Origin of the sequence: Parabacteroides bouchesdurhonensis (genome assembly GCF_900186615.1) — a bacterium.
GTDB classification, from domain to species: Bacteria; Bacteroidota; Bacteroidia; order Bacteroidales; family Tannerellaceae; genus Parabacteroides; species Parabacteroides bouchesdurhonensis.
Window position 1 is genome coordinate 2,881,243 of record NZ_LT896588.1, and the last position, 115,343, is coordinate 2,996,585.

Annotated in this window: 89 protein-coding genes and 1 riboswitch (2 of these 90 only partly in view); of the genes, 49 read left to right on the forward strand and 40 right to left on the reverse strand. The window is 39.2% G+C overall.

What is annotated here, in order from left to right:
• The 9 genes from C1721_RS12470 to C1721_RS12510 all read left to right on the forward strand — a co-directional run.
• Positions 1–282, forward strand: partial view of a hypothetical protein gene (locus C1721_RS12470; protein ID WP_159063582.1) — the 3' end only. It extends 399 nt beyond the left edge of the window; 282 of the gene's 681 nt are visible here — the last part of the coding sequence; the start codon falls outside the window, past its left edge; the stop codon is at positions 280–282.
• Positions 283–300: 18 nt separating this feature from the next.
• Positions 301–1,080 carry a glycosyltransferase family 25 protein gene (locus C1721_RS12475; RefSeq protein WP_102408579.1) on the forward strand — a complete coding sequence of 260 codons (780 nt, stop codon included), beginning with the start codon at positions 301–303 and terminating at the stop codon, positions 1,078–1,080.
• Entirely contained in the window at positions 1,077–1,799 is a 723-nt protein-coding gene (locus tag C1721_RS12480; RefSeq protein ID WP_102408580.1) for a YjbH domain-containing protein, read from the forward strand. Before C1721_RS12475 ends, C1721_RS12480 begins: the two co-directional genes overlap by 4 nt.
• Positions 1,800–1,802: 3 nt before the next feature.
• Complete coding sequence (locus C1721_RS12485) at positions 1,803–2,555, forward strand: glycosyltransferase family 2 protein (protein ID WP_102408581.1); 753 nt, start codon at positions 1,803–1,805, stop codon at positions 2,553–2,555.
• Between the two features lie 10 nt (positions 2,556–2,565).
• Positions 2,566–3,792, forward strand: coding sequence for a YjbH domain-containing protein (locus tag C1721_RS12490; RefSeq protein WP_159063583.1), 1,227 nt, complete (start codon positions 2,566–2,568; stop codon positions 3,790–3,792).
• Positions 3,789–4,718, forward strand: a complete 930-nt coding sequence (locus tag C1721_RS12495; protein WP_102408583.1) for a hypothetical protein — start codon at positions 3,789–3,791, stop codon at positions 4,716–4,718. Before C1721_RS12490 ends, C1721_RS12495 begins: the two co-directional genes overlap by 4 nt.
• Positions 4,719–4,729: 11 nt before the next feature.
• On the forward strand, positions 4,730–5,986 hold the full coding sequence (locus C1721_RS12500; protein ID WP_102408584.1) for a peptidase associated/transthyretin-like domain-containing protein: 1,257 nt from the start codon (positions 4,730–4,732) through the stop codon (positions 5,984–5,986).
• Between the two features lie 102 nt (positions 5,987–6,088).
• Entirely contained in the window at positions 6,089–6,748 is a 660-nt protein-coding gene (locus C1721_RS12505; RefSeq protein ID WP_234347449.1) for a sulfotransferase family 2 domain-containing protein, read from the forward strand.
• 15 nt (positions 6,749–6,763) lie between these two features.
• Complete coding sequence (locus tag C1721_RS12510) at positions 6,764–7,513, forward strand: tyrosine-protein phosphatase (protein ID WP_199830408.1); 750 nt, start codon at positions 6,764–6,766, stop codon at positions 7,511–7,513.
• Positions 7,514–7,517: 4 nt separating this feature from the next.
• On the opposite strand, the gene C1721_RS12515 is transcribed toward C1721_RS12510, so the two are convergent.
• Positions 7,518–8,792 carry a DEAD/DEAH box helicase gene (locus C1721_RS12515; RefSeq protein WP_102408586.1) on the reverse strand — a complete coding sequence of 425 codons (1,275 nt, stop codon included), beginning with the start codon at positions 8,790–8,792 and terminating at the stop codon, positions 7,518–7,520.
• A 180-nt stretch (positions 8,793–8,972) separates the two neighbouring features.
• Here C1721_RS12515 and C1721_RS12520 point away from each other — a divergent pair, with 180 nt between their 5' ends.
• A complete protein-coding gene (locus tag C1721_RS12520; protein ID WP_102408587.1) occupies positions 8,973–10,541 on the forward strand; it encodes a PAS domain-containing sensor histidine kinase in 1,569 nt (522 codons plus the stop codon).
• Positions 10,542–10,559: 18 nt separating this feature from the next.
• On the opposite strand, the gene C1721_RS12525 is transcribed toward C1721_RS12520, so the two are convergent.
• The 7 genes from C1721_RS12525 to C1721_RS12550 form a co-directional block, all read right to left on the reverse strand.
• Positions 10,560–11,387, reverse strand: coding sequence for a transporter substrate-binding domain-containing protein (locus C1721_RS12525; protein ID WP_102408588.1), 828 nt, complete (start codon positions 11,385–11,387; stop codon positions 10,560–10,562).
• Between the two features lie 26 nt (positions 11,388–11,413).
• Positions 11,414–13,483, reverse strand: coding sequence for a putative porin (locus tag C1721_RS12530; RefSeq protein WP_102408589.1), 2,070 nt, complete (start codon positions 13,481–13,483; stop codon positions 11,414–11,416).
• Between the two features lie 158 nt (positions 13,484–13,641).
• Positions 13,642–14,184 (reverse strand): 2-oxoacid:acceptor oxidoreductase family protein, encoded by a 543-nt coding sequence (locus C1721_RS12535; RefSeq protein ID WP_102408590.1) that lies wholly within the window; start codon positions 14,182–14,184, stop codon positions 13,642–13,644.
• A gap of 183 nt (positions 14,185–14,367) precedes the next feature.
• Complete coding sequence (locus C1721_RS12540; protein WP_102408591.1) at positions 14,368–15,132, reverse strand: thiamine pyrophosphate-dependent enzyme; 765 nt, start codon at positions 15,130–15,132, stop codon at positions 14,368–14,370.
• Between the two features lie 88 nt (positions 15,133–15,220).
• A complete protein-coding gene (locus C1721_RS16205) occupies positions 15,221–15,391 on the reverse strand; it encodes a hypothetical protein (protein WP_187117232.1) in 171 nt (56 codons plus the stop codon).
• Between the two features lie 73 nt (positions 15,392–15,464).
• Positions 15,465–16,547 (reverse strand): 3-methyl-2-oxobutanoate dehydrogenase subunit VorB, encoded by a 1,083-nt coding sequence (locus C1721_RS12545; protein WP_102408592.1) that lies wholly within the window; start codon positions 16,545–16,547, stop codon positions 15,465–15,467.
• 6 nt (positions 16,548–16,553) lie between these two features.
• Positions 16,554–16,781, reverse strand: a complete 228-nt coding sequence (locus C1721_RS12550) for a 4Fe-4S dicluster domain-containing protein (RefSeq protein ID WP_102409449.1) — start codon at positions 16,779–16,781, stop codon at positions 16,554–16,556.
• 157 nt (positions 16,782–16,938) lie between these two features.
• Here C1721_RS12550 and C1721_RS12555 point away from each other — a divergent pair, with 157 nt between their 5' ends.
• The 16 genes from C1721_RS12555 (at position 16,939) to C1721_RS12630 (ending at position 37,197) form a co-directional block, all read left to right on the forward strand.
• A complete protein-coding gene (locus C1721_RS12555) occupies positions 16,939–17,244 on the forward strand; it encodes a hypothetical protein (protein ID WP_102408593.1) in 306 nt (101 codons plus the stop codon).
• Between the two features lie 13 nt (positions 17,245–17,257).
• Positions 17,258–18,985, forward strand: coding sequence for a trypsin-like serine peptidase (locus tag C1721_RS12560; protein ID WP_102408594.1), 1,728 nt, complete (start codon positions 17,258–17,260; stop codon positions 18,983–18,985).
• The gene (locus C1721_RS12565; protein ID WP_159063584.1) at positions 18,921–19,427 is read left to right on the forward strand and encodes a T9SS type A sorting domain-containing protein; all 507 of its coding nucleotides are present in this window, start codon (positions 18,921–18,923) and stop codon (positions 19,425–19,427) included. The genes C1721_RS12560 and C1721_RS12565 overlap by 65 nt, the downstream gene beginning before the upstream one ends.
• A 222-nt stretch (positions 19,428–19,649) precedes the next feature.
• Positions 19,650–21,236 (forward strand): tetratricopeptide repeat protein, encoded by a 1,587-nt coding sequence (locus C1721_RS12570; protein ID WP_102408596.1) that lies wholly within the window; start codon positions 19,650–19,652, stop codon positions 21,234–21,236.
• Positions 21,237–21,397: 161 nt separating this feature from the next.
• Complete coding sequence (locus tag C1721_RS12575; protein WP_234347451.1) at positions 21,398–22,624, forward strand: 6-bladed beta-propeller; 1,227 nt, start codon at positions 21,398–21,400, stop codon at positions 22,622–22,624.
• Between the two features lie 7 nt (positions 22,625–22,631).
• Complete coding sequence (locus C1721_RS12580) at positions 22,632–23,972, forward strand: DUF4933 domain-containing protein (protein WP_102408597.1); 1,341 nt, start codon at positions 22,632–22,634, stop codon at positions 23,970–23,972.
• A gap of 66 nt (positions 23,973–24,038) precedes the next feature.
• A riboswitch (TPP riboswitch) is annotated at positions 24,039–24,134 on the forward strand.
• Positions 24,135–24,194: 60 nt separating this feature from the next.
• Entirely contained in the window at positions 24,195–24,965 is a 771-nt protein-coding gene (locus C1721_RS12585) for a sulfide-dependent adenosine diphosphate thiazole synthase (RefSeq protein WP_102408598.1), read from the forward strand.
• A gap of 141 nt (positions 24,966–25,106) precedes the next feature.
• Positions 25,107–27,341 (forward strand): alpha-amylase family protein, encoded by a 2,235-nt coding sequence (locus C1721_RS12590; protein WP_234347454.1) that lies wholly within the window; start codon positions 25,107–25,109, stop codon positions 27,339–27,341.
• A 240-nt stretch (positions 27,342–27,581) separates the two neighbouring features.
• Positions 27,582–28,226: an HAD family hydrolase gene (locus C1721_RS12595; protein ID WP_102409453.1), complete on the forward strand. Its 645-nt coding sequence runs from the start codon at positions 27,582–27,584 to the stop codon at positions 28,224–28,226.
• A gap of 102 nt (positions 28,227–28,328) precedes the next feature.
• Positions 28,329–28,706, forward strand: coding sequence for a DUF6769 family protein (locus C1721_RS12600; RefSeq protein WP_234347457.1), 378 nt, complete (start codon positions 28,329–28,331; stop codon positions 28,704–28,706).
• A gap of 116 nt (positions 28,707–28,822) precedes the next feature.
• Positions 28,823–30,028, forward strand: coding sequence for an efflux RND transporter periplasmic adaptor subunit (locus C1721_RS12605; protein ID WP_102408599.1), 1,206 nt, complete (start codon positions 28,823–28,825; stop codon positions 30,026–30,028).
• A gap of 35 nt (positions 30,029–30,063) precedes the next feature.
• On the forward strand, positions 30,064–33,171 hold the full coding sequence (locus C1721_RS12610; protein WP_102408600.1) for an efflux RND transporter permease subunit: 3,108 nt from the start codon (positions 30,064–30,066) through the stop codon (positions 33,169–33,171).
• Between the two features lie 2 nt (positions 33,172–33,173).
• Entirely contained in the window at positions 33,174–34,355 is a 1,182-nt protein-coding gene (locus C1721_RS12615) for a TolC family protein (RefSeq protein WP_102408601.1), read from the forward strand.
• Between the two features lie 80 nt (positions 34,356–34,435).
• Positions 34,436–34,981 carry an RNA polymerase sigma factor gene (locus C1721_RS12620; RefSeq protein WP_102408602.1) on the forward strand — a complete coding sequence of 182 codons (546 nt, stop codon included), beginning with the start codon at positions 34,436–34,438 and terminating at the stop codon, positions 34,979–34,981.
• A 5-nt stretch (positions 34,982–34,986) separates the two neighbouring features.
• Positions 34,987–36,258 (forward strand): porin family protein, encoded by a 1,272-nt coding sequence (locus C1721_RS12625; protein WP_102408603.1) that lies wholly within the window; start codon positions 34,987–34,989, stop codon positions 36,256–36,258.
• A gap of 27 nt (positions 36,259–36,285) precedes the next feature.
• Positions 36,286–37,197, forward strand: coding sequence for a hypothetical protein (locus C1721_RS12630; RefSeq protein ID WP_102408604.1), 912 nt, complete (start codon positions 36,286–36,288; stop codon positions 37,195–37,197).
• A gap of 149 nt (positions 37,198–37,346) precedes the next feature.
• On the opposite strand, the gene C1721_RS12635 is transcribed toward C1721_RS12630, so the two are convergent.
• From C1721_RS12635 to C1721_RS12675, 9 genes are all read right to left on the reverse strand, one after another.
• Positions 37,347–38,258, reverse strand: coding sequence for a DUF368 domain-containing protein (locus tag C1721_RS12635; RefSeq protein ID WP_102408605.1), 912 nt, complete (start codon positions 38,256–38,258; stop codon positions 37,347–37,349).
• Positions 38,259–38,273: 15 nt separating this feature from the next.
• On the reverse strand, positions 38,274–39,719 hold the full coding sequence (locus tag C1721_RS12640; RefSeq protein WP_102408606.1) for a tetratricopeptide repeat protein: 1,446 nt from the start codon (positions 39,717–39,719) through the stop codon (positions 38,274–38,276).
• Between the two features lie 91 nt (positions 39,720–39,810).
• Positions 39,811–41,550, reverse strand: coding sequence for a glutamine--tRNA ligase/YqeY domain fusion protein (locus tag C1721_RS12645; RefSeq protein WP_102408607.1), 1,740 nt, complete (start codon positions 41,548–41,550; stop codon positions 39,811–39,813).
• Positions 41,551–41,671: 121 nt separating this feature from the next.
• A complete protein-coding gene (locus C1721_RS12650) occupies positions 41,672–42,925 on the reverse strand; it encodes an Nramp family divalent metal transporter (RefSeq protein ID WP_102408608.1) in 1,254 nt (417 codons plus the stop codon).
• Between the two features lie 180 nt (positions 42,926–43,105).
• Positions 43,106–43,882: a class I SAM-dependent methyltransferase gene (locus C1721_RS12655; RefSeq protein ID WP_102408609.1), complete on the reverse strand. Its 777-nt coding sequence runs from the start codon at positions 43,880–43,882 to the stop codon at positions 43,106–43,108.
• 284 nt (positions 43,883–44,166) lie between these two features.
• Complete coding sequence (locus C1721_RS12660; protein ID WP_102408610.1) at positions 44,167–45,483, reverse strand: sensor histidine kinase; 1,317 nt, start codon at positions 45,481–45,483, stop codon at positions 44,167–44,169.
• 73 nt (positions 45,484–45,556) lie between these two features.
• Positions 45,557–46,909: a sigma-54-dependent transcriptional regulator gene (locus C1721_RS12665; RefSeq protein ID WP_102408611.1), complete on the reverse strand. Its 1,353-nt coding sequence runs from the start codon at positions 46,907–46,909 to the stop codon at positions 45,557–45,559.
• Between the two features lie 66 nt (positions 46,910–46,975).
• A complete protein-coding gene (locus C1721_RS12670) occupies positions 46,976–47,698 on the reverse strand; it encodes a DUF3307 domain-containing protein (protein WP_102408612.1) in 723 nt (240 codons plus the stop codon).
• A gap of 5 nt (positions 47,699–47,703) precedes the next feature.
• The gene (locus C1721_RS12675) at positions 47,704–48,345 is read right to left on the reverse strand and encodes a hypothetical protein (RefSeq protein ID WP_102408613.1); all 642 of its coding nucleotides are present in this window, start codon (positions 48,343–48,345) and stop codon (positions 47,704–47,706) included.
• 368 nt (positions 48,346–48,713) lie between these two features.
• Between C1721_RS12675 and C1721_RS12680 the strand changes: the two genes are divergently transcribed.
• From C1721_RS12680 to C1721_RS12710, 7 genes are all read left to right on the forward strand, one after another.
• Complete coding sequence (locus C1721_RS12680) at positions 48,714–50,060, forward strand: TolC family protein (RefSeq protein WP_102408614.1); 1,347 nt, start codon at positions 48,714–48,716, stop codon at positions 50,058–50,060.
• A 41-nt stretch (positions 50,061–50,101) separates the two neighbouring features.
• The gene (locus C1721_RS12685; RefSeq protein WP_102408615.1) at positions 50,102–51,352 is read left to right on the forward strand and encodes an efflux RND transporter periplasmic adaptor subunit; all 1,251 of its coding nucleotides are present in this window, start codon (positions 50,102–50,104) and stop codon (positions 51,350–51,352) included.
• Positions 51,353–51,363: 11 nt separating this feature from the next.
• On the forward strand, positions 51,364–53,736 hold the full coding sequence (locus tag C1721_RS12690) for an ABC transporter permease (RefSeq protein WP_102408616.1): 2,373 nt from the start codon (positions 51,364–51,366) through the stop codon (positions 53,734–53,736).
• 62 nt (positions 53,737–53,798) lie between these two features.
• Positions 53,799–56,126 carry an ABC transporter permease gene (locus C1721_RS12695; protein ID WP_102408617.1) on the forward strand — a complete coding sequence of 776 codons (2,328 nt, stop codon included), beginning with the start codon at positions 53,799–53,801 and terminating at the stop codon, positions 56,124–56,126.
• 34 nt (positions 56,127–56,160) lie between these two features.
• Entirely contained in the window at positions 56,161–58,554 is a 2,394-nt protein-coding gene (locus tag C1721_RS12700; RefSeq protein WP_102408618.1) for an ABC transporter permease, read from the forward strand.
• Positions 58,555–58,581: 27 nt separating this feature from the next.
• On the forward strand, positions 58,582–59,262 hold the full coding sequence (locus tag C1721_RS12705; protein WP_102408619.1) for an ABC transporter ATP-binding protein: 681 nt from the start codon (positions 58,582–58,584) through the stop codon (positions 59,260–59,262).
• Positions 59,263–59,360: 98 nt separating this feature from the next.
• A complete protein-coding gene (locus C1721_RS12710; RefSeq protein WP_102408620.1) occupies positions 59,361–61,724 on the forward strand; it encodes an ABC transporter permease in 2,364 nt (787 codons plus the stop codon).
• 108 nt (positions 61,725–61,832) lie between these two features.
• Here the strand turns inward: C1721_RS12710 and C1721_RS12715 are convergent, their stop codons facing one another.
• Positions 61,833–62,786 (reverse strand): NAD(P)H-dependent flavin oxidoreductase, encoded by a 954-nt coding sequence (locus C1721_RS12715; RefSeq protein WP_102408621.1) that lies wholly within the window; start codon positions 62,784–62,786, stop codon positions 61,833–61,835.
• Between the two features lie 108 nt (positions 62,787–62,894).
• Between C1721_RS12715 and C1721_RS12720 the strand changes: the two genes are divergently transcribed.
• Both C1721_RS12720 and C1721_RS12725 read left to right on the forward strand, forming a co-directional pair.
• Positions 62,895–63,074, forward strand: coding sequence for a hypothetical protein (locus C1721_RS12720; RefSeq protein ID WP_102408622.1), 180 nt, complete (start codon positions 62,895–62,897; stop codon positions 63,072–63,074).
• A gap of 168 nt (positions 63,075–63,242) precedes the next feature.
• Positions 63,243–65,360, forward strand: a complete 2,118-nt coding sequence (locus tag C1721_RS12725; protein ID WP_102408623.1) for a M3 family metallopeptidase — start codon at positions 63,243–63,245, stop codon at positions 65,358–65,360.
• A 49-nt stretch (positions 65,361–65,409) separates the two neighbouring features.
• Here the strand turns inward: C1721_RS12725 and C1721_RS12730 are convergent, their stop codons facing one another.
• From C1721_RS12730 to mfd, 5 genes are all read right to left on the reverse strand, one after another.
• Positions 65,410–66,729, reverse strand: a complete 1,320-nt coding sequence (locus C1721_RS12730; RefSeq protein WP_102408624.1) for a Na+/H+ antiporter NhaC family protein — start codon at positions 66,727–66,729, stop codon at positions 65,410–65,412.
• A 22-nt stretch (positions 66,730–66,751) separates the two neighbouring features.
• Positions 66,752–69,337: a DUF5686 and carboxypeptidase-like regulatory domain-containing protein gene (locus C1721_RS12735; RefSeq protein ID WP_102408625.1), complete on the reverse strand. Its 2,586-nt coding sequence runs from the start codon at positions 69,335–69,337 to the stop codon at positions 66,752–66,754.
• Positions 69,338–69,581: 244 nt separating this feature from the next.
• Complete coding sequence (locus C1721_RS12740) at positions 69,582–72,182, reverse strand: beta-mannosidase (protein ID WP_102408626.1); 2,601 nt, start codon at positions 72,180–72,182, stop codon at positions 69,582–69,584.
• Between the two features lie 22 nt (positions 72,183–72,204).
• The gene (locus C1721_RS12745) at positions 72,205–74,106 is read right to left on the reverse strand and encodes an AMP-dependent synthetase/ligase (protein WP_102408627.1); all 1,902 of its coding nucleotides are present in this window, start codon (positions 74,104–74,106) and stop codon (positions 72,205–72,207) included.
• A 24-nt stretch (positions 74,107–74,130) separates the two neighbouring features.
• Positions 74,131–77,472, reverse strand: coding sequence for a transcription-repair coupling factor (gene mfd, locus C1721_RS12750; protein ID WP_102408628.1), 3,342 nt, complete (start codon positions 77,470–77,472; stop codon positions 74,131–74,133).
• A gap of 285 nt (positions 77,473–77,757) precedes the next feature.
• On the opposite strand from mfd, the gene C1721_RS12755 reads away from it, so the two are divergent.
• From C1721_RS12755 to C1721_RS12765, 3 genes are all read left to right on the forward strand, one after another.
• Positions 77,758–78,075, forward strand: coding sequence for a hypothetical protein (locus C1721_RS12755; protein ID WP_102408629.1), 318 nt, complete (start codon positions 77,758–77,760; stop codon positions 78,073–78,075).
• 261 nt (positions 78,076–78,336) lie between these two features.
• Positions 78,337–79,074: a polyprenol monophosphomannose synthase gene (locus C1721_RS12760; protein WP_102408630.1), complete on the forward strand. Its 738-nt coding sequence runs from the start codon at positions 78,337–78,339 to the stop codon at positions 79,072–79,074.
• A 79-nt stretch (positions 79,075–79,153) separates the two neighbouring features.
• The gene (locus C1721_RS12765; RefSeq protein ID WP_102409456.1) at positions 79,154–80,500 is read left to right on the forward strand and encodes a dihydroorotase; all 1,347 of its coding nucleotides are present in this window, start codon (positions 79,154–79,156) and stop codon (positions 80,498–80,500) included.
• Positions 80,501–80,550: 50 nt separating this feature from the next.
• Here the strand turns inward: C1721_RS12765 and C1721_RS12770 are convergent, their stop codons facing one another.
• The 4 genes from C1721_RS12770 to C1721_RS12785 all read right to left on the reverse strand — a co-directional run bounded on the left by C1721_RS12770 (position 80,551) and on the right by C1721_RS12785 (position 83,900).
• On the reverse strand, positions 80,551–81,096 hold the full coding sequence (locus C1721_RS12770) for a 7-carboxy-7-deazaguanine synthase QueE (protein ID WP_102408631.1): 546 nt from the start codon (positions 81,094–81,096) through the stop codon (positions 80,551–80,553).
• The gene (gene queD, locus C1721_RS12775) at positions 81,083–81,415 is read right to left on the reverse strand and encodes a 6-carboxytetrahydropterin synthase QueD (RefSeq protein WP_102408632.1); all 333 of its coding nucleotides are present in this window, start codon (positions 81,413–81,415) and stop codon (positions 81,083–81,085) included. The genes C1721_RS12770 and queD overlap by 14 nt, the downstream gene beginning before the upstream one ends.
• A 76-nt stretch (positions 81,416–81,491) precedes the next feature.
• Positions 81,492–82,613 carry a hybrid sensor histidine kinase/response regulator gene (locus C1721_RS12780; protein WP_102408633.1) on the reverse strand — a complete coding sequence of 374 codons (1,122 nt, stop codon included), beginning with the start codon at positions 82,611–82,613 and terminating at the stop codon, positions 81,492–81,494.
• Positions 82,614–82,697: 84 nt separating this feature from the next.
• Positions 82,698–83,900, reverse strand: a complete 1,203-nt coding sequence (locus tag C1721_RS12785) for a glycosyltransferase family 2 protein (RefSeq protein ID WP_102408634.1) — start codon at positions 83,898–83,900, stop codon at positions 82,698–82,700.
• A gap of 140 nt (positions 83,901–84,040) precedes the next feature.
• Here C1721_RS12785 and C1721_RS12790 point away from each other — a divergent pair, with 140 nt between their 5' ends.
• The 3 genes from C1721_RS12790 to C1721_RS12800 are packed head-to-tail and all read left to right on the forward strand — an operon-like array spanning position 84,041 to position 88,443.
• Positions 84,041–85,210 carry a glycosyltransferase family 2 protein gene (locus tag C1721_RS12790; protein WP_234347462.1) on the forward strand — a complete coding sequence of 390 codons (1,170 nt, stop codon included), beginning with the start codon at positions 84,041–84,043 and terminating at the stop codon, positions 85,208–85,210.
• Between the two features lie 17 nt (positions 85,211–85,227).
• A complete protein-coding gene (locus tag C1721_RS12795) occupies positions 85,228–86,994 on the forward strand; it encodes an asparagine synthase-related protein (protein ID WP_102408635.1) in 1,767 nt (588 codons plus the stop codon).
• Positions 86,995–87,000: 6 nt separating this feature from the next.
• Positions 87,001–88,443 carry a lipopolysaccharide biosynthesis protein gene (locus C1721_RS12800; protein WP_102408636.1) on the forward strand — a complete coding sequence of 481 codons (1,443 nt, stop codon included), beginning with the start codon at positions 87,001–87,003 and terminating at the stop codon, positions 88,441–88,443.
• Positions 88,444–88,446: 3 nt separating this feature from the next.
• Here the strand turns inward: C1721_RS12800 and C1721_RS12805 are convergent, their stop codons facing one another.
• From C1721_RS12805 to C1721_RS12860, 11 genes are all read right to left on the reverse strand, one after another.
• Positions 88,447–89,226: a class I SAM-dependent methyltransferase gene (locus C1721_RS12805; RefSeq protein WP_102408637.1), complete on the reverse strand. Its 780-nt coding sequence runs from the start codon at positions 89,224–89,226 to the stop codon at positions 88,447–88,449.
• Positions 89,227–89,379: 153 nt separating this feature from the next.
• Entirely contained in the window at positions 89,380–91,293 is a 1,914-nt protein-coding gene (locus C1721_RS16330; RefSeq protein ID WP_234347465.1) for an acyltransferase family protein, read from the reverse strand.
• Positions 91,294–91,298: 5 nt separating this feature from the next.
• A complete protein-coding gene (locus C1721_RS12820; protein ID WP_102408638.1) occupies positions 91,299–91,907 on the reverse strand; it encodes an acyltransferase in 609 nt (202 codons plus the stop codon).
• A gap of 12 nt (positions 91,908–91,919) precedes the next feature.
• The gene (locus tag C1721_RS12825; RefSeq protein WP_102408639.1) at positions 91,920–93,101 is read right to left on the reverse strand and encodes a glycosyltransferase; all 1,182 of its coding nucleotides are present in this window, start codon (positions 93,099–93,101) and stop codon (positions 91,920–91,922) included.
• Positions 93,098–94,225, reverse strand: coding sequence for a glycosyltransferase family 4 protein (locus C1721_RS12830; protein ID WP_102408640.1), 1,128 nt, complete (start codon positions 94,223–94,225; stop codon positions 93,098–93,100). The genes C1721_RS12825 and C1721_RS12830 overlap by 4 nt, the downstream gene beginning before the upstream one ends.
• Before the next feature lie 3 nt (positions 94,226–94,228).
• Complete coding sequence (locus C1721_RS12835; protein WP_102408641.1) at positions 94,229–95,449, reverse strand: glycosyltransferase family 2 protein; 1,221 nt, start codon at positions 95,447–95,449, stop codon at positions 94,229–94,231.
• A gap of 5 nt (positions 95,450–95,454) precedes the next feature.
• The gene (locus tag C1721_RS12840) at positions 95,455–96,909 is read right to left on the reverse strand and encodes an O-antigen ligase family protein (RefSeq protein ID WP_102408642.1); all 1,455 of its coding nucleotides are present in this window, start codon (positions 96,907–96,909) and stop codon (positions 95,455–95,457) included.
• Between the two features lie 5 nt (positions 96,910–96,914).
• Entirely contained in the window at positions 96,915–99,074 is a 2,160-nt protein-coding gene (locus C1721_RS12845) for a GumC family protein (protein ID WP_102408643.1), read from the reverse strand.
• On the reverse strand, positions 99,075–99,866 hold the full coding sequence (locus tag C1721_RS12850; RefSeq protein WP_416277240.1) for a TolC family protein: 792 nt from the start codon (positions 99,864–99,866) through the stop codon (positions 99,075–99,077).
• Positions 99,859–101,034, reverse strand: a complete 1,176-nt coding sequence (locus tag C1721_RS12855; protein WP_420872736.1) for a sugar transferase — start codon at positions 101,032–101,034, stop codon at positions 99,859–99,861. The genes C1721_RS12850 and C1721_RS12855 overlap by 8 nt, the downstream gene beginning before the upstream one ends.
• A complete protein-coding gene (locus C1721_RS12860; protein WP_102408645.1) occupies positions 101,031–101,393 on the reverse strand; it encodes a response regulator in 363 nt (120 codons plus the stop codon). Before C1721_RS12860 ends, C1721_RS12855 begins: the two co-directional genes overlap by 4 nt.
• Positions 101,394–101,575: 182 nt before the next feature.
• On the opposite strand from C1721_RS12860, the gene C1721_RS12865 reads away from it, so the two are divergent.
• On the forward strand, positions 101,576–104,062 hold the full coding sequence (locus C1721_RS12865; RefSeq protein ID WP_102408646.1) for an alpha-L-arabinofuranosidase C-terminal domain-containing protein: 2,487 nt from the start codon (positions 101,576–101,578) through the stop codon (positions 104,060–104,062).
• 125 nt (positions 104,063–104,187) lie between these two features.
• On the opposite strand, the gene C1721_RS12870 is transcribed toward C1721_RS12865, so the two are convergent.
• On the reverse strand, positions 104,188–106,536 hold the full coding sequence (locus C1721_RS12870) for a family 20 glycosylhydrolase (RefSeq protein WP_102408647.1): 2,349 nt from the start codon (positions 106,534–106,536) through the stop codon (positions 104,188–104,190).
• 114 nt (positions 106,537–106,650) lie between these two features.
• Entirely contained in the window at positions 106,651–107,931 is a 1,281-nt protein-coding gene (glyA, locus tag C1721_RS12875; protein ID WP_102408648.1) for a serine hydroxymethyltransferase, read from the reverse strand.
• A gap of 492 nt (positions 107,932–108,423) precedes the next feature.
• Here glyA and cysQ point away from each other — a divergent pair, with 492 nt between their 5' ends.
• The 7 genes from cysQ to C1721_RS12910 form a co-directional block, all read left to right on the forward strand.
• Positions 108,424–109,230, forward strand: a complete 807-nt coding sequence (cysQ, locus tag C1721_RS12880) for a 3'(2'),5'-bisphosphate nucleotidase CysQ (protein ID WP_102408649.1) — start codon at positions 108,424–108,426, stop codon at positions 109,228–109,230.
• A gap of 131 nt (positions 109,231–109,361) precedes the next feature.
• Positions 109,362–110,915, forward strand: a complete 1,554-nt coding sequence (locus C1721_RS12885) for an SLC13 family permease (protein WP_102408650.1) — start codon at positions 109,362–109,364, stop codon at positions 110,913–110,915.
• 15 nt (positions 110,916–110,930) lie between these two features.
• Positions 110,931–111,545, forward strand: a complete 615-nt coding sequence (cysC, locus tag C1721_RS12890) for an adenylyl-sulfate kinase (RefSeq protein WP_102409464.1) — start codon at positions 110,931–110,933, stop codon at positions 111,543–111,545.
• Between the two features lie 43 nt (positions 111,546–111,588).
• Positions 111,589–112,497 (forward strand): sulfate adenylyltransferase subunit CysD, encoded by a 909-nt coding sequence (gene cysD / locus C1721_RS12895; protein WP_102408651.1) that lies wholly within the window; start codon positions 111,589–111,591, stop codon positions 112,495–112,497.
• A gap of 13 nt (positions 112,498–112,510) precedes the next feature.
• Positions 112,511–113,944, forward strand: coding sequence for a sulfate adenylyltransferase subunit CysN (gene cysN, locus C1721_RS12900; protein WP_102408652.1), 1,434 nt, complete (start codon positions 112,511–112,513; stop codon positions 113,942–113,944).
• A gap of 16 nt (positions 113,945–113,960) precedes the next feature.
• A complete protein-coding gene (locus C1721_RS12905; RefSeq protein ID WP_102408653.1) occupies positions 113,961–115,064 on the forward strand; it encodes a sulfotransferase family protein in 1,104 nt (367 codons plus the stop codon).
• Between the two features lie 24 nt (positions 115,065–115,088).
• Positions 115,089–115,343 carry the beginning of a PCMD domain-containing protein gene (locus C1721_RS12910; protein WP_102408654.1) on the forward strand. It continues 699 nt past the right edge of the window, so only the first 255 of its 954 coding nucleotides appear in the window; the start codon lies at positions 115,089–115,091; its stop codon lies off the right edge, out of view.

Genomic DNA, 115,343 nt, shown 5'->3' on the forward strand with positions numbered 1-115,343 from the left:
AATTGGGGAACTTATAAACGGACCAATCGCCCTGTATCCGTCTATATTTATGCGGGAGGCGGTATGATTTGGACTCCCGACCGGAAACATGCTCCGGCCCAATATTCACCGGCTGCTGTGCTGGGGGGACAATTGAATGTAAGGATAAATGACTATTGGAGCATTTATCTGGAATGCGACGGTTCTATTATAAAGGATAATTTTAATAATCATACAGGAGAGCGTACGTATGAAGGTGCTGCCGGTTTAGCGTTGGGACTGACATATCGTTTTCCGTATTAACACAATTCAAAGCAGGTGATGAAAACGTATATTGTGAATTTGAAGGAATGCGTAGAACGCAGGAAACATGTATTGCATGAGATTGAAAAATATCCGTTTATGGATGCAGAGATTATAGATGCGGTAAACGGTAAGCTGATGAGTGATGAGGAAATTAGCAGGGTATTTGATATTAAGAAATTCAAACGGAGATATGGACGTTTTCCGGTTAAAGGTGAAATAGGGTGTACATTAAGCCATCGGAAATGTTACCGGTCATTATTATCAACGGATGAGCCTTATGCTCTGATCCTGGAAGATGATGTTTCTTTTATCAGTCCGGAAGATACGGAATTTATAATTAAGCAAGGTGCGAAATTGCTGGAAGAAGGAAAAACGGATATCGTATTGTTTGTGCCGATGCTTGTGTTATATAACCGTCCCCGTAAAATAAACGAAAAATATGTGGTTTATCCTGTTTATGCAGCTTATGAAACTTGTGCTTATTTAATCAGCCGTAAAGGAGCAAAACGTTTATTGAAAGATAAACGGAGCAGTTTGCTGGCCGATGATTTTATATATATGAACCGGCATGGCATTCGGATAAAAGCTTTTTATCCGAATATCGCGGTGGGACTTTCTACTATAGATAAAATGGAAGGGATTATTGGAAAAGAAGAAAGGAAAAAGGTCAGACTGCATGTGGAATTTCCTTTTTGGGAAAAAGTAAAAAGGTGTGTTCTATTTATCTATAGCATTATTGCAATAAAGAAGGGATGGCTTATAGATAAAGATTATTATAAATGGAGTAATAAATGAAAAAAGTAATACTGTTTTTTAGTTTACTTTGTTTTCCTTTTTTCTCTTATCCACAGTATTCGTTGGGAGGAAGCGGATTGATGAATGTCCCTTCGGCTGATATGCATGAAGACGGTACGTTTACAGTAGGAGGAAATTATTTGCCGAAAGCTATGTTGCCCGATCATTTTAGGAATCATACGGGAAATTACTTTGTAAACCTGACATTTTTGCCGTTTGTGGAAATGAGTTACCGGTGCACTTTGCAACGGATAGAAGATGAGGTTAACAGGAAGTCATGGCAACAGGACCGCTCTGTTTCATTGAAACTACGTGTATTGAAGGAAAAAAAGTATGTTCCGGCTATTGCATTCGGTTCTAATGACGCGTTTACTACCTATCAGTTAAACCCGTTTTCCGATAAAGGGGACAACCGTTTCTTTGCTTCCGTTTATGGTGCGGTAACGAAAAATATACCTATGGGAAGCCATAGTTTGGGTTTTACGGCCGGTTACTATATTCCGGTTCGTAAGCAAAAGATAAACGAAGGGGTATTCGGAGGGATTCGGTATGTGCCGGGCTTTTTTCCACAGATGGAACTGATTGCGGAATATGGCGGTGAGAAGGTTAATGCCGGCGTTGCCTGCTTCTTGTTTAATCATGTTCGATTGCACCTGTTTACGTATGGCTTAGAGGCTGTTTCGGGAGGTATCAGATATGAGTTTAAATTGTTTCATTAGGAGATGAAAATATCGGTTATTACTACCACCTATAATAGCGGCCGGACCGTACGGGATACGATAGAAAGTGTTTTATCCCAGGATTATCCGGACATTGAATATATTATTATAGATGGAGCCAGTACGGATGATACTTTACGGATCGTAAATGAATATGCGGATCGTATTTCATGGATCGTATCAGAACCGGACAAGGGAATTTACGATGCTATGAACAAAGGTATACGGATGGCAACAGGAGATGTTGTAGGCATACTTAATTCGGATGATTTTTTTGCTTCCCAGGATGTTGTAAGCCGTATTGCCTCCGAATTTGCCGAACCCTCATTGGATGCTGTGTATGGCGATGTGCGTTTTGTTTCTCCGGAAGATTTGTCACGTTGCGTCCGGCACTATTCATCCCGTATATTCCGGCGTCCGTTGATGCATTTGGGATTTATCCCGGCTCATCCGTCTTTTTATGTAAGGAGAGTTTGGTATGAACGTTTAGGACTTTATAATATGAGTTATCGCATTTGCGCCGATTTTGAATTATTACTACGTTTTATTTATATACAACGCATTAATGTCCGCTATTTGCCGTTTGACTTTGTTACAATGCGTACGGGAGGAGTTAGCACAAACGGTTTTCAGTGTTATAAATGTATCATGGAGGAGCATCGGCGTGCCTGTAGGGAGAATAAGGTGTATACCAATCCTTTTTTACTGTCTTTGCGCTATTTGTATAAACTAACGGAATTTATTTGTGCTTATTGAAGAATGCTTTATGGGTAAATTCAGAATTATTGTTGTTTGTTGTTTTTTATTTGTTGCATACGTAAGGTCTCAACCTTCTTCTTTATTAAAAGAGCTACGTTCTCTGGGGTTTGAAAATTTGTCTTCGGGTAATGCAAAGATATATGATTGGTTTGCTTTCGAGGATCGTGTCCACCGGAATACTTATCAAGGATTAGGGGATGCGGTCCAACTGTTGTTGGACGACCGTTCCATAGAACGGGATGTTGCTTTTATTTTACTAGAGAATAATATTCCTCAGATAAAAGCAGTAGTTCCTTATAAATTGGTATCAGCTTGCCGAAACGGTCTGATTTCTATCCAGGATGTTTTTAAGGGGATGACTATTGCGTACGATACGGATAATTACAGGCAAGGCGGGAAAAAAGGCAAAACTTATAACCATTCGGCCGGAAAGATCGATTTGGTTTTTTATCCTCAGTTGCTTTTGGCTAATTATCGTTTGGATGTGCTGTATGTTGTAGCTTTGGACTTGGCTCCGGCAGTGGAAATGCAGTTATGGCCGGGCGCTAAATTCACAGGTCAGGTTATTTTTCCTTTGTATAATAATCTAAAAGGTCAGGTTGATTATATCCGTCCGGGCATATTGGCTTTGTCGCAGTCGTTTCGTTTACATGATAATGTTTTCGGATCGCTTAGTGCAGGAAACTTTAATGCAAACAGGATGGGGGTGGATGCGTCATTGCGCTATCGTACGAATAACGGACGTTTCAGTATTGGGGTGAACGCCGGTGTTACCGGTTCATCTACTTTTTACGATCATCGCTGGCAGGTCTCTAATTGGGATCGCATGAATTATTCCGGTATGGTTTCTTATTACGAGCCTTCTTATAATATGGAGTTTGATTTGCAAGCCGGTCAATACATATATGGCGATAAGGGCGTCCGTTTGGATTGTACACGTCATTTCGGAGAAGTCTCGGTAGGCGTTTTTGCCATGTATGTGGGCGATCTGGCAAATGGCGGTTTCCATTTTGCTATTCCGCTTCCCGGTCGGAAACGGAAACGTCCCAAGCATTTTCCGGTGCGGTTTATGTTGCCTGAGCATTTCGATTGGGAATATCAGGCTCAGGCATCGCCGGAGTATCAGGAGCGTCGTTTAGGGCAGGTTTATGAAGTAAGACCGGATGAAAACCATAGCAGCCGTTTTTATAATCCGGATTATATAAAGTATAATTTAATACATTTTCAAAGATGAAGAGAAATAAAATATGGTTTAGCCTTGTTGCCGTATTTGTTGTATTGTTCTTAGGTATGGAATTATGCCTTCGATCTATTTGGGGCTTTTGCGATGCCGTCTTGATGCAACCGGATGCGGACTTTGAGTATATTGCCCAGCCTTGCCAGAACCGTTGTCGTTTTGGACGGCATATCGTGTATAATTCATATTCCCAGAGAAACGGAGAGGTCGATTCGACGGCTATTATAATATTGGGGTTGGGTGATTCTGTTATCAATGGTGGAACGTTGACCGATCAGGATAGTTTGGCAACAACTCTCCTCGGGGAAGAGCTATCTTACCCAAGTCGTAGGGTACAGGTTTTGAATATTTCTGCGGGTAGCTGGGGACCGGATAATTGTATGGCTTACCTTAAACGGTATGGGACATTTAATGCTCAGGCGGCTTTTCTTGTTTGCAGTTCGCATGATGTGCATGATACAATGGATTTTACTCCGGTTATAGATAAAGATGTCAGCTATCCTTCCCATCAATATACGTTTGCCGTATGGGAGTTGCTGGACCGTTATCTGTATCCTCGTTTGTGCAACTTACTTCATATATCAGGTTCGTCACCGGCTGTTGATTCTGTTCAAATCATCCGGAAACCCGGAAAATCCTTTAACCCGGGATTCCCGGCATTGGCCAGTTATTTTCGTGATAATCATATCCCATTCTTTGTGTTGCTTCATGCTGAGACCGGTGAACAGCAACAAGGTCATTATGGTGAGGAAGGAATGGCAATATTAGATTTCTATACGGAAAATCAAGTGCCGGTGTTGACCGATTTAGGTAAATTGTCTTTATCGGATTACCGGGATAATATTCATATAAATGAACGAGGACAACAAAAACTAATGTTGTTGTTGGGGTCTTCGTTGTTTGAAATACTGAATAATCATTAATAATTACAGTTATGAAAAAAACTTTGTTCTTTCTGATAGTAATACTGTTAGTCGGCGTTACTTCTTCAGGATTCATTTCCTGCACGTCCAACGAGCCGTCTCCCGAACAAGTAGACGACTCTTTTAATGATGAGATCTATTTTGTTTCAGGTCGTGTAACTTCCGGACAATCTTCATTATCCGGGGTAAGTGTCAAAATTGATAATGACTCACCGGAAACAATGACCTCGGCAGACGGAACGTATCAATTGTTTTTATCTAAAAAAGGCAATTATGTTCTGCGTTTTCATAAAGACGGTTATGTAGATATTGTTACTACCGTTTTATTTAATGATAATACGCCTAACAGGAGCAGTATTGTTGTTTCGCCGGACATGACACTTTCCAGCGCTGCTATAACTGTTACTCCGGATAGCGAAATAGAAATAGCGGATCCTACAGGGCGTGCGGTTTTAAGTGTGATGCGTTCTTTTGCGGAAAAGACGGATGTGGCTTTAACGGTTTATAAAGAGCTTCCTGCTAATTATTCTCCGGGCAATTCTTTGAAATCCGAACTTTACGGAGTAGGATATACTACTGTAGAAATCTCTCCGACAGGAACGGAATTGACAAAGGAAAGTACCCTGCGAGTGAATAAACAGACATCGGATGCCATATCGTTTGCTTCGGTTGATTTATATCAGCGTAATGCCGATAACGAATGGGAGAAGACAAATGATGTAATATTGGATAAGTCCCGTAATGCTTATACTGCTAGTATTACTGCGCTTTCTTCTTATTCGATGCGCATTCCTTATACGGTTTCGGGTGGACAAGAAACGGTTTCGGACCATTTAAACGGTAGTCTGGACGTGGATAATTGCGGAAATATGGCGGCTCGTGAGAATATTGAAATTAAAGTTAACCAGCTTTGCGGTTGGGATTTTGTTACAGATCTTCACAAGGAAGTCCGCTCTACTTTTTCGGGGATTTCCCAATCGGATGAAGACGCCTTATGTGCCCAGATAACGGAACAGATCATTTCGCTGGAGGGTAGCACTGACGGTTATTATGAATTGCCGGTAACATTGTCTGCTGCTGCGGTTAGTGGTAATTCGGTTATGCACTATGAGAATTATGCGAAGGAATGTATATTGACTTATTCGTTTGATATTGCCTATCTGGATACTTCGTATACAATTGCTGTTATGATTAAAAAATACACAGGAATGGATGAAAGGTATACGAATAAGAGCTGCTATCAGCATTCGGGAGGACAGGGACAGTAAGTTTTAATTATAAACGGAATGAATTATAAAAATTGGCTTTTATATCGGTTGTTACGGACTATATATCATTGGATACTGCGAACATGGAAGTCTTTTATTTCCATGTTTACAGATAAATTTTCTCGAGAATTTATCTGTAAACAAGACGTACGTCTTGTTTATTTGAATAATCCTAAAGTTGCTTGTTCTTCCATAAAGGTTTCTATGTTCGGGGATTTTGAATATATTCATAGGTATGTTCAAAATAATAATTATGAAACTAAGAGTTTATCTCCGGAAATGCGGTCTTACTATAAATTTACTTTTGTGAGAAACCCCTATGTACGTTTGGTCTCTTGCTATGAGGATAAGATTGTGAAAAATAAAGACCACTTCCCACAGTACTATCATATAGATATGCAGGGAATAACAAATTTTGATGATTTTATAAAGCGAATTATAAAAATATCATATTATGAAGCTGATCCTCATTTTGCAAGTCAATATCGCTTGACTCATAATAAATGGGGGAAATGCTTGGTTGATTATGTGGGAAAGTTTGAAAATCTAAAAAATGATTATGAACCGATACGAATCCGATTCGGGTTAAATCCTTTACCACATAGAAACAAGGTGGCTTCGCTTTTAGGTAAAAACTGGATGGATTATTACACTTTAGAGACGGCGGAACTGGTGTATAAGAAATATAAGAAGGACTTTACTGCATTCGGATATAAGGATGAATGTCGTAAGTTAAAAGAATACCTGAAACAAAAAGTATAAAAACAGAATACGCGTATGCTGAATTTTTTCACAAAGAATAAAATTGCCTTACCTTTTTCTTTTGCGGATGTTCATACCCATATTCTTCCTTGTGTGGATGATGGGGTGTCATCTGTGAAGGAAGCATTGGAATTGCTCTCTTTCCTGAAAGAGAGGGGAGTGGAGCGGTTGTTTTTTACTCCGCATGTGATGGCGGATTATCCCCGTAATAATGCTTCTTATCTGAACGAACGTCTCCGCTCGTTTATGGAGCTATACATGGAGCATACTCCGGATAAATATCCGGAAATCCGTTTAGCTGCCGAATATATGCTGGATGAGGAATTTTATTTTCATCTGGATAAAGGGCTTCTTACTTATGACGGGATACATGCTTTGGTGGAGATGTCGTGCCTGCAACGTCCTATGGGGTTGGAGGAGATGCTTTATAAAATTCAGTTGTATAATTATGTACCTGTCCTGGCACACCCGGAACGTTATTTGTTCTTGTCACAATCCGATTTTATTTATTTAAAGGAATTAGGTTGTCGTTTTCAATTGAATCTGTTTTCGTTGCAGGGCTTGTATGGCGCATCTGTAAAAGAGAATGCCGAACGGTTGTTGGGCAACGGTTTGTATGATTTTGTAGGGAGTGATATACATTCGGCGAATAGTACATCACTCTATGAAAATTTTTTCTTGAAACGAAAGTCCGGTTTGTTGGTAAAAGACTTGATGGAAAAGAATGAAGTGCTTTTCCGGGAGAAACAATCCTCTATAGAGTAACTGTTTATCCGTTTTTACGTGGACGTCCTTTGTGGTGAGCATTGCTTTGCCTGGGGCGTCCATTGTTGTTATTGCCCTCTTTACGTGGACGTCCGCGTCCGCGTCGGGGGGTATTATACTTTTCAGGTTCGTATAAAGGAGCTTCTCCGAATTTCGGATCAACAGGTATTTTATATACCGGTTTTTCCAGAAAATCTTCAATACGTTTGAATTGGGCTTGTTCGTCGGTTGAAATGAATGTAATGGCCAGACCTTCTCCATTCGTTCCACGGGCCGTACGTCCGATACGGTGTACATAATCTTCCGGATCGTGAGGTATGTCATAGTTAATGACAAGGCGGATATCATTGATGTCGATGCCGCGTGATACCACATCGGTTGCAACCAGAATATCAATGTGCCCGTTCTTGAATTCTTTCATAACCTCTTCCCGTTGCGACTGTTCCAAATCGGAATGCATGGGCGCAACGTTAAATTTCATCCTCTTTAAGGTAGCTGCCAATTCTTTGACTTTTATCTTTGACGAAGAGAAAATGATAACCCGTTGCGGACGGCTTTGTAAAAATAAATCTTCGAGGATACGTATTTTCTGCGGTTCATAGCAAACGTAAGCTGTTTGCAAGATGGTTTCGGGAGGGCGGGAGATAGCTATTTTTATTTCTTCCGGATTCTTTAGTATCGTTTTAGCCAATGTCCGGATTTTAGGGGGCATGGTAGCCGAGAACATGATGACCTGGCAGGTAGGAGGCAACAGTTTATGTACCTGCATGATGTCGTCATAAAATCCCATATCCAGCATACGGTCTGCTTCGTCGAGAATAAAGAAAGAGGTTTGCGACAAATCTACTGAACCTAGCTTGATATGCGCCAGCAAACGTCCGGGAGTTGCTATAACAATATCGGCTCCCATTTCCATCCCTCGCTTTTGTTGTTCCCAAGCTATGCCATCAGTTCCTCCATACACAGCCACAGCCGAAACCGGGATAAAATAGGTAAATCCTTCGATCTGCTGGTCTATTTGCTGGGCAAGCTCGCGGGTGGGAGCCATAATTATTGCGTTGATAGCGTTAGCCGGATGTGTTCCTTTGCTAAGCTCGTTAATTACCGGCAACACATAAGCAGCCGTTTTACCTGTTCCTGTTTGGGCACAGGCAATAATATCCTTCCCTTCTAAAATAACCGGAATAGTAAGCTCTTGTACCGGGGTTGTTTCTGCGAAATTCATGGCATCCAGCCCATCTAGTACGGCTTCTTCCAAGTTCAATTCATCAAATCTCATCTTGCATCATTAAATTCTCCGTAAAGATATATAATATTTGGCAATATTTTAAAGCCAGGTGTATATAGTTCTTTCAAATAGTTTATTTTATAGGAATATTTGTTGATTTTCTTGTGGTTTTGGTTGTTTTTTTAAACAAATGACATATCTTTATGCCCAACAATCATGTCTTTATAAAAAATGGATAATATAAATAAAGATGAAGATATTAAAGATCTTCTAACGAGATTAGAAGAAAAAGCAAAGGTTAGTCTGGAACTTCATGAACTTATAAATACAATTTTAGATAAGCTCCCGTTAGGTGTTTTTGTAAAGGATGCAGAAGACCAATTCAATTATTTGTATTGGAATCATTTTATGGAAGAAATTACCGGAATTGATGCGTCTGACATTAAAGGAGACAACGGTTCTAAAATGGATTTTGGTGGCATATTATCTATAGAAGAACGTTTTGAAATAGATCGTATGACTATGAAGACCGGTAAGGTTAAAGAGTTTCAAGGCAGAGTGAAAACACCTTCGGGTGAATTTAAAGTTATTGAAGTTACTAAAATACCTATCTCATTAAAAGACGGAAAACCTCTGTTACTCACTTTATGGAGGGATATAACAGCCAAACAGGAAATAGAAAAGACTTTAAAAAGGACGCGCATTTTGACAAAAATGGCTTTGCGTACCGGAGATATACGTACCAGTTCCATTTTTGTTAATCCGGATAGCACATCGAATTATGAAGATTCTATTGTTACTATAAATGATTGGAGTACAAAGGATGAAAGTACTATAGATGTGCCGTGGAAAGCTTTTGCGGGAAGAGTACATCCGGATGATTATGAGGCTTATGTTAAAGCCTTTTATGATCTCTGTGCCGGTAAATGCCAAGACATGAAAATAGAGTCTCGCATCAAGTTATCGAATAATAGTGATTATACCTGGCGCGATACTACGGCGTATGTTTACGAACGTGATGAAAGGGGACGTCCTACTATCATTATCGGTTGTTCTACGGATATTCAAAGCCAGAAAGATCAGGAATTGGACATGGAAGTAGCCCGTAAAAGAGCGGAAGATGCCGATAAAATGAAGTCGAAATATCTTGCCGATATGAGTCATGAAATACGTACTCCGTTGAATGCGATTACCGGGTTTGCAGAGCTGATGGCTTTTGCCGATACGGATGAGGAACGTATGTCGTACTATGAAATTATTAAAACCAACAACCAGTTGCTGATGCAGCTTATCAACGATATCCTTGACCTCTCTAAGATAGAGGCGGGTGCTATCAAGATAAGTTATGCTCCCATTCATATTAATGACTTTATGGATATGGTTTATGCTTCTGCAAAGCTGCGTGTTCAGGAGGGTGTTGAAATGATTCTGGAGAAAGAGGCTGCGGATTGTGAATTTGTGACAGACCAGATTCGCTTATTACAAGTAGTTAATAATTTGGTGAATAACGCAATTAAGAACACAAAACAAGGCAGCATTACTCTTGGATACCACCGGTTGCCGGAAGATATGTATGAATTTTATGTAACGGATACCGGTATCGGTATAGCTAAAGACGAGATAGATACTCTGTTTGAACGTTTTGTCAAACTGAATGATTACGTAGAAGGTATCGGTTTAGGGCTGGCTATCAGTAAAGGTTTGGTTACCCGAATGGGTGGTTCTATCCGGGTCGAGTCCGAACTGGGTAAAGGCTCTCGTTTCTCATTTGTACTTCCTTGCCATAGAAGGAGCATCTAACGGAAGCCAAGCGATACATCACTTCCGTTTGCCGTAATAGCGTTCGTATATTTTGTTATATAAACCGCTTTCCCTAATCCGGTTAAGCCAACTGTTCAAACTGTCCAATAAGACGGGTGATTCTTTTCGCACAGCCCACGATTGCAATTGGGTAAAGCTGATATCCGTGTCGATATCCAATTCAGGCAATTGCTTTTGAGAAAGGCGGGCTATCTGCTGGTCGCATACGGCATAGTCTATATCGCCTTTGGCAACCATGATGGCTAATTGTTCGGACGAGTATAATTCATCTTCTATTACATAAATAGAGTCCCCAATCTCAATCTCCAGATTATGCAGACGCAAAAGTGCCGGAGAATCTTTAGGTATATAAAGCGTCTTTTTAGCCAAGTCCAATTGATTCCGTATAGGTTGTTTCCCGTCATTTGCTTCGGCAGTACGCTGTACCAGAACCTGCTTGTTTAATACGATAGGGTCTGTAAACAGATATTCTTCCTTTATTTCACTTGTTGCCGGAATATTGCGGGCAATGACATCGTATTTATTTCCGGATAAGTCTTCAAAGCTTTTAGCCAGGCTCATTTCCAGATGCGTTTGCACTTCCAGGCCCGACAGCTTGGCTATGGCCTGGCTCAGTTCATACTGAAATCCTTCAATGGTATCTCCGGCAACGTAGTAACCGGATTGGTTGTATTCGGTTACCATTCGCAGAACGCCTTCTTCCTTTATCTGTTCATAATCGCGTGGAGGTATTTCATGCAACGGATGCTTCCATAACATAATCATTGTAGAAACGGCTATAGCCAGCAGGGCTATATAGAGAATGAGCAGTTTTTTAGTTCTCATACCACCTGTTATTAAGGATGCGGATACTAATTATTGAATACAACGGCAACACCCATCTTGAGTACCATCGGATCAAGCGGATAGTGCGACAATGAGAAGTAGTTCGGTGTAACGAACTTGGAGCCCAGATTGTATGCCATCACGAAGAAACGGGCCTGTTTCAAGTGGAAATTGGCATAGGCGTTGATCAGCGGATAATTGCCCACTTTGGCTTCCTTGCCTTCCCTTTGCAACTGGAATTGTTGCGTGGCCGGTTCGTAATAAGGAGCGTAGTAAGCAGTATTATAATACATATTGGCTCCAACCTGTATGGTCAATACTTTGGCCAGCTTGAATGCCACATACATGTTGGTATATAAGCTCATTTCCGGAAGGGGCAATACCTCTTTGTCGCTGCTCAACTGATAGGCAATTTCATTGTCCCACCCGAAAGCACGGTATCTGAGGTCTTGTTTCAGACGTGCGGAAACAACCTGTATGTTTCCGTTATTTTGTTCCGGTACGCCTGCACGGTTGAAGAATATGTAATTCTGTATGCTTTCTACGCCGGCAGACAACTTTGTGCGTGTTGATTCCAGATTGATTTCCCCGCCTACATAGATTTGCTGTATTTTCTTAAAGTCGTTATCCCATACGAAAAAGCGGGAGTGGTTATGACGTATGTAGAAAGCCGGATTGACATTCTTGATGTATCCGTCGGCTTTGATAATGGCATCCTTTTTGAAGAGGGGGAAACGGGTTTGTATGTCTCCTGTTACGCGCAGCTCCCCGATGTCGTCGCCTAGCAGTCCCAGTTCTCCACGGGCATTGAAGGTAAGGAGGCTTCCCCGTCGTTTCGATATTTCAGCTCCCAGAAAGGTAGAAAACTCGTCATATATCTGGTTGGCATCGGGGGATATAACCGGATAAGAACCAATACCTTCATTTGCCATATTTACCCGGGGCAGTTTAAACCGGCGTTTTTCAAAGTTTACGTAGGCTGTTAATCCGAACTTCACCCAATCCTGGAATCCTTCGCGCATGGAGAGGGCAAAGGTGTTGCTTAAACTCCAATAGGAGGTACGGTCTTCCACCTTATTTCCTGTTCCTGTTTCATAAATATTGGCGTAGCAAGTATCTATACCGGCATCAGTAGAACCGAAATGGCGGCGGTTGTCTTTATACTCAAATGTATGGATGATGCTGGAAACGGGTACGAATACTTTCTTGGTTTCACCTTCTTCATCCGTCTCATCCAGTTCACGTTCAAATCCCAGATTATAACGCTGGGTGAAAAAGTATTGTTTTCCGCGAACACGGTTCCAGGTGTCTGTAAAACGTACGGGAAATGCTTTTGTGTCGGTGGTACGCTTGCTGTCGTAACCTTCTACGGGGTTGTCCGGATTCGTTATATACCGGTCGTTTGTCAGTCCGCCGTTCTCTTTATTGATAAAGTTGAAGTTGCTCAGGTAAGCGTATAATTCGTATTTCTCGGAAAGGTAATTCCCAAACACGCGGTAACTTAGCAGCTTGTTCCCGTTAGAATCATAATGTCCCCTGCTGTAGATGTAATCCAGGTCGCCGCCAATGTTTATCTTTTTCCCGAAGTTCAGGGTAAGCGTACCTTTCAACCGTTCGTCTTTGTTTTGGCTCGAACCGGCTGTCGTGTACATAATATTGGTGTACGGGATTTTTGTATCGTAGAAATAAGCATTTTCCGGCGTAGTGATATAATAGTCGTAGGGATCGGCAAAGATAAAATCACGTGCTTCTTTCCGGTCGAAGAACATGCGTGTTTGTGCTGCCGAACCGACGTTTCCTTCGTAGCCTACAGCCAGCGACTGGCTTTCTACTAAAGTGGAGTTGGCTATGTTAAGCCTGTCGGTATCCATTGGCGCTATATAGGGATCTCCCAGTAACGGGGTGAGATGATAACCGATGATGCGTCTTGACTTTAACGATGTGCTGTCTGCAACCAGCAAGCTGTCCGGTATATCTTTTTTAGCCGATGAAAGATTGGATAGCGAGAAACTGCCTCGTCCACCACCCCGGCGATCTTGTGCAGGCACGGTTAAAGTTCCACACAGGAAGAGTAATATGAATAAATAATACTTCATGGGCTGCAAAGATAATAATATACCTCTTTTGAATGCAAAAGACGGGACTTTTACTTGCAAAAGAGCAGACTTTTTAACTGTTAAGACGGGACTTTTACATTTAAAAGACAGGACTTTTGATGTCAAAAGAGGTATCCTTTTTTTGCAGAATCTACAAATTATACTTTCTTAATAATTTCCATTCCTTTTTTTATGGCAGCTTCATTCATAGGGATAAGCTTGTGGTGACGTTCGGGCAATGATTTCTTCAAGCCCAGCAATACGTTTTCAAGTTTTACCATCGGAACGATTTTCAACAGTCCGCCAAGAATAAGCATGTTGAATGCTTTTTCATTTTTCATTTCCGTAGCAGCATCCATGGCATCTACGCGATATACGTCGATGTCGGTACGTTTTACGGGAGTGTGGATACCATATCCGTCATAAATAAGGATACCGCCCGGTTTTACTTTGCTTTCAAACTTCTCCATCGATGGCTGGTTCAATATGATAGCAATGTCGTATTCGTTCAATACGGGAGAGCTGATACGGTCGTCGCTCAATATTACGGTAACATTGGCTGTACCGCCACGTTGTTCGGGGCCGTATGAGGGCATCCAGCTTACTTCTTTTCCTTCCATCAATCCGGAATAAGCCAGAATCTTTCCCATAGACAAAACGCCTTGACCTCCGAAGCCTGCTATAATTATTTCTTGTTTCATTTTATTTAATTTAATTGTAGTTGGTAGTTAGTAGATAGTAGTTGGTAGACGACAAGCAGTATTTTTATTGCTCGCTGTGCTCGCAGTAGTTAGTAGTTGGTAGTTAGTAGACGACAAGCGGTATTTTTTACTAACAATCAACTACTCATTACAAACTACTAACTACTCACTACCAACTACTTTTTATTCTTCGTTTTTTAAATCTCCCAACGGGTAGAAGGGGAACATGTTTTCTTCCATCCACTTGTTTGCTTTTTCAGGAGTCATCTTCCATCCGGATGAGCAGGTGGAAACAAATTCTACAACAGATGTGCCTTTACCGGACATTGAATTTTCAAATGCTTTGCGTAGCATCTTCTTTGCCTTCTTAACGGCTGCCGCTGTTTGTACACTCTGGCGGGTTACCAGGCAAGTGCCTTCCAGTTCAGCCAGCAGGTTGCCTATCTTTAGCGGATAACCGTTCAGCGCGATGTTACGTCCATAAGGGCAAGTGGATGTAGGCATGCCTTCCAATGTGGTAGGCGCCATCTGTCCGCCTGTCATACCGTAGATGGCATTGTTAACGAATACGATAACGATGTTCTCGCCACGGTTGGCGGCATGGATTGTTTCTGCCGTACCTATGGCTGCCAAGTCTCCGTCTCCCTGATAAGTAAATACCATTTTACCCGGATTCAGTCTTTTTACGGCGGTAGCAATGGCCGGCGCACGTCCGTGTGCGGCTTCAATCCAGTCTATATCAAGGTAATTATAAGCGAATACGGCACAACCTACGGGGGAGATACCAACGGTTTTATCTTCCATGCCCATTTCGGCGATCACTTCGGCAATCAGCTTATGTATTACACCGTGGCTGCAACCGGGACAGTAGTGCATGGGATTTTCATTCATCAACCCGGGCTTTGCATAGACCAGATTTTCCGGTTTAATTATTTCGTTGAGTTCCATAATGATAATTTTAATAATGTGCCAATTTGATAATGTGCCAATGAAGTTTTTCTAACCGGCATAGGATCGGATTAACACATTTGCTTATTTAATTAATATATCTTGCTACGTATTGTACCAGTCTCAACACAATGGCAGAACCGCCACAATACAAGAATACAGTACGGTCGCTTACGGCAAAGTAACAGATTACAGCTGCAATGGCCAGTAGCATAAAGAGCAATGTCAATATTTCGTCTATTTTACTTCCGCGCTTCATAATGAATAATTATTCAATGTGCTAATTTGCTAATGTGCCAATTAATAATTTTTGAAATTGGCATATTGGCTCATTATCTTATTATCAGTTCTTTCAGCGCATTCAATACTTCATCCGGAGTAAATACGATACCTCCCAGGCGACCGAAATGTTCAACCTTTATTTTACCGTTTACAGCCAGACGAACGTCTTCTACCATCTGTCCGGCATTCAACTCAACAGAAAGCATCCCTTTTACCTTGTCTGCATACCGGGCAATTACTTTAGTAGGGAACGGCCATAGGGTGATAGGACGCAGCAGGCCGAGTTTGATACCTTCCGCACGCGCGTTTTCCACTACCTTCTGGCAGATGCGGGCAGAAGAACCGAATGCGATTAACAGGTATTCGGCATCTTCGCATTGGAATTCTTCGTAGCGAACTTCGTTTTCCTCAATCTTACGGTATTTGGCCTGAAAACGTAAGTTGTTTTCTTCCATCGTAGCCGGGTCTAATTCCAATGACGTAATAACATTGGGCTTGCGGCCGGCTGTTTTACCTTGTGCTGCCCATGGACATTGAGCCATGATTTCTTCTTCGGTACGGCGTTGGTGGAATGGGGGTAATACTACCTTTTCCATCATTTGGCCTATAATACCATCGGCCAGAATAATTGCCGGATTAGAATACTTGAATGCCAGATCGAATCCCAGACCTACAAAGTCAGCCATTTCCTGAACGGAAGAAGGAGCAAGGGTAATCAAACGGTAGTCGCCATGTCCTCCGCCTTTAACCGTTTGGAAGTAGTCAGCCTGACTGGGCTGGATAGTTCCTAAGCCCGGACCTCCGCGCATAACGTTTACAATTAAACAGGGAAGTTCAGCTCCCGCTATATAAGATATACCTTCTTGCTTCAAGCTGATACCCGGACTGGATGAAGAGGTCATTACCTTCTTTCCTGTTCCTGCACCACCATATACCATGTTGATGGCGGCCACTTCGCTTTCGGCCTGCAGAACCACCATGCCGGTAGTATCCCAAGGCATTTCCGCCATTAAAGTTTCCAGAATCTCCGATTGGGGAGTGATAGGGTAACCGAAGTATCCATCTACACCATAGCGAATTGCCGCATGTGCGATGGCTTCATTTCCCTTCATTAATTTTATATCTTCTGCCATATCAATTTATATTTTCACTTTGTAGATGGTTAAACAACCGTCCGGACAAACCCAGCCGCAACTTGCACAGCCTATGCAGTCATCCGGATTTTTCATGTACACGTAGTGGTACCCCTTGTTGTTCACTTCACGGGGATGTAGTTCCAGAACGTCCGAAGGACAAGATACTACGCAAAGGTTACATCCTTTGCACCGCTCTGTGTTTACAACAACAGCTCCTTTTATCTTCGCCATAATTTCTATATTTAAAATCTGATGTAACACTTATAAGGCGTCAAAGTTAGCAAAAACTTTGTAACTCGGTTACTTTTTACTTTAATTAGCAGGAATAAGCTGACACTATAGATGGAAAAAAGCGTATGTTCTCGATCAATAAGATACAGAGTTCTTAATGTATGATCATTTTCCTCCTGATGAAATAGGTAAAGTCTATAAATCTGATGGTACATTTGTTGGAGTGGCAGATGGATTTCCTATAAATTGGGTAGGTATACCTTCTATATATTATCCGGGAAGAAGTAATATAGGTGTTTTTCCGTGGATAAGAGATGATATAAATGAACAACATCCATTGCCTCCCGGTAATTATTATGTAGGTTTTACTTTCAGATTTGACTTGTCAAATACTAAAGATGAATATTACAAAAATGCCATCACGGATGAAATGAAGTTTAGAATTTATTTTACTGTAGAATAAAAATCAAATTATCATGAAAAAGCTTACATACATAATTATAGTATTGTTTGCGATAGGGCAGTATATCACTAGCCAAGTTGCAACGACTTTCTTTAGCAATAACAAAGCGTTATCAAAGGTAAAATCATTAAAAAGTGGTATGAGTACTCAGAAGGTGAAAATATTTCCATCTGTAAATGTAATTCAACTATTAAAAGAAGATGCAGAGCTTGAAGGGCTAGATGTCCCATTCCGTTTTGGGGAAGGCTTTGATACTAATATGACATTGGCAGATGGAGAGTGGACAGATGTGGACAGTGGGCGATTGTGGATGATGAAGTTTAAGTCTGCAGGAGCCTATTCTTTGAATTTCGTATTTAGAGATTTTTATTTACCTGAGGGAGCGGAGTTATATATTGCAAATACGGAAGGGAGTATGCTTTATGGTCCTGTTACTTCGAAAGAAAATATTAATGAAGGAACTTTCTTAACAGATTTGGTTAAAGGCGATGAAGTAACGATTTATTTATTTGAGCCTACGGAAAAAAAGAACTTATCAAGTTTAACAATTGCTAGAGTTGTGCATGCTTATAAAAATTTATTTTCAGATAGTAATACGCGAACATTGGGTGAATCAGCATCTTGTAATAAAGACATAGCATGTTATTCTCAATATCAGCAAGATGCTGATGGGGTCTGCATGATTTTACTTAGTAGTGGTACAGAATGGTGTTCCGGAAGTCTAATGACAACAACGGATCAAAGTTTTAAGCCTTATATTTTAACAGCGTTTCATTGTATAGACGGTACTAATGACAGAAACTTGAACTATCTTGAGATTCAAAATGCCGAGAATTGGATGTTTAAATTTAATTATCAGAAAAGTGCTTGTAATGGAGGGTATGTAACGCCTAGTTATACTTTTAATAGAGCAACATTCAGAGCTGCATGGAGTGATACTGATTTTGCATTGATGGAGATGAATCAATCTCCTGCGGCAAATATATCCTGGTTAGGATGGGACAGAAGTGGCAATACCCCAAGTTCTGGATTTGGAATACATCATCCTAGAGGTGATGTAAAGAAAATATTTTTATCAAATACAGCCTTGTTGCCAAACACAGAGAGTTGTGAATTCAATTATAATGAATATAATTCATTTATTATGCAACCTTACACACTATGGAATGCTACTTTTACAGAAGGAACAACGGAAGGAGGATCTTCGGGATTTCCATTGTTTAATCAAAATAAAAGAGTGGTGGGACAATTAGTAGGAGGACCCGTTTTGCCAATTTGTCCTCCAGTTGTTAGACGTTATGGTCGCTTAAGTCAGTCTTGGACAGGTGGAGGAACAAATGATACTCGGTTAAGTAATTGGTTAGATCCTACCAATACAGGTGTGACCACTACTGATACAAAAGTAGTGAGGGCAACTATTTCTGGACCGGATGCGATTTGTAATGATGAATTGGTTACTTATAGATTGTCACCGGATATTCCATCTTCAATATCTGTTAATTGGACTGTTACAGGAGGCCATGCGTTTATACAATCTGGGCAAGGTTCATCAACTGTACGAGTTGGCTCTACTAGCTCTTTTGAGCAAGGAAACTGTACACTTACTGCAACCTTTGCCGGTTCTTTACCTGTTAGTAAAACAATACATGTTGGAGCTGAAGAAGTGATGAGAATAGATGGCCCAACGCAAGTATTCTTCTGGGGGTGCTTTTTACACTTATACAGCGTATCCGATAATTGATGCTTCTATAGCAGATTATCAGTGGACAGTAACTCCAAACTATTCTTCTCAAATGGTGAACAGGCATGAAAACCTTATTAGCTTTGGAAATCCAGGGCAATATACAATCAGTTGTAAAATAGTGAATAATACTTCTGCTTGTGGTGATCAGCTTATACCAACAACGATAACAGTTAATGTTAGTTCCATGTATATGTTTTCAAATGCGAAAGGGATAATAACTATAACACAGCAAGATCAAAATTCTGTGATGGATAAAGCCGCAAATAAGTTATACACATATGAAGTCTATAATCAAGGATCAGGTATTTTAGCAACCAAAGGAAGTCTTCAGGGTGCGAATAGTATGACAATTGATTTAACCTCTCTTCCGTCAGGAACTTATGTGTTAAAACTATTTATTTCGGATACACAATCAGAAACATTTAAATTTGTTTTGTGATTCCTTTTTCATGGTATTAGTTTAAACTTGCCGCTCTACCTATAAAGGTAGGGCGGTTTTTGCTTTATGGTTGATTTTATCAGTCCTGAGAACTATATCCCCCGTTTCATACGTGAAAGTGATATTTCCTTTCTTCCTGTTATTTGGGGGTAAAAGTGGATATTTTCTGAATAAACAATTACAATTCTTGTATATTTGTTAGCGAAACAATCTACGTATATTATGAAAAACACATACCTGTATTATATACTTCTTCTTTATCTGTTCACCTCTTGTGTCCGACGGGATGCCACGTTCTTTCTGCAAAACGCTGAAATGTACTGGCTTACGAATCCGGACAGCTGTCGTTTCTATCTGCAACAAATACGCAACCCGAAAAGATTGTCGTCTGTAGATTATACGAAATACCAACTTTTCCGGCAAGTGAATGAACGGCAAAATGGAAACAGGCAACGGCCGGACTCTCTCTTTCTGACGTATGCCCGTGATCTTATTCAAGCCAAAGACTCTAACCTTGCCGCCCAATGCTATCTTTGGCGAGGCATTATCTTACAGCGTGACAGACAGTATGTTGAAACAGAGGCCATGTTTCGGAAAGGGTTACAGATTGCTTCCAATCCGGAGACGCGCTCTGTCCTTTATCGGTATCTGGGCATTTCTTTCTGGGAACAGAATAAACCGGATGTCGCTTTGCTGATCAATAGGGAAGCTATGCGGTTATATGATCAGGTTGGTTTGCCTACACAGATAAACCTGTTGAATGATGTGGCTTATTCCTTGTCTTGCCTTAATCAGCCGGATAGCGCACTTTATTATTACCGGGCTGCTATACGGGAATCGGAGAAAGATTCGTTGAAAGCAACCTTATACCAGGCATTCTTTTATGATAAGGTCAGCTGGGTTTATCAAAAAGCAGGGAAAACGGAAGAAGCGTTGGAGGCCTTAAAGAAGGGTTTGCAGATGCAGCGTTCAAGGCAGGATATACCTTACTCTCTATTGGCGGAAGCCCGCATATTCTTATCTGCCGGAGAAATAGATTCGGCCCGGATATATCTTAAAAAGGCAATACAGACCCCGGATACCTATGTAGCCACATACGCATACCAGCTACAGGCAGAGATACAGGAGGCATATAGTCCGGCTGAGGCTTTGGATAGTTGGCGGAAATATCAGAGAAGCATTCGGGAGAATGCAACGAATCAAATAGCCTATTCCATTACTGCACAAAAATATCAAGACGAGAAACTCCGGAGCGAAAACGCTGAACTTCGACTTAAAAAGAAGCAACAGGATATTTATCTATTATCCCTCTGCCTTATCTTTATTACGCTGACCACCTGTGGATACATCTGGTATATGCGGGAGCGAAAAAAGAAAATACAACAAGAGGTTACCCGTCTTAAACAAGAACGCGAGCTGATCAGGCTTCAAGAACGGGCCACCGCCTTGCGTGAGCAACTATTCCGCCACCTTTCCGCCTCTAATAAGCTCTCTTCTTTATCGAATGGAGGAAAAAATGCGGAAGAGAAGTCTCGTCTTACCAATGAGGAAATAGAGGAGCTTATTCAAACAGTGGATTCCATTTGGCCGGGGTTTGCCGAGCGCTTGCGTACGCAATATCCGTTACTCCGGGCAAAAGATATTAGTTTCTGTTGCCTTATCAAGTCCGGAATCACTACCAAGGACCTGGCTACAATTTATTATGTAACCCCTTCTGCTATCAGCCAAAAGAAAGCTCGTATGAAACGGGAGAAATTCGGGATTATAGATGAGAAGTTATCTCTTGATGACTTCTTAAAGAACTTCTAATCAGGAAATGTCAATCGTTTTTTAATACGATAGAATAGTAAATAACTAATAAATAAGAATATATATCTTTGTTATAAGCAATAAATGTCAACTCCTTTTTGTCCTTTTCTCCAAGAAATCGGTTTATATTTGCTTTTGTTAATCATTAAAAACAGAATGACATGAATGCACAAATGAAATGGATCGGCGGTTTTTTGTTCCTTTTCTTATTGATGGCTTGCGGAAATGGGAAGCAAAACACAAAAGGAGGAAACCTGTTAGACGATTGCACTGTGATAGGAAAGGTGGTACAAGTAGGGGATGATAAGGTCATATCCTGCGACCAACGTGAAATCAAAAATGCGATTCGTTTTCCTGTAAGCGCGTTGGTAGAAGATGTGGAATATATATGGTTGGATAACAGGGAAGATGCCTTGGTTAGCAATACGCGGGTAGTTCCGTCGGATAATTATTTGTTGGTATGGGGCCAGAAACAGAATCCTTTCAAACTATTCGACCGGAAAGGGCACTTTATTACGGCTATCGGCTCGTATGGGCAAGGGCCTAATGAATATCTGAATGTATATGATGCTCAACTGGATGAGATTAATAACCGTATTTTCCTGCTCCCTTGGCAAAGCGATAAGATATTGGTTTTTGATTTGCAAGGAAACTCGTATCCTCCGATTCCGATTTGCATACGTGCGCCTAAAGGGGTATTCCACGTAGATTATGCGAACGAAACCGTAGCTGTTGTTTTACTTCCTTTCCAAGGTTTGCCGGCGGTAGCATGGACGCAAGACTTTGAAGGAAACCGGAAAACTTATATCGAACCCGAGCATCTGGAAGCTCCCCAGGATTATAGTAATGAGGTTCTATCCGGACGGAATACAGATGTTTTTGATGTGAGTATCCATTGTATTATGCCTACCCGTGTCGATTCGCTTTATCATTATGATGTGCAAAACAACCGTTTACGCCCTTGCTTTACGATGAATTTTATGGACGATCCTATCCCTTGGCATGGTTATACCGAGCTACCCAACTACTATATAGGGAATATCTCATCGCCGGTACAAGTTGCAGCCGGAATGTTCGAGCCGTCCAAGCGTACTTTTTACATTATCGATAAGCAAACATTGCGGGGAGCTTATGTGCAATTTGTGAATGATTTGATGTTTGAAAATATACATCTTAGCCATTATGATGGATTTGAATTGCCTTATTTCAGTTTAGAATATGGCTATTTTATCCAGAACATGGAACCGGCCGGTATATTGGAGAATATCGACACAGCCATAAAAAGCGGAAAGTTATCGGACAAGGAATTGCAAGAGCTACGCGAGCTACAAGCATCTATCCACGACAATAATAACAATTGTATTTTACTGGCCCGGTTAAAAAAATAAGCAAATTATGAAAAAGAAATCTATATACTTATTCATCTCCGTATTATCTCTGATACTCCTGTTGGATGGATGCCTTTCAAAACAGGCTGAACAAAACGAGGGTGACGGAAATACAACGGTTGTACATCGTTCTCCCAAATCACCTCTTTATACGGCACAGACAGACAATTCCCGTCCGGTTGTTTCCATTTCTGTCGAGAATGCGATCCAAAGCCAGCCTGCCACCTTACGGCTTAGCCAGATCGCCTCGTCGGTAGAATATTATGCGGTTGGGGATGATAAATACCAGGTTACCCAAATACTGAAAGTGCCGGAAGGATTCATCGCGCTCAACAAGCCCAAGATTTATCTGTATCGTAAAGGGATGAAAAGAAAACGGGTAGGTTTCAAGGCGGAATATAGCGAATGGGCAGCCTCTTTGGTCGGTAATAGCCTGTATTATGATTCGGAGAGCGGACAGTTATACGGATATATAAAAAGATTGGAAAAAGATCAGGCTTACCGTACTTATTATATTGGCGAGATGCCTAAACTGGACTCAATATTAGCCCGGCAGCGATATCTTTTCATTGATTCCTTACCGAATTTATATCCTGTTCCGTATTTGCCGGGTGATTATTCGGACCCTCTTCTTGACTTTAACGAAAAGGGGTATGCTAAATTTTCAACAATGCCACAAATAACTTATATTCCAAACGGTATCCTGACATTTAACCTGCAGGGAGATACACTTTGCCGTTTCCCGGCAGGTATGGACCCTTTCCCTAAGAAACTGCCAGACCAATACAGACATACGGATTATGCAACAGCCTATTCTTATGACAAACAGCTTACTTTCAAGATAACCTATAGCGATACGATCTATAGGATAGCAAGTCCCAATATCCTTATTCCCGCGTATCATCTGGATTTCGGTAAACATAAAGCTTCCGCATCCTACATCTTCTCACGTCAGGAGATGCAACATAAAGCATGGTTGACGGACCTCAAAGAGAATCAATACGCTCTTTTCCTGGGTGTTCATTATGAAGGAAAAAGGACTTACGAAGGTTGGCTGGATAAAAACAGCGAGCGCGACACCGCTTCACCGGAGTATCGGATCGTTTATTTGAAGAAATCACGGCAAGCTGTTGTATTACCGGAGAAAGACTACGCGTTTATCAATGATTTGGACGGTGGCCTTCCTTTCTGGCCGGACGGACAGGCGGATGGTTACTTTTATATGATTCGCCCTGCAAAGGAACTGAAAAAAGAGATTCGCTTGGACGGTTCTCCACGACAGAAAGAACTGGCAGCTTTCCTGAAAGACTTGCCGGACGATCAAAACGTATTGATGGTAGTTCATTGAAGTTTCATCCGGAAATAATTTACAGCCCGTATCCCCTGATCCGGTAAAATATACTATATTTGTATCGACTTATCATAGGGGTGCCTTAATATACGGGCTGAGATTATACCCATTGAACCTGATCCGGGTAATGCCGTCGAAGGGAATAAGGTAGATAACTAAATAAAGGAGAGCGTTACCTCTATGTGCTTTCCGATGTTTAAATTCTAATTATTAATAAGAATGGAACAGATTGTTTCAAGCGGAATTATTGATTCCTATTTTGCAAAGCTGAAAAGTAATTTATCGGTAGATGTGGCTATTGTTGGTGGCGGGCCGTCAGGTATTGTGGCGGCTTATTATCTGGCTAAAGCCGGTAAAAAAGTAGCTCTCTTTGATCGTAAGCTGGCTCCAGGTGGCGGAATGTGGGGCGGTGCTATGATGTTTAACGATATTGTAGTGCAGGAAGAAGCCATGCCTATCGTAAAAGAACTGGGCGTTTCTTTCCACGATGCCGGCAACGGAACTTACATTATGGACTCGGTTCATACTACTTCGGCTCTGATTTATCAGGCAACAAAAGCAGGTGCAACTATATTTAATTGCTATTCGGTGGAAGATGTGGTATTTCATAACGATGCGGTAGCCGGTGTTGTTGTAAACTGGGCGCCCGTAATCCGTGAGGGAATGCACGTAGATCCTCTTACAATCATGGCTAAAGCAGTGTTGGAAGGAACCGGACACGATTGTGAAGTAGCCCGTACCGTTGCCCGTAAGAATGACATCCGTTTGAATACGCCCACAGGAGGTGTTATAGGCGAACGTTCCCTGAATGTTGAATTAGGTGAAGCAACTACTGTTGAGAATACAAAAGAAATCTATCCGGGACTATTCGTATCCGGTATGGCTGCCAATGGGGTAAGCGGCAGTTTCCGCATGGGCCCTATCTTTGGCGGTATGCTGATGAGCGGTAAGAAAGCTGCCGAACTTATTTGTGCCAAGTTGGATAAATAACAGAAAGTAAGTTTACTATTGATATATTGGCTTTAGCCGCATTTACAGAATGTTTGGCTAAAGCCAATTTTATATTTATATTTGTCTCGTCCGTTTGCAATTGGGCATCTGGATTAGGAATATCATTAAAAAACCACTATTATGAAGAATCAACTAAAGACTCTTTTTGCGGCTGTTTTATGCCTTCTTTTTTGTTCGGTTACTGCAAATGCGATAACCGATAAATTACCGGATATTATTATCGAAAACAGTCAGATGCGTCTGGTTATAAGCCCGGACGGCAAAGCACGCAGCCTGATACATAAACCGAGCGGACAGGAATGTTTGGACACGAATGCCGATCTGCCTGTTTGCGCTATCACCCAGTATCGCCCGTATGATAACGAGAACTTCCTGATGTTTCCGGCAAAGCCCCGTACTTTTCCTTCCAACAAGGTAGAACGGATTGGCGATACCTTACGCGTGGAGTTTGAAGATACGTACGATATCGCTTATATCCCTATGCACATTACAGACGATTATATCCATTTTACGCTCGATAGGATAGATTACCGTATTGAAGACTTCGGGGTGAAACGTAAAACGGAAATAGACGAATTTACACTGATGCAATTACCCGTACGTAAGCGTGAAAACTTCGGTGAATGGCTGAACGTTATATGGGATAACGATGTTGCCGTGAACCTTCTGGCTACGTCGCCGTGTACCCGTATCGATGCTTTTCAACAGAAAGAGGCTATCAATCTCTATGCCGGACTGGACTTTCAGGTAAAGCTGTTTCATGCCGGAGCAGCATTGATTACTACCTCAAAAGACCGTTTGCTGTCCTGCATAGATCGTTTGGAGAGGGATTATAACATGCCTTTGGGCGTAGAGAGCCGTCGCCGGCAGGAATACCCTTATTCATATTATGAGTTGCGTGATGTAACCACCGATAATATAGACGAACATATTGAGTATGCCCGTAAAGGCGGTTTCAAGACAATTGTTATCTACTATGTGGATTTTGCCGAATCGTGCGGTCATTATCCCTGGCGCAAGGAATATCCGAACGGTATGAAAGACCTGAAAGAAATAACCGACAAAATCTATAAAGCAGGTATGATTCCGGGCCTGCATCTTCATTATTCAAAGGTGGGAAGGAACGACCCGTATCTGTTGGGAGAAGAACCCGATACCCGTTTAAACCGCGTACGTAACTTTACATTGGCCCGTCCGGCCGATTCAACATCTACCGTTCTTTATATAGAAGAGAATCCCGAAGGCACACAAATGGAGAAAGACCGTACATTGCTTCAAATAGGAAAAGAATTAGTGTTGTACACGGGTTATACTTCCACGCCTCCGTATCAGTTAACCGGCTGTACGCGTGGAGTAGGTGGTTCTGTTCCGCGCAATTATGAAAAAGGGGAGAAGTTCGGTTTACTGGATGTAGACGATTGGCCTTTGTTTGTCAGGATAGACCAGAATACGGGTTTGCAAAAAGAAGTGTCGAAGAGGCTGGGAGAGATATATGCCGGAGCCGGTTTCAAGTTCGTTTATTTTGATGGCGCAGAGGATGTTCCAATGCCTTATTGGTATAACGTATCCCGTTCGCAGTTGTCTGTTTACGAAGAATTAAATCCGTCACCTCTATATGCGGAAGGTGCGTTGAAATCTCATTACGGCTGGCATATACTGAGCCGCGGTAACGCTTTCGATATATTCCCGCCCGAACGCATCCGTCCGGCCATGAAGAAATATACAGCCCGTGCAGCCCGTCAGATAGCGAAAGATTTTACGTCGGTCAACTTTGGTTGGGTCAATTATCTGGCTCCCAGTGAAAAAACAATCGGTATGCAGCCGGATATGTATGAATATATATGCAGCCGGGCTTTGGCATGGAATAGTCCTATATCGCTGGTTGGCAATTTGAAAGAGATACGAAAACATCCCCGTTCGGACGATAACCTGTTGGTCATCAGTTGGTGGGAAGATGCTAAGCTGAAAGGTGCATTTAGCGAGGAACAGAAGGAGGCTTTGAAAAACCTCGATCAGGAATATACGATCCTAAAGAATAAGAAAGGCGGTTATGAGCTGTATCCTTGCGAACAGATAACCACCGATGCGGAAGGGCCTGTTCGTGCTTTCGTGTTTGAGCGTGACGGAAAGACATGTATTGTGTACTGGCACATGTCCGGTTCAGGTGAAATTCAGCTGGATGCCGACAAACGCCTTATCCGTCTTACGGATGCTTTTGGCAAGCGCGTATCTGTCCGCCAGAAAGACGGCAAACTTATCTTGCCTGCTGCCGGACGTTTGTTCCTGGATATAGACCTGCCTCGTGCGGAAGCTACGGCTTTATTCCGGAACAGCATTGGACTTTCCGGTAAATAAACAGATAGAATTACTTGCCGGGTAAAGGATATATCTTTTGCAACTAAAAGTCCCGTCTTAACACTTCAAAGGTCTGCTCTTTTGAAATGTTAAGACGGGACTTTTAGTTGCAAAGGTCAGCTCTTTTGTTTGCTCTTCTCCCGATCGGATTATCTGATAAATATTACAGGAACATGTATTACCTTTGTTCATTCTTTGTAGGCGTTGATTTTATATTTAGGGGAAATAGAAATATTGTTTATGGATAAGAAATATATATTGATGGATCTTGATGGAACATTGACTGATCCTTTTTATGGTATTACCCGTTCGATACAATATGCTTTGAAGCATTGTGGCATTGTGGAAAATGATTTGCAGAAACTAACTCCTTTTATCGGGCCTCCGCTTGTTGATTCTTTCCGGGAAATCTATCAATTCTCGCATCAGCAGGCAGTTGAAGCAATAGGCTATTACCGGGAATATTTTGTTAAACAAGGTTGGAGTGAAAATAAAGTCTATCCCGGAATGGAAGATTTTCTTAAACAACAGCGTGCATTGGGTAGGCAACTTTATGTTGCCACCTCTAAACCGGAAGAATTGGCAATAAAGATACTGGAACACTTCGGACTTTCACGATATTTTGAATATATTGGCGGAGATACGATGGAGCATACGCGGACTGATAAAGCGGAAGTTATACGTTATGTGTTGCAATATGCCGGAATAACCCAATTGGAAAAAACAATTATGATAGGAGACCGTAAGTTTGATATCAACGGGGCGCATCAGGCTGGTATAGAGTGTATAGGGGTTCTATATGGTTATGGTTCGCGTGAGGAACTGAAAAATGCCGGAGCTGACATATTGGTTGATTCCATAGAAGAACTGTCTCGTATTATGTAACGCAACACATCGACGTGATTCTATAAAATATTTATGAAACATTGATAGAAGATAGAGAATTCAAATACTTTTAGTATCTTTGCCGTCGTTGTGAAAAGGTTTATGAAACATATTATCAGGTATATGATGCTGCTGGCCGGTATCATAGTACTGGTTTCGGTGATTGTTCCGCATCATCATCATGAAGACGGTTTCCCGTGTTATAAGCCGCTGGCTGAATCTCATCATGCCAATAAAGCTCACGGTTGTTGTTGCGACGGACATAATCTGGCTTTTTTCTCTTCTCTCCATTTACATGTGTCTAGTGTGGATGCAAACATGCACCTTTATCCGCTGGCAGTTCTTTTTGATTATATCAATCCTCCTATGCCGGTCTTTTGCGAAAGCATGTTTGAACGCGAAAGCGCCGTCTACATAGAATCCTTGCACGATACATGGATTGCTTCGGCATCCGGATTACGTGCCCCTCCTTTGTGCTGACTTTTTTTGAACCCATTCGGATGAAAATTGGTTTTCTCTCGTAAGGAATTTAAATTTCTCCCGGAAGAAACGTTTTTTCCTTCTTATTTCAGTAAGCACATAAATAATTTATATCGATGAAGAAAATATATATATTGTGGGTGCTTTGCGCCTACATTTTTGCCGGCTGTGCAGGAAATAGCAAATCTGCCGGTCACGACGAACATGAGGGACACGAGCATTCACATGAACACGAAGCTCACGATCATGAGCATGAAGGACACGATCATGAGCACGAGAATGAAGGTGAACATACACCCGGTGAAGTCATTTTTAAAAAGGCATTGGCCGAAGCAATCGGACTGGAAACTATGGATTTGCAGCCGGCTCCGTTTACCAACGTGATAAAAACAAGCGGGCGCATAATGGCTGCACAGGGCGATGAGTCTGTTGTAGTTGCAACTGTGCCCGGCATAGTAACTTTAGGCAGTTTGCCGTTTATAGACGGAACGGCTGTACGTAAAGGACAAGCCATCCTAAGTCTTGCTTCCAGCGGATTATCAGATGGAAATGTAGCCGCCAAAGCGAAGTATGCTTATGAAACGTCAAAGAAAGAATATGAACGTATGCAGCAATTGGTGGGAGATAAGATTGTATCTGCCAAAGACTTTGAACAAGCGCGTTTGAACTACGAAAATGCTAAAGTAGCTTATGAGGCGATAGCCGGAAAGCAGACGGCCAACGGGGTATCTGTGGTTTCTCCTATCAATGGCTATTTGAAAAACATACAGGTAAAAGAAGGTGATTATGTATCTGTAGGCCAACCTATAGCAACCATTGCACAGAACAACAGGCTGGTGCTGCGTGCTGAGGTTTCTGAAAAGTATTATAGTGAATTGCCAATGGTCAAATCGGCAAACTTTCGTACTCCATACGATAATATGACTTATAAATTGTCGGATTTGCACGGACGTTTGTTGTCGTACGGCAAATCGTCTGATGCCAATTCCTTCTATGTTCCGGTAACATTTGAGTTTGATAATAAAGGAGCTGTTATTCCCGGTTCTTTTGTGGAAATTTATTTATTGTCTTCTGTTATTGAAGATGTGTTGAGTGTGCCTGTTTCTGCATTGATTGAAGAACAAGGGGTTTATTCTGTGTTCGTTCGTCTGGATGAAGACGGTTATTTAAAGAAGACAGTTACGCTGGGTGCAAATAACGGTTCTGAGGTACAAATCTTATCCGGTTTGCAGGCGGGTGATCATGTGGTAACCAAAGGAGCTTACCAGATTAAGCTGGCATCGGCTTCCAATGCCATTCCGGCGCATTCACACTCACATTAATAATGTGCCAATGTGCTAATTAAATAATTACTCGTATGCTAAATAAGATAATATATTACTCGCTGCATAACCGGTTGGTCGTTTTGGTTTGTGCGGTGTTGTTGATGATAGCCGGAACTTACACCGCTTTTCATACGGATGTAGACGTTTTTCCGGATTTGAATGCTCCTACCGTTGTTATTATGACGGAAGCCAATGGTATGGCGCCCGAAGAAGTGGAACGGCTGGTTACTTTCCCTGTGGAAACGGCAGTGAACGGGGCTATGGATGTACGGCGCGTACGTTCTTCTTCTACCACCGGATTCTCTGTTGTGTGGGTCGAGTTTGATTGGGGAACGGATATTTACCGTGCCCGTCAGATCGTATCGGAAAAGCTGGCTGTTGTAGGCGAGAGCTTGCCGGAGAATGTAGGTAAGCCAACCTTAGGTCCGCAATCGTCTATTCTTGGTGAAATGATGATTATCGGCCTTACTGTTGACGATACGAAAAGCGTATCCGAACATGTTACCGAGATGGATTTGCGTACTATTGCCGACTGGACGATCCGTCCGCGATTGTTGTCTACCGGAGGTGTGGCGCAGGTGGCCGTAATAGGCGGCGATATTAAGGAATATCAGATATTGTTGAATCCGGACAAGATGAAATATTATGGGGTAGGCTTGAATGAAATCCTGGCCGTTTGCCGTAATATGAACCGGAATGCCAACGGAGGTGTACTTTATGAATTTGATAACGAATATATCATCCGTGGTGTTTTGTCCACTTCAAAAGCCGACGAGATTGCACAAGGGGTAATTAAAACGGTGGATGGTTATCCTATTACATTGCAGGATGTAGCTACTGTGAAGATAGGAAGCAAAAGCCCCAAATTGGGAACAGCTTCCGAACGTGCCAAACCGGCCGTACTTATAACGGTAACCAAACAGCCCAATACAAGTACTATTGACCTGACAGATAAACTGGACGGCATTGTGGCCGATTTACAGAAAAGTCTGCCGGCAGATGTGCATATCTCTACGGATATTTTCCGCCAGAGCCATTTTATTGATAACTCCATCAACAATGTAAAGAACAGTTTGCTGGAAGGCAGTTTCTTTGTTATTATCGTTTTGTTTGTCTTCTTGATGAACGTACGGACAACGGTTATCTCATTAGTGGCATTACCTCTTTCTTTACTGGTTACGATTATGGTGTTGCACTATCTGGGGTTGACCATAAACACGATGAGCTTGGGAGGTATGGCTATTGCTATCGGCTCACTGGTGGATGATGCCATTGTGGATGTAGAAAACGTATATAAGCGGATACGGGAAAACCGGGCATTGCCGGAAGGTGAAAGGCGCTCTGTTTTGGATGTCGTGTTTGACGCTTCCCGTGAAGTTCGTATGCCTATCCTGAACTCTACGCTGATTATTGTTGTCAGCTTTGTACCTCTTTTCTTCCTGAGCGGAATGGAAGGACGTATGCTGATTCCGTTAGGTATAGCTTTTATTGTTTCACTGTTTGCTTCCACTATAGTGGCGCTTACGTTGACGCCTGTTTTGTGTAGCTATTTACTTAGCAGTTCCAAAGGAAGTGATGCGAAAGCCTTAAAAGAAGCATGGGTGGCACGTAAACTGAAAGTCGTGTATGGAAGTGCCTTAAAAGGAGCTTTAGCTCATAAAAAGATTGTGCTGGGCGCTACATTGGCTTTGTTTGTTGTGGCACTGGTTGTATTCTTTAATCTGGGACGCAGTTTCTTGCCTCCGTTTAATGAAGGTTCGTTTACGATTAATGTAAGTACGTTACCGGGTGTTTCCTTAGATGAATCGGATGAGATGGGACACCGTGCGGAAGAAATGCTGCTACAGGTTCCTGAAATCCAGACAGTAGCCCGTAAGACCGGTCGTGCCGAACTGGATGAACATGCGTTGGGCGTAAATGTTTCCGAGATAGAAGCTCCTTTTGTATTGAAAGACCGTAGCCGCGAAGAGGTGATGAATGATGTCCGCAGGAAGCTTTCCACTATCAGTGGTGCCAATATTGAAATAGGGCAGCCTATTTCTCACCGTATTGATGCCATGCTTTCGGGTACGGAAGCCAATATCGCTATCAAGCTGTTTGGAACGGACTTGAATCTGATGTTTACGATCGGTAACCAGATAAAAAGTGCTATCCAGGGTATTGACGGATTGGTAGACTTGAAGGTTGAACAGCAGATAGAACGTCCGCAGCTTACTATTACCCCGAAACGTGAATTGTTGGCCAAGTTCGGTATCTCTCTGCCGGAGTTTGAAGAATACATCAATGTGATGCTTGGAGGTGAAGCTGTGAGCCAGGTTTATGATGATGGCAAAACTTTTGATCTGACAGTGAAAACTTCGGATGCCAGCCGTGCAACGATGGAAGATATCCGTAACCTGACGATTGATGCGGAAGGGAAAAAAGTACCGTTGAGCTATGTTGCAGACATTCGTTCGGTAACAGGTCCGAATACGATCAACCGTGAGAATGTGCAACGTAAGATTGTAATCAGCGCCAACGTTTCCGAGCGTGATTTGCGTGGTGTGGTAAACGATATACAACAAAAAGTAGAGCAAAACATCAAACTGCCGGAAGGTTATCATATTGAATACGGCGGACAGTTTGAAAGTGAGGCGGCAGCAAGCCGTACGCTTTTGTTTACTTCGTTTATGTCGTTGTTGGTTATCTTCCTGCTGTTGTATAATGAGTTTAAGGATGCCAAAGAGAGTGGCGTTATCCTGTTGAACCTGCCTTTGGCATTGATCGGAGGCGTGTTCATTCTGTGGATTACTTCGGGAGAGATCAGTATTCCGGCTATTATCGGTTTTATCTCTCTGTTCGGTATCGCAACCCGAAACGGTATGCTGCTGATAAGCCATTATTCGCAGTTACGTTCCGAAGGTTATTCGTTGAATGATGCCGTGTTGCAAGGTTCTCTGGATCGTTTGAACCCGATTCTTATGACTGCTTTGAGTTCTGCTCTGGCACTGATACCGTTGGCATTGAACGGCGATTTGCCGGGTAATGAGATACAAAGCCCGATGGCCCGGGTTATTCTGGGAGGCTTGCTTACATCCACCTTCCTGAACGGATTCATCATCCCGATTGTTTACTTGTTTATGAATAAGAATAAAAAATAGATATGAAACAATATATCATTGTAGTCTCTTTGGTTTTAACGGCCTTCTCTGCCGGAGCTCAGACTTCCATAGATGAAGTGCTTCGAAGCATAGAGACGAATAATAAAGATTTGCAGGCTAACGGCCAGCTTACAACAGCTATGAAGCTGGAGACTAAGTTGGATAATAACCTGCCTGATCCTTCTGTGTCTTATACTCATCAATATGGAAATAAAGAGGGTATGGGGATTCAGGGTGAATTGGTCGCTTCCCAGTCTTTTGACTTTCCGACTGTCTATGCACAAAGAAGTAAGTTATCGAAGACAAAGTCTGTTGCTTTAGATCGTCAGCATGCCGATTTCCGTCAGCAGATATTGTTACAGGCGAAAACGGTATGCCTGGATTTGGTGCTGTTGAATCAGCAGAAAAGCCTGTCGGATTTACGCTTGCAGAATGCGAGACAGTTGGCAGACCTGTATGAGAAACGTCTTTCAACCGGTGATGCCAATATTTTGGAAACAAATAAAATCAATCTGGAACTGCTCAATGCACAGAACGAAGCGCGTATGAATGAAGCGGCACGTGTCGCTAAATTGCAGGAGTTGGCAACGTTGAACGGCGGTATTGCAATCAACTTTACCGATACCGTGTATGCACCTGTTCAGGATGTTCTTTCCTTCGAAGACTTTAAGGTGGAAGCAATGGCTGCCAATCCGCAGTTGCTTTCTTTGCAGAGTGCGCAAACCGCTGCGTTGCGACAGATAAATGTCAATAAGGCGAAAGGTTTGCCCGGCTTTGAACTGGGGTATCGTTTGAATACGGCAACCGGAGGCGAACGTTTCAATGGATTCCTTGTTGGCGTATCCATCCCGTTGTTCTCTAACCGGAACAATGTAAAACAGGCAAAAGCACAAAGTCTTTATGCCGATTTACAACTGGAAAGTACCTCTTATACGGTAGAGAGTGAGTTGCATCAGCTGTATAATCAATCGACGGCTCTGAAAACATCTATGGATGAATATAGCCGGGTGCTTAACAGCCAGAATAACCTCGCTTTGCTTAATAAGGCAATACAAACCGGACAGATTTCCATGATTGAATATTTCGTTGATGTAACGACCTATTATCAAAGCATGCAGAATTATATGCAGCTGCAAAACGAGTATCAAAAGGTAATGGCTCAATTATATAAATATAAATTGTGATATTTTTTCCCATCCTGCATGCAGTATTTCCGGAATCATTACATTTATATATATATATAGTAAAAGCACTATAGAAGAGAATGAGTGAATCTGAGTTGACCGACAAATGCAGGGTGGGAGATAATCCGGCCCGCAGAGAGCTATATGAGCTTTATGCGGAAAAGATGTTGTGCCTGTGTTACCGGTACACCGGTGATATCGAGGTGGCACACGACCTTCTTCACGACGGTTTCCTTAAAGTTTTCTCCTCTATCTCTTCTTTTACTTACAAAGGCGAAGGTTGTTTACGGGCTTGGCTTAGTAAAGTGTTTACAAATACGGCACTGGAATACCTCCGCAGGAAAGATTTACTTCGAGAGGGCGTTTCTTTGGATGAGATCTATGACTTGCCTGATGAATTAGAGCCTGATGCCAGTAGTCTTTCAATGGATATCCTGATGCGTTTTGTTACCGATTTGCCGCATGGCTACCGAACTGTGTTCAACTTATATGTATTTGAACACTGGTCGCATAAGGAGATAGCAGCCCAGTTACATATCAATGAAAAATCTTCTGCGTCCCAGCTAAACCGGGCACGTAAGATTTTGGTTGCCAGAATAAGAGAAGAACTAAAAAAAGAAAGATAAACTGGATGGATAAAGAACACGACATACTGCAAACGTATCGCCAACGTCAGGATGAATTTCATCTTCCGTTGCGCGAAGGCGGGTGGGAGAAGCTGGAAAAAGAACTGGCTTCATCACCGGTGGTAGTCCGTCGTATGCCTTATCGCTGGTGGGCTGTGGCGGCAGTGATATTATTGTGCATTGCTGTGTCTATTCCGATATTTTTGCAAAAAGAGACTGCGGTGATCGTATCGGATAGCCAGACTGTGACAGTTGCAGAACCGATCGAGAAAGCAGGAGGGGGGAATACGATGTCGGAAACTCAGACTACTTCTCCTGCTGTACCGCAGCATCCTGTTCTGCCGGTAAAGAAACGTCCGGCAAGCCAAAGCTCTTCTGTCTCTGTTGTTTCCGAATCTCTTGCTATTGCTGATGCAATACCTGTTATTCCGGAATGTGAGCCAGCGAAAGAGGAAGAGGCCGTTTCTGAGAAAGAAGCAGTGGAAACATCGATACCCAAACATTCGGATTTAGGTCCGCAGCCGGAGAAGAGAGTGAAACTCTCTAAAGACATTGCCAGCCGGAAAAAGAGGAATTATAAAAAACATGCCGAAGGCTGGTCGTTCGGTATAGGTGCAGGTAGCGGTAAAATGGTAAAAGGATTTGACGGTTTTGGTAATAATGATTTTCTTGCTAGTAATCCGGAGCCTCCTGTTACTGATCCTGAAAACCCGGATGATCCTGATAAACCGGAGCTGGAACGTGCAATGGTTCCGCTGTCGGCAAATACATTGCCTCAGTTGAGAAGTACTTCTTACGAATATGTTCACCGTATGCCGTTGTCTGTCGGAGTTTCCGTAAAGAAGAACATAACGGACGATTTCGGATTGGAAAGCGGACTGTCTTATACATTCCTTTATTCCGACATTAAGCAGTCCGGAGCTACGGGTTATGTAGGAAGCCAGCGTATCCATTATCTGGGTATTCCTGTCAAAGCCAACTGGACGTTTTACCGTAAAGGCGTATTCTCCGTGTATGTGTCGGGAGGAGTATTAACGGAATATAGTATATCGGCCCGGCGGCGGTTGAAGAATGAGTATATGAAACTGGATATGAACCGGTGGCAATTTTCTATGAATGCTTCGGTGGGAGCGGAAGTAAAGCTGGTTCCTCCTCTGTCCTTATATCTCGAACCCGGAGTAGGTTATTATTTTGACAATGGCAATGACATACCTACCGTGCGCAAAGAACATCCATGGTTGTTCGGCTTGCAATTAGGCTTGCGGTTTTCCTATTAGTTTGTATTAATCCTAAATATAAGAAGTATGAAAAAAGTAATCTCTTTAATGGCGATAGCCATTCTTATGTCTGCATGTGATGGTGATGATGGCATGTATCCTCCTCCTCCAATTCCTCCCGGACCCGTGCAGGAACTTGTAACTATTGATTTAAAGGTACAGCTTGAAAATAATGCGGTGGAAACAGATCCCTCCGTACTATTCGTTTCCAAATGGAATGAAGGACATCGTTTATTTTCTTATTCTGCGAAATCGCAAGAAGCTCTGGATGCTTCCACAAAATCGGAAGGTGCGGAGACGAGAACTTCTGTGATGAGCCCTTTTACTTCCTTTTATCTGGTGGACGGAATAGGTCTGGAGAATGCCGCTTTTAAAGGTAGCGTTGTGAAGGGGGATGATTCGTTGGTCGTTTTCAGGGTTTCAAGAGAGCTTTTACAACTCAATTATGTTAGCCGTCATTATAAGACGGACTCTATTCCTGAGGTTTTCCGCTTTGACGATCTTATGATGGGAACGGTAAAGATAGATACTGTGAACGGAACAACAATAACAATGAAACATATCACTTCTGTTCTGGACGTCAAGCTCATCAATAAAACCGGTATTGATTTGATGATTAATAAAGTGATAATACATCCTGCCGATCCGGATAGCAAGCCCTTCTACAGTACTTTTGAAGAGTGTATCTATTCTTATGGAAAGGTGGATAGAGGAAGCTCCGGTGCATTAACTGCCGAATATTCAAAAGGATATGTGGAAAATGGAGATACGTTTACCGTACGCCATCCGTTATTCCTGTTAAATGAATCGGTATTGGAAGGCAAAGCATTGATTATCTCCATAATAACAAATCATGGTATGTATAGTTATACAAAAACCGGAAAGAAATATGAAGGCGGAATGCACCATGTGGAAGAAGTAATATTGGAAGGACAATAACCTATTGGTAAGTCCTTTGGCTGATACGGCTAAAGGGTATCTAAAGGTTATATCTTTTGCATAAAGAAGTCCCGTCTTAACATTTCAAAAGAGCAGACCTTTGAAGTGTTAAGACGGGACTTTGATGTTCAAAAGATAGCTCTTTTGTTTTATGCTTTTGTTCCCTTCATGGATAATTTCTCGAGGAAGTAAACCATGGCAAAGCCTATTATCATTAATCCTACAGCTTCCCAAACCAGTTGGTTTGGCATGATGTTTACTTCTACCAACGGTTTTGTAATCCCGTGGCTATCTATATAAGTTTCCACCGTTTCTTTCCACGGCCAGACTTTGTTTAAAGAGCCTAACATAAAACCGGCTAAAACAGAAATAGTTATATCATGGAATTTGCGTAATGCAAACGATAGAATCCGGGAGAAAGAGGTAATGCCTATAGCTGCTCCGCATATAAATACCAGCATAACCGGAATATTAAATGTTTTGACAGCTTCCATTATATAAAAATATTTACCTAACAGCACCAGTATGAAACTGCCTGAAATACCCGGTAATATCATTGCGCAAATGGCAATTGCCCCGCATAGAAAGATAAATAAGTAGTTATTGGATGTTTCGGCCGGTGTTGCTACTGTGATATAGAATGCCAGAATAGCTCCGGCAATGAAACTTAGAATCGTTTTCCAATTCCATTTCTTTATATCTTTAGATACGAACAGGGTAGAAGCCAGTACCAGGCCAAAAAAGAAAGCCCATACCAAAATAGGATGATAAACCAGCAGATAAGTGATGATTTTAGCCAAAGAGAAAATACTGATACCTATACCTCCAACAATGGAAAGCAGGAAGTTGGCGTTGATAGCTTTCCAGAAGGTAGCAATTTTTCCACTGAGTAGCAATTTCAGTGAGGCGCCATTGATGCTCTTGATTGAGTCGATCAATTCTTCATAAATACCGACAATAAAAGCTATTGTCCCTCCTGAAACGCCCGGTACTACGTCGGCAGCACCCATTCCCATTCCTTTTAATACTAAGAGGCCGTAGTCTTTTAGTTTTCTGTCCATTTTGAGTAGTTCTTGTTAATTACTATTGTCTTTGTTTTTTAGAAATTCTTTTGCTAAATCTTCCGGAGGAATGTGGTGATTGATAAACGGATTATTCAAATCTATTTTATCAAGGCTTATTCCCGAATTCTTTAAAAAGTTCAACATTTCCTGAGGAGATGTTTGTTTGTAATGTTCTTGAAACTTTTGAATATCTCCCATACCCAGGTAAGCCATTGCTATGTGGATATGTATATAGGGTGTTTCCGGATTCTTCTGCATTATTTTATGATAATATTGTAGAGCCTTTTCGATATCACCTTTTAAATATAAATATTGTCCGGCACGCAAAAGGCTACTGCATTCTTCATTCGTGTCTCCTTCGGCAGAGTCTAAAGCATTGAACAGATAATCGGTAATATTGAGGGCTTGGTCTTCTTGTCCGTTCTCTAAGTAAGTAAGAGCAAGCAAAGATAAAATACGCACATTGTCCGGAAATAGTTTCATGGCCTTTTTTAAGGTGGTGGAAGCCTCTTTTTCCCGTTCTATTTCCAAACAGCAACGAATGAAGTTTACGTAAGCAGTAGGCTCTTTCTTAACCTCTTTTTTGGACAGAAGCTGTTTCAGTATATCATAGCCTTCCTTGAAACGCTCAAGTTTAATATAACATTCTGCCAGATGAGGTTTTATCCAATAATAATCATCATTGTCTATTACTTCGGAATAAGCTTCAATTGCTTTTTCGTAGTTCTCATTCATGTACAGGCAGTAGGCTCTTAAGATTTTAAGCTCGATGTCCGAATCATCGCAAGTCAGGGCAAAGTCGAATGCTTCAATAGCTTTGTCGTAATCCGGAAGCATGGAATACAAACGTCCTAAAGTAAACCAGTAATCACAGGAATATGGATTCTTGTCTATTAACTCATTGCATATTTTAATAGCTTCCTGAAACTTTCCTTCGGCTTCCAATAAAAGACATAATTCATTTTTTATGGTAAAGTTTTCCGGAAACATCTTCAAGGCAAGGTCTATAAACTCTCTTGATTCTTTAAATAAGTCCAGGTCGTTCAGTATAGGAATAATACACTCGAAAATGGATTCCTGGTATTCACAGCTGTCCGTAATAAGCTTTTGGACAAATTCAATGGCTTTATTATGTTTGTTTGTATAACAATAGCACTCTATTCTTAATAAGTCCAGATCTTCATTATTGGTTTCGGCAATGCTGTCTATAAGTTTCAACGCATCTTCGAAATTATTATTATACACATATTGTTTACACTCCTTGATAAGTAGTGCAGTATTGTTAGGATGAAATTTTAAACCGAGTTCCAAAACTTCATCATAATAGGTATAATCGTCAGACTCTTCAAAGCTTTCAAGCAAGTCGTCAATTTCATCTGCATCAAAATAAGGTTCTTTTCCTCCTTCCTTTGCATTCAGATAACGTTGCAATAAGCGTGAAATATCGTCTTTTTTCATATTTAATAATAATCAGTTAATGTAATAATTTGCCAATTTGCCAATGCTTATAAGTAACTCTACAGACATATCGCATTGGCAAATAGGCACATTATTTATTGATCTTCGACCATGTGTCTTTTAAGGAGACGGTACGGTTAAAGATTAATTTTTCCGGTGTAGAATCTTTATCTACATTGAAATAACCGATACGCTGGAATTGCAGGTAACTTAAAGGTTTGGCATTTGCCAGGTATTTCTCTACATAACAATTAGTCAATACATTCAAAGAATCCGGATTGATGATTTCTTTCATTGCATCTAACACCGAACAGTCTTTCGCTTCACGGATAGCCGCCAATTCGTCACGTGGATTTTCCACTTTCCACAGGCGGTCGTATAAACGAACTTCTGCAGGTAAGCAATGTGCACAGCTTACCCAATGCAAAGTTCCTTTTACTTTGCGGTTACTGTCCGGCATTCCGCTCTTTGTCTGCGGATCATATTCACAGTATACTTCTACAATTTCACCGGCATCGTTCTTTTTACAGCCTGTACATTTTACTATATAGGCATTTTTCAAACGTACTTCCTGTCCCGGGGTCATACGGAAGTATTTCTTCGGAGCGTCTTCCATAAAGTCTTCCTTTTCGATCCATAGCTCACGGCTAAACTCAATTGCGTGAGTTCCTGCCGACGGATCTTCCGGATTGTTGACGGCCTCCATTTCTTCCACTTGTCCTTCCGGATAGTTCGTGATAATTAACTTTACCGGATTAAGAACCGCTGATACGCGAGTTGAACGTGTATTCAAATCCTCACGTACGGCACTTTCCAGTAAGGCAAAGTCGTTCAACGCATCATAGGTTGTATAACCGATTTTATCTATGAACTTCCGGATTGATTCCGGCGAATAACCACGGCGACGGAATGCGCAAATAGTTGGCATGCGAGGATCGTCCCAACCATTTACTAAACCTTCTTTTACTAATATCAGCAAGTTGCGCTTGCTCATTAGTGTATAATTTAAGTTCAGTTTGTTGAATTCGGTCTGGCGTGGACGATTGTCATCCAAGTCTTTTCCTTCTTTCAACCAATCGATGAACAGGTCGTATAATGGACGGTGTACAACAAACTCAAGTGTACAGAGGGAATGGGTAACTCCTTCAAAATAGTCACTTTGTCCGTGAGCAAAATCATACATCGGATATACATTCCATTTATTGCCTGTACGGTGATGCGATGTTTTGATGATGCGATAAATAATCGGATCACGGAAGTGCATATTCGGATTGGCCATATCTATCTTTGCACGCAACACCATAGAGCCTTCTTCCAGTTCGCCGCTATTCATTTTATTGAACAGTTTCAGATTTTCTTCTATCGGACGATTGCGGAAAGGGCTGTCTACACCCGGTTGCGTAGGAGTTCCTTTTTGTTGGGCGATAACTTCGGCACTCTGTTCGTCTACATAGGCTTTGCCTTCCTTAATCAATTGGATGGCAAAATCCCACAATTGCTGGAAGTAATCGGATGCGTAATATATTTTGTTCCAGTGAAAACCTAACCATTCGATGTCTTCTTTAATGGAATCAACGTACTCCATATCTTCTTTCACCGGGTTGGTATCGTCAAAACGAAGGTTGCATACACCGTTGTGGCGCTCTGCAATACCAAAGTCCAGACAAATCGCTTTGGCGTGTCCGATATGAAGGTATCCGTTGGGTTCCGGTGGAAAACGTGTTTGTACGTATCCTCCGTTTTTACCTTCTGCCAGGTCACTCTCTACCATTGCTTCGATGAAATTCAGGCTTTTTTTGCCTTCTTCTTCATTTGTACTGATGTCGCTCATATTATATGATGTTTCCTTTAAGGGAACAAAGGTAGCGATTTCTTTATTGGTTACATAATGATAGGTGTTTTTTCCTGCTTCACCTCTTCATTTTTATAAGAAGTAGCGGCATTGGATTATCCTAAAAGAGACTTATCAGCAACGCTATGTTCAATATGGTTACCATTGTTCCCAAAAGCAACAGGATTATCATTGTTGACCGGCTATTGGCGTAGACACCCATAACTTTTTTGCTGGAAGTCAGATACACCTGCGTAAAGACTGTTACAGGAAGTTGGACACTCAATAACATCTGTGATAAGATCAGCCCTTTAAACGGGTCTCCAATCAGGAAGATGATAAGTAAAGCCGGGACAAAAGATAATAATACACCTAGCTTTGAGTGTAAATCTTTGTGGTTATAAGCTTCTCCGAAAAATCCGGCGAATATGGAAGCTCCTGCAATACCTGATGTAATTGTAGACGAAATGCCTGCGAATAAAAGAGCGACGGCAAAGATAACACCCGCGTTGCTTCCTACCAATGGTACTAACAGTTGTTGTGCCTGGTCTAATTCTTCAACAGCTATTTTTTCTTTGAAGAAGGTGGAGGCGGCCAGTATGATCATTGCCGAATTAATGGCCCAGCCGATTACCATTGATAACAATGTGTCGTAAAACTCATACTTCAATTGTTTTTTGATAACGGTTTCATCTTCAAGATTCCACTCACGGCTCTGTATTACTTCCGAGTGTAAGAATAGATTATGGGGCATAACGACCGCCCCCAGCACACTCATAATAATGAGCAAAGAATTTTCTGGAAAGGATGGCTTTACCCATCCCTGTACGGCTTCACCCCATTGTACATCAACCAAAGCCAATTCATATAGGAAAGAGAGTCCGATGATGGAAACAAACATAATGATCCAACGCTCTATTTTGCTATATGTGTTACTTAATAACATGATGATACAGGCTATGGTAACGATAATGGAACCTATTTTGATTGGTATACTGAACAACATGCGAAGGGCAATAGCTCCTCCTAATATTTCGGCTAAAGAGGTGGAGATACTTGCCAGCATTGCCGAGCCAAGTATAGGACGGCTCAGTAAGCGGGGCATATATTTATTTGTTGCTTCCGATAAGCATAGTCCGGTTACAATACCTAGATGGGCTACGTTGTGTTGTATGATAATCAGCATGATGGAAGAGAAAGTCACTACCCATAGCAACGCATAACCAAACTCTGAACCGGCTGCCAGGTTGGTAGCCCAGTTTCCCGGATCAATGAAACCTACGGTAACCAATAGTCCCGGACCAATGTATTTAAGTAAATCTAACGCACCGGAATTTGGATGGTGATTCTTCTTTAGTTTATCTAGTATATTCATCTTTTTGAGTTGACAACAAACGAGTTGTATTTAATAGATCCTGAAAAATCATTCGTTTTGATTTGTAACACTGCAAAGATAAAGTTTGTTGCTGAATATCTGATTGTAAAAGAGGGATAGATTTGCTATTTTCTTTAAATCGGGAGATTGTCGTTCAAGGCAACCTCCCGAATAGTTTATTTAGATTTTCTTACCGATATAGAATACATACCCATAGAACTCTTTGTATTTATGGTACAATTCCATTTCATGGCGTTGTCCGGCAATAAGCTCCTCTACAGTTTGATTACCTGCATGTTTTTTTAGGAACATCTCTTGTATCCTGCAACATGGAGCAAAATAATGCTCAGTCCAACAATTCTCCGGTATAGTGAAAGTAGCAACAGGCACGTAGCCTGCATTCTGCACCTGGGCAACTTTATTCGGAATAGTATCTATTTCGGGATAATTTGCCATCCAAAAGTCGTATATCTCTGCCGGACGTTCTTCTGTAAACCATGAAGCTTCCGATACGGCGATATAACCGTTTTTCTTTAGATATTGCTTCCACTCATTTAACCCTCGTTCAAAACCAATGTTATAGATAGCTCCTTCCGACCAAATCAGGTCTAAAGATTCTTTCCCGAAAGGAAGCGTCTCTATCATCGAACCGACAATTCCATTTACTCGGTCGGACAAACCAAGTGTATGGGCATTTCGATTGAAGATGTTAATAAAATCGGGGAAAAGGTCAAGCCCTGTAATCTGACCCGAAACGTTTTGAGCCAATGTCATAGTCTGTCCGCCTGTTCCGCATCCGATGTCGGCAATTCGGGATTGTGGGGTCAGATTATCAATGAAGCCTAATGCTTTGACAGTTACTTCAGGACTTCCCGGTCCTTGACGTTCTACGTTTGAAAAGTATTCGCAGATTAAATTAAAATCGAATTCGTGAATTGTTTTGTTTTTGTTACTCATTATTTTAATATATATAGCATACACGCAAAAGCATAATGATACTTTCATCATTGTACGCAAGTTAAACTGAAATATAAATGCATGAAAAAACCTCTCAGAAAGATTATCTGAGAGTAAACGAAGGGACAATCCGCATCAGAAACGCAGATTGTTTACTAGACCAAATCCGATTTATTTGTTCTTGTCATGGTTGCAAAGGTACGTAATCTTTTATTATTAACAAAAGATTGAAGAAAGAATGGAGAAGAGACTAAAAAAATCCTTTATTGAAGAGAACCGGAATTTTATGGAAAGGTTAATACGAATGTAGTCCTTTTTGTTGCCGGAGAACTTATCAGGGCTATGCTTCCGCCTGACAGACGCATAATTTGCCGGGAGATGGAAAGCCCGATACCGCTACCGCCTTCTTTTGTCGTGAAGAACGGGATGAAAATATGTTCGGCTTCTTCGGGAGGAATGAGTGGACCATTGTTGCTTACTTCAATTAAAATGGCTTCTTCCTGATTCGTGTAGGCTTTTAGTTCGATGTAACCGTTTGGCTGTTCGTTACCGATAGCTTGCATTGCATTCTTTAGTAAATTAAGGACAACCTGGGTAATCAGATTCTCATCAGCATATACAATCAGATCGGACGGTTGCACATCTGTATGTATCGTAATATTGGGATAACTGTTATGATGCCGTGCTAATTGTACCATCCTGTCTGCAAACTTGGATACGTAGAACAAGGTTGGTTGCGGAGTGGGGATGTGGGTAAACTTACGATATGATTCTACAAAGGCAATCAGGCTTTTTCCCGTACTGCTAATTACTTCCAGCCCGTTGCGAATGTCTTCATTAACATCTTCATGGATGGAAAGCAATGTCTCGCTTAATGAGGTGATGGGAGTTACGGAGTTCATTATTTCATGGGTTAACACGCGGGTTAAGCGTATCCATGAATCAATTTCCTTTTCCTCCAATTCACTGTTGATGTCATTAAGGGCAATGATACGTACATGTTTTTCCTTTAAAGACATTTCGGAAACACGAACAGACAGATGCACCGTTCCTCTTTCATTTGTAAAAGAGACCTGATGCTTTTCTCCGGGAAGGATAGACGATATGGTCTCTTCCAATCCCTTGTCAATACGTCCCAGTTGCCTTACGTGGGTAAAAACCGTTAAGCCCAGCAAACGTAATGCTTCATTGTTTGTTTGGTATATATTTCCTTTGTCGTCTATAACTAAAATACCTGTATTTACCCAGTTCAGGATAAGCTCATAATATTTCTCTTTTTGAATGGCATCAGCTTTCGCCTGAAATAGTATTTGTGTGATACGGTTCAACGATTCGCTTACCAGTTTGTCATTGGATGAATGCCCGCGTGTAGCATATTTAAAAGCGTAATCACTATTGTCTATTGCATCAAACATGAATGCTATTTTTTGAGCATTACGTTTATACAATGTCCGAACCATCAATAACGACATAGCCCAGCAAAGGGCTACCGGTATACAAAAGCCCCAAAGACTGTTTAAACAGCAATAGGTAAGCCCTACCGTTGTAATGATCAACAGTAAAAGGCGAAGTGTGAGGCTGTAATATATACCTTTCAGCATACGAATAATTCTTTAATGTGCCAAATCCCGTAGCAGCTATTAATCTGTCGGTCCGTTATTTAATAGGTGATTATTATAATTCGTATCGTTTGATCTTATTGTATAAAGTTTGCCGGGAAATACCCAACTGGCTTGCTACCAGAGAAAGATTTCCTTCATATTTATCCATGGCATTTTTTATCATGTTGTATTCCATCTCTTCGAGAGTGGTAATATCTTTTGCCGGCGCATCCTTTTTACTTCGTGGAAAATCAAAATTATTGCTATCCAATACATCGCCTTCACAAATAATAACAGCCTTTTCTATGGTATGTTCCAATTCCCGGATATTTCCATACCATGGTTGTTGTTTCAACTTTTCTTTGGCATCATTACTTAAATGCAGGGATTGTTTACCGTATATATTGCCATATTTGGAAAGGAATAACTCTGTTAGCGGAACAATGTCTTCCTGCCGTTCTCGGAGTGGAGGTATTTCTACATGAATGGTGTTGATACGATAGAGTAAATCTTCGCGAAACTCTTCTTTTTGTACCATTTCCTGTAAATCTTTATTTGTGGCGCATATCAGGCGGATATTGACCGGAATAGGAGTGTTGCTTCCTACGCGGACAATACTTCTTCTTTGTAATGCGGTAAGAAGTTTGGCTTGCAAATGATAGGAAAGATTTCCTATTTCATCTAAAAAGAGAGTTCCGTTGTTTGCTGCCTCAAACTTTCCCGGACGGTCGGCACGGGCGTCGGTAAAAGCCCCTTTCACATGTCCGAATAACTCGCTTTCAAATAACGTTTCCGTAATGGCACCCATATCCACAGGTATCATAGCTTCGTTCTTTCTGCTGGATAATACGTGTATTTCACGGGCTAACATCTCTTTTCCTGTTCCGTTTTCACCCGTAATGAGGATGTTTGCATCTGTTTTAGATACTTTTTCAATTAAATTACGGAGTTGTTGCATGGAGTTGCTTTCTCCCCAAAACATACCGCTTTCCTTAGAGATAACTTGCTTTTTGCCAGCATTTATCTTTTTATTGCTGGATATACGGATATTGTAGGCCGATTGTAATGTCTCTAACAGTTTTGCATTGTCCCACGGCTTTACGATGAAATCGGTAGCGCCCTCTTTGATGCCGCGTACGGCGAGGTCTATATCCGCATAAGCTGTAAAAAGTACGACTTGAATGGAAGGATGTTCTTTTTTTATTTCCGATAACCAGAAAAGCCCTTCATTTCCATTATTAATGCCCGCACTGAAATTCATATCCAGTAAAACAACATCTACCTGTTCATCGTGTAACGTAGATTTGATTTTATTTGGCGTAGAAATTGTAATTACTTTCTCAAAGCAAGTACCCAGCAGCATCTGTACAGCTGTAAGAATTCCTTTATTGTCGTCTACAACGAGTATGGTTCCTTGTTTTGCCATTTATTTATATATAATGTATATGTAAGGCAAAGGTAATAAAAATACTTGAGATTATAATTTAGGATTTTATATACATAGTTTAAGTAATTTGAGGGTGATGAATCCGATAACAATAGCGACTGTAAAACTCGCAAAAGTACCTATAAGTACATATTCGGTGATTTTAATATCTTTGGCTTTATTCAACTCTCCAAAACGGAAAATAGATTTGGTTGCCAGTAAAAATCCAACGCCTTCAATATTTCCGGTGAGAATGAAAGTCAATATGAGTATCCGCTCCAGGTATCCTATTGTTTTTCCTGCATTAGGAAGACTTTGAGATATAGTTTCTTTCGGTGTCCACCGTTTAGTGAATAGACTAAGAAAAATTGAGGTTGGTTTCAACACAAGCAAATATGCAGTAATAACAAACCAAAAACGAGAATCATCCAAATAATATTCCAACCATTCCAATCCAACCATTCCATTCTTATATAAGAGTATCCACAGTGTAAAAATAACTGCTATATGAACTACTTGATCTATAAGAAATGTCTTCATCCCATCTTTCATATATGTAGATTTGACATAATCCATCATAAAGTGAGTTACGAGGATTACTGTTGGAATAATCCAATTATTCCATTGTGCAACAAAAAGATAAGTTATACATGCATGAGTTAGGCTATGGAGAAATTGATACCGGAATTTAATAGAGCCTTCCCTTTTTTTCCTTTCGCAGATGCGATCTGTTTGTAAAATAAAATCTGAAAAGAAATGGGCAAATAGTAGTTTTAGCAAAATTATCATATTTGTTATATTAAGTTTCTGGTTATCAATGTTGAATATCTTTCCAAATACATACGGATAAGATTTTCTTTGGCGGTTCCAAGTAGTTTACTTATGTTTTGGGCAGTCTTATTATACTCTATTGCGATGTCTTTCTGTGATGTCTGGTAAAGTAATGTGGGATAAATGACTTGGGCTTGCGAATTTGTCCAATCCGAAATGATGTCATCTGCAAATGCAGTACTAACTTTTAGTTCTTCATTTACGTTTTCCCATCTTGTCCTTATAGTCAGTTTTTGTTTTCCGATTTCATCAAGCCCCCATCCGGAAAAATGAAATGCTTCCCCGTCTGATATAACAACCTTATCAGATGTATAAGATATTTCGCCTACACCAAGAGCGATGCGGGCGTCCCATATATTTTTACTTTCAGGTGGAGTTTTGCGTTTGAGCCCTGCCCGTAATAGAATAGCAACTTTTAGTGCTTCCTCAGGTTTGTCTACAACAAGTTGAAAGCTATCTCCTCTAAAAAACTCAATTTCTAAAGGAGTTAGAATTGTTAGTTCATCTGCAACGTCTTGGATGGAATCTATTAATTGTTTTTTCCAATCAACTCTTATTGCTGTTGAATTGATAACATCTCCTGTTATAACGCCTTTTATATTCATATTCCGTCTACATTGAATAGTTGTCTACAAAGGTAACATATCTCTTGATAAATCAACCAAAATCGGTTGTTTTCTTCAAATCAACCAAAATCGGTTGTTTTCTTCAAATCAACCAAAATCGGTTGTTTTCTTCAAATCAACCAAAATCGGTTGTTTTTCTAAAATCAACCAAAAATGGTTGTTTTCTTCAAGTCGATCGGAATGATTATGAAAAGAGGCGATTGCTGGAATTTGTCCAATTATTTTACAGCACTGTCTAATTTCTTGACACTCCTTTATTTCTTTGTTTTTATTAATGTGTTGATAAATATTGATTTACCTGTTTTGGCATGCTCTTTGCTTCTATATAGGCAGAAAATAATATAACGATGAAACAGATATTACTTACAACAGTTCTTTCGTGTGGTCTGGTTACTGTGGCAATAGCACAAGAGAAGACCTGGACATTAGATGAATGTATGCAGTACGCCGTTGAAAATAGCCCGGCTGTGAAAAAACAGGCTTATACGCATGACACATATAAGGCGGAACATAACGCATCAATTGCTTCTTTCTTTCCGACCGCGTCAACCAGTATAAGCGCACAGTATAATTTTGGACGTTCAATCGACCCGGAAACGAATACATATAACAATACATCTACTTTTAATAATTCATACGGCTTATCTACACAAATACCTGTTTTTACAGGCGGACAATTGATTAACCAATGGCTATTGGCTAAATCGAATGTGAAAATGGGTAAGAATGACATACAGAAGAAAAAAGATGATTTGGCATTGGAAACGATGGAGGCTTATATGAATGTTGTATATTATAAAGGTACGATCAAGATGGCGGCTGATAAATTGGAAGAAAGCCAACGAACCCTTTATAAAACGAAACGTCAGGAAGAACTCGGTTTAAAAGGCAGAGCCGATGTGGCACAATTTGAAGCTCAGGTAGCAGCGGATGATTATAGCCTGACCCATCAGCAGAATCTTTATAATGCGGCTTTGCTGACGTTAAAAGAAAAGATGAATTGTCCTTCCGATATGGAATTGGAAGTTGATACACTCCTCTCGGATGTATCTTTTGGACCGATGGTTGAAAACGTTAATGAGATTTTTGATTATGCCAGCGCAAATAATCCTACAGCCCTGCAGGCGGATTACCAGTTAAAAGGCAGCAAATATCAGTATCGCATGTATAAAGGCGCAATGTTGCCCCAAATCTATTTTAATGCCGGTATTTCTACAAACTATTTTGAAAATCTGAAATCGGAAGCAGCAGCTGCTGCTTTTGGCAGCCAGTTTAAGAATAACCGCGGCGAATACGTCGGATTTAGCGTTAGTTTTCCTTTGTTTAACGGTTTGAGTAAAGTAACCAACGTACGTCGTTACCGTAATAATTTGCGTATCGCGGAAGAAACAAAGACAGAAGTTCTTCGTCAGTTGCAGAATGCCATAGAACAGTCTGTTCTGGATCGTGAAGGATATGCGAAAGAGGCAATCCAGATGGATAAGCAAGTAAAATCTAATGATCTGGCTTATCGTGTAACACTTCGTAAATATGAAGAAGGTTTGATGAGTTCATTGGACGTACAAACCAGTTCAAACAATTTGCTTACATCGAAAGCAGATCTTCTTCAAAAGAAATTGATGTATCTTATGAAATCGAAGTTAGTAGATTATTATAAAGGCAAACCGCTTATAAACGGGATAATCGGAAAGTAATAGATATAATTATTAATCAGGAAAATAAAAAATAAAATACAATGGATATACAATTAGAAAAAAAGAAAGGCATTCAGAAAAAACATATTCCGTACATTGCAGGTGGAACTCTGTTTGTCGTATTATTGGGATGGATTATTTTTGGTGATCACGCTTCTACATTGAAGGTTGATGTTCGTGGTATCAGTATTGGAGATGTGACCCATGAGCAGTTTAATGACTTCGTTCGCGTAAATGGCCAGGTGCAGCCTATTACGGTTGTACAGCTAAGTCCGGAAGAAGGCGGTATCGTACAAGAGAAAGTAGTGGAAGAAGGCGCCCATGTGAAGAAAGGCGACATTATAGTACGTCTTAGCAATTCTAACCTGGATTTGCAAATCCTGAATGCAGAAGCTGAATTGGCTGAGAAACAAAACTTCCTGCGTAATACGCAGGTGACGATGGAACAGGATAAACTGACCAATCAAACGGAGAAATTACAATATGATATGGATATGACACGTGCTTTACGTGCTTATCGCCAGCAAGAACAGCTGTATAAAGAAAATCTGATTGCTAAAGAAGATTATCTGAAAGCAAAGGAGGATTATGAATTAGTCTCTAAAAAACATGCTTTGATAACTGAACGTCTGCGTCAGGATTCTATTTCACGTACAATTCAGATGGATGAAATGGAAGCCAGTTTGGCAAATATGCGTAAGAATATCTTGTTGATACGGGAACGTAAGGAAAACTTGAATGTACGTTCTCAGATTAATGGCGAATTGGGACTGCTGGACGTTGTATTGGGACAGAATATTACTCCGGGACAGAAGATAGGACAGATCAATGACTTGTCCGATTATAAAATTGAAGCGATGATAGATGAACATTATATTGACCGTGTAAAATCCGGTTTAAGCGCTACATTCGACCGTCAGGGAGGCAGTTTTGACTTGATAGTACGTAAAGTATATCCGGAAGTACGCGACGGCAAGTTCCGTACCGACTTTGTATTTACCGGAGAACGTCCGGATAATATCCGTAGCGGACAGACTTATTATATTAACCTTGAGCTGGGGCAGCCTACCGAAAGTATTATTATTCCGAAAGGTACATTCTTCCAGAGTACAGGCGGAAGCTGGATATTTGTTCTTGATAAGGACGGTAAGAAAGCATATCGCCGTAACATTAAGATCGGCCGTCAGAATCCGCAATATTATGAAGTGCTTGAAGGGCTGGAAGCCGGAGAGAAAGTGATTGTATCCAGCTACGAAAGTTATAAAGACAATGAAGTTCTGGTATTAGAATAAACCGTGCTTATATGAAAAATATAATAATAGCATTCCGTTCCCTGTTTAAAAAGGGAAGACATAATATAATGAAGATTGTTTCTTTGGGTGTAGGCCTGGCTGTTGGCCTGGTGTTGATAGCAAAAGTGTATTTTGAGCAATCTTATGATAGTTTTTATCCGGAAGCCAACCGTATTTACCAGATATGGGAGAGTGTAGAAAGAGATGGAGAATTAAAGGATTGGGGACGTACCAGCGGAGGAACGGCCGGCCTGATGAAGGAGAATATTCCGGAGATTGAGATGGCTACCCGTATCAATCCTTATGGAACCTGGACGTTTACAATGACGGATACGAAGCTGAAATATAAAGGAAAGGTTATTTTCGGAGACAGTTGTTTGTTCGATATGTTGCCCCGTCCTGTTCTGGCGGGAAATGCGAAGGAAGTGCTTTCCACCCCGATGCAGGTTATGATTTCAAGCCGTATGGCGAAAAACATAGGAGGCAATGTGGTTGGGAAAACATTTACACCGGATGATGCTCCCGAGCGCCAGCTTACTATTAGCGGCGTGTATGAAGAAATACCTGAAAATGCGTCCGATAGTTATGACGTCATTATTTCCATGCCTTCTTCACCCCGGTTTATGCGTGCAAACTCACATACGAACCTGTTTGGCAACGACCGCTATATAAGTTACATCAAGCTATATCCTAACACTTCTCTTAAATCTGTTTCAGAAGGAATACAACAGGTAGTAAATAAATATTTCCCTCCGGAAGAACAAGAAAAAGCCGGATTCAAGTTTTCGTACACATTGCATCGTCTGCCGGACATACATAAGGAAGATCCGCAGGTAAAAAGGATGACATGGTTACTTTCTCTGCTGGCATTGGCTTTGATAGGTACGGCTATGATGAATTATATTTTAATTGTTGTTTCCAGTATTGTAAACCGTTCCAAAGAGATTGCCGTACATAAGTGCTATGGTGCGGGAGGTAGAAATATTCATGGTATGATGCTGGGAGAGGCTTTCGTACACATAATCCTTTCATTGCTGCTGGCTACTGTATTGATATTGGTATTTCGGGGAACAGTGGAAGAATTGCTGGACGCTTCGCTGGAAGCCTTGTTGCTGTCGAAAGGCAGCCTGATTCTGTTACTGGTTTGCGCATTCGTCTTTTTGGGTACTGGGTTGATGCCCGGTTATTTATATACCCGCATACCGGTAGCTTCGGCATTTCGAAATTTCAGGGAAAGTAAACGTATCTGGAAGCTGGCTTTATTGTTTGTCCAATTTATTGCAGCCGGTTTTTTGTTTACGATGCTGGCTTTTATCGGACGTCAATATACTTATATGGTGAACGATAATCCGGGGTATAGTTATGATAATCTGGCTTATTGCGAGATGGTGGGAATAGATTCCACCGCGCGTAGCAAAGCCATATATGAACTGATGCGCCGGCCGGAAGTGGCTGCTGTAACAACATTTACCCAAGTACCGTTCTGGGGATTTAGCGGGAATAATGTCTATCTGCCCGGGACTGACAAAGAACTGTTTAATATAGCGGATCATTATTGGGTGGGCAACGACTACCTGAAAATAATGGAAATACCGGTTATTCAGGGACGGTCTTTTACGGAAAATGTAACTAATTCCGATGAGGTAATGGTAGATCGCCGCTTTGTAGAGAAAATGAAACTTGTTGCCGGTTGGACAGACGATGTAATAGGTAAATCAATTTGTGTAACAGAACATTGCGGTGATGATATGAAGGCGCATACTATTTGCGGCGTATTTGAGAACATCCGCCTGGGATCTATAGATGCACAGGATGAGCGCCCCTCGGTGCTGTTTTACGACAATATTCCGTCCAGGTTACTGCTTGTGAAGTTCCATCGTCTGGATGCTGACGGTATGGCAGAGGTACAGAAAACGATCTCTTCATTGTTCCCGGACCGTGACTTGGTATTGAATGCTTACCGGACAGAGTTGACGAATATATATGCAGACTCCCGTCAGTTCCGCGATTCCGTGATGATTGGCGGTTGCATTACCCTTCTGATTGCCCTGATAGGGCTGATTGGTTACACGAATGATGAAGTGAACCGCCGCCGGAAAGAAATTGCCATTCGCCGTGTAAGCGGTTCTACCCTGATGGAAATAATGAAGATGTTCCTTAAAGATATAATATGTATAGCGTTACCGGCTATAGTATTAGGTGGTTGTCTTGCTTTCTTTGCCGTGCAGAAATGGATGGAGCAATTTTCGGAAAAAGTGCCGCTTTCCTGGTACATATTTATCGGTTGCGGCGCTGTTGTTATGCTGATTATTCTGGCTGTTGTTAGCCTGGATGTCCGCCATACGGCAAATGATAATCCGGTAAACAGTTTGAAATCGGAATAAAGAATGAAATGTTTCATTTTGTTCCGCCGGCATGGAACAAATAAAATAAAAAATAAAGAATTATGAATAATCTGCTTAATTTTAAAACCTTCATTAAGTTTCTGAACCGAAACAAAGCCTATACGGCTATCGATATATTCGGACTGAGCATTTCATTGATGTTCGTGTTGCTAATTGCAGTTTATACGGTACAGGAAATGTCTACCGACCGGCAGCATTCCAAAGCTGCCCGGATTTACATGGTAGGTAACGAAAACTGGGTTGAAGCCGGGGCTGCCATATCTTATAAAGTAAAAGACCGGTATCCCGAAGTGGAAAAGGTCTGTCCGGTAGTGGCTAATTATGGCGGTGAAGGGTCTAAGGTTGTCAGTGAAGATAAGAAATTGAAAGCAGGCGTTATGTTTGCTGATTCTACCTTCTTCGATTTCTTTGACTTCCGGTTGTTGAAAGGGGATCGCAAGCAGGCGTTGGCAGCACGTAATTATGCCGTTATATCTTCTTCCTTTGCCCGTAAGATGTTTGGTAATGACGACCCTATGGGAAAACAACTGTTTGTTGGCGATACTATATCGGCCATAGTCAATGGCGTGGTAGAAGACATACGTCACTCTTCTTTACCTGAAGCAGATATTATTTTGCGCTGGGAGCAAGTAGCTTGTTTTAATCCGTCGTTGGCTCCTGACAGAATGGGTAATGCCGGTGCTACGGTTGCTTTTGTTATGGCGCGCGAAGGTAGTAATTTCCCGTCACGTGCCGCAGAGATGACGGAATGGATGAAAACATTCTATTGGCCTTTCGAGATGGGAGTAGTTAAAGAGGTACGTATCGAATCGCTGAAAGATTTCTATTTTTCCGGCGCAGTTTCCAATTCATTGAAAACCGGCGATAAGAAGTTTGTGCTTGTATTGATGTCCATCGGAATCCTGATCCTTATTTTCGCCGTAATCAATTATATTAATCTGACGGTTGCCCAAGCCGGTTTCCGGGCAAAAGAAATGGCTACCCGCCGGTTACTGGGGTCTTCACGTGGAGAGTTGTTTGCACGGCTGATGCTGGAGGCTACTTTGCTTACCTTCCTGTCGCTTGTGGTTGCAATACTGCTTGCTTTGGCAGCCGTTCCGTTTGTGAATGACCTGTTGCAGACACAAATTGATATGAGTGTGCTGGTAACATTGCCCTGGCTGTTGTCTATGCTGGGAGGAATGCTGGTGATAGGAGCTCTTTCAGGGTTACTGCCTTCCATTATTATTTCCGCACCAAAACCGATTGATGTAGTGCGCGGAACTTTCCGGGCCAAGACCAAGATGGTGTTCAGTAAGTTCTTTATTATATTCCAGAATGTGATTACGATAGCCATGATTGCAGCCTCTATCCTGATGATATGGCAAATACAACATATGATTCATGCACCTCTGGGCTATAACTCAAACAATCAGATAGCTGTGATGCTTAATTCGGTGGATAACAGCCAATGTACGGCGTTAGTGAATGAACTGCGTGGCTTGCCGGGAGTTAAAGCTGTAGGAAAAACTCAGGGACTTCCTTTGAGGGGCAGCAATAATCAAACGGTTAGTTTGGACGGTAAGGTTCTTTCCTTCCAGCAATTTGCGATGGATAAGGAATGTTATGATATCCTGGGGTTGGAAATTCTGCAGGATAACCACCTTTCTTCCTTTGGTTGGTTTATGAGTGAGTATGCTTTAAAAGAGATGAATCTTCCGCAAAATGCGCCGTCTGTTACCTTTGACGGATGGAAAGAACCTATTTCTATAGCCGGTGTTATCAAAGACTTCCATCTGGGGAATATTACGCGGGTAGAAAGCCCTGTCATGTTCCGGTTTTTGAAAGACGATGAAGGGGCATGGATTCTTCTTGTAGAAACACAAGGCGATCTTTTTGCGGCTAATAAAGAAATAAAACGCGTGTTTGAGAAAATAACCGGACTGGAATGCGATAGTTATATTCTGGATCAGGAACTACAGAAAACATTCGATTCTCAGATTCGTTTGGTAAAGATTGTGATTGTATTCTCTATTATCGCTATTCTTATCTCTCTGCTTGGTCTCGTTGCCATGTCTACTTATTTCATCCAACAACGTTCTAAGGAAGTTGCGGTGCGTAAAGTATTTGGTTCGACAAATAAAGAGATATTGATAAAATTGGTACGTACGTTTATGGTCTATGTAGGTATTGCTTTTGTGATAGCTGTCCCTATAATTTACCATTATGGAACTGATTGGTTATCCGATTATTCATACCGGATAGCATTGAGCCCGCTCATCTTTATTGCTGCCGGCTTGTTCTGCTTCGTTATCTCATTTGCTGCTGTTTTTGTTCAGAGTTGGCGAGCTGCGAATATGGATCCGGTGGATAGTTTCAGAAACGTGTAGCAATAGTTAAAAATCCGAATAAATAATATTTTATATGAAAACAATCGTTCGAAACTTCATAAGCGTGCTGCGGCGTTTTAAGATGGCAACAACTCTTAATATCTTGGGGCTGTCTGTCGCATTTGCCGCTTTTATGATAATTATGATGCAGGTAGATTATGACCGCACTTTTGATCGGTTTCATAAAGACACCCGGAATATTTACAGAGTAGAATTGCAGTGGGAAGGAGATCCTTTTCAAGCCATTTTTGCACGTCCTATGGCGGACGTATTCATTCGTTTTTCTCCACATATCAAGGCAGGAGCTTTAACGCGCCCATTCAGTAATGAAACACTTTTTACTGTCGAGAAGAATGGGCAAAAGGAGAGTTATTTGGAAAGAGATATGGCGGTTTATCCTTCTTTTACCGATGTGTTTACTTTTGATATGACGGAAGGATCGGAAAAGGCGTTGAACGAACCCGATAAGGTATTAATCCCGGAAAGCCTCTCCCAGAAAATCTTCGGGGAAGAATCGGCTATCGGAAAAATATTGGAGACCGGAGAAATTAAGTCTATGTTTAGCGGGGCTTTTAAAGAGAATGTTGGAGCACGCTTTACTGTAGGTGGCGTTTATAAAGATTTTCCGAAGAACAGTATTATCGAGAATGTGATTTATACGCCAATGGATGAACAGGAGAATCTGCAAAGCTGGGGCAATTCAAGCTATTATTTTTATATTCGTCTGGATTCTCCCGAATCATCGAAAGACTTGGTAAATGATTTTCTGGCTTATTATAAGAAAAATGAGTTGGGGAAAAATCTTTCCTGGTATAACGGAGAGATTAATTTCCGTTTGGTGCAACTTCCGGATGTACATTTTACAACAGATGTAATTTATGATTCGACTCCTAAGTCGAATCGTCAGACAATGTGGATATTGGTTGCTATCGCAATAGTCATTCTTGTTATTGCCGGCATTAACTTTACGAATTTCAGTATGGCCTTAACTCCGATGCGAATAAGGAGTATAAACACACAGAAAGTGCTGGGTGGCTCCGGAAGTATGCTTCGTTTTTCTTTGCTGACGGAGGCCGTATGTATTAGTATTGTTGCTTATTTGTTGGCCTTGTGGATGGTCTATTCCGTTGGAATATCTTCGTTGGCTGAACTGGTAGATGCAAACGTTTCATTGGCAGCTCATCCCGGATTGATAGCTATCACGGCATTTATTGCCATTTTTGCCGGCTTATTGGCCGGTTATTATCCCTCTTGCTATATAACTTCTTTTCCTCCGGCATTGGTGCTGAAAGGGACTTTTGGTTTGTCTCCTCAGGGACGCGTATTGAGGAATGTGTTGATCAGCATTCAGTTTTTTGCCTCTTTTGCCCTGATTATAGGAGCTATGTTTATGTATTTACAGAATCGTTATATGTCTACTTCTCCTTTAGGATATGAGAAAGACCAGATTATTGTAACGAATGTTACCCAAGCTGTGAAGAATAGTAAAAGTGCGTTTGTCAATCAGGTAAAGTCGTTTTCCGGTATTGAAGGTGTCACTTTTGCGGAAATGCTGTTATCCAGTCAAGACCAGTATATGGGATGGGGACGCGAATTGAATGGCAAGAATATTCAATTTCAATGTTTGCCGGTAGATGCTTCCTTCCTGAATGTGATGGGAATAAAAGTAAGTGAAGGCCGTGAATTCAGGAATGAAGACGAATTGACAAATCATGGTGCATTTATTTTTAATGAACGTGGACGGGATGTATTTGACATACAATTGGGTGACAGGATTGATGATGCGGAAATAATTGGTTTTATACCGGATGTGAAATTTGCCAGTTTCCGGACGGAAGTGACTCCGATGGCCTTTTATCTATGGGGAAAGGATAATTGGGGTAACGGATCGGCTTATGCGTATATTAAGGTAAAAGCCGGAAGCGATATGCGTGCGGCTATGCAGAAAGTGCAGGATACTTTGAAAAATATTGATCCGGATTATCCTTTTAATGTTCGCTTTTTCGATGAGGTATTGAATTCCGTTTATGCTAAAGAGAAAAAGTTGAGTATGTTGATTACTCTTTTCAGTCTGATAGCTGTATTCATCTCTATTGTAGGCGTCTTCGGGTTGGTTGTGTTTGAAAGTCAATATCGCCGGAAGGAGATAGGGTTGCGTAAAGTGATGGGGTCTACTACTTCACAAATACTGGTTATGTTCAATAAGACATATTGCCGTATTCTTTTGATTTGCTTTATGTTGGCAGCACCGGTGGCTTATTATGCGATAAGTCGTTGGTTGGAAAACTTTGCTTATAAGACACCTATCTATGGGTGGGTATTTATAGTTGCTTTCCTATTGGTGGCTATGATTACTATTATAACAGTAACTTTCCAGAATTGGCGTGCTGCAAGTGAAAATCCGGTAGATAGTATTAAAACAGAATAATATATAAACAATAAAATAGTTACGATTATGATCAAGATTGAAGGATTGAGTAAGTTTTTCCGCACAGAGGAAGTAGAAACAATTGCATTGAATAAAGTATCATTGGAAGTAAAGGACGGTGAGTTTGTTGCAATCATGGGACCTTCCGGTTGCGGTAAGTCAACATTATTGAATATCCTTGGTTTGTTGGATAATCCTTCTGAGGGTAATTATTACTTGGGAGAACTGGAAGTAGGCCATTTAAAAGAGAAAGAACGTACTCAGGTACGTAAAGGAAATATCGGCTTCGTTTTCCAGAGTTTTAACTTGATTGACGAACTGAACGTGTTCGAGAATGTAGAACTGCCGTTGACTTACCTAAAGATAAAAGCTGCCGAGCGTAAGCAAATGGTAACGGACATCCTGAAACGAATGAACATCAGTCACCGTGCGGCTCACTTCCCTCAGCAGTTGTCCGGCGGTCAGCAGCAGCGTGTGGCCATAGCCCGTGCCGTTGTATCTAACCCGAAGATAATCCTAGCCGATGAGCCTACAGGTAATTTGGATTCAAAGAACGGAGCAGAGGTTATGCAGTTATTGACGGAATTGAATAAGGAAGGCACAACCATTGTAATGGTAACCCACTCCAAGCATGACGCCAGTTTTGCTCACCGTGTTATTAACTTGTTCGACGGTAGTATCGTTTCGTCTGTCAGTGAGTTTATCTAAATTATATTTGAGCAAGTCAAAAAAGATTTGTAAAATATGCAACCCTCAATAGTTCTCATACGTTTTATATACTAAATGATGGATTTAATACTAGGGATATGAAAACTATTCTGAGGAATTTTATCAGCGTGCTACGTCGTTTCAAGATGGCAGCGATATTGAATGTATTGGGACTTTCTATTGCATTTGCCGCTTTCATGGTTATTATGATGCAATGGGATTATGATCAGACATTTGACCGTTCCGACAAGCACGCTGATACTATTTATAGAGTAGATTCATATAGTGAAGAACGTGGTCAGTTAGCCATTATCAGTCGTCCTGTTGCTGATATATTTATACAATCCTCTCCTCATATTATTGCTGGAGCGCTGACTGATTCATGGGTTGGGAAGCTTTTCTTCTATGTAGATGAAAACGGTAGCCGGAATAACTTTCAGGAGTCTAGCCGCAGGATTTATCCGGAGATGACGAAAGTGTTTGATTTCAGAATGTTGGAAGGAGACATAGATGCCTTGAAAGATCCCGAAAAGGTATTACTTCCCCAAAGTATAGCAAAGAAAGTATTTGGTAATCAGTCGGCCACCGGAAAGATATTGAAGACACCGGACAGAACCTTTTCGGTAGGAGGCGTATATCAGGACTTCCCGGAAAATAGTTCAATGGGTAATATGATTTATTATTCGTTGGGTGACGAGAACTTACATAATTGGGGCAACTGGAATTATTCTTTTTTTATTCGTATAGACAAACCGGAAAATAAAACTGTTTTACTTGATAATTTTAAGAGATATGTTGAAACCAACAAGTCTTTCGGTAAGGACTTTTCATGGGAAGAGGGAGGAATGACTTTGCATATCACTCCGCTTACCGATCTGCATTTCAGCGGACAAATCTTATACGATTCTACTCCTAAAACCAGTAAGCAAACTTTGTTGCTTCTTTTTACTATTGCTATTATTATAGTGGTGATAGCCGGAATTAACTTTACTAATTTTAGTACGGCGTTAACTCCGATGCGTATAAAGAGTATCAATACTCAAAAAGTATTAGGTGGTTCTGAATCTATGATCCGGCTATCTCTTATCTTGGAGGCCGTTATAATAAGTATTCTCTCTTGCCTGATTGCCTATTTGTTGGTTTTCATAGCAGGATGGACATTTATCGCAGATTTGGTAAGTGCCGATATGAGCCTTAGCAGCCATCCGTTATTGGTTGGCATAACAGCCTTTATTGCTGTATTGACAGGATTGTTGGCCGGAATATATCCGGCTTGTTATATGACTTCTTTTCAACCGGCACTTGTGTTGAAAGGTTCTTTTGGATTGTCTCCCAAAGGGAAGAAGTTGCGTAATATATTGATTAGCGTGCAGTATATAGCATCGTTTGCGTTGATTATTGGAGCGATGTTCATGTATCTTCAAAACTATTATATGCACCATACACCGCTTGGTTATGATAAGGATGCCGTGATTGTAACGAATATGAGCCAGAAACTGCAAAGTAGTTATAAGGCTTTTGCTTCACAGGTGAAGAATTTCTCTGGCATTGAGGATGCCACCTTTGCCGAAGTCCTCCTTTCCAGTTCAGATCAATATATGAATTGGGGGCGTACATTTAAAGATAAAGATATCAGTTATCAGTGTCTTCCTGTTGATGCTGAATTCTTGAAGGTGATGGGAGTAAAGGTTGTTGATGGTCGTGATTTCAGGGAGGGAGATATGAAGACGACCAGAGGAGCATATATCTTTAATGAAGCTGCTCGGAAGAAATATGATTTTCAGTTGGTGGATATGATAGACAGTACGGAGATTGTTGGTTTTATGCCGGATGTGAAGTTTGCTTCTTTCCGTATGGAAGTTACACCAATGGCCTTCTTTGTGTGGGGTGCGCGTCGTTGGAATGGTTCGGAAGACAGAAATTACCAATATGCCTATATAAAAGTAAAAGCGGGATCGGATCTCTATGCTGCGATGGATTATATACGTGAAACGTTGAAATCTTTCGATCCTGATTTTCCTTTTGATGTCCGTTTCTTCGATGACGTATTGAACAGGTTGTATGAGAATGAACAAAACCTGGGTAGCCTGATTACCCTTTTTAGTTTGATTGCTGTCTTTATTTCTATTGTAGGCGTGTTTGGCCTGGTTGTGTTTGATAGTGAATACCGGAAAAAGGAAATTGGCGTAAGGAAGGTGTTGGGCTCTACTACCGGACAAATTATTGTCATGTTTAATAAAACTTATATCCGCATATTATGTATCTGTTTTATTATTGCTACTCCGTTAGCCTGGTATGGAATCAGTCTTTGGCTGGAAAACTTTGCTTATAAGACGCCGATGTATATTTGGGTGTATATTATTGCTTTTATTATAGTGGGGATTATTACGGTACTGACCGTTACATTCCAGAACTGGCGTTCGGCCAATGAAAATCCTGTTAATAGCATTAAGTCTGAATAGTTTTTAAAGGATATATCTTTTGTCATTAAAAGTCCCGTCTTAACATTTCAAAAGAGCAGACCTTTGGAATGTTAAGACGGGACTTTGATGTTCAAAAGACTGCTCTTTTTACGAGAATAATTTCATGTTGTTTATATTGTCGAGAGACAGTTTATATCCATTGATGATTTCTTTCATTATATCATCGACAGATTGCAATTCCCAGAAAAGGGAAGCTACCTGGCCTATCTCTAATTCACCTTCCTTTAGATCGCCTTCAAAAATACCTTTCTTGGCGCGTCCTTTACCTAATAATTCACGTAACTCTTCTATGGAAGCGCCACGGGCTTCGGCTTCTTCTATAGCAGAGGCGAAATCTCCTTTTACCAGGCGGGTAGGAGATAGTTTCTTCAACAGTAACTTTGTGTCTCCTTCTTTGAGGTTCAGGCAAAGTTTCTTGAAGTTTTCATGAGCCGAACTTTCTTTGGTGATAGCAAAGCGTGTTCCTATTTGTACTCCGTCCGCACCTAGCGATATAGCAGCCAACATAGCTTCACCTGTGCCTATTCCTCCGGCAGCCATCAATGGGAGTGAAGTTGCTTTGCGTACGGCGGGGATGAGACACATCGTAGTGGTTTCTTCCCGTCCGTTATGTCCGCCTGCCTCAAAACCTTCGGCAACAATTGCATCTACTCCTGCTTCTTCGCATTTGGTCGCAAACTTGGAACTGCTTACCACATGGGCAACCGTGATGCCATGTTCTTTTAAGAAGCCCGTCCATGTTTTCGGATTACCGGCAGAAGTGAAAACTATTTTTACTCCTTCTTCAACAATTATATTCATTATTGTTTCTATTTCCGGATACATAAGGGGTACGTTTACACCAAAAGGATTGTTTGTTGCCGCTTTGCATTTTCGTATATGTTCTTGAAGCACTTCGGGGTGCATAGAGCCTGCTCCCAATAATCCAAGTCCGCCGGCATTGCTTACTGCCGATGCTAGTTTCCATCCGCTGCACCATACCATTCCTCCTTGTATAACGGGATATTGTATACCGAAAAGTTGTGATATTCTATTCTTCATTTTATATATTGTTTTATTTGCTAAAATAAGCGATACCCATGAGAAAACAAAATATGAACTCTATTTGTTATAAAACTGAGTTTAGTAAACAAAAAACATAATATTTGTATGCCAGAGAAAATAATGAAAACATTGTGGGACGAAAGTTCTGATTTGGAGAGTGAAACTGAATCAACTCGTTCTGTAGTATCGGATAATTATACATCCGGTGATATTAAAGATTTGAGAGAAACTATTGAAAATGAAGATATAGAAGGAGGCATTGTTGATGATACAATAAAAGAATAGCTTCTTTTTTATCGCTCATTTGGATAACCATTTAGTTAAAAGAATATCTGCCTTGAATAGATTAAAAGGAAGATATTCTTTTTTGTTTGATTTTTATCTTAAAACTTCTGTATATTTGCGCAATATGTAATCTAATTGAAATTATTCTAATATTGCAATATACTTAATATGAACAAAATGCTTATGGCTGCGGGTTTAGCAGTTATGTTGGGAGCTTGTAGCTCCTCTAAAAAGGGTGATGTGGCAGATACTACGTCCAATCCGTTTTTTACGGAGTATACAACTCCGTTTGGTGTACCTCCTTTTGACAAAATAGAAGTAGCGCATTATAAGCCTGCTTTTTTGAAAGGAATAGAAGAACAATCGAAGGAGATAGATGCTATTGTAAATAATTCGGAAGCGCCTACTTTCGAGAATACAATTGTAGCTTTTGACCAGAGTGGCGAATTGCTTAAAAAAGTGTCTTATGCTTTCAATGGACAATCCAGTGTGAATACGACTGAGGAAATTCAGGCATTGGAACAGGAGTTGTCTCCTTTGCTTTCTAAGCATCAGGACGATATCCGGATGAATCCCGGATTATTTGCTCGAATTAAAGCCGTGTATGAGAGCCCGGCATCTTCTGGTTTTGATAAGGAACAGAAGAAACTGCTGGAAAAAACGTATAAAGACTTTGTTCGTGGAGGTGCAAATCTGGATGCGGATAAACAGGCAAAATTGCGTGAGTTGAATGAGAAGATCTCGATACTGGAGCTTACCTTCGGCCAGAACGTATTGAAAGAAACGAATGCATTTCAATTGATAGTTGATAAAAAAGAAGATTTATCAGGACTGCCGGAAACTTCTATTGCCGCAGCAGCTTCTGCCGCAAAAAATGCCGGTATGGATGGTAAATGGTTGTTTACATTGCACAACCCGAGTGTAATGCCTTTCTTGCAGTATGCCGATAATCGTGCTTTGCGTGAAAAGATTTTTAAAGGATATACTAATCGCGGTAATAACAACAATGCAAATGATAACAAGGATGTTGTTAAGCAATTGGTAACTGCCCGTTTGGAAAAAGCGAAACTGATGGGAGATGACGACTTTGCTGCATTTGTACTGGAAGACCGTATGGCTAAGGATGAACAGAATGTCTATAAGTTGCTGAATCAGATATGGACTCCGGCTTTGGCAAAAGCCAAAGATGAATTAGCCGACATCAATGCGGAAATTAAGAAAGAAGGAGGGAACTTTGAAGCAGAAGGCTGGGACTGGCGTTATTACTTTGAAAAAGCTAAAAAGACAAAATTCGATATGGATGAAAATGAAATTCGTCCGTATCTGGAACTGAATAATGTCCGTAACGGTGCTTTCTATGTGGCTAATAAGTTATATGGCGTTACTTTTACGGAAATAAAAGATATACCAAAGCCGGATGCGGATGCTATGGCTTTTGAATGTAAGGATAAAGATGGTACACATTTGGGTGTATTGTATATGGATTTCTTTACCCGGCCGGGTAAGTCTGCCGGCGCATGGTGCGGAAGTTACCGGTCACAAACTTATAAAGATGGAAAACGACTTGCTCCGGTTGTTACTACTGTGTTTAACTTTAGCAAACCGGAAGAAGGTAAACCTGCCTTACTAAGTGCCGATGAAGCAGAGACTGTATTCCATGAGTTTGGACATGCTTTGCATAGTCTGTTCAGGGATGTACATTATTATGGTGTATCCGGTGTACCTCGTGATTTTGTAGAATTGCCTTCTCAGGTAATGGAGCATTGGGTGTTTGAACCGGAAGTTCTGAAAGTATATGCTAAACATTACCAAACCGGAGAAGTGATACCTCAGGCTATTGTAGATAAGATTATTAAATCCGGTAAATACGGACAGGGATTTGCTACTACTGAATATGTTGCTGCTTCTTTATTGGATATGGATTATCATATATTGAAGGAAATACCTGCCGATTTCAATGTAGAGGCTTTTGAAGCAGATGTGATGAATAAGCGTGGCCTGATCCGTCAGATTCCTCCACGTTATCGTACTACTTATTTTAAGCATACGATGGAAGGTGGATATACGGCAGGTTATTATAGCTATATTTGGGCAGAAGTATTGGATGCCGATGCTTTTGAGGCCTATAAAGAAACAGGTGATATCTTTAATCAGGAAATTGCCGATAAGTTCCGTACTTATATTCTTACACCGGGAGGTATTGATGATGCAATGGTTATGTACGTTAATTTCCGTGGTAAAGAACCGGGAATCGATCCTTTATTGAAGAATCGGGGATTGAAATAATAACAGCTTTATATATAATAAAGAAAGAGGTATGAAAAGTGAATGCTTTTTATGCCTCTTTTTTATTGGTGAATTTCCCCGGATACCCGAATAAGATCGCAAGCAAAGCCCCTGCTCCCAGTAAATAAGGATAGTACAGATACTGCATGATTTCAATCGGAGATATGCCACCTAATCCGGAAGCCATCAATAATTGGGCTCCATAGGGGATGATTCCTTGAACAAAGCAAGAGAATATATCTAATATACTGGCACTGCGGCGCGGATCTACATTAAACTTGTCGGCAATGTCTTTCGCTATAGGACCGGCCATAATCAAGGCAATTGTGTTATTGGCCGTACAGAGGTTGGCAAAGCTTACTAAACCGGCGATACTGGCTTCCGCTCCTTTGGAGGAACGAATATGTGAAGTTAATTTCAGAATAATCCAATCAATGCCTCCATTATACCGGATCATTTCAAGCATGCCTCCGGCCAACAGGGTAACGATAATCAGTTCCCCCATATTGGTTATACCCGAACCCATAGCGGCGTTCCATCCCCATACATCGAAACTGCCGGTAAACAAACCTACCATGCCTGAAAGAATAATTCCGATGAAAAGTACCAGCATGACGTGTACACCGCATACTGCGATTATCAGAACAATAAGATATGGTATCACTTTCGCCCACTCGATAGGTAAAGGCGTATATGTATTATCCATACCACTACCGATAAGTATGTATATGATGCCGGTAATAATAGCTACCGGCATTGCAATGCGTATATTCACTTTGAATTTGTCAGCCATTTTACATCCTTGCGTTCGCGTTGCCACAATTGTGGTGTCGGAGATAAAAGACAAATTGTCCCCAAACATAGCTCCACTAACAACAACACCCAACATTAAGGCGCCGGGCATTCCTGTTTTGTCGGCTATTCCTATGGCAACAGGAGCTAAAGCGACTATCGTACCAACGGAAGTTCCAACGGATATGGATATGAAACAGGCGGCAATAAAGATTCCGGCAGCTAATAAGTTACCCGGCAGAACGGACATGGCCAGGTTTACGGTTGCATCTACAGCCCCCATCGCTTTAGCTGTTTGGGCAAAAGCTCCGGCCAGTATGAAAATGAGCACCATTAGCATTATATTACTATTAGCGGCCCCTCGGCAGAACTGTTCAATTCTGTTGTTTAATTTTCCCCCTTTGGATATGGCTACGGCTACAATAGATGATACGACGAAAGCAACGGTAATAGGCATTTTATAGAAATCTCCGGCTAATATAGACACTACCAGATACGATAGCAGAAATACAGCCAGAGGCAGCAAAGCCCAAGCATTTGGAGTATGATTAAATGTCGGAGTTTTTTGATCCATCATTCTTTATGCTTTAATTCCAAGATTAGAATGAGAATCGGAGAGCTATACGGATACCGCCTTTTTTAATATCGGGCTGATCCAAATAGGTTAACCGGCGATAGTAATCAATACGTAATATCTTAAAGATATTCTCTAAACCGATACTGGCTTCCAGATAAGGAGTATGTCCCAATGGACTTGTTCCGTCAGGTAGTACAAATAATCCCGGAGTCTTTTCCGGATTATTTTTGTCGGTTAGTCCACCGTAGACTCCACTGAAAGAAACAACTTCACGTAATCTTAACCATTTTACTCCGGGTACGCGGTTCAATATCCATCCTTTCAAATAATATGTAAAATAGAATGATACATATTGGTCCGTTACAAATTCAAGGGCACGCATCATATTGAATGATTCCGGTTGGATAGTAATGGACTGGTTGGTATTAGGCATGATAAGTAGTGGGAAGGGGACTTTATCCCATACTTTTCCGGCTTTAACCTGTGCATCGATGTGTCCGAAAGATGAAAGCCAGATACGTTTTTCCGCGCTTACTTCCGTATGGTTATAATTATAATCGCTTCCAAGTACGCCTTTTATTCCCAGCTGATGTGATAACTTAAATACCGGTGCGTCTTTCGATAGGTTAAATACCGATCCTTTTCCGGCACGCCCATTGTATGCGCGTTCGCCGGGTGCAAAGCGTAACTGCGCTCCCAATTCGGAAGTGGTAATACTTTTTATGCGGGTTAATGTTCCGTTTTCATTCATTAAATCGTAATGCAATGTCCCGGCAGCTTCATTGTTTTCGTTACGTGCCCAAGTCTTGAAAGTAAGTCCGTTCAGCCATTCCTTTTCATATTGGAACATACTTTTACGGATGTATTGCATCTTAGTTACAGGTTCACCTACTTTCCAGGCTACAAACATGTTGTCCTTACTGGTGAATAAGAAATCCTGGCCAGGGGTGTAAACGTCATATTCCTGGATGAATGAGAGATTATTAACAGGACTTTCTCCTTCATGGTAAGCCTTCTTGTTGAAACTATGTGTCAGTTTTATGTTGTATTTCAGCTTACGGTCGTTTACACCGTATGCCATATAGCCACTTGCAAACCAATAAGGATTGAGGTTGGCTGTAGTCATACCGCCTACGCGCATACGGAAGCCTTCCAAATGGTTGGCGCTGAATGTTGTATTCATCGGACCAAAGTCGAATTTGCTTTTGCTTTTATCCCCGGTGGTAGGAACATAGCCGGAGATAAGAATTTCGGCCGTTTTGATAATAACATTAAATGCCGGAACTTTGCGTAACTGTGCCAACAAATCATCCAATGCGTTCTCTTTTTCCTTTAAAGGGATATGCCGGTTATTTATCCAGAAGGTATCGGTTTGTGCTGTAGCTTCCGGCAGAATATGAACAGGTCCTAATAGCCCGAAGATAGAGTCCGCATTTTGTATGTTGAAATTATATTTGTCGAAGTTACGTACCTGGTGTGCATATAATTGTTGTGTACCCTTTACGATGTAGAAGTTGACATATGTGTTTTCGTTGCTTAGTACCCAGGTACTATCCGGCATTCGTTTAAACTCCTGTTCGATACGGAGCTTATCCACCCAGTTCAGGTTAATGTTGGCCGGTGTATTCAGCAGGAATTTCTTTACCGCATAGCTCCCGTCCAGTGTAATGTATAGACGGCCGGTAAATCCGTAACTTTGACTGTTTACCGGAACAAATGCCAGGTCTACACATTTATCACCCGAAACATCGAGCGTATCCATGATGTAATACTTGTAGTAGGAGGTAGCCAAAGTAGAAGATAGCGGGCTGACAAAACGATTCAATAGTATGTTGATGTTATTGTCGAAGATATTTACCCCTTTGAATATTTCTTCCAGATTGGAGGTGATACCGCCACCATCATCAAGTGTTTTGTCAATACCTTGTTGACGCTTCGCCTTCGTTATCGTTTTTTCCGTTTTGGGATGTTTGCGATAATAAATATCCGATAGTGTTTCGCGGACAGATATGGTAAGGATCGGTTTGCCATTGAATTCGGACGTATCCAGATAATTCTTTATAAACTTAAACTTCTTGAGGAATTTGTTTTTGTCCAGATTCGGATTAAAATCATCTAGTGACATACTGAGCTTTTCGTATACTTCGGTCTGGTATTCACCTTTTGCCTCGATACGGTTATCGTTCTTATGCTCGATAACTTTTTTTATCAGTTCTACTGCCGGATTATCTTTACGGGAGTATTTTTCCTTCTTTGGTTTTACAACCACTTCCGCAATCTCAAAAGAAGTAGGACGGAGCATAATATCCAGGTTGTCATTCTTTTTACCTGCATTCAGATGGAGCGTTTTGTTGTCATACCCTAGTGAGGATATGATGAGGTTTGTAAGCCCTTTGTCGTTTTGTATGGAGAACTTTCCGTTATCGTCGGTCATCGCGCCAATTGTAGAGTTCTCAAAAATTACAGATACAAAAGACAATGGTTCACCTGTAATGGAATCTTTAACGATGCCGGATGCAGAGGTGATACTTTGTGCGTGTAAAAGGGATGAGCCGGTTACTATGTGCAACAGAACTAGCAGTAATATATAGCGAATGAGTTTTACCATAAACTATTGTTATTCCTTCACGAATAAATATAGTATGCAAAGGTACATCTTTTCTTTGTAGGACAGAGGGTAAGGCTATTAATAATCATTAATCGTCTGTTATCAGAAGTATATGAATTTAAGGAAGTATTAAGACCATTTTAAAGGATATATCTTTTGAACTTAAAAGTCCCGTCTTAACATTCCAAAAGAGCAGACTTTTGAAGTGTTAAGACGGGACTTTTAGATTCAAAAGACCGCTCTTTTAATAAGCATCCGCAAGACTTTCGTTTTTCAATTGTTTGTCGAATGTTTCTTTATCCAGTTTGGTTGTGACATGAATGGTTACAGGCTCTCCCGGCAACAGGTCGAAATAATTGTCGGAGAAGAAGTTGTCTATTCCGTCAATGCTAAGAAAAATGCCTCTGGCAAATACATTGCTTTGAACAGTCACGTCATAGCCGTCACCAGCCGGGACACTTGTCATTTGTATATCTGCTTTAGGGAAGTCTATGTCTTTAAAACGAGTGAAAAAATAGTTGTTGGACACGACTTTTTCGTTGCCGTTTTCAATGAAACGGGCATTAACTACCACTTCGTTTTTCTGTTTTCCGCCAAGAACGGATTCTATCGGAGCGGAGAACTGTATTTGGCTGGTATTTGCCGGCAAAGTAACGTTGCTTTGCTTTTCAAATAACACATTCCCTTTTAAATCCATTACGCGGATATCCAATTTACCTTTGGTTGCTTTTAACCGGTCGGATACAATCCACACATTTAGTTTGCCGTCTTCTGCGACAGGAGAGACAAGGATGTCATTAAAGGCCTTTTTGGCAAAATAGTGTTGTGCCTTCCAACGTCCGTAGTAGTCACGGCTGGACCATGAGGCAACCGGCCAGCAGTCGTTGTGTTGCCAAAATAAAGTGCCCATATTATAAGGCATCATACGGCGGTGGGCTTCAATAGCTGTTTTTATGGCATCTCCCTGCAGTAATAGTCCCATATACAGGAAGTTCGGAAAATCTTTCGGCTTACGGTATTCATTCAACAGATACCATTCAATCAAACCGTTTGCGTGGCTTCCTCCGCGTTGGTGAGCCATCATAACATCCGAATAAATGTTATGATCCCGTTTTTCCGGAGCATATTTTAGTACCGATTGATATTCGGGGAAAGCCTGGAAACCGTATTCGGAGAAGAAACGGGCTTTTATTTTATTGTAGTTGGCAATAGAGTCTTTCGCATGCCATACTCCCCAATAGTGGGCGTCGCCATCCGGATTCCATATCTCTTTTCCCGTCTCACATTTAGCATCCGGATTTCCTCCGTATGGAGAAGAAGGCCAGTAAAATACAGTCGGATCATATTCCTTCACCACATCAGCCAACAGGTGGTTAAATAGTTTTTTTGTATCGTTGCGTAATTGCTCTGTAACTCCGTATGCGTCGAATTTCTTCATCCATCCCCAGTTAAACCAGGCTGTGTGTATTTCGTTATTCCCGCACCAGATAGCTATGCTTGGATGATTACGCAAGCGTACCACGTTGTCTACTGCTTCTTGACGGATATTATCTTCCAATTCAGGTGTTAATGGATAGATACTGCAGGCAAACATGAAATCTTGCCAAACCATGATGCCGTATTTGTCGCAAAGATCATAGAACAAATCATTTTCGTAAATACCGCCCCCCCATACACGTAGCATATTCATGTTGGCATTGACGGCATCCAGAATTGTCTTTTCATATTGCTCAGGTGTTACGCGAGGCAAGAAGTTGTCTTGAGGAATGTAGTTCGCCCCTTTGGCAAAGACAGGCACGCCATTGAGTTCAAAGTAGAAACTATGTCCGTCTTTATCCGGTTTGTTGATGACTTTCAAGCTACGAAGTCCTAAATGAATCGTTTTCGTGTCGGCAACCTTACCGTCCATATTGATGCTTGCGGTAAATGGATAAAGATGTGGTTCTCCAAGACCGTTAGACCACCAAAGCTTCGGATTGTTGACAGTCAGTTCTGTTTCTATCAGGTTAGTGCCTTTTTTTACCTGCGCTTTTTTAGTCCAGACCGTTTTAACACCATCTGCTTTGATGGTTAAGGTCGCTTCACCTTCTTTATCTGCATTGAAACGGATTTGCGCTTTGATATCTGCACGTTTGGATGTCACTTTTGTCTGTTCGTAGAAAATATTGTCTATAATGGCATCGTTCCAACCAATCAGGTATACCGGACGCCAGATGCCGCTGGTTACGATGCGTGGTCCCCAATCCCATCCATAGTGATAACCTGCCTTACGGGCAAATATGCTGACTTTCTTATCAAAAATACCTCCGTTCTCGGACTGGTCGTTTCCTGCCTCTACAGGAAACTTTAAAGCGTCGAACTTGGGTAAGTCCACTTTAATGGGAGAGTGGAAGTAAATACGTAATTCGTTGCCTTCTTTTTTCAGCAAACTTTTTACACTTACTTTCCATTCCCGGAACATGTTGTCCGCTTTCAGTATGCAAGAGTCGTTCAGATATACATCGGCATACGTATCGAGTCCTTTGAAATCGAGTTCAATGTTGTCTTTGTCAAATATGTCGGGAGAAACGTTTAGAGTGGTTTTATATTCCCAATCTTCTTTATCTACCCATTGGATGCCCCGTTCGTTCAGGCGATAGAAAGGGTCTTCTATAATTTGATTGTTCATCAGGTCGGTTTGAACTACTCCGGGAACTGTGGCCGGATACCAGTTGTTGCCCCGTACCTGCTTGAATGTCCAGCCATTGTCGATTTGTTGTTTTGCCACGTTGTCTGCTTTTACAGGCGATGTAGCTGCCAGGGTGGAGGCTAACACCAAAGTGGATACTACTGTTTTGTAATGCATAGATGTTCAGTTTTGTTTACGTTTATATTGATTTTATATTTTCTTCGTTTACCGGATTTTTACCGCTCGGTGTATATAAAAGATCTATTCGTCCGGCATATGCTTTTTCTACTTTGCCGCGTACAATCTTCATGGTGCTGTTAACCATGCCATTTTGTTCCGTGAAAGGTTCGGGCAGGACGGCAAATGTAGTGGGTAACCAACGTTCGGGGAACATGCCTGCCAAGTCACCGCCTTTACGAAAACGGTCTATCTGGCTTTGGATAATCCGGATAGCAGCTTCTTTTCCTTCTTGGGTGTCGAGAGTCAGGTGCTGATGGATTAAATGTTTTTTCAAATGTTCTTTGTTGGGCACTACCAATGCTACCGTGAAAGGATTCTGATTGTTGTAAAGAAGCAATTGATCAATGCAGGATGAATGTTCTACTAATGCTTCTTCAATACCTTCGGGACTGTATTTTTCTCCGTCACTACCAATCAGCAGACTTTTGAAACGGCCTAATACATATAATAATCCATCTTTTCCCATGTATCCCATATCTCCGGTGTATAGCCAACCATTTTTGATCGTTTCTGCAGTGGAAACCGGATTTTTCCAATAACCGGCCATTACATTCTCGCCCTTGATAACGATCTCTCCTTTTTCTCCGGCAGGCAATTCATTGCCTTCATTATCACATATTTTTAAATCCAACGGCTGAACCAATACGCCGCTGCTTCCGAAGGTATGACGTTTAGGGCCGTTTGTTGAAATAACCGGAGTTGCTTCACTCAATCCATATCCCTGATACATTGGCAGGCCAATCGCGTAATAAAACTTCTGTAAATCTTTATCCAGCAGAGCACCTCCACCTATAAAAAAACGAAGCTCTCCACCGAAGTTTTCCCGGATTTTCGAGAATATCAACTTATCGAAGAGGCTTACCAAAGGTTTTAGTATAAAATGCCATCCTCTTCCTTTATCATCTCCGCCATCCCCGTTATATGTATAAGCAATTTGTAAGCCTGCACGGAAAAGACGGGTAACCACCTTTCCTTGGGAACGAATACCTTGTTCTATATTTTTCTTGAAGTTCTTAGCCAGGGCCGGAACACTTAATATCAGATAAGGTTTAAATTCTTTTATATTGACAGGTATGTTTTTCAATGTTTCCAATCCGGTCTTACCGACTTGCACAGTTGCAACGGAAGCTCCCTGTGACATAAAGATATAGAAGCCTACCACATGCGCAAAACAATGGTCTAAAGGAAGGATTACCAACGTACGCCATGAGCTGTCTATATCTACGCAAGTAAGCGACTGTTCTACATTGGCCGTATAATTACGGTGTGTAAGGATAACACCTTTCGGATCAGCGGTTGTTCCTGAGGTGTATGTGATTGTTGCATAGGTGTCATCTTGCAATGATTGCCCGATAGACAGGAATTCTTCCAAAGAGTGTTGTTGTAACCAGTCTTTCCCCATGCTGATAACATCAGATAGAAGAATCTCTTTTTCTCCATATTCTTTTTGTTCGTCGAAAACGATGACTTTTTGAATCAAAGGTAATTTATCTAGAATATTTCTGATCTTCTTCAACTGGTTACCCGATACCATGATATATTTTACATCGGCATGTAAAAGACGGAATAACAGATCGTTTGCTTCTTCCAGCTTAATAGATAGGGGCACATTGGTAGCTCCGGCATAAAACATAGCCAGTTCTCCAATGATCCAGGCATTTCTGCCTTCGCTGAGTAAGGCCATATTATCGCCTTTTTTTACACCCAAGGCTACTAATCCGGCACCGAAAGCGTATACCTGATCTTTTACCTGGCTATAGGTCGTTGGTTCGTACTTATCTTTGGTCTTTTCCCAAAGAAAAGGATTATTCGGATATTGCTTTACCGAGTTTTCAAAAAGGTCTACCAGCGTCTTTTTCATGTTCTGTTTGTATATTGTCTGTTTTTATTTCATTTCTTGCAGATAGCTACAAGCCATTTCTACCGTTGGCACATTTTTAATAACAATACTTCGTTTATTGTTTTGTTCACGGAGAGTACATTCACGCGGATGCCTTTGGATAAAGGCCAGCAACTTGTCGAATGCCTCACTCTGATAGTAGGGGCTGTCTGTATTAGAGACGAGGAATATACTCATTTGTCCTTTCTTCAATATAATCTTTTCAATACCTAAATTTTTAGCCATACGGCGAAGGCGAACAATGCGTATCAGTTCTTTTCCTTCCGGAGGAACTTTTCCGAAGCGGTCTTTCAATCGCTCGGTAAAATCCAGAATGTCCCGTTCTTCTTCCATCTTGTCTAACTCGCGGTATAAAGATATACGTTCTGAATCGTTGGGAATATAAGTGGGAGGGAACATTAATTCCAGATCACTTTCTATATAGGTTTCACGAACATATTCGGTACCACTGCTACGTTTGCCGTCTTCGGCATCGGAATAAAGATCAGCAAATTCATCGCTTCTTAATTCATCAACAGCTTCTTCCAGAATCTTTTGATATGTTTCATATCCCAGATCGGCAATAAAACCGCTTTGTTCTGCTCCGAGTAAATTACCTGCTCCCCGAATGTCTAAGTCTTGCATGGCAATGTGAATACCACTTCCCAGTTCGGCAAAATTCTCAATTGCTTGTAATCTGCGACGGGCTTCCTGGCTAAGAGTAGAGAGAGGAGGAGATAGTAAGTAACAGAAAGCTTTCCGGTTGCTTCTGCCTACTCGTCCACGTAGTTGATGAAGGTCTGACAAACCGAATTGTTGGGCATTATTGATGATAATGGTGTTTGCATTAGGCACATCAATACCGCTTTCTACAATACTTGTCGCGATCAGTACGTCGTATTCATAGTTGACGAAATCCAGAATGATTTTTTCTAATTTCTCAGGTTCCATTTGTCCATGACCTACTGCTATACGTGCATCCGGTACTTCACGTCTTACAAGCGTTTCCATTTCATAGATGTTCTGGATACGGTTGTTTATGAAGAATACTTGTCCGTTACGGCTCATTTCAAAATTGATAGCCTCACGGATAATGTCCGGATTAAAACGTTCTACTTCTGTTTGTACCGGATAGCGGTTAGGAGGTGGTGTCGTGATGCTGCTTAAATCTCGAGCCCCCATCAATGAAAATTGTAAAGTACGGGGAATAGGGGTTGCTGTCATTGTAAGTGTATCGACATTCACTTTCATCTGGCGAAGTTTTTCTTTAACGGATACGCCGAATTTCTGTTCTTCGTCAATAATGAGTAATCCTAAATCTTTGAACTTAACATCTTTGCTTACTATACGGTGCGTACCGATTAATATATTTACTTTGCCCTCTTTCGTGTCTTTTAGTATTTCTTTTATCTGGGCGGCAGTACGTGCACGGCTGATATAATCAATTCTGCAAGGGAAATCTTTCAATCGTTCGGAGAATGTCTGGAAATGTTGAAATGCCAATACAGTAGTAGGGACTAATACCGCTACTTGTTTATTGTCTGATACGGCTTTAAATGCTGCACGTATGGCTACTTCCGTCTTTCCGAAACCAACATCCCCACAGATAAGCCTGTCCATAGGAAGAATATTTTCCATATCCGCTTTTACATCGGCAGTAGCTTTCATCTGGTCGGGGGTATCTTCGTATATGAAGCTGGCTTCCAGTTCATGTTGCATGAAGCTGTCCGGACTGTAAGCAAATCCTTTTTCTTGTTTGCGTTTGGAATAAAGAAGAATAAGATCGCGGGCAATATCTTTGACCTTTTTCTTTGTCCTCTCTTTCATCTTTTCCCAAGCGCCTGTACCTAATTTATTCAGCTTGGGGGCTTCGCCGCTGTCTTTTCCTTTGTATTTTGATAGCTTATGGAGGGAATGTATGCTGACGAAAATAATGTCGTTATTCAGGTATATAAGCTTAATTGCCTCTTGTATTTTGCCGTTTACTTCGGTGCGTACCAAACCTCCGAATTGCCCGATGCCGTGATCAATGTGTACGACATAGTCTCCTATGGAGAACTGGTTCAACTCTTTTAATGATAATGAAATCTTACCACTTCGGGCTTTGTCACTTTTAAGACTGAACTTGTGGAAACGATCGAAAAGCTGGTGATCGGTAAAGAGGCAAATACGCAATGTCTCATCTGCAAAACCTTCGTGGATAGTTTTGTTTATCGAAATGAAAGGAATGTTGTCGCCTCTATCTTCAAAAATTGCACGGATACGTGTAGCTTGTTTTTCCTGGTCACTTAATATATATAAGGTGTATCCGTCATCCAGATATTTATGGAAAGACTCGCTAACCATATCAAAATTCTTATGATAGATAGGTTGAATCTGTGTATTGAATGTAACAGTCGCATCTGCTGTTCCTGTTGCTTTTGCCCCGAAATTGATACGGTTAAAATTTAATGCCGTACGTATGAAATCATCTGCATGAACTAGTTTTTTATGGATTTGATCAATGTCTGAAAATGATTCTTCGTCACCAATGACCGGCTCATCCATCCAAATGCTTTCAATCCTTTCTTTGCACCAGGCTAAATCGCGTGAGGCAAGTATTGTTTTTGCCGGCAGAGAATCTAATAGGGATGTCTTGGAATTATCGTTTTTAGTCATCTCCGGTACGATATAGATGCTCTCAAATTTTTCTTTAGATAACTGAGTTTCTACATCAAATGTTCGTATTGTTTCAACTTCGTTTCCGAAAAAGTCTATACGATATGGAAATTCATAAGAGAATGAAAATACGTCGAGGATACTTCCGCGTAGGGCATATTGCCCCGGTTCGTACACATAATCTACCCGTTCAAAACCATATTGATCCAGTACGTCGGAAACAAATATGTTATCCAACTTTTCTCCCGTATTGATTTTTAATGTGTTTTCTTTTAATATCTCGCGGGCAACGACTTTTTCGGCTAAGGCATCCGGATATGTTACGATAATAAAGGAGGCATCGGCTTCTTGTAGCATACTTAATACTTCTGTCCGTAATATTTCATTGGCCGGATCTATGTGCCCGTATTTTATGGCACGGCGATATGCCGAAGGAAAGAAGTATATTTGATTACTTGCTGTGAGCTGCATTAAATCATGATAAAAGTAACCGGCTTCTTCTTGATCGTTAAGTATACACACATAGCTTCCCCTTCTTTTTGTAAAAAGAGAAGCAATTGTTATAGCTGCACCCGAACCATTTAATCCTTTTAGGAATATGTTGTGAGACGTTTCTTTATCTAACAGGGTGTCTACTGCTGCTACCTGAGGATGTGCAGCATATATTTTAAGTAATTCTTGTACCTCCAATTGTGTAAACAGATAATTGATAAATGCAAAAGTACGGAAAATGTCGCAATGTATTATTTAAATAGTCGAAAAATAAATTGACTGCGAATTTACCGATTTTGTGGAATTCCACCCCATGATTCCACATAAGTACTCAATTTTTTCTACAGTATAAATCGAATTTGTTTTTTATAATGTGTTGGTAGTGAGCCTTTGTTTGAAAATGAATAGCTCTGGCATATCTCTTGTTTTATATTTATTGACTTAGTTATATAAAAAGATTGTTTAATTTAAAATTTAAAAGTCATGAAAAAGGTATTAGTTGCAGTAGCATTATTGCTTAGTGTTAGTAGTTTTAGTGGTGTATTTGCTGCAGAAGCAAATGTTGATTCAGTAGCAGTATGTTGTGTTCAGGCGACTCAAGATGAATACACAAATATAGAAATATCAGATGTGCCTGATGTTGTTAAAGCAGCTATAGAGAAAGCATATCCCGGGCAGATAATTAAATCTGCAGCAGTAGCAGAAAAAGAAGGAGTTAAAACTTACAAACTTGTACTTGCTTCAACAGAGGGTACTGAAAGTACTGTCATTTTTAATGACAAAGGTGAAGAAATAAAATAAGTAATTGCAAATAGTAATAAACTCCCAACGAGTTAGCACAATAACATTGTAAAGGCGTTCAGGCTAGTGATAGTCTGGACGCTTGTTTTTTATGAGTATTGTCAATATAAGACATATATTGAGCCTTTTTTATTTATACAGAGCCTTGCTTTTCTGGCATAAAGACTGATTTACACGGAAAAATATGTAACTTTGAGCGGTATTTGACGAACAATTTACAAGTTTGTATACAAAGAGCTAATAATAAATATATTATAATTTATGTCAGATAGTATTGTTATTATCCCTACATATAACGAGAAAGAGAATGTAGAAAACATTATTCGTGCCGTATTTGGTTTGGAAAAAGAGTTTAATATTCTGATAATAGATGATGGTTCGCCTGACGGAACGGCTGATATTGTTAAAGGATTACAGAATGAATTTCCGGAACGTTTGTATATTGTAGAAAGGCAAGGGAAACTGGGGCTAGGCACTGCATATATTTGCGGATTTAAATGGGCTATTGAGCATAAATATGATTTTATATTTGAAATGGATGCCGATTTTAGTCATAATCCGAATGATTTGCCTAGATTATATGCTGCTTGTACGGAGCAAGGTGCAGATGTTGCCGTTGGCTCTCGTTACTGTAACGGAGTAAATGTGGTGAACTGGCCGTTAGGACGTGTATTGATGTCTTATTATGCTTCTGTATATGTTCGTTTCGTTACGGGAATGAATGTACAGGATACAACTGCCGGATTTAAATGTTATCGTCGTGAAGTATTGGAAACAATAGAATTGGACCGTATCCATTTCAAAGGTTATGCATTCCAGATAGAAATGAAATTTACAGCCTATAAATGCGGGTTTAAGATCGTGGAAGTTCCTATTATTTTCATTAATCGTATATTGGGGGTTTCTAAAATGAATTCGTCTATATTCGGCGAAGCATTATTTGGCGTGCTGAAATTAAAGTGGAAGAGTTTTTTCAGGAAATATCCGAAACGGAAATAAAGAAATAGTAAAATATATGAATGATCCCGATGTTTTTTATAAATCATCAGGATCATTTTATAAAATCATCGGGATGAAAATGAATAAGAAGTTAATCTATAATGCCCGTATCATTAATGAAAACCGTATATATACCGGTTCGGTAATGATAGAAGGCGATAAAATTACAGCAGTATATGAAGGTGAAGTTCCTGCGACTGTAAAATCGGAGGCAACAGAGATTATAGATGCTACCGGTAAATGGTTGTTGCCCGGGGTGATAGATGATCAGGTTCATTTCCGCGATCCGGGGCTTACTCATAAGGGAGATATGTCGACGGAGAGCCGTGCGGCGGTTGCCGGAGGTGTCACTACTTTTATGGATATGCCGAACACCAAGCCGCAAACAACAACAATAGCCGATCTTGAATGGAAATTTAAACGTGGGGCAGAGGTTTCTGTGGCTAATTATTCTTTTTTCTTCGGAGGAACTAATGACAATATGGATGAAATCCGAAAATTGGATCGTTCCCGTATTCCCGGTTTAAAATTGTTTTTAGGTTCTTCTACCGGCAACATGCTGGTAGATAAGAGGGAAACTTTAGAGCGTATTTTTGGAGAAGCGGATATGCTAATTGCAATCCATGCAGAGGAAGAAGATGTTATTAAGCGAAATATAGCATACTATACCGGAAAATACGGAGAAGATTTGGATATATCTTTCCATAGTAAAATACGTAATGAAGAAGCTTGTTATGCTTCTTCTTCAAAAGCCGTTGAATTAGCAACTCGTTTGGGTTCCAGACTGCATATATTGCATTTATCTACGGCCAAAGAGCTTACTTTACTGGATAATAGTAAACCGCTTAAAGAGAAGAAAATTACCGGAGAAGTATGCGTACATCATTTATGGTTTCACGATGGTGATTATGCTCAATTTGGAAATCGCATAAAATGGAATCCGTCTATAAAGACGATAGAAGATCGTACTGCTTTACGTGCAGCTGTCAATAATAATACAATTGATATCATCGCAACGGATCACGCTCCACATTTATTGTCGGAGAAGGAGGGCAGTTGTCTGAAAGCTGCTTCGGGAGGTCCGCTTATTCAACATTCGTTAATTGTTATGTTGGAATTGGCAATGGAAGGCCGTTTTACTTATGAAAAAGTAGTGGAAAAGATGGCTCATATGCCTGCCGAATTATTTCATATTGACAAAAGAGGCTACATTCGTCCCGGTTTTTATGCTGATCTGGTATTAATTGATCCTGAATCTGAATGGACTGTTTCAAAAGATAATATTTTATATAAGTGCGGTTGGTCTCCATTTGAAGGCTATACTTTCCATCATTCTGTTTGGATAACCTTTGTAAATGGTGATTTAGCTTATAGTGATGGAAAAGTGAATGATTCTGTTCGTGGCATGGAAGTGAAATATTCTTGAATTAAAGGTATTGGCTTTCAATAGAAAATAATGATTTTAGGCAAGTTGTCTTACTGAATATGTATAAGCTTGTGGGTTTGTAAACTCAATTTCCATTCAGGATGTGTCAATATATAGTTGATCACTTCTTGGGTGTTTTGGCAGGAACAGGGTTGTAAATAATAATGATCTGCCGGTATTTGGAGATAAGGGGAGAGATCTTGCCCTGTATAAATTACTTTTATTTCATTAGCATGTGTTATCTCTAACCGTGAGTTTTGTTTAGGAGAGCAAGTTACCCAGTCAATAGTAGAAGGTAATATGTTTGTGCCGTTTGTTTCTATACAAACATATTTTCCGGCTTTATGTAATAACTCAATAAAATCAGTATTTATCCATAAAGAAGGTTCTCCACCGGTTAGTATTACTGTTTGAGCAGGATGAGTTGATATTGCCGCCAAAATATCTTCATCAGACATTAAGATGCCGGTTTCATGTTGTGTATCACAGAAATCACATTTTAAATTGCACCCGGAAAAACGAATGAATATTGCTGGCGTACCGGTATGGAAACCTTCTCCTTGCAGACTATAAAAAATCTCATTAATCTTTTTCATAGATAGCAATATTGCCTGTGGATTCTTGAACTTCTACCTTAAAACAAGAAGGAAACTGGTCGCATATCCATTTTGCGATATTTTCTGCTGTCGGATTGAAAGGTAATATGTCATTTAAGTTCTGATGATCGAGTTTTGTTTTTACAACCTTTTTAATATGGCTGAAATCTATCACCATACCGTCGGTATTTAACTCTTTGGAACGGCAGTAAATAGTAATAATCCAATTGTGACCATGCAGATTTTCACATTTACTGGAATAGGAGAGGTTGAGGCTATGAGATGCCGAAATCTCCATGCGTTTAATAACAGTATACATATAGAAATAGTTATAAATTTGGAATTTGCATCTAATGTCACCTTGATGCAAACGCAAAGATATATATTTTTACGCTTTATTCATCCTGACTTTGTAGTTTCAATGAAAAATAGAAAGTGGTACCTTTTCCTTCTTCTGATTCAAACCAAAGTTTACCATCGTGTAATTCAACAAAATCTTTACATAACATCAAACCTAAGCCTGAGCCTTTTTCATTGTTAGTACCGTACGTTGTAAAATGGGTACTTTGATTTAATAGTTTTTGTTGATCTTCTTTTTTGATTCCTTTACCTGTATCTTTAATACTGACAATAACATACTCTCCATCGACTTTCGTGCTGACAGTAATTGTACCTCCATCAAAACTGAACTTTAAAGCGTTGGATATTATGTTTCGGGTAATCGTTTTCAACATATCAATATCAACTGAACCCATTAGTTCTTTATCCAGTCCCTCTAAAGAAATGGAAACTTTCTTTTGAGTGGCCATCGGAATGTACATATCTACAGTACTTTCGATGATGGTATTAATATCTGTTTGTTGTTTATATATTTTTTGTTTATTCAATCGGTTCTTAGCCCACTTTAATAGATTGTCGAGCAAAAGGAAAATTTCTTCAGATGTTTTATTCATCATCTGAAGCATTTCATATACTTCATCTCCCACTTTTTCTTTATCTACCATCATTAATATGGCGTTGTTCATCATTTTTAAAGAACCAAGTGGAGAACGTAAATCATGCGCAATTACTGAATATAGAGTGTCACGAGACTCAATTGTATTTTCCAGTTCTTGCTTTATACGTTTTATACTGTAAAGCTCATAACGGTGAGCAACACGTTTTACCAATTCTTCCCGTTGGAAGGGTTTGGTTACATATTCGGTTGCTCCCAATTGATATCCTTTTACAATGCTCTGCATATCACTTAATGCAGACATAATGATAACAGGTATATTATTGGTTTCGGGATTGCTTTTTAGATGTTGAAGAACCTCGTAACCATCCATTTCCGGCATCATAATATCAAGTAAGATCAGATTTGGATGTCTTTCTTGGGCAATGCGTAAAGCTTTAATTCCACTGTCACAAGTGAGAAGAGTGTATCCTTCTTTTTTTAGTATAGCTTGTACAAGCATGACGTTTGTCGGTACGTCATCAACGATTAATACAGTATATTCTGATGCTAAGTTATCCATTCTATTTTGTACTTTTATTGATATTCAAAAACTATCAATACACAAAAGTATTAAATAAGTTGATATGTTTAAGTTTTTTCGATATCAATTTGTATTTATTTTTTCAATTTTCTCTCTTTTAGCTTTATTCCAAATTCCACTTCCCTTGTTTTTCTTAAGGTAGAAAAAACCTTTTATAACGTTTATATTCATGAATATAAAATAATAGGGAATAAACAATAGCTTATTTCTTATTTGTTTTTGTTCCAGTTTATAGCCGGTATAGGCCATTACATAAAATAACATTTGTATAACAAATATAATTGTATAAAAAGTTGAAGTTTTAATAAGTATTATATTTAAGGGTATAAGCAAAAACAATACAATAGGGGTTATAGTCCATCGTAAAACACGATGACTTATATATTGAAAACTCAATATTCCATATTTGAAAATATTCAATAGACTACGTAGACGCCATATAGATTGTAATCCTCCGGCAGCAATACGGATTTTTCGCTTTTCTTCTTCTTTCATATTTAAAGATGCGCTTTCCACCGCATATGCTTTCTTGCAGTATGCAATTTTATATCCTTTTTGGGCGATGCGAAGGGAAAGTATAAAATCATCTAATAATGTATCGTTAGGCATTTGTTCAAATAATGCTGTTCGAATCGCAAATAATTCTCCGGCCGCCCCAACTGCAGAATAAAGCTGGAAATCTAACTCTTTTAATGCCGATTCATATTTCCAATAAATTCCTTCTCCGGCAGTCGCTCCTTGCTTCTTTTGGATCTCCACCCGCTTTTCTCCGGCAACACACCCTACTTTTGGATCATAAAAACATTGGATAATTTCTTGTATTGCATCTTTATTAAGCATTGTATTTGCGTCAGTGAATACGACGAAGGGGGTTGTGATATATTGTATTCCACGGTTTAAAGCTGCTGTTTTTCCTTGACGCTGAGGTTGATATAATATCGTAACTTCAGGATATTCGTTTAATAATTTATTGGTGTTATCCGTTGATCCATCAGTTATCCATACTATTTTTAGTTTATCTTTTGGATATGAAATTGCTAGACAATTAGCCATTTTTTCATTAACGATATCTTCTTCATTATATGCTGCGATAAATAAAGTTACTTCAGGAAGAAGAGTTGATTTCGAAGAATTTATTTTGTTTTTACAAAATATTTTTTTAACCTTTACCATGATATATAGTAATATACCGTATCCTACATAAGTGTAAAAAACAAGAAAGACTCCTATCCAGAATAGAATTTCAACGATGGTATGGCTTGTCATTATGAATTATATTTTTATAGAATATAAGCAAAGGAATGAAATTTTTTTTATTTAGCAAATAGCATGATTAAAGAATTGATGAAATATAAAGCTTTTAAAGTGAGTTTATTTATTATTTTTGCAAACAAAAATAAGAATAGATGAATATAATGATATTATATACTTTGGAGATTCTACTATTTATTATAATGTCTCTTAATGTGTTATATATATTGATCTTTAGTATCGCTTCTCAAAAAAAGTATAGAGTGCCTGCTTTTAATGATAAAAAGACTAATAAACACTTTATAATATTAATACCGGCTTATAAGGAAGACAAAGTTATATTGGAATGCGTAAAATCATGCCTAAATCAGGAATATCCTACTGATAAATACGATATTGTTGTTATTTCAGACCAAATGAGTGAGGAGACAAACGAATTATTATCAGCTTTACCTATTCGACTGGAGATTGTGAATTTTGAGAATAGTACAAAAGCGAAAGCTCTGAATTTTGCGATGAGCCATCTTGATGGATATGATATTGCCCTGATTATGGATGCTGATAATACAATAAAACCAGACTTTTTGGAATATATTGATAAAGTTCCGTTTACAGAAACGATTGTTGCTTATCAAGCACATCGTATAGCAAAAAATAAAAATACAAATATAGCTTATCTTGATGCGGTAAGTGAAGAAATAAATAATAGTATATTTCGATTGGGGCATGTAAATTTAGGTTTTTCTTCTGCGTTAATAGGTTCAGGAATGGCTTTCCGATATGATTATTTAAAGGAAGAATTAGCAAAGATAGATGCGGTAGGGGGATTTGACCGTGCTTTGGAACTGACATTATTTAGAGATAATAAAAAAATAGGTTATATACCGGATGCATATGTACTGGATGAGAAAATACAGAATCATAAAGATTTTTCGCGTCAGCGTAAACGTTGGATGTCTGCCCAAATCCATTATCTGGTACATTTTTGGAAAGATATTCCGCATGCTATAAAAACAAAGAATTGGGATTTTTGTGATAAAATGTTCCAACAAATGAGTTTTCCAAGACTTATTTTATTAGGACTTATTTTTATTATCTCCTTTATTGTCTCTTCTTTAGATTCATCTTTAGGTGTAAAATGGTGGATATTGTTATGCGTTTTGTTAATGTCTTTGGCGTTAGCTATTCCGCGAAATTTATATACAAAGCAATTCTTGAAAGCAACGACAGCATTGCCTGTTTCTTTTTTCAGTATGTTTCTAAATTTATTTTGTATGAAAGGTGCGAATAAAAAGTTTATACATACAGAACACGGAAGTAAATAATTTAATAATATACTGTGATGTTTGTTGGAAAATGGAATAAAGATGAAGAAGACGATATTATATATAAAGATCCATGTCAAATATTCAAGGATGGAGAGTTTCGTGTCTGGTTTTTCGGAACATTGTATAATAAGGAAGAACTAAAATATGAATCTTTGATGAATGATGCAGAAGTTATTGCATCAATTTATCGAAAAAATGGATATGAAGGTTTTGCAGTATTGGATGGTTCTTTTACTTGTATCATAAGATGTCCCGGAATGACTATTATTGGTAGAGATCATCATGGAACTTCTTCTCAAGTATATTATACAGATAAATACTTTGCGTCTTCTCTCGCTCAATTGCAGGAAACAAAAGAGGTTTCTTTAATACCTGACTATCATGCATTGAGTATGTTCCTTTCTGTTGGCTATGTTGCGACTCCATCTTCTGCTTTTCAAAATGTATATAAGTTGGGGGCAGGAGAGGTTTTAATATGGAAAAATAATGTACTTAAACGTATATCGTTATTTCCTGTAGATGAAATATTGCCTGCTTCAAAAGAGAAAAGTTTAGATGAGTATGCTGGTGAATATGCTCGTTTACATGCAGAAGCGATTCGGAAACGGATAGGTATGAGTTCTAATGTTGGCATTTTATTAAGTGGAGGATATGATTCTGGCTGTAACCTGGCTGCTTTACGTCAGATATACGATGGAGAAATTCGTTCTTATTCTATAGGTTTTAAAGGTGATAACTGGACAGAGCTACCGTTAGCTCGTTGTATGTCGGATACATTTCATACGCGGCATTCCGAATATGAAATAGATGGTAGTGAAATAGATGCACTGCCTCAAATCGTAGAATATTTGGGCGACCCGTTTGTTGAAGGCGGTCTGATGGTAAATTATTCAGTTATGCGTTTAATAGGGGATGATAAACCTGATGTTATTCTTGGTGGTGATGGAAGTGACCAATATTTCGGAACATCAGGACGAGAAGTTGCATTACACTACTTAATGTCCAAATATGGGATTAGACCTTTTGCCGGTTTAATATACAATTTGTTGAGTCATAACCTGTTTGATAAAAACAATTCTTTTTATCGTATTCGCTTTCACTTGGATAAAATATTGCATATCCTTCAAGGAGATTTATTTGGTTTTCCTTCTTTTTTATTAAAGGAAATGCTTGTAGATCAGTCGTTGGTGTCGATACCGGATATTATTTCTCCAGACACCCGTAGTTTTGAACAATTATATATACAACATACTTATAAAAGTGATATTGAGAAAATAATTAACCAGGTAATTTTATTTAAGGCTTCTAAAATGTCAGACATGTTTGGCAATAATTTAGCTTTTCCTTATATGGATCTTAATTTGTATAAATTCCTGTTACAGCTACCCGTCTGTTATAAATGTAAAGGTAATACTCCGACAGATATAGCTAAAGGGCATTTTGTCGCAAAGTATCTTTTGAAATATCATTATAAACCAATATTGCCGGATGCAATAACTTCGAAGAAGAAACAAGGAGGTTTTGCTCCTATGCCTATTTTCTTCAAGGATGATAAAAGAAGAGCACGAATAGCCGATTTTATATTAAATTCTTCAGTAATTGGTTCTTTCTTGAAAAAAGAGGCTGTAGAACATTTCATCAAACAATATGATAAGGAAGTGCATGAGGATGGCAACTGGTTTTGGTATAAACAGAATAGGGCTATTCAATATTTCAACTTATTGACACTGGCTATCTGGTGGGACAGGTTTGTAGAACAAAAACAGATTTCTTTAATTTAATAAAACATGTCTATTAAGCAACAGGCTACTAAAAGTGTTTTCTGGAGTGCTATTGAACGTTTATCTGTACAAGGTATACAATTTTTACTAAGTATTATTATTGCGCGTTTATTGTTGCCTACAGATTATGGATTGATAGCAATGCTTAGTATATTTATGGCAATTGCCCAAACATTTATAGATAGTGGTTTTGCAAATGCCTTGATACAGAAAAAGGATAGGACTGATGCTGACTATAGTACTGTGTTTTATTTTAATATCGTAGTTTCGGTAGTTGTTTATTTATTACTGTATATTGTTTCCCCTTTTATTGCGTCTTTTTATGATGAACAGGCACTCACTTCTGTTACCAGGGTAGTAGGACTTATTCTTATTATCAATTCTTTTGGTATTGTTCAACAGGCAAAGATGACGGTGGTACTTGATTTCAAAAATTTAGCTATTGCCTCTTTGATTGCCGTAATCGGAAGTGGTACTGTTGGTGTATGGTTGGCATATTCAGGATATGGTGTTTGGGCATTAGTATATCAGTCTTTGTTGAATAACTTGTTGAGAGTTGCATTTGTGTGGATTTTTTCCGGATGGAAACCTATTTTATGTTTTTCGCGCGATTCTTTCCGCGTACTGTTTGCTTTTGGGTCTAAATTGTTATTATCAAGTCTGTTGCATACGCTATATACCAATTTATATACCTTGATTATCGGTAAGAAATTTTCTTCGGAAGAATTAGGTTATTATAATCGTGCTTTTACTTTGGCACAATTTCCATCAACAAATCTTACTAGTATTATTGTACGTGCTGTTTATCCTATACAATGCCGTATTCAAGATGACGATGAACAACTAAAAACTCTGTTTCTGAAATATACGCGGATATCCTGTTATCTTATTTTTCCTATTATGATAGGTTTTTGTGCTTTGGCAGAACCGATTATACGTATACTTTTAACAGATAGATGGTTACCTGCTGTTCCGATGTTGCAGATTATGTGTATTACTTATATGTGGGATCCAGTAATGAAAATCAACAATAGTATGCTTAATGTTAAAGGTCGCTCCGACTATTTTTTATATGCAGAGGTCTGGAAAAAGATCGTTGCTTTTTCTATACTTTTTGCGACAATGCCATTTGGTGTTATTGTTATGTGTATTGGTTTGTTTTTTTATGCATTTGCAGATATGGGGATTATTATGTATTATTGTAAAAAGGTGACTAATATCACTTATGGAATGCAGTTTAGAGCAATATACCCAATATTCCTTTTGTCTTTTACGATGGGAATTGGGATATATATGCTGACTTTTTTTAATATTCCTTTATATCTCCAGCTGGTAATGGGTATATTATGTGGAATAGGATATTACATTATAGTATCTTATATTTTTCGTTTTAAAGAATTGACTATTTTGTATGATATTGTCTTGAAATACATACATCGTAGAAAATAATTTTCAGTCGTTATTTTTTTTATGCATTTCCATATACTTTTCTAATGAAACCGGATTGTATGGTATAAATTTTCTTTTAATTTTTTCCATTACTAAATGAATGAATGCCTGTATTGAGATTTTTATATCTTGGCTTTTACTACGATAAGGAAAAATTGTTCTACTTATCTTGTCAGACCAAGTGTATTCAAAGAATGATTTGTAGTAAGGGTCTTCGGGGTTTACTATTATATCAATGTTATCTTTCCATTCATATCTAACAGTATGAGCTTGGTGATATGATAAATAGAATATATGTAAGGCAAAACTTTGATATGGTAAAAAATTAAGAAATGTTTTACCTAAATCGGGATATAATGATGGAATTCTTTTTTTATCATAAAGTACTAATTTTTTGTCAATTTCCAAACATACCCATTTGTGCGATTCTTTTGGAAATAAAGATTCTCCGATGAAACTTGGTAGTTCTATATATCCTCTGGAGGCAACGCGTGATAATTCATTGGTAAATAGCATTGGATCTTCAACATGTTCCAATACTTGGTTACATATTAGATAATCAAATTCTTTATCTTTAAAAGGCATATCTTCTCCGTCCGCGTTAACAAATTCCTGATAAGGAAATATTCTTATATCTCCTCCTCTATGGTAATTAGACTCAATGAATTTTTCAACTATAACATTTGCTCTGGGATGAGGGCTTTGTCCGCTTCCTACTTCCAATACACGATCTCTTTTATTGATATTTAGATCGTTTCTATCCATTGGGTTTCTCTCTTTCATATTAAATTATTTTTATATTTAAATGAGTTTTATATTTCTCTCCACTAGTATCTCTTTAAAATTGAGATATTAGAGTTATAATGAAAATTTTATGGCTCTAATCCCTGATGCCTAGGTTTGTTTGCTTTTTTAATTGATATACTTGCCTCATTTTTATTTAATCCCCAATATTAAAGTTCGTGTTAATCTCCATTTTTGTCCCAATTTTCCAATTATAACCGGGAATATTATTGCTATACTCAAAGCAAATAAGAAAACTGGAATTTCTGAATGAATTCCAAACCAAGAAAGCAAGATACGTCCGCCGGAAGTCCCAAATCCATGGTATAAATAAATGACATATGCATAATTTCCTAACCATATGAGAATCTTATTAGAATGTTTTTGGTGAAGTAGTAACAGTAATAATGCCATAATCCAGATTGGCTGTAATCTTTGATACAAATTATTTTCTGCTAATGGATAAAACCATTCTAACTGTAAAAGAACGATACCTATTAATGCTAAAATCGCATATACCCCCCATTGTTTATCTGTGATAAATAGTTTTCCTGAAAATCGATTGGCCCCCATTCCTATAATAAAATAAGGGAATAAAGCAATTGCTCCTTTAAAGCTGAATAAATTAGGTATAGAGGAAGGTATTACTTCTTTCAAAATAACAACTCCAATATAAGTAACAATTATGCAGGTGATCCAATTCTGTATTCGACTTGCCCATCCCCGAATATCAATAACTGCTGCACATGTAAACATGATAAAAAGAGAAGGTAGATACCAGTAAATAGTATAAGGGAATATATATATTCGCCAGATTTCAGATAAATATCCTTTATTATTTGTTCCTGGAGTTATATATTGAACCAGAAAATATAAAGTAGCGGCAACAGCCATAGGGATCAATAAACGGTAAAATTTCTTTTTAAAGAAATTTCCTAACGAATCCTTTTGAATGGGTTTTATTGCGTAGACCCATCCTGCTATTGCTGTAAACAATGGCATTTGAATATAATCAATCCATAGATATAGATAACGCCAAGGAGAGGGGTAATCTATTTTCATTCCTCCTTCCGGTGTGGAACCTATAACATGACCTATTACAACAAGAAGGATTGCTAATCCGCGTAAAGTTTCTATTGATGGAATTTTTTGCTGAGTACCCATATATATTTCTTTTGTGTTTTGGTTTTTTGAATGAATCGTATCTGTGAAACCGTGGAAACATCCTTTAAGAAAGGATTTAAGCATGGCTTGTTCTCTATGTATTGAATATAAAAGAATATTTTTGGGGACAACAATTGCTATTTGATAGAATAATGCTATCAATTTGTTTATGAAAATATAATTACGACGTGCGAATAAAATTCGACTTCTAGTTAGGTAATATAGTCGGAATGGAGAACCTCTTTTAATGGTCATACTTTCTTTGTGAAAAACACAGGCTGCTGGTTCATACCAAGTTTCATAGCCTGCACGTTGTAGTTGACAACTCCAATCCAATTCTTCATAGAAAAGAAAATAGGATTCTGTCATTGGTCCAACTTTCTCTATGATTTTCCGTGAGGTCATGACACATGCTCCGTGTATTGCATCTGTGGGATGAGCTGTATTATATTGACCGTTATCTTTTTGATTCAGTCCAATCAAATTATAGCTTACTCGTATAGGATTGGCGGCTATATATCCAGCATATTGGATAGTATCTTTTTGATATTCATATTTGATTTTAGGAGAAACAGCCCCAATTTTATCAGATGATTGTAATCTGTCTACTAATGCCTTTAGAAAAGGTTCAGCAATAGTAATATCGTTATTAATATATACAATATGCTCACCTTTTGCGTACTGATACCCTAGATTATTTCCTCCTGCAAATCCTAAATTTTTGTCACTACATATTACTTTGACATTGGGTAGTGATGCCTTAAGTAAAGGACCATCACCATTAGGTGAATCATTGTCTACAACAATGATTTCAAAGGGATAATTCTCAAATTGCTGAAGACTTTTCACCAATTCGCAAGTATCATTATACCCATTGTAATTAATAGTGATAAGTGAAACCATGCCTGCTATTTTTTAGGAACTTTAATCCATTCACCTCGTTCGAAGTCATATTGTTTTAAAATACGGGCAGGGTTACCGCCGACTACTGAATAAGGGGGGACAGATTTCGTTACAACGCTGCCAGATGCAATAATACAATGCGTACCTATCGATATGCCTTGATTGATACACGAATTACCTCCGATCCAAACATCATCTTCTACTACTGTTTGATTGGGTGTTACCCCTTGTTTCGCTATTGGGCTGGTTATATCCAAATAGTTATGTGTTAATCCCGTTATTTGTGCTCCACTTCCAATAGTAACATAATTACCTAATTTGACAGGACCTACTAATTTGACACGAGATGTTACATGGGTAAAGTCTCCTATAATTATGTCTCCCATCCCATTGTTTATAATACAATAATCTTCAATTATACTTTTTTGTCCTAAGGATATTTTTTTAGAAGGAATGATGTCTAATCGGGCTTTTCTTCTGACTATTGCACCTTTTCCTTTTTTTATGACGAATGGAATAAGGAAGACTCTGGCCCACCAGCGTGGGCGTGATGAATAAGGGTGTACTAATAAATAGTGAAGAAATTTCTTTAATCGCGGATATTTATTTAGCATAATATTATAGTTTTAAATGTTTATATGTGAATATAGTTGATTAACTGAATTAGTCCATGTGTGGGTATGGGCAAAATTAATTCTTTCTTGTATTAGCTCTTTAGAATTGGTTTGTAAAGCTTCATGAATAGCATGTATATATTCATCTACGCTTGTGCAATTCCATACATATTTGTCAAACATGGCCATCGCCTTTGTTTTTGTTGCTATAACAGGTTTCCCTAATGCTAAATATTCATCTATTTTACGTGGATAATTACCAATTGTTATTTGATTGATTTGTTGTGGATTCATACAAATATCAAAATGAGCAACATATGCCGGTATTTCTTCTTGTTTTTTTTCACCTAAAAAATATACATTACTAAGAGTATGTAGTTTGTGATTTTTGAAATATTTGTCTTCACCACCAACGAGGATGAAAGACATCTGTCTACATTTTTTTGCTACTTCAAAAATAAGATCAGCATCCAATCTTCGACTTGTAATCCATCCGACATAACCAATTGTTGGTTGTGAGATATTTAATATATCTTTAGGCTTCGGATACTTCGTTCTATAATCATATTTGCTGAGATCTAACCCTTGGCCTATATCATAACATTTGGGGTTATAAGGTAGAATAGACTCTGACAATTGAATGGAATTTACCACTACTATATTACATTTTTTCGATAGTATAGGTTCTAGTCTTGGTGCATGCTTTTGCCAATACGATGAGACTAAATTGTCTCGTCTATAATAAATAGAAAAGACGGGAGATAGTATTTCATTTGCATAAAAACTACGGTATATATCATTGTCAATGAATAAAATATAATTATCAAAATGTAGTTTTTTTAATATTTTCTTTGCAAAAGAATACATTCTTATACTATTATATTTATTTGCTAAATCAAATAGTATTCCATCAGGCAGGAAATTAATAGGCCAAATTGTGAATGGAAAATCTAATACCCATAAGTTCAAATTGATTTGTCTTAATATGGGTAGTTTTTTTTTAATTACATTTTTGCGTCGGGTAATTTCAGGAGTGTTTTCTTTACTTTGGTATGTTTTTTTATCCAAAGGTGTATTTATATAAAGAACTTTGTTTTGTTTTGATATTTCTAATGCTATATCTTTTGCATTAGAACCTATAGATATATCCCAAGGTTGAAGTCCTGTAAATACAAAATTTTTTCCTTTTATCATGATCTTGTAGTTTGTAAGTTGCAATATATAGACAGTAAACCTTGAGCAGTTTCCTTCCATGAAAATGCTTTTACTCTTTTTAATCCATACTCTATTTGTTGTTGATATAAATCTTGATTTTTTTCTAATAAAAGAAGTTTTTCAGCAATGTCGTCTGCTTTGCTTGGATCTGATAATAATGCTTCATTACCAGCAACTTCCGGCATTGACGATGTATTCGAAGTAACAACCGGAGTTCCACATGCCATTGCTTCCAATAAAGGAATGCCAAAACTTTCTCGCAGGGAAGTATATAAAAAAGCAAATGCACCACTATATATATAAGGTAGATCTGTATTAGGAATATATCCTGAGCATATGATGTATGGTCGGATTTCTTCAATGTTTTCTTCTTTTATTATAGCATTCAATATAGTTTCCTTTATATCTGCAATTAATAAGGGTAGGGGATTCTCTGAATGTTTCCGGTAAAGCTGATAAGCCTTTAAGGTTTTAGGGACATTTTTTTTAGGATCTGTATTTCCTAAAAAAAATATATAGCTTTTATCTTGTATATATTTTCGTGTGATGGAATAAGCATTTTCTCGTGGAAAAAAATAAGGGCTATATCCATTATATACTGTTATAATTTGTTCTTCCGGTAATTGCAATGCGTTTTTTATCCTGTTTCGTTCAAACTTTGAAACAGTAATAATTTTTCTGCAATGTGGTAATATACGGGGGACAACAAAACGCCGATAATACCATCCCATATTTTGATATACAGATTTGTTGCCGCTTTGTCGTGGCTCCAAAAAGATAATATCATGTAAAGTTAATACCAATGGCACGGAACAGTATAATGGGGCCGTATTACTTGTACAATGCAATAAATCCGGTTTTATTTTTGCAATCGCGCGAGGTAAAGCTACTTGTTCCCATAGAGGATAAGTTGGACAACGTAATTCGATAATATGAAAATTGTTGGATTCCTGTAAACAATGATCTTCACCGGAACTTACAAATATAAAATATTCATTATCGTGATCTATTTTTTGTAATTCCCGTATGCTTTCCAATGCAACAAAATCCATTCCATGTTTATTGGCTCTGAATATGCGTTGCGCCTCGATTGCGATTTTCATATACTAATCCATATTTTTGTTTGTATGCTTGGTGTGTATAAATTTTTTGTTAGCTCCTCTTAGTCTAAAGAAATTCACAAACATCAATAAAAAAAGAACAGGAAGACTTGCTAATGCTTTCGTGAAACGTTTGTCAACTAAGTAATCCGGAACAGCTATGCTGAATGTTATACACAAAAGTATCAATAGCCCCCACCACTTTAAAGACATACTCCAATCAAAGAAAGTAAAGAAGCAGGCTATTAAAATAATAAATCCAAATAATATGATTCGGGGAGGCATCATCCATTGGAATAATTTGTCACAATAATCCCAATTACCTCGTATAATGGCTAAAGGCAATTGTGATAAGCCTGAAAATAAATTGGATATTTGATTTGCCAACCATCTGCGACGTTGGTTGTAAAATCCAGCTTTACCACTTATCTTTTCATCATAGGTTAATACAAGTTCCAAATATTCAATATATATATTTTGCATTAACAATGACTTTTCGAGTTGTTTATCAACTCCTATATTCCCAATTTTGTGAATATTTTCCCGGAATAGATCGTACTCAAAAGCCATTCCTGAACCAATTAAAGCCGATGAAAAGCCTAGTTGGGTATGTCCTTTACGGAAAATAGAATTATTTATTTCTTCACTAACTGCATCTAATACGGCTGTGTTGGTATCCCGGTTTTTGGCAACTCTGTGTGTTTGAATAGCAGAACAGCCTGAGTAAAACGCATCATTGATTTTATCAAGATAGTTCGTTTTTACAATATTGTCAGCATCTAGTATAACAATGATGTCATATTTTTTATCGCTCTTGTCTATATAGTCAGTAGCAATTTGTAATGCTTTTGCTTTAGTGCTTCTAGGTGTCTCTACTTTTATAACTGTTGCCGACAGTTCTTCCAAACGTTGGTTTGTCTCATCTGACATATGATCGGATATGACAATGATGTCATATTTTTCTCTTGGATATTCTTGCATGAGGAAGGACTGGATAGAGTCTACGATAATGTTATCCTCATCATATGCAGGAAATAATACGGCAAAGCGATATTTCTTTTTCGCCGTAGGATAGACATATCTCCTTTTCTTCAAAGAATAAAGAGCAAAAATAAAAAGATATAATACTCCTATTAAAAATAATAAGAATATGATGGCATCTACCAGTCGGTAAAATTGCTCATTGTTATTAATCCAATTAGTAGCTATGTAATATATTTGTTCCATATTGTTTAAATAGCTTCTTTATTTTTTATTGATTCTGTTAATATTTTCTCATTAATATACTTGCCATTCAATACCAGGGATAAACCTGTAAATGCAATAATGTTAGTTGGGTACTGTCCCCAGAATGCATTTCCGTATGCACTTAGTATTAATCCAAATATACAGCATATAAAACCCGATAATCTTGCTTTCAATTCAGGGTCAGTAACTTTAAACATTAAAATCCATGCTCCGGCTCCAATTGAAATAAATATAATGCCCAAATAAAGCACTGCTCCAATAATTCCTGTTTCCACCCATAGTTTTACGTACCATGAATCATGTGGGATAGAAGTAGTAAAACGGAGAGACAATTTTTGGTTTTCTACTCCGGACAATCCCAATCCCTCACCAAAAGGCTTATTTTTTAAATAGGTTGCTAATTTGGCTTGATTCTCTTTACGTACATTAAATGAGGCGTCTGCTGATGGATTAAATGCTGAACGCATACGACGAATTTGGGTGTTTCCTTGACCAATAGTTGTAAAAGCGAAAAAAACATAAAAGAAGATCAGTAAAGAACCTCCTGTAATGAGTGCCTTCACATTTTTACAAATAATAGTGTACAATAATAACCCCGCTAGTGGTACTATGATAGCTCCTCGTGTTCCCGATAAAAACATTGCATATATGCTAGCTATGGAAACAATACCATAATATAGTTTAGTCCGAATATTTTTTGTTTGGACAGAAATAATTCCAAAAAGAATACCAGCTCCTCCCATATTTGACCCTAAATTACCAGCATCCGTAAAGAACGAGAAATAACGGGGGCCTGTATTGATCAAATGTGTTATAGCTCCTCCATTATTTAACCATCGTAATTCTGCACTGTCAAAACCATGAAATTTTTGCATAAGTGCTTTTAATACGGCCGTTAAAGTAAATATAGATAATAAGAATATCAGTATCTTTACAGTTTTATAATTTGTACACAACAATGTAGTTATCAATGATATGATAAAACCATTAAAAATAAGATTTCTGGATAGCAACCATGCTTCCGGTTGTGCGGAAGGATTAATGATTTGGGCAAGTGTATAAAGCATCCATATGAACATCCCTATAGTTAATGGATTCCATATATGCTTCCAATCGATATTTTTTAATAATCTGGAATGAATGCAGATAAGAATCAATAACACTATCATCAGGCAATCCATCAAAAAACTGACTCCGTTTATATCTATATAACGGGTAATCCCCAATATGTAGTAATTTACTGTGAATATTAAAAAAAACAATACTACGGGATATTTAATAGAATATATAGCCGATATTATAACTAAAGGCAATATAGTAATGCCAATTAAAAGTGCCCAATTGTCAATACATATTGATAATATAATTCCCACTAATCCCAAAAATAGGGATATTAGGACCAATTTACTTTGCCGTATGTCTACTTCCTCATAGTTCATAATTGTTATTTTTTTACGGCAGAATCTTTTGAGGTTAATCCCAAATACATAATCCGATTTGCGAAACTTCTCATGGAACTTTGAGGAGGCAATTGCCCTGTGAAATCTTCAACGGCATCACGTTGTGCATTGTTCAATACCATAAAGATAGATGTATTGTTGCCTGTGATCTGTTGTAGATAATTTAATATTTCATTATCGCTGTTCTTCCATACTTTTTGTGCATTGACTATTAATAAATTAATATCAGCATTTTCTATTAGAGCAGATGGTATGTTATTTGTCTGGATAGATAAATGTTCAACCAAAACAATATTTACATTTTTCTGTATAGGTGAGAATATATTAAAATTCTGAGCTAATAAATATGAAGCATCTGTCGGAAAATCTTTATTTGCTTGAACATACTTTACATTAATACCTTGCTCATCCCATTGTTCCATAAGATATTTTGCGACAAAACTCTTTCCTTCCTTTTCTTCTATACTTAAAAGGTTTATATATATTGTTTTATCTTTTTGTAAAAGATGGTTCAATTGGTTACATATTTGTGCTGCCGATATACGGTTACAAGCTTTTATATATCCACGGTATTTTAATTGAGTATTACCTGTGAATGCTCCTTTTACCGACATCCCGGTTAAACGTTTCGTACGTTCTGCATCACGTAATGTTCTATCTAATAACTCAATGACAAGGTTAAGTCCAAGGATGAAAATAAGACTTCCTATAAAAGCCACTATTGTGAATAACATACGTTTGCTATTACTTAACAATGGAAATGTCGGAGTTGAAATTGTATTTAATGTAGCTGATGTTAATAACAAATTCTTTTGTTTCATTTTAGCGAGATTTAAAGCATGAAGAACTTCCAAATAGGATTCTTCTGTTACTTTGATTTCCCGTTCCTGACGATTAATTTGGGTTCCTATAGGTGAAAACTCCTTATATTGATTTATAAAATCTTGTTTCCGTTTATCAAGTATTTCTAATTCTTTTTTTGATTTAATGTTGAGAATTACTTGAGTTAACCATTCATTAACAAGTTCATCTATAGCCACCCCTTCCTTACTTGCTTTATATGTATTAATTTGCTCTGTTAATTGAGCTATATTTTTTTCAGCTTGTTGGAGTTCTTCTCTATATTGTTGTAATGTTTCATTGGATGCTTGGGCCTCTTCACTGGTAAATGTTTCTATTTCGGTTATTTTCCCATTTATAGATGAAATTTTATCCAATGTTTTTATAAATTCTTCGTTTGATTTAATTAATGAAGCACGTAGTTCCATATAACCTTCTAATTCTTTAATCAGTTGGTTGGAACTTTGGTATTGTCTTAATGTATTTTCATAGCGATTCTCAAAATCAGTAAATGAAATAGCTATTGCTTTTGTTTGTTCTATATAGTTAATGACGCTATTCTGTACATTATACTCAGTAAGAGCATTCTCAAGATTATTAAGTTTTACTTTCAGCTTCCTTAGCTCTTCTTCGTAGTATTTGACAATATCATCAGCTGTTTTATATCGTAGTTTATCATACGATACCCGTAGCTCTTCGCTTACCAGTTTTACTGTATTTAATGTAATACCCGGATCAGAAGACTGATAAGAAATATCAATCAGGTCACTATTCCCTAATCGTCTAACAATTATTTGGGAAAGCGCGCTATAGCTATAAAAAGGTGCTTTTCCATTGAATAATGTATATAAAACACCTAAAGGGTCTTCGTTTTGATATTGAATTAAATTATTTACTGTTTTATCAAAAGATGTCTTATCCACTAATTTGATTACTTCCGGAGGTATTATCGTCAATAGATTCCGATAATTTTTGGCTAATATAAATGTATTATCTTTATCCGGATCTCCATTTATCAAATTAAGAGCCAAGAGCTTTATCGATACTTTTTCTAAAGTCCCTTTAGACTTGGTTAGATTGACAATGTTATCAAATGTATTGTTTACAGATAACCAGTCTGTTCTTTCTTCCGGCTCCAATCCTGAATTTGAGGCAATACCTGTATATATAGATGTATTTACAGTATATGTTTTTGGTAAAAACTGGGAAAAATACATGACCAGTACAGTTACTACTAAAGAACCGTACAATAATTGATATCGAATGCGATATAGGAAACGCGATATGTAGAGAGTTATATCCATTTACCTGTTTATAATTTTTATATTAGTAAGCATCTCCAATAAAGTCACAGCATTATGTAATGTTGCTCTTCCTTCCTGATATGAAATGTTGGCAGATGAACGTCTACCTCTTTCAAGTGACAATGCAATAATATCAATTCTTCCGTTAATAAAATCCTGTTCGGAAATTTTCATCTGTGCATTATATAATGCTGCTGCATCTGATTTCGCTTTAAGCGTTGCTAAAGCTTGTAATACCTGATTGTAGGCTTCCAATATTCTTAATTTCCGTTCTTCTATGGAAATATCATATTCGTAATCCAATTGGCGCAACCTTGCTCTTTTTGCTCTTGTTTTTTGTTTTTGCCCAAAAAGATCACCTAATGGTATACTTAGAGAAATGCCGGCATTATACATATGTTGGTTTCGCCCTATACTGCTTTCATATATAGGATCATTTGTTGTAGAAGTAGTCGATAAATAGGTTACTCTACCATATTGATATTGTCCAAAGATTCGGAAATAGTTCAACCATTCTCTTTTTGTTATTTTTAATTCAGCGTCAGCTTCATCTCTTCTGGCTTCATATATTCGAATAGATGGATGATCGTATACAGATTGAAGGAAAACAGACAAAGGTGGTAATTGCACGCGTTCGTAATCGTTCAACATAGCTTGGATAGAATCATTGTTGGACGCAGATACAGAAACTATTGCACTACGGTCAAAAGAACTTTTCTTTTTTTTCTGACCGTAGCTGTAACATGTACAGAACATTAATAATATGATTATAATAAATCTCTTGTTAAACATCTTCTTTTTGAATGAATGCTGTGAATGTCTTAAAAATAATTTTCATATCTAATAAAAAAGAGAATGAACTCGCATATTTTATATCCAGTTGCTTTCGTTCTTCCGCTGACATCTTGCCTGCTTTGCCTCGTCTTTCTACTTGCCAAAGACCTGTAAGTCCAGCCGGACCCATGAAGCGCTGAATGTATTCATCACTTGTGAGTAATTCGGCTTCATATAGTGGGAGAGGACGGTTTCCAACAACCGACATATCGCCTATCAATATATTAAACAATTGAGGAAGCTCATCCAAACTATATTTGCGGATAAATTTACCGACATGTGTGATACGTGGATCTTTCTCTAATTTAAAGAATGTACTTGAACGTTCCGTTTGCTTTGTCTTCAAATATTCTCCTTCGGATGTGCTGTCATTATCAGAGAAAAGTATCACGTTTTTCTCATCATCATATATTTTAACCGGGACGTCAGGCTCTTGATCTATATAATTTTCATTATCTTCCTCAGAAGAATATTGATTCAGTTGTTTATATTCTGCTAAACGACGGTCTGCATCCGTGTACATAGAACGGAATTTATAAAAATAAAATATCTTAAAATTGCTTCCCACACGTTTGGATTTATAGATTACTTTTCCTTTACTTTCCAAGCGAATAGCTAATGCCAAAACAATAAAAACAGGAGATAATAATAAAATTGCTATTGACGATGTTATAATATCAAATATCCTTTTCCATAAAGGTAGCTTAAACAGACTTAAATCGGATTCGGAATTTTTACTGTTTGTACTAACTTTATTTTTGTATGTTACTGCGAAGGAAATAATTTTATTTATTTCTTCTTGGGTAACTTCTTCAGAGATAATACAATCTATTCCGGCTTTTAAATATGGAAATTTTTCTTCTTTGGGAAGTGGAGGACTTATCAGAATTATATATATACTTGGATATAGTTGTGTTAGCTGTTTAATTGTCTGTATATCTGAGGATGTTTGTTTTCTTTCAAAAAATACACAGCATTCTATTGCAGAACTTTTAGGTTTGGTGGTTTTGGAAAGTATATGGTTTATTCGTAAGTTATTAGAGCATATAGATACATCTTTATGTATTATCTGCTTTAAATGATCAGCAATATGTGTATTGTTACCAAAAAATATGTAATTCATTATCTAAGTATCCTTTTTACTCTAACTTTTAGTTCTTCCGGATTAAACGGTTTTAAGATGAAATCTTCTGCTCCTTCCTCAAAAAGTCTTATTCTATTTTCACTACTTTCAACAGATGAAAGAATTAACACCGGTATGTCTTTAAACATTTCATTTGATTTTAGATATAGAAGAAATTCTTCACCTGTCATCTCGGGCATGTTTAAATCTGAAATAATTATATCAGGGATATTACCTTCTTTTAACCAAGCTATTGCTTTAATTGGATTTTCTACATACTTTGTTTTATATGAGGCTAAATAAAGCATGATAATTTTCGCAATTTCTGGTTTATCATCAACTAAAAGAATCGATTTCTCCATATGTGAATGCTAAAGTATATATTTTTATATCACCATTGCAAATGTAAACTAATATTTTGAAAAATACCATAGTTATCAATCTGTTTTTTAAAAGAATTAGTGAGAGTCATAAAAATAAGAGTATATAAAAATAATTAATTAGATTTGTCGTTTAAATGAAATATAGGATAAAATTGACTTTGATGATTAAATTTAAAGTGTGTCCTCAGATTGATATATCGGGCTTACATCTTTTTTTGTTATTTCTTTGTTTAATAAGTTGTAAACCGGAAATGCCTGTCACTTCCATAATTTCTATTGACGCGGAAAATTTAGCTTTTCCTGTAAATAAAAATTTGTATGGTTTGTCTTTTGAGGAGATTAATCATGCGATAGATGGTGGAATTTATGCTGAACTTATTCAAAATCGAAGTTTTGAGGATGGCATTATCCCTCTGAACTGTGCATATGACGCTTCCCGAAATCATTTAATTACTCCTAATGGTTGGAGTATTCCTTTTATAAAAGCGGATTCGATTCCTGGCTGGCACCGTTTGTCTCCTAATACATATATATGTACTGACAATAAAGACTTGATTAATGAGAAGAATCGTCGTTCTTTGTTAGTGGCGGTTAGCGCGTCATCAATAACCGGAAGAGGCGGGGTTGTTGCAGAAGGATATAAAGGCATTCCTATTCGTAAAGGGGAGCAATATAATTTGTCTTTGTTTGTAAAAGGTATAAATGCTACTCCTAAGAAAATCTATATTGCTTTGGAGGATTCATCAAAGACTACTGTATTAAGTGATGTAATGAATATCTCTACTTTTTATGGATGGAGGCGCTTTCGTCATACATTTACTGCAAATGCGGATGCGGATAATGCAGTGTTGACAATTTCAACGGATTCGTCGGCAGTTTTTGGACTGGATGTTGTTTCTTTATTTCCTAAAAAAACGTGGAAGGATAGCCCCAATGGTTTAAGATCCGATTTGATGGAAAAAGTATCAGCACTAGCTCCTCGTTTTATTCGTTTTCCGGGAGGAAGTTTTGTAGAAGGATATACGGCCGGAACTTATCCGGTCTGGAGAGAAACAATCGGAGATATTGCTGAACGGAAACATTTTTGGAATGTATGGGCTTATGGCACTACCAATGGTATGGGATTTCATGAGTATTTACAAATGTGTGAAGATTTGAATGCAGAGCCTGTTTATGTCATAAATAGCGGAGTAACAAGTCAAAGCCGGCGTCCCCGGTATGAAGATATAACGGCAATGGACCTCCTTGTGAAGGATGCGCTGGATGCGATTGCATATGCCAATTCTCCCACTGATTCTATTTATGGCGCTATGCGTGCCCGAAACGGGCATCCGCAATCATTCAATTTGAAATATATAGAAATTGGTAGTGAGAATTACGGACAGGAATATACAAAACGTTTTACACTGTTTAGAAATGCGATAAAGGAAGTTTATCCCGATATTACAGTTATCAGCAGTTCTTTTATCTCCCGGAAAAACAGGGCAGATTGGGTTGATTCTCATTTTTATTCTGATAAGAATTTTTTCATTTCTAATTACGGTCGATATGCAATCGACAAACGGTCTCGTAATTCATCCGGAGTATTTATCGGAGAATTTGGGACAGCTACCGGAAAAGATTTTGGCACTTTACGTGACGCAATTGGTGAAGCTTGTTTCCTCATTGGGGTAGAAGATAATCCGGATGTGGTTAAGAGACTTGCGTATGCTCCTGTTTTTGCTAATGCGAATTTCGAATGCAATCGTCCAGCTTTGTTGGCATTTAATAATAAGCAGATTGTAGCTTCTCCTTCTTATTATATGTTACAATTGTTTGCTAATAATAGAGGAGATGAAGTTTTGAAGACAAAGATTGATACATATCATCGTCCACAGGTTATTTTTGGCCGGGCGGCTATAGAGCTGTTTGATAATAGTTATGAAATCAAAGATGCCCGAATAAACGGGGTATTAATAAATGAAGCGACCATTCGCACCGGTGGTTGGCAGGTTAATGATGGAGTCTTGATACCGGATGCCAATCATTGGAATTATTTGTTGATAGGAGATTCTGCTGTTCATGATTGCGAGTTTACTGCAACTGTCTGTCGTACAAAAGGAAGTGGACAGATACAATTCCGTTTACGGGATAATGGAATAACAGGTGAACAGAGTAATTATATCGGAATGACTATTGGTTCAGGGAAGTGTGAATTGTATCATCAGGCAGGAAGTGTAAGAGATTCTCTTGCTGCACCTAAACCTTTTGTTGTAGAAAACAACCGTTGTTATAAGGTTAAATTAGTATGTAAAAATGAGCAGATACGCTGTTATATAGATGACGTCCTGTTACATGAAGCCAGCCTTCTGCCATTGCCTTCGTTAGTCTCTGTTGCTACTTTAGATAAAGAAACGAATACTGTTTTGCTTAAAGTAGTAAACACTACGGAACACGAAGAGAAGACCGAATTAAAGATTCATGGTCTGAATGTTAAAAATGAAGCGGATATAATACAAATAACAGGTTTACCGGAAGCAGGCAATACATTTTCCACTCCGGATGCGATAGTACCTGTAGAAAAACATATTTCTTTTTCGTTAGGAGGTTCAATGATCTGCAATTTCCCTCCAAATTCCATCACATTGGTAAAACTTGTAATTGAGTGATATAATCCGGGTAGTTACAACGGGTTTTGTAGCAATTGTTGAAGAGGTAAGAATAAAAATGCCCTTTACACTTTTCTGTGTGTAAAGGGCATTAATAAATACCTTAACTTATATAGGTGATTCTCTTAATATACCAACATTTCCGGAGTAACAGGAGAAAATTCCGTAGCATCAGCTTTACGAAGTTTTACGCCTCCGTCATTCCAGTTGGAAGGCCATCCTCCAATGATGTGTCCTAAGAATACAACTTTAAATTCGTGCAAGCCCTTAGCCAAAGCTATGGAAGTATCATGACGGGAGAAACGTTTCACTTCACCACCATTGTTTACTAACAACTTACCGTCAATCCAAACTTCTTCATTGTTAGAAGAAATATAATATACACCATCTTCCGGGATATTTATATATCCTGTAGCAATAGCGCCATATTGTTTAACTCCACGCATCGATTCGTCTGTTTTCTCAACGCTTGTAATTTCTCTTAAGCTCTTGATAGTTGAACTCTTCCAATCTTTTGCGTCTGCCAATTGTGAGGATTCAAGGAAATAACCATAGGTAACATCCATCTTCAAACCCGGAGTTGTTTTAGCTACTTCTTTTGCCGGAGCTAGTTCTTGCTGCTCAACTGTAATAACGCGAGTAGGGCTCATCTTACCGGAAGGCAACACGGAACGGATTTTCAACACGCCGGACTCTGTAAACTCAATAGGCATTTCATATACGGTCGATTCAGGAGTTGGTTCTGAACCGTCTATTGTATAGATCATTTTAACAGGACGGGTTGTTTTAAATTCCAAAGATGCTTTATCCGTAAATGCTACGAAGTTGCAAGAGCCATTCGGTTGTTCCGGTTGTGGAATATGATAGTTAATATCATGTCCGTCCAAGCGAACATAAGCATTCTCAGTTCTACGTTCAAAATCTTTGTAATCCTTTTTAGCTACCGGTGTCCATGCAATCTCGGAAAGAGCTAATATACGCGGATAGATGCGGTATTCCATCAAGTCAGTATTATACAGATATTCCGACCAGACGTTGCATTGAACGCCCTTGATGAATTTATCTTTATTTTGGGCTACCAACGTGTCCGGTGTCGGGTTATAATCATATACTTTGCTTAACGGATCATATCCGCCAATAGCAACAGGCTCAATCTTGTAATCTCCCTGATACTGGTCAATATACATACCGTTACTACCCGGGGTCATTATTACTTCATGGTCCATGCTGGCAGCAGCAATACCACCTGCTTCACCGCGCCATGACATCACGGCTGCTGTAGGAGCCAAACCTCCTTCAAGTATCTCATCCCAGCCGATAATCTTCTTACCTTGTTTAGCTAGAACCTTTTCCATACGCTGCACAAAATAGCTTTGCAGCTTTTCCTCTGCAGTGTGTTTGGCGTTGCCTTTTAAGCCTTCTTCACGAATACGTTTCTGGCAAAGAGGACAATTTTTCCAACTGATTTTGGGGCATTCGTCGCCTCCGATATGGAAATATTCGCCGGGGAATAATGGTACAACTTCCGACAGGACATTTTCCAGGAACTGGAATGTTTCTTCTTTGCCTGCACACATTACTACATCTTCCACTCCCCAAATGATACGAGGAGTAATAGCTTCTCCTTTACATGATAGTTCGGGATAGGCGGAAATTGCAGCTAATTCATGTCCCGGCAATTCAACTTCTGGAACGATTGTAATAAAACGGTCGGCTGCATATTTGACAATGTCTTTGATTTCTTCTTGTGTATAGAAACCTTCATATTCAGTACCTTCACCATCAATACGTTTGGCACCTATTTCTGTCAGTTTCGGATATTTCTTGATTTCAATACGCCAACCTTGGTCATCGGTCAGATGCCAGTGCATACGATTCAGTTTGAAAAGAGCCATAACGTCTAATTGCTTCTTGACGTTTTCCACCGGAATGAAATGACGGCAGGCATCCAACATCATACCACGGTAACCGAACCGGGGTTCGTCTTTTATTGTTACGGCAGGAGCAGTCCATGCCATTCCGTTTACGACAGACGGACTTTCTATCTCGGCGGGCAATAATTGCATGAATGATTGCATGCCGTAGAATAATCCCTGAGGTGTTTTAGCTTTGATATTAACGTTGTTTTCCGTTACATCCAAAGTATAACCTTCGTCGTTTACATCCAGAGTTTCATCTATTACTAAAGAAATACCATCGGATGTTTCTTTATCACTGACAGTTACATTATAGCCTGTTGCAGTGTTCATTTTAGCAGCAAAGAATTCCGCCACAGTTTTCGCTTCCGGAGTGGAAGCATAAATTTGTGTTTTCTTATTAAGCTTGTAACTGCCTTCCTTTTGTATCAGGTTTGCCGGAGCCGGAATGATATTGATGCCTTGATTGTAAGGCATTTGCTTAGCCGGTGAATCGTTGCAGGATGCTAAAAGGCATAATGCACTTGTAGCACAAATTGTTGCAATGAGCTTCTTCATGTGTTTTTAAATAAATATTGATGGATTGTTATTAATATAAGCAGAGTTACTGCCTTTTTAAAAGTAGAGCAGGAAGAGGTTCCTCCTGCTCATATAATAGGGTATGATAAATAATTACCAGGCAAAAATAGGATATTCCTTCATAATGCTGTTTACCTTTTCGCGGACGGTAGTAATTGTTTTGTCACATTCGGGAGCTGCTAGTACAGTATCCATAAGCTCAACGATCTCAGCCATTAATGGTTCTTTTGCACCACGTGTTGTAATAGCAGGAGTTCCTACGCGGATACCGGATGTCTGGAATGCGGAACGGCTGTCGAACGGAACCATATTTTTATTTACGGTAATATCGGCAGCAACCAAAGCCTTTTCTGCCACTTTACCTGTCAGATCAGGGAATTTGGTGCGTAAATCAATTAACATGCTATGGTTGTCTGTTCCGCCGGAAATAATTTTATAGCCTTTATCAATGAATGCTTTAGCCATTGCTGCGGCATTTGCTTTTACCTGAGATTGATAAGTCTTGTATTCCGGTTCAAGCGCTTCACCGAAAGCTACGGCTTTAGCGGCAATAACGTGCTCCAGCGGTCCTCCCTGAATACCGGGGAATACGGCAGAGTCCAGAAGTTGAGACATCTTTTTAATTTCACCTTTCGGAGTTTTCTTACCCCAAGGATTTTCAAAATCTTTACCTAACAGGATAATACCACCACGCGGACCGCGAAGTGTTTTATGTGTAGTTGAAGTTACGATGTGTGCATACTCCAACGGATTATTCAACAAACCTGCAGCAATTAGACCGGCAGGGTGGGCCATGTCAATCATTAACAAAGCTCCGACTTTGTCTGCGATTTCGCGCATACGTTTGTAATCCCAGTCACGGGAATAAGCAGAACCTCCGCCAACGATCAATCTGGGTTTTTCGCGTAAGGCTACTTCTTCCATTTGGTCGTAATCCACACGTCCGGTTTCTTCTTTTACATTATATTCTGTTGCGTGATATAATACGCCGGAACTGTTTACTGGAGAACCGTGAGACAGGTGGCCGCCGTGCGACAGGTTCAATCCCAGAAAAGTATCGCCCGGATTTAATACGGCAAAGAATACGGCCGCATTTGCCTGTGCTCCCGAATGAGGCTGGACATTCGCCCATTCTGCATTAAAGATTTTTTTCAATCGTTCAATAGCAATAGTTTCACTTTGGTCTACAACTTCACACCCTCCGTAGTAACGCTTGCCGGGATAACCTTCTGCATACTTGTTTGTTAAGCAGCTACCCATGGCTTCCATAACCTGGTTGCTTACAAAGTTTTCGGAAGCGATCAACTCAATGCCTTTTAATTGACGTTGATGTTCCTTCTCAATGATGTCAAAAATGATTTTGTCTCTTTCCATTACCTGTAAAATTGGTTATTGCAATGAATCCTTATGCTTATCAAAAAGGATCGATGCAAATTTACGATAAAAAATTATATACGGGGCTAAATTGTTTCAAAATATGTAAGATAACGGTTTTGGCTTCCTGAATAAACAAGAAAGCAGGACAACCTTTTTATTATTAAGTGTAAACCGAGTCTACCTCTTTTATGTATAAGACAAAATATAGTCAACTAAAAACGTTAACAGACATATGTCTTTTTGTTCCATCGGCATGAAACACTTGTTCCATCAGCATGAAACAGTTGTTCCATCAGCATGAAACAAAAGTTTCACCAGCATGGAACAAAAGTTTCACCAGCATGGAACAAAATGGAACAAATATCCGGGGCAAAGACAAAGACGATCGGGATGAAATTAAAAAAACATAGGGACGATTTTATTTATGCGGCGTATGTTCACGAAAAAAACTATATTTGCACATTTAACAATTAAAGAATTTAAGTGAAGATGAATTACGCCAATTATTTGTATATAGCAATACGCGCCGCTGTTGATGCGGGAAAATCAATAATGGATATATACACAGATCCCGAAGCGGATTTTGAAATAGAACGGAAAGCCGATAACTCACCCCTTACCCGTGCGGATAAAGCTGCCCATCGTTTAATAGCAAATGCTTTGTCGGTAACTCCATATCCGTTGCTTAGTGAAGAAGGGAGCGAGATTCCGTACGAAGAACGTGCAAAATGGGAGACCTTGTGGATTGTAGATCCATTAGACGGTACAAAAGAATTTATTAAAAAGAATGGCGAGTTTACTGTGAACATCGCATTGGTTGCAAAGGGAGTGCCTGTGCTGGGAGTAATCTATGTGCCGGTACGCCGGGAGCTGTATTTTGCCGCCGACACGGAAGGCGCTTATAAGTTGAAAGATGTGGATTGCAGTAATCAGCCTTCAATAGACGAATTAAAGCAGAAAGCCGTCCGTTTGCCTATCCCGTTAGCTCATCAAAGCATTGTAGTAGTAGCTTCCCGTTCGCATCAGACTGAGGAAACCACCGCGTTTATTGAAAATTTGCGTAAACAAGGCAAACCTTTGACATTGATCAGCAGTGGCAGCAGCCTTAAGATATGCCTGGTTGCGGAAGGCTCGGCAGATATATATCCCCGTTTTGCCCCTACGATGGAATGGGATACGGCGGCAGGACATGCCATAGCAAGGGCCGCAGGCTGTAATATTTACCATATAGATGAGAAAACACCTTTATCCTATAATAAAAAAGATTTACATAATCCGTGGTTTATTGTAAAGTGAAATTGTGCTGAATAATGAATCTATTAGTCTGGATATTTATAAAAGAGAAAATAGTTTATAAAGTGTCAACAGCTACTGATATTCTTATTACATTTGCACTCCATCTGGAATAATAGACAGAATAAGTGGGCATGAACTTTGAGATGATATTTGTTTTGCTGGCTTTGATCGGTATGATTGCGGCACTCGTGTGGGATTGTATGCGCCCCGGAATGGTACTACTAACGGTAGTGGTACTGTTTTTATGTGTGGGTATATTAACTCCTAGAGAGATGTTGGAAGGTTTTAGTAATAAAGGAATGATAACGGTTGCCATGTTATTCCTTGTTAGTGAAGGTATCCGTCAGAGTGGTGCATTAGGGCAATTAATAAAGAAATTGCTTCCCGTGAAAAAGACTACCGTTTTCAAAGCTCAGCTTCGTATGTTACCTCCGGTTGCTTTTATTTCCGCATTCCTGAATAATACTCCTGTCGTTGTTATTTTTGCTCCTATCGTAAAACGTTGGGCCGAATCGGTTAAGTTACCGGCTACCAAATTCTTGATTCCCTTGTCTTATGTTACTATCTTAGGCGGTATCTGTACGCTGATAGGAACTTCTACCAACCTTGTAATACATGGAATGATTCTGGATGCCGGATACGAAGGGTTCACTATGTTCGAGTTAGGACGTGTAGGGATATTTATAGCGATAGCCGGTATAATATATCTGTTTCTGTTTTCTAATAAATTACTTCCCGATGAACGGGCAGACAACCTGTCTGATGATGCGGAGGAAGAAAGCCCCAGTAATCTGCATAGGGTAGAGGCTGTATTAGGCTCCCGGTTTCCCGGTATTAACAAAACATTGGGCGAGTTTAATTTTACAAGGCATTATGGTGCGATTGTGAAGGAGGTGAAGAGCGGAGGACAGCGGTTTACCCATAATCTGGAAAATGTCGTTCTTCATGAAGGAGACACATTGGTGCTTTGGGCGGATGATTCATTTATTCCTACCTGGGGAGAATCCAGTGTCTTTTTAATGTTGGCAAACGGAAGTGAAGGAACAGAGCCTGTCTCAAAAAGTAAACGGTGGTTAGCTTTGGGACTGTTGATTTTTATGATTACAGGTGCTACTATTGGTGAATTGCCTGCTGTGAAAGAGGCTGTACCCGGTATGAAATTGGATATGTTTTTCTTCGTCTGTATAACAACCATCATCATGGCGTGGACAAAAATATTCCCTCCTAAAAAATATACCAAATATATATCGTGGGATATATTGATAACGATTGCTTGTGCTTTTGCTATCAGTAAAGCTATGGAAAATTCCGGCTTTGCTGCGATGATAGCCCGCCATATTATCAGTATGGCCGATAATTTAGGTCCTTACGCTTTATTAGCGATATTGTTTATTATTACAAATATATTTACGGAACTTATTACAAATAATGCGGCGGCAGCATTAAGCTTTCCGATAGCTCTTTCTGTTGCGATGCAATTGGGAGTAGATCCAACTCCGTTTTTTGTAGTGATTTGTATGGCTGCCTCGGCAAGTTTCAGTACTCCGATTGGTTATCAGACCAACTTGATTGTACAAGGTGTTGGCGGTTATAAGTTTACTGATTTTGTTAAGATCGGATTACCGTTAAACCTGATTACTTTTTTAATTTCTATATTTGTAATACCAATGATCTGGAAGTTTTAAATATTTTAAAGAATGATGAAAGAAACTGGCTCTGCAAACATTTATCCGATCTTTGACCGGATGTTGAGCAGAGAAGACAAGGAAAATTTGTTGGGCCAACATAGTGTGATGGTTTGGTTCACAGGTTTAAGTGGTTCGGGTAAAAGTACAATTGCTATTGCATTAGAACGAGAATTGCAAAAAAGAGGATTACTCTGCCGTATTTTGGACGGTGATAACATCCGGAGCGGCATTAATAATAATTTGGGCTTTTCTCCGGAAGACAGGATAGAGAATATCCGTCGTATAGCCGAAGTCAGTAAGTTATTTATTGATACCGGTATCATAACGATTGCGGCATTTATCAGCCCGAATAACGAAATGCGTGAAATGGCATCTTCCATAATAGGAAAAGATAATTTTTTGGAAATATATATCAGTACCCCGTTGGAGGAATGTGAAAGACGGGATGTGAAAGGATTATATGCTAAGGCCCGTAAAGGAGAAATAAAAGATTTTACCGGTATATCTGCTCCATTTGAAGCACCGGCTCATCCTGCATTGTCTCTGGATACTTCTGTATTAAGTATAGAAGAATCGGTAAATAGCTTGTTAGAATTAATATTACCTAAAGTACAACTTAAAGAATAATTGGGAATTTTTATTTCCGGTTTTCTACTAAAATAAAATTAGTATGTCAGACTATAAATTGAGTCATCTACAGGAATTGGAGGCGGAATCTATTCACATTATTCGTGAAGTTGCAGCTGAGTTTGAGAATCCTGTTATGCTTTATTCTATCGGAAAAGATTCTTCCGTAATGGTACGTTTGGCCGAGAAGGCTTTTGCTCCGGGAAAAGTTCCTTTCCCGTTAATGCACATCGATTCCAAATGGAAGTTTAAAGAAATGATAGAGTTCCGTGATAATTATGCGAAGAAATATGGTTGGAATCTTATTGTCGAATCAAATATGGAGGCTTTTCATGCCGGAGTAGGTCCTTTTACTCATGGCAGTAAGGTGCATACGGACCTTATGAAAACACAGGCGTTACTCCATGCTTTGGATAAATATAAATTTGACGCGGCTTTTGGCGGTGCCCGCCGTGATGAAGAAAAGAGCCGTGCGAAAGAACGTATATATTCTTTTCGTGACAAGTTCCATCAATGGGATCCTAAAAACCAGCGTCCGGAATTGTGGGATATTTACAATGCCCGTGTTCACAAAGGGGAAAGCATCCGTGTATTCCCGCTTTCAAACTGGACGGAGTTGGATATCTGGCAGTATATCAGATTGGAGAATATCCCGATTGTACCGTTATATTTTGCCAAAGAACGTCCGATTGTTGAGATTGACGGGAATTTGATTATGGCGGATGATGACCGGCTGCCGGAACAGTATCGCAGCCAAATACAGATGTGTATGGTGCGTTTTCGTACATTAGGATGCTGGCCGTTAACCGGAGCGGTAGAGAGTAATGCCGATACAATTGAAAAAATTGTGGAAGAGATGATGACTACAACGAAAAGCGAAAGAACAACGCGTGTAATCGACTTCGACCAGGATGCGAGTATGGAACAGAAAAAACGTGAAGGCTATTTTTAAATGATTGACAACTATGGCAGATAGTAAATTAAATATAAAGGAGTTTTTGGATAAGGACGAACAAAAAGATTTGCTTCGTTTTCTTACCGCAGGTTCAGTGGATGACGGTAAATCGACTTTGATCGGACGTTTATTGTTTGACAGTAAAAAACTATATGAAGATCAGTTAGATGCCCTCGAACGGGACAGCAAACGTATGGGGAATGCCGGTGAACATATTGATTATGCTTTGTTGCTTGACGGCCTGAAAGCCGAACGCGAACAAGGTATAACAATAGATGTTGCTTACCGTTATTTCAGTACGAATAACCGTAAGTTTATTATTGCTGATACTCCGGGACATGAACAATATACCCGTAATATGATAACCGGAGGTTCAACCGCAAATCTGGCTATTATTCTGGTGGATGCCCGTACGGGAGTGATCACCCAGACACGACGTCATACTTATTTGGTTTCTCTGTTAGGTATAAAACATGTTGTGCTGGCAGTCAACAAGATGGACTTGACTAATTTCGACAAACAAGTATTTGATGATATTGTTTCCGATTATAAGCAATTTGTTGCTTCATTGAATATTCCGGATATTACCTGTATCCCTTTGTCTGCTTTGGATGGTGACAATGTGGTGGAAAAGAGTGCGCGGACTCCGTGGTATGAAGGGCCTTCTTTATTGGATTTTCTGGAAACAGTTCCTATTGACCTCGATCGCAATTATGAGGATTTTCGCTATCCGGTACAATATGTATTGCGTCCGAACCTGGATTTTCGTGGCTTCTGTGGCAAGGTGTCAAGTGGCGTTGTAAGGAAAGGGGATGTGGTGATGGCTTTGCCTTCCCGTAAAACATCAAAAGTGAAAAGTATTGTAACTTATGAGGGTGAACTGGATTATGCTTTTCCTCCCCAGTGCGTAACTATAACTTTGGAAGATGAAATAGACGTTTCCCGGGGAGAAATGCTTGTACATCCGGACAATGTACCTATGGAGGACCGGAATTTTGAAGCAATGCTGGTCTGGATGGATGAAGAACCTATGGATGTGAATAAGCAATTCTATATTAAGCAGACAACAAATACAACCCGGGCGCGTATAGATAGTATTCGTTATAAAGTGAATGTGAATACAATGGAGCAGTCTTCTGTAGATCATTTGGAATTGAACGAAATCGGACGTGTTGTATTTACTACAGGAAAAGAATTGTTTTTCGATCCATATCAGAAAAATAAACAAACAGGTGCATTCATATTGATAGACCCGATTTCAAATAATACATCTGCTGTCGGAATGATAATAGACCGTGTAGATGCTAAAGATATGGTTAAGGAAGATGCTTTGGCTGTTCTGAATCTGGTAGAACTTGGTATCGGAAAAGAGCATTATGATGCTATCCGTACGGTTTGCGAAGAATTAGGCCGGCAGGGACTTCCTATAAAGTGCTTGACATAAAAGAAAATATATATATATGGGGGTATTAGAATTTGATAAATTGCCTATCAATACTTTGGTAGGCGCAGATTGGGATACTTTTAAGAAAGTTACAGCAAACCAAACGATAGATAAAGGTTATCGTAACAAGTTTTATTTGACGAAAGGAGTTTGTCGTTTGCTTAGTTTATTGGAACCGTTAGAAGATCGGAGATACCGGAAATACGCTGATAATTCCATAGAAATGGATCCGTTATTCGTTTTAGGACATTGGCGTAGCGGAACAACATTTGTTCATAATGTTTTGGCATGTGACAAGCATTTTGGTTATACTACGACCTATCAAACGGTATTTCCTCATCTAATGCTCTGGGGGCAACCTTTCTTTAAAAAGAGTATGGCCTATTTGATGCCGGACAAACGTCCTACGGATAATATGGAGTTGAGGGTAGATTTTCCTCAAGAAGAAGAGTTTGCTCTGTCAAATATGATGCCGTATAGTTATTATAACTTTTGGTTCTTCCCTCAACGGATGTTAGAATATTGTGATCGTTATTTGACATTTGAAAAGATTACGGAAGAAGAAAGGAAGGTATTCAAAGATACGTTCTTGAAATTGGTGAAAGTTTCTTTGTGGAATACTCACGGAACTCAATTTTTAAGCAAGAATCCGCCTCATACCGGTCGTGTAAAAACTTTGTTGGAAATGTTTCCCAATGCAAAGTTCATATATTTGAAAAGGAATCCATATACTGTATATGAGAGCACTCGTAGCTTTTTTACAAATACAATAAAACCTCTTAAGTTACAGAATTTACCGGACGAAGTATTAGTTCATAATTTCGTAGAGGTTTATAAACGATTGTTCTATAAGTTTGAAGAAGAAAAACATTTGATACCTGAGGGCAATCTTATAGAATTGAAATTTGAAGATTTTGAGAGTGATGCCTTTTCCATGACGGAAGAAATATATAATAAATTGAATCTTCCGGGCTTTCGTGAAGCAAGAGGTAGCATTGAAAAATATCTTGATAAGAAGAAAGGATATAAGAAAAATAGCTATAAGTATGAAGATAAGACGATTAAAACCGTTGAGGAAAATTGGGGGATGGCTCTGAAAGAATGGGGATACAGTTTATAAAATAGAGCATATAATAGAAGGACAATGGATAAATTGATTAAAGTTATAGTAGGTCTGATAGTGCTGAGTGGTTCTTTATTTGCGCAGGAACAAGAAGTCCCTTTTTCTTATGGAGATATGGATCAATGGGTTGTACGTGAGATTCATGAATCTGCCATTATCGGAGGTAATACAAAATATCTTTATGAACCCGGTCCTACGGATACAATTAAAGGGAATATCGCTTATCATAATAGAGGAGGTTCGCCATGGGCAACATCCAATGTAATGGCAAAAGTG

Coding starts and splice junctions, on each gene's coding strand:
- C1721_RS12820 (WP_102408638.1), bottom strand. CDS start 91,907: ATGCTAAATAAATATCCGCGATTAAAGAAATTTCTTCACTATTTATTA.
- C1721_RS12605 (WP_102408599.1), top strand. CDS start 28,823: ATGAAGAAAATATATATATTGTGGGTGCTTTGCGCCTACATTTTTGCC.
- glyA (WP_102408648.1), bottom strand. CDS start 107,931: ATGGAAAGAGACAAAATCATTTTTGACATCATTGAGAAGGAACATCAA.
- C1721_RS12840 (WP_102408642.1), bottom strand. CDS start 96,909: ATGAACTATGAGGAAGTAGACATACGGCAAAGTAAATTGGTCCTAATA.
- C1721_RS12585 (WP_102408598.1), top strand. CDS start 24,195: ATGGAACAGATTGTTTCAAGCGGAATTATTGATTCCTATTTTGCAAAG.
- C1721_RS12480 (WP_102408580.1), top strand. CDS start 1,077: ATGAAAAAAGTAATACTGTTTTTTAGTTTACTTTGTTTTCCTTTTTTC.
- C1721_RS12570 (WP_102408596.1), top strand. CDS start 19,650: ATGAAAAACACATACCTGTATTATATACTTCTTCTTTATCTGTTCACC.
- C1721_RS12710 (WP_102408620.1), top strand. CDS start 59,361: ATGAAAACTATTCTGAGGAATTTTATCAGCGTGCTACGTCGTTTCAAG.
- C1721_RS16330 (WP_234347465.1), bottom strand. CDS start 91,293: ATGGTTTCACTTATCACTATTAATTACAATGGGTATAATGATACTTGC.
- C1721_RS12505 (WP_234347449.1), top strand. CDS start 6,089: ATGTTTACAGATAAATTTTCTCGAGAATTTATCTGTAAACAAGACGTA.
- C1721_RS12770 (WP_102408631.1), bottom strand. CDS start 81,096: ATGAAAAAGATTAATGAGATTTTTTATAGTCTGCAAGGAGAAGGTTTC.
- C1721_RS12540 (WP_102408591.1), bottom strand. CDS start 15,132: ATGGAACTCAACGAAATAATTAAACCGGAAAATCTGGTCTATGCAAAG.
- C1721_RS12755 (WP_102408629.1), top strand. CDS start 77,758: ATGAAAAAGGTATTAGTTGCAGTAGCATTATTGCTTAGTGTTAGTAGT.
- C1721_RS12760 (WP_102408630.1), top strand. CDS start 78,337: ATGTCAGATAGTATTGTTATTATCCCTACATATAACGAGAAAGAGAAT.
- C1721_RS12730 (WP_102408624.1), bottom strand. CDS start 66,729: ATGATGGATCAAAAAACTCCGACATTTAATCATACTCCAAATGCTTGG.
- C1721_RS12630 (WP_102408604.1), top strand. CDS start 36,286: ATGAAAAAAGTAATCTCTTTAATGGCGATAGCCATTCTTATGTCTGCA.
- C1721_RS12745 (WP_102408627.1), bottom strand. CDS start 74,106: ATGAAAAAGACGCTGGTAGACCTTTTTGAAAACTCGGTAAAGCAATAT.
- C1721_RS12700 (WP_102408618.1), top strand. CDS start 56,161: ATGAAAACAATCGTTCGAAACTTCATAAGCGTGCTGCGGCGTTTTAAG.
- C1721_RS12580 (WP_102408597.1), top strand. CDS start 22,632: ATGAAAAAGAAATCTATATACTTATTCATCTCCGTATTATCTCTGATA.
- C1721_RS12870 (WP_102408647.1), bottom strand. CDS start 106,536: ATGAAGAAGCTCATTGCAACAATTTGTGCTACAAGTGCATTATGCCTT.
- queD (WP_102408632.1), bottom strand. CDS start 81,415: ATGTATACTGTTATTAAACGCATGGAGATTTCGGCATCTCATAGCCTC.
- C1721_RS12500 (WP_102408584.1), top strand. CDS start 4,730: ATGAAAAAAACTTTGTTCTTTCTGATAGTAATACTGTTAGTCGGCGTT.
- C1721_RS12780 (WP_102408633.1), bottom strand. CDS start 82,613: ATGGATAACTTAGCATCAGAATATACTGTATTAATCGTTGATGACGTA.
- C1721_RS12535 (WP_102408590.1), bottom strand. CDS start 14,184: ATGAAACAAGAAATAATTATAGCAGGCTTCGGAGGTCAAGGCGTTTTG.
- C1721_RS12650 (WP_102408608.1), bottom strand. CDS start 42,925: ATGAATATACTAGATAAACTAAAGAAGAATCACCATCCAAATTCCGGT.
- C1721_RS12620 (WP_102408602.1), top strand. CDS start 34,436: ATGAGTGAATCTGAGTTGACCGACAAATGCAGGGTGGGAGATAATCCG.
- C1721_RS12685 (WP_102408615.1), top strand. CDS start 50,102: ATGGATATACAATTAGAAAAAAAGAAAGGCATTCAGAAAAAACATATT.
- C1721_RS12655 (WP_102408609.1), bottom strand. CDS start 43,882: ATGAGTAACAAAAACAAAACAATTCACGAATTCGATTTTAATTTAATC.
- C1721_RS12565 (WP_159063584.1), top strand. CDS start 18,921: ATGGCCCAACGCAAGTATTCTTCTGGGGGTGCTTTTTACACTTATACA.
- C1721_RS12475 (WP_102408579.1), top strand. CDS start 301: ATGAAAACGTATATTGTGAATTTGAAGGAATGCGTAGAACGCAGGAAA.
- cysQ (WP_102408649.1), top strand. CDS start 108,424: ATGAATTACGCCAATTATTTGTATATAGCAATACGCGCCGCTGTTGAT.
- C1721_RS12885 (WP_102408650.1), top strand. CDS start 109,362: ATGAACTTTGAGATGATATTTGTTTTGCTGGCTTTGATCGGTATGATT.
- C1721_RS12550 (WP_102409449.1), bottom strand. CDS start 16,781: ATGGCGAAGATAAAAGGAGCTGTTGTTGTAAACACAGAGCGGTGCAAA.
- C1721_RS12790 (WP_234347462.1), top strand. CDS start 84,041: ATGAATATAATGATATTATATACTTTGGAGATTCTACTATTTATTATA.
- C1721_RS12845 (WP_102408643.1), bottom strand. CDS start 99,074: ATGGATATAACTCTCTACATATCGCGTTTCCTATATCGCATTCGATAT.
- C1721_RS12590 (WP_234347454.1), top strand. CDS start 25,107: ATGAAGAATCAACTAAAGACTCTTTTTGCGGCTGTTTTATGCCTTCTT.
- C1721_RS12645 (WP_102408607.1), bottom strand. CDS start 41,550: ATGAGCGACATCAGTACAAATGAAGAAGAAGGCAAAAAAAGCCTGAAT.
- C1721_RS12670 (WP_102408612.1), bottom strand. CDS start 47,698: ATGATAATTTTGCTAAAACTACTATTTGCCCATTTCTTTTCAGATTTT.
- C1721_RS12825 (WP_102408639.1), bottom strand. CDS start 93,101: ATGATAAAAGGAAAAAATTTTGTATTTACAGGACTTCAACCTTGGGAT.
- cysD (WP_102408651.1), top strand. CDS start 111,589: ATGTCAGACTATAAATTGAGTCATCTACAGGAATTGGAGGCGGAATCT.
- cysC (WP_102409464.1), top strand. CDS start 110,931: ATGAAAGAAACTGGCTCTGCAAACATTTATCCGATCTTTGACCGGATG.
- C1721_RS12490 (WP_159063583.1), top strand. CDS start 2,566: ATGGGTAAATTCAGAATTATTGTTGTTTGTTGTTTTTTATTTGTTGCA.
- C1721_RS12785 (WP_102408634.1), bottom strand. CDS start 83,900: ATGACAAGCCATACCATCGTTGAAATTCTATTCTGGATAGGAGTCTTT.
- C1721_RS12525 (WP_102408588.1), bottom strand. CDS start 11,387: ATGAGAACTAAAAAACTGCTCATTCTCTATATAGCCCTGCTGGCTATA.
- C1721_RS16205 (WP_187117232.1), bottom strand. CDS start 15,391: ATGAAGCGCGGAAGTAAAATAGACGAAATATTGACATTGCTCTTTATG.
- C1721_RS12735 (WP_102408625.1), bottom strand. CDS start 69,337: ATGGTAAAACTCATTCGCTATATATTACTGCTAGTTCTGTTGCACATA.
- C1721_RS12485 (WP_102408581.1), top strand. CDS start 1,803: ATGAAAATATCGGTTATTACTACCACCTATAATAGCGGCCGGACCGTA.
- C1721_RS12805 (WP_102408637.1), bottom strand. CDS start 89,226: ATGAAAGAGAGAAACCCAATGGATAGAAACGATCTAAATATCAATAAA.
- C1721_RS12690 (WP_102408616.1), top strand. CDS start 51,364: ATGAAAAATATAATAATAGCATTCCGTTCCCTGTTTAAAAAGGGAAGA.
- C1721_RS12835 (WP_102408641.1), bottom strand. CDS start 95,449: ATGGAACAAATATATTACATAGCTACTAATTGGATTAATAACAATGAG.
- C1721_RS12600 (WP_234347457.1), top strand. CDS start 28,329: ATGAAACATATTATCAGGTATATGATGCTGCTGGCCGGTATCATAGTA.
- C1721_RS12560 (WP_102408594.1), top strand. CDS start 17,258: ATGAAAAAGCTTACATACATAATTATAGTATTGTTTGCGATAGGGCAG.
- C1721_RS12695 (WP_102408617.1), top strand. CDS start 53,799: ATGAATAATCTGCTTAATTTTAAAACCTTCATTAAGTTTCTGAACCGA.
- C1721_RS12545 (WP_102408592.1), bottom strand. CDS start 16,547: ATGGCAGAAGATATAAAATTAATGAAGGGAAATGAAGCCATCGCACAT.
- C1721_RS12765 (WP_102409456.1), top strand. CDS start 79,154: ATGAATAAGAAGTTAATCTATAATGCCCGTATCATTAATGAAAACCGT.
- C1721_RS12905 (WP_102408653.1), top strand. CDS start 113,961: ATGGGGGTATTAGAATTTGATAAATTGCCTATCAATACTTTGGTAGGC.
- C1721_RS12725 (WP_102408623.1), top strand. CDS start 63,243: ATGAACAAAATGCTTATGGCTGCGGGTTTAGCAGTTATGTTGGGAGCT.
- C1721_RS12495 (WP_102408583.1), top strand. CDS start 3,789: ATGAAGAGAAATAAAATATGGTTTAGCCTTGTTGCCGTATTTGTTGTA.
- C1721_RS12830 (WP_102408640.1), bottom strand. CDS start 94,225: ATGAAAATCGCAATCGAGGCGCAACGCATATTCAGAGCCAATAAACAT.
- C1721_RS12625 (WP_102408603.1), top strand. CDS start 34,987: ATGGATAAAGAACACGACATACTGCAAACGTATCGCCAACGTCAGGAT.
- C1721_RS12575 (WP_234347451.1), top strand. CDS start 21,398: ATGAATGCACAAATGAAATGGATCGGCGGTTTTTTGTTCCTTTTCTTA.
- C1721_RS12675 (WP_102408613.1), bottom strand. CDS start 48,345: ATGAATATAAAAGGCGTTATAACAGGAGATGTTATCAATTCAACAGCA.
- C1721_RS12680 (WP_102408614.1), top strand. CDS start 48,714: ATGAAACAGATATTACTTACAACAGTTCTTTCGTGTGGTCTGGTTACT.
- C1721_RS12660 (WP_102408610.1), bottom strand. CDS start 45,483: ATGCTGAAAGGTATATATTACAGCCTCACACTTCGCCTTTTACTGTTG.
- C1721_RS12515 (WP_102408586.1), bottom strand. CDS start 8,792: ATGAGATTTGATGAATTGAACTTGGAAGAAGCCGTACTAGATGGGCTG.
- C1721_RS12595 (WP_102409453.1), top strand. CDS start 27,582: ATGGATAAGAAATATATATTGATGGATCTTGATGGAACATTGACTGAT.
- C1721_RS12795 (WP_102408635.1), top strand. CDS start 85,228: ATGTTTGTTGGAAAATGGAATAAAGATGAAGAAGACGATATTATATAT.
- C1721_RS12610 (WP_102408600.1), top strand. CDS start 30,064: ATGCTAAATAAGATAATATATTACTCGCTGCATAACCGGTTGGTCGTT.
- C1721_RS12850 (WP_416277240.1), bottom strand. CDS start 99,866: ATGTTTAACAAGAGATTTATTATAATCATATTATTAATGTTCTGTACA.
- C1721_RS12635 (WP_102408605.1), bottom strand. CDS start 38,258: ATGGACAGAAAACTAAAAGACTACGGCCTCTTAGTATTAAAAGGAATG.
- C1721_RS12720 (WP_102408622.1), top strand. CDS start 62,895: ATGCCAGAGAAAATAATGAAAACATTGTGGGACGAAAGTTCTGATTTG.
- C1721_RS12555 (WP_102408593.1), top strand. CDS start 16,939: ATGTATGATCATTTTCCTCCTGATGAAATAGGTAAAGTCTATAAATCT.
- C1721_RS12800 (WP_102408636.1), top strand. CDS start 87,001: ATGTCTATTAAGCAACAGGCTACTAAAAGTGTTTTCTGGAGTGCTATT.
- C1721_RS12705 (WP_102408619.1), top strand. CDS start 58,582: ATGATCAAGATTGAAGGATTGAGTAAGTTTTTCCGCACAGAGGAAGTA.
- C1721_RS12520 (WP_102408587.1), top strand. CDS start 8,973: ATGGATAATATAAATAAAGATGAAGATATTAAAGATCTTCTAACGAGA.
- C1721_RS12510 (WP_199830408.1), top strand. CDS start 6,764: ATGCTGAATTTTTTCACAAAGAATAAAATTGCCTTACCTTTTTCTTTT.
- C1721_RS12640 (WP_102408606.1), bottom strand. CDS start 39,719: ATGAAAAAAGACGATATTTCACGCTTATTGCAACGTTATCTGAATGCA.
- C1721_RS12530 (WP_102408589.1), bottom strand. CDS start 13,483: ATGAAGTATTATTTATTCATATTACTCTTCCTGTGTGGAACTTTAACC.
- C1721_RS12865 (WP_102408646.1), top strand. CDS start 101,576: ATGATTAAATTTAAAGTGTGTCCTCAGATTGATATATCGGGCTTACAT.
- C1721_RS12715 (WP_102408621.1), bottom strand. CDS start 62,786: ATGAAGAATAGAATATCACAACTTTTCGGTATACAATATCCCGTTATA.
- C1721_RS12740 (WP_102408626.1), bottom strand. CDS start 72,182: ATGCATTACAAAACAGTAGTATCCACTTTGGTGTTAGCCTCCACCCTG.
- C1721_RS12665 (WP_102408611.1), bottom strand. CDS start 46,909: ATGGCAAAACAAGGAACCATACTCGTTGTAGACGACAATAAAGGAATT.
- C1721_RS12860 (WP_102408645.1), bottom strand. CDS start 101,393: ATGGAGAAATCGATTCTTTTAGTTGATGATAAACCAGAAATTGCGAAA.
- cysN (WP_102408652.1), top strand. CDS start 112,511: ATGGCAGATAGTAAATTAAATATAAAGGAGTTTTTGGATAAGGACGAA.
- C1721_RS12615 (WP_102408601.1), top strand. CDS start 33,174: ATGAAACAATATATCATTGTAGTCTCTTTGGTTTTAACGGCCTTCTCT.